The sequence below is a fragment of the Sulfitobacter sp. S190 genome, assembly GCF_025141935.1.
Taxonomy (GTDB): Bacteria; Pseudomonadota; Alphaproteobacteria; order Rhodobacterales; family Rhodobacteraceae; genus Sulfitobacter.
Window position 1 is genome coordinate 667,708 of record NZ_CP081120.1, and the last position, 110,172, is coordinate 777,879.

Below are 110,172 nucleotides of genomic sequence, written 5' to 3' on the forward strand. Positions count from 1 at the left end.
CTGGGCATCAGCGTGGGCGGGCCGATCAGGCGAATGCGGTTTTCCATCTTGCCCAGCAGCATGATGTTTGACCGCGCAACCCGGCTGTGGGCGATGTCACCGCAGATGGCGACGGACAGGCGGTGCAGGCGCCCCTTCGCCCGCCGGATCGTAAGGGCATCCAGCAAGGCCTGAGTGGGATGCTCGTGGCGCCCGTCGCCCGCGTTCAGCACAGCGCAGTTCACTTTTTGCGCCAACAGGTCGACAGCACCGGATTGCGGATGACGCACGACAAGCAGATCGGGGTGCATCGCATTCAATGTCATGGCGGTGTCGATGAGGGTCTCGCCCTTCTTGATCGATGATGCTTGCATTGCCATGTTCATGACGTCGGCACCCAGTCTTTTGCCCGCAATCTCGAAGCTGGCCTGTGTGCGGGTCGAATTCTCGAAGAACATATTGATCTGGGTCAGCCCCGACAGCGCCTCGGCGTGCTTGTTCGGCTGGCGGTTGAGATCGGCATAGCTGTCGGCCAGATCGAGGATCGTCGTGATATCAAGCGGGTTCAGCGGTTCGATGCCCAGCAGGTGACGGTGTGCAAAGCTCATCTGGTATCCCCTTTGTTTGCGCCGTTATAGGCGGGTGGCGCAGGGCTGTCATGGGGCATTTTGCTTGCTGCCGCGGGGCGCTATCATGCAGGCATGGAATCAACCGACTTTCATACGGCCAAGGCGCTTCTGGACTGGCAAATTGAACTGGGCGCCGACGAATGCATGTCGGACGCGCCCATCAATCGTTATGAATTGCCCGACAAACTGGCAAAGCCCAAGAAGGCCGCGGCCGAAAAACCGCATCTGACCCGCGGTCCGGTGGATGAGCAGAAGATTGATCCCGTCGCAGTCGCATCGCAGGCCGCAGCTAGCGCCGCGACACTTGAAGAATTGCGCGCTGCCATGCAGGCCTTTGATTTGTGCAGCCTGAAAAAGGGCGCGCGCAACATGGTGTTTTCCGACGGAATGGCAGGCGCGCCGGTAATGATCATAGGCGAGGCACCCGGCCGCGAAGAGGACAGGATCGGCAAGCCTTTTGTCGGCGCAGCTGGGCAATTGCTGGACAGGATGTTTGCCGCAATCGACATGGGCCGTGAGCACGCGGAGGCCCCCATATATATCACTAACACGCTGCCTTGGCGGCCGCCGCAGAACCGCGATCCCAAACCCGAAGAGATCGCGATGATGAAACCCTTTCTGCTGCGTCACATCGAATTGGCCGACCCGAAGGCCGTCGTGATCATGGGAAATTGGGCGTGTCAGGCGCTGCTGGGCAAGCGCGGTATCACTCGTCTGCGCGGCATCTGGACCACTGCGGTGGACAAACCTGCCCTGCCGATGTGCCACCCGGCTTATCTGTTGCGCAATCCGGCCGCAAAGAAAGAGGCATGGGCCGATCTGCTCAGTCTGCGCGCGGCGATCACGGCATGAGTGACCGGCCGTCGTGCGCGGGGCGTGGCCAGACTGCGGTGCGGTTTCAGACAAGCTGACAATTGGTTGCGTTCAATGCGGGCCAAGGCTTGGTCGCACGGATACGAGACTGTAAACGGATTTGAAAATCCGCATCCTGAGGACGAAGTGACACATGAGCCGCATCGACGAAATCGCCGAATTCATTGCAATCCGCATTGCGGTGATGACCGTTTCCGACACCCGCGACAGCACCGAGGACAAATCCGGCGATGTTCTGGTTGCACGGCTGGAGGCGGCAGGCCACACGCTGGCGGACCGGAAAATTCTGCGGGATGAACGGGGCGACATCTCCGAGCAGCTGCGGGCGTGGTGCGATGACCCGCAGATTGACGTTGTGCTGACAACCGGTGGCACCGGCCTGACGGGACGGGACGTCACCGTAGAGGCCCACCGCGATGTCTATGAGAAGGAAATTGATGCCTTCGGCACCGTGTTCACCATCGTTTCGATGAATAAGATCGGGACAAGCGCCGTGCAATCGCGCGCCACCGGAGGAGTGGCCAATGGCACGTATCTCTTCGCTCTGCCGGGCAGTCCGGGGGCCTGCAAGGACGCCTGGGATGAGATTTTGCAAAAACAGCTCGATTACCGCCACCGGCCCTGCAACTTCGTGGAAATCCTGCCGCGCCTCGATGAGCATCAACGCCGAAAGTAGTCTGGTTCTCCCGACATTGAAAATTTGTCATCTAAATGTGACAGCTTTCGGGGGGCGGTGCGTATAAGGGTTAGTTGGTTTTCGGACGGCATCGCCTATCTTAAGGGTGACGGCGCAATTTGGGATGTTGGATGCGATTTCTTCGGCAAAGCATGATCGGCTTTTTCCTCGCGGCCTGCAGCGTCGGGTTGCTGGTTTGGGCGGGCCAGATGGTCGGCGGCGCCCTGCAGGACCGTCTGTCAAAGGAGTCCAAGGCGCCGCCGGCCCGAGAAAGGGTATTTGCCGTGAATGTTGTCACGGCCACACCGGGCACCCAGACCCCTGTCCTTGAAACCTTCGGAGAAATATCGAGCCGTCGCACATTGGAGCTGAGGGCGGCGAATGGTGGCCGCATTGTCCAACTGGCGCCCGTTTTCGAGGATGGCGCGGAGGTCAAGCGGGGCGATGTGCTGGTACGGATTGATCCGGCAGATGCCGAGGCCACTGTACAGCGTGCCGATAGTGACCTTGCCGATGCCCGCGCCGAGGCCCGGGACGCTGATCGCGGGTTGGCGCTGGCGCGCGATGAGCTCACGGCAGCGCAGGATCAGGCGGAACTGCGTGAGCGCGCCTTTACACGTCAGCAGGATCTGGCCCAGCGCGGTGTCAGCACCGCCGCGGCAACCGAAACGGCAGAGCTGGCTGCGTCCGCGGCACGTCAGGCCGTACTCGCCGGTCGACAGGCGCTCGCACAGGCGGAAGCGCGTGTGGATCAGGCCGCTACAGCGACGCGCCGTGCGGAAATTGCTTTAGCAGAGGCGCAGCGCCGGCTCGACGATACGGTTCTGTCTGCGCCGTTTGACGGGATGCTTAGTGAGACCAGCGTCATCGAGGGCCGTTTGGTCAGCGCCAACGAACGGGTTGCGGAACTGATTGATCCCCATGATCTGGAAGTCGCTTTCCGGGTTTCCACGGCGCAATACGCCCGCCTTCTGGACGCCGAGGGCGACATTATTGCCGCTCCCGTGACTGCCACACTCGAGGTCGCAGGCGTGGATCTCGAAGCGGAAGGCACCATAACCCGTGCCAGCGCCGGAGCCGGTGAAGGTCAGACAGGTCGCAAGGTCTTTGCCTCGCTGGGACGTGCTCCGGGGTTCAAGCCGGGCGATTTTGTCACAGTGCGTGTCCGTGAGCCGGAATTGCAAAACGTCGTACGACTGCCGTCCTCTGCCGTCGATGCCAACCGTACGGTGCTTGTCCTAGCGGATGAAAACCGTCTGCAAAGCGTTCCCGTCAAGCTGCTGCGCCGTCAGGGTGATGATGTACTTGTTCGAGGGCCCATCGACGGGCTCGAAGTTGTGACGGCCCGGTCGCCCCTTTTGGGGGCCGGCATTGCGGTGAACCCGTTGCGCGGGGCGGCGGAGGTTCCGCAAGAGCCGCAGATGCTCGAGCTGAGCGAAGAGCGCCGGGCGCGTCTTGTCGCCTTTGTCGAAGCAAACAACCGTATGCCGGACGAGGCGAAGGCCCGTGTCTTGGCCCGCCTCGCGGAACAGAAGGTTCCTGCCCAAATGGTCGAACGGATCGAAGCGCGGATGGGGGGATAAGGCATGGCCCGGCAGATCGGCAAAGGCGCGCGCGGTATCCTGTCTTACTTTACCCGCCACCGTACGGCGGCAAACCTTTTGCTTGTCCTGCTTCTGGTATCCGGATTTGCAGCGGCGCCGAACATGCGGGCGCAGTTCTTTCCGGATGTCATACTCGACAATGTGACCGTCAGCACCGTGTGGCAGGGGGCCGGGGCCGAAGATATTGACGGAGCCATCAGCCAGGTGCTTGAAACGGCGCTGCTGGGTGTGGAAGGTGTCGAAAGCTCCGAGAGCACGGCACGCGAAGGCAGCAGCATTGTCGTGCTCGAATTCGAGCCCAACTGGGACATGTCGCGCGCCGCCAGTGATGTGCAGACAGCGGTCGATGCAATCACCACCCTTCCGGAAGAGGCGGAAGAGCCCGAAGTGCGTCGCGGCGCGTGGCGTGACCGTGTGACGGACGTCGTTATCACAGGCCCCGTCGAACCTGCGCAGCTTGGCCGGTTTGCCGATGAATTCGTCACGCGCCTGTTTGCACGCGGGGTGACCCGAACCACGGTACAGGGCGTCGCGGCGCCGCAGACAAGGGTCGAGGTGCCAAGCGCAAACCTCATCGCCAATGACATCACGATGGCCGAAATCGCGGCCGCCATCGCCGCAGAGGTGGATGCCGATCCGGCAGGGGACGTGACCGGCGCGAATGCCCGCGTCCGCACAGGTACGGCCAAAAGATCCGCCGAGCAAATCTCGCAGATTGTTCTGCGGTCAAACCCCGATGGATCGAAACTTCTCATTTCCGATGTCGCCCGCGTCACGCAAGAAGGGGTCGACCGGTCGCTTGGTTATTTCGTCGGCGACGACCCCGCGATGAGCGTGCGCGTTGACAGGTCCGACCGGGGCGATGCCATCGGTATTCAGGAACGCGTCGAAGAGGTCGCGGCAGAGCTGCAAGCGAGCCTGCCCGCCAGCGTCACGGTCGAGCTGATCCGCACCAGAGCCGAGGCGATAACCGGACGGCTCGATCTGTTGATCAGCAATGGCCTGATGGGGCTTGGCCTTGTTGTGACGCTTCTGTTTCTCTTTTTGAACGCAAGAACCGCGTTCTGGGTGGCTGCGGGTATTCCGGTCGCCATGGGGGCCGCGATTGCACTGATGTATCTGGGTGGTCTGACGCTCAACATGATTTCGCTTTTTGGCCTGATTATCACGCTCGGTATTGTGGTGGATGACGCGATCGTCGTCGGAGAGCACGCCGACCACCGTTACAGGCGCGGCGGCATGAGCGCGGCCGAAGCCGCCGAAGGCGCGGCTCAGCGTATGGCAATGCCCGTTTTTGCGGCCACGTTGACGACCATCATCGCCTTCTTCGGGCTTGTTGCCGTCGGGGGCCGGTTTGGCGACTTGATCAAGGACATTCCCTTTACGGTCATCGCGGTGCTTGCCGCGTCGCTGGTTGAATGCTTCCTGATCCTGCCACATCACATGAACCACGCATTGGCGGGTGCCGCGAAAAACGCACGCTACAGCGTGCCCAAACTGATCTTGGGGTGCCTTGTGACGGCCATTGTTTTGACGGTTGTTGTGACTGCGGCGCTGTTCGGGATGATCTACCTCTATCTGTCCTATTCAGGGGGCGATGCTGCCACCGCACCGGATGTGCTGGCGCAGCCGAGCACGGCCTTGGCCGGTGTCCTCATGGTTGCGGTTCTGGGGGCTATCGTGCTCAGCCGGACATCACTCAACCGGGTTGTAACACTCATCGGCACCCATGGCATCGACACACCATCGTTCGTGGTCAACTCAGGTTTTGAGTGGATGCGCGAACGGCTTTTCCGCCCGTTTATGGCCGGTGTCATTGCGGCGCGGTATGTTGTGCTCGCCGGGGTCGTTGCCGTGCTGGCCAGCCAGGTTGTGCTTTTCATTCGCGGTGATGTGCAGTGGCGGTTTTTCAACGCGCCCGAGCGCGGGTCGGTCACTGGCAATTTTGCAATGGCCGAGGGTGCGACACGCGCCGACACTCTTGAGATGATGGCCGAAATGCAGCGGGCCACAAACGCGCTGGCCAGCCAGTACGAAGAGGAATACGGAACCAATCCGCTCGACTATGTCATCGCGCAAATCGGCGGCAGCGCCGGACGCGGTTTGGCAGGTGCCGATGACAAGGACGCCGATTTGCTGGGCGGCATTTCCATCGAGCTTATCGACGCCGATTTGCGGCCCTATTCGTCCTTCGCGTTCGTAGCGGCGCTGCAAGACGAGGTCATCAATCATCCGCTGGTGGAGACGGTCAGTTTTCGCGGGTGGCGCTCGGGCCCCGGAGGCGATGCGCTTGATGTCCAGTTTTACGGCGCGGACACCGAGGTTCTGAAAGCGGCCTCCGAAGACTTGCAGGAAGCATTGCGCCAATACCCCGAAGTCAGCGCATTGCAAGACAATCTGGCCTACGACAAGGAAGAGCTGATCCTGAACCTGACGCCACAGGGGCAGGCGCTCGGCTTTACCATCGACGCGCTGGGCCGCGTGTTGCGCAACCGGTTGGGCGGTATCGAAGCCGCGACCTATCCCGATGGCCCGCGATCCGCCGAGATCCGCGTCGAGCTTCCCGAAGGCGAATTGACGGCCGATTTTCTGGACCGCACCCAGATGCGCACCCCGACGGGGAGCTATGTCGCGCTGGGCGATATCGTCAGCGTCGAAAGGCGGACAGGTTTCTCCACGGTACGGCGCGAGAACGGCATTCGGCTCATTTCGGTCAGCGGCGATATCGCGGAAGACGATCCCGCCCGCGCGACGGCCATAAACACGGCGCTGGCCGAAGATATCCTGCCGCGCATCGCATCGGAGCGGCAAGTCGAGTATCGGCTGGCGGGGTTGAGCGAGCAGGAAAACGAGTTTCTGTCGGACGCGTTGACCGGATTGATCCTGTGTCTGACAGGAATTTTTCTGGTGCTCGCATGGGTGTTCAGCAGCTGGACCCGGCCCTTGGTGGTCATGGCCGTGATCCCGTTCGGATTGGTTGGCACGATCTACGGGCATTACGTCTGGGAGGTTCCACTGAGCATGTTCACCGTTGTCGGCTTGTTGGGCATGACCGGTATCATCATCAACGATTCCATCGTTTTGGTGACGACCATCGACGAATATGCAGAACAGCGCGGACTGATCCCGTCCATTATTGAAGGCGCGGCTGACAGGTTGCGGCCCGTCATGCTTACGACGCTTACGACCGTCTTGGGGATGGCACCCCTGTTGTTCGAGAAAAGCCAGCAGGCGCAGTTTCTTTTGCCGACCATCATCACGCTCGTGTACGGCCTGGGGTTCGGTATGTTTCTGGTTTTGCTGGTGGTTCCGGCGTTGGTGGCTGCGCAGCACGATATGGCGCGTCAGATCAAAGCGATGCGCCGTGGTTTGCGTGCGCCGGCCGCGGGCCTGCGGCTCGGGCTGGGCGTCATGTGGCTGCTGATGCTGGCTTGGGGGGGCGTGACATTGGGGTACGCCATCTGGTCAGGCGCGCTTCATCCTGTATTGCTCGGGGCGCTGCCGATGTTGGCTGGCATGTCGCCGGTCGCGGCCGGCTTGGCGCTTTTCATCGTGGGGGCTGCTATTGCTGCGACCGTGGGATATTTGACTGGCGCGATCTTGATGATGCTGCGGCATCGCCGCACGGCCTAGCCCGGCGTACAGCCGCGCATGTCCACAGCGTGCGATGCGCCCAGCACGGTAAACCTGATGGCCGATCGATCCAGTGCGAGGGTCCCGTTTCCGCTCGGCACGATATCGGCCTGCGCGCTCAGGGTGTTGCCAGACCGCTGCGTGGTTGCTTCGGACACCCACAGATCAGGCCGACCCGCCTCGATCACAACGACTTCGGAGCCGCCTGCATAGGGCACCTGCAGATCCGCGGAGATCGACAGCCCGTCCTTGATGGGTTCGATGCGACAGGTCACGGCGCCGGCACCGGCCTCGCTCGCCGTATAGGGGCGCTCGGCCAAAGCTGCGGCGATCGCAGGGACCGGCGTTGTTCCTGCCGCAGATAATGTGCCTTTCAGCTTGATCCGCTCGGGGATGCAGATGTCGTGGCACACTCCGATGTCCATCGTGAGGTCCACATCGATATCCCGCCCGCCGCTGCGGGGCGTCATCGCAATAGGCAGCACGACCTTGCCGTCATAGCCTATCGACCGCATCCCATTCTGATCAAATACCTTCGGCGTGGGCCAGCTGACTGACACGGCATGCAAATTGCGCGAACCTTTCCAGTCGAACTGCGGCGGGATGCCCGCATCGCCGGGCGCACGCCAGTAGGTCTTCCAACCGGGTTCCAGCTCCAATGCGACCGCGGCCATGTAGGTGCCGTCCGACCGCTGCCAGCCGTCAACCAGCGTGGCTGTCACTGGCGATTGTTGCAGCTGCTGCGCGGCAGCGCCGGTCACAAAGGTGGCCAGAAGTACGGGGACAAGAAGCGTTTTCATCATCCACCCTATGTGGCGGCTCAGCGGTGTTTTGCCAAGTCACACTTCGGTCAGAGATGTTTCGCGAAACGCTCGCTTGATCCGGTGCATGGGGGCGGTCATGCTGCACGCGATGAGGATCGGTAGGTCGGTATGGATTTGACAGGACAGCTTTTGGTCGCGATGCCCGCGATGGGTGATCCGCGCTTTGACCGCTCCAGCATTTTTATCTGTGCGCATTCCGACGACGGTGCCATGGGGCTCATTATCAACAAGCGGGCGGATGAACTCACGCTCGAACAGGTGCTCGAGGGCATGGAGATCGGGCCGGGAGACGGGTGCACCGGCATGCCGGTGCATATCGGCGGACCAGTTGAGACGGGGCGGGGATTTGTTCTGCACAGCGACGATCACCGCGGCGCGCTTGATCCGCTGGTGGTGCCAGGCGGTTTCGCACTGACGGCGACACAAGACATACTCGATGACATTGCAGCAGGTGCAGGACCGCGCCGCGCGATCTTTGCCCTTGGCTATGCGGGCTGGGGCGCAGGCCAGCTGGAAAGCGAGATTTCACAGAACGTATGGCTGACGTGTCCGGCAAGTTTCGATTTGGTTTTTTCAAGGCCGGATGACGCGAAATGGGATGCAGCGTTGGACAGCATCGGAATTGATCCGCTGACCCTGTCGGCCCACGCTGGCCGCGCCTAGTCTTGCGCGGGGCGCGGTGCTGCGGCGCGGGTCAGCCTGTCGTTGATGGCGATGCCCAGCCCGTGTTGCGGGATCGGGGCGACGGCGATTGCATGTCCCGACGCGTCAAGCTGGTGCAGAGCGTCAAAGAGCCGCGCGGCTGCTTCGCAAAGGTCTCCGGTGGCTGACAGCGTCATGTCGCCCGCAACGTCGCCAAAGCCGAGCATCACTTCTCCGGGCTCGGGGGCTCTCGCATTGAGGCGCACGCGCCCGCGTGGTGCGTAGTGCGAGGCCAATTGACCGGGCGCAGTGATGCTGCCGCCCCCGTCATTTGCCAGTGGGCGCTGCAATACATCTTCGATCGCTTCGGCTGTGATACCGCCTGCGCGCAGCAGGACGGGTGTTTCGTCATCAAATCCGACAATGGTGCTCTCGACCCCGACAGTGCACGGGCCACCATCAAGTATCGCATCGATCTGCCCATCAAGACCCGCCCGAACGTGTGCTGCCGTTGTGGGGCTGATCCGGCCTGACGGATTGGCCGAAGGTGCGGCAACCGGCCCGCCGAATGCGGTCAGGAGTGCGCGGGCGGCCGGGTTCGCAGGGACGCGCAATCCCACGGTCTGCAATCCTGCGGTCACAAGCGATGACAGCCCGTGGCCTTCGCGCAGCGTAGCAACGAGCGTCAGGGGGCCGGGCCAGAAGGTTTCAGCAAGCTGCTGCGCACTGTCGGGCAGGCGGGCCAGTTCTTGGGCCGCTTCGAGCGAGGCGATGTGCACAATGAGCGGATTGAAGCTCGGGCGCCCTTTGGCTGCATAGATGGCGGCGACTGCATCGCCTTGACGGGCGTCCGCACCCAAACCGTAAACAGTCTCCGTTCCGAACGCGACAAGGCCTCCGCGGCGCAATATATCTGCCGCAACGTCAACTCCGGCGCTGTCAGGCGTCAGTATCTGGGTCGATCTTTGCATGGGAGCCTTTGTTTCGTGACGCCGCGTTCAGGTTGCCATACCGCCGATGGCGTTCCATCTTGGCGGGCATTGGGGGGCGGTTTATCACCCCCGCGCAGGCATTTCCACAGGGCATGGATTGGCCCTCGTCCGGAACGCCACGCACCGCAGTTGGAGAGAACCAGATGACTTATCGCGCGACCGTTGACGACTATAACTTCCTTTTCGACCATGTTGTGGGACTGGAGCAGGTGCGAGCAACCGAGCGGTTCGCGGATGCGACCGACGATGTGACGCGTGCCATTCTGACAGAGGCCGGAAAGATGTGCGAAGAAGTGCTTGCACCGGTCCAGCGTGCGGGTGACCTGCATCCTGCCAAACTCGAAAACGGTGTTGTGCGCACGTCCCCCGGCTACGCCGAGACCTACAAGGCCATCGCCGAAGGTGGCTGGATCGGCATGGCGGCAGATCCGGAAAATGGTGGCATGGGGCTGCCGATGGCCCTGACCTCCGCAGTGAACGAAATGATGAGTGCTGCGTGCCTGTCGCTGCAACTTGCCCCGCTGATGAGCCAGGGCCAGATCGAAGCGCTCGAGCATCATGCCTCCGACGCGATCAAGGAAATCTATTTGCCCAAACTGATTTCGGGCGAGTGGACAGGCACGATGAACCTGACCGAACCGCAGGCCGGATCGGACGTAGGGGCGCTGGCGTCCAAGGCGGACGACAATGGCGATGGTACCTACCGGATTTCCGGCCAGAAAATCTATATCAGCTGGGGTGACCACGATTTCGGCGGAAACGTTTGCCATCTCGTCTTGGCGCGTCTGCCCGGGGCGCCGAACGGGACCAAAGGGATCAGCCTGTTCCTGGTGCCGAAATTCATCCCCGACGAAGATGGCAACCCCGGCAAGCGCAACGGCGTGAATGTCGTCAGCCTCGAGCACAAAATGGGTCTGCACGGATCGCCGACCTGCGTGATGCAATATGACGATGCGGTCGGTTGGCTGGTCGGTCCCGAACAGGGCGGAATGGCTGCGATGTTCACGATGATGAACAACGCGCGGCTGGGTGTTGGCGGGCAGGGCATCGGTGTTGCGGAAGGTGCCTATCAGCACGCGCTGGCCTATGCGCAGGACCGCAAGCAAGGCCGCACCGCGCTGGGTGATGCCGGTACCGGTACGATCCTCGATCACGCCGACGTCCGCCGCATGTTGACGCAGATGAAAGCCGATATCTTTGCCGCCCGCGCCATCGGAATGAGCAATGCGGTGGCCATCGACATGGCCAATGCAACGGGCGATCCTGCCTGGAAGGCCCGCGCGGCCTTGTTGGTGCCAATCACCAAGGCCTTCGGCACCGACGTGGGAATGAACGTGGCCGAGATGGGCCTGCAAATCCACGGCGGAATGGGTTTTGTCGAGGAAACGGGCGCTGCGCAATACAGCCGGGATGTCCGTGTGACAGCGATCTACGAAGGCACGAACGGGATTCAGGCGATGGACCTCGTTGCCCGCAAGATGATGGATGGAGGCGAAGCTGCAATGGCGCTTCTCGACGAGGTCTGCGCTGACGTGGAGGCGGCGAAACCGGTTTTCCCCGATATGGCTGACGCCGTCTGGGAAGCCGTCGAAGGCTTGCGCGAAGCGACGGAATGGTTGGTCGCGCAAGGCGACCTGCAGGACCGCTTCGCCGGTGCGGTGCCGTATCTGCGCGCCTTCGCACGCGTGTTGGGCGGGCATTTGCATCTCAAGGCGGCAATGGCCGATCAGGGCGGCGCCCGCGAAAAGCTGGCGCGATTCTATATCCAGAGGCTCTTGCCCGAACACGCGGGTCTGCTGGTTCACGCACAGGCAGGTGCCGAAGATCTCTATGCGCTGAGCCCAGACGAGCTGGCCGCTTGAGCGGCAAGCTGGTGACCCCGTGGGAGCAGCCTCCCACGGGAAGCGAAGCGATCGAAGTCGCAGAAGGTGTCTTGTGGTTGCGGCTGCCACTTCCGATGAAACTCGACCACGTGAACGTCTATGCGCTTGATGACGGCGACAGCTGGACTGTGATCGATACCGGTTTCGCGTCCAACAAGACGCGCGGGCTATGGGCCGAAATCCTCGCGGGCCCGTTGGCGGGCAAACCGGTGCGCCGCGTGGTCGTCACCCACCACCACCCCGATCATATAGGCCTCGCAGGGTGGTTCCAGACAGAGTATGGCGCAGAGCTGGTCACAACGCGCACCGCATGGCTGATGGCGCGGATGTTGCAACTGGACGTGCAGGATGTGCCCAGCAATGAAAGCCTTGCGTTTTATCGCGGCGCCGGCATGGACCCGTCGATCTATGACAAACGCGCGGCGGACCGCCCGTTCAATTTCGCGGATGTGGTTGCGCCGCTGCCGCTTGGCTATACCCGCATTTCCCAGAACGACACCATTCGCATGGGGGGGCGTACGTGGGATGTGCACATCGGCAATGGTCATGCGCCGGAGCATGCCACTTTCTGGAGCCGTGACGACAATCTGGTCATCGCGGGCGACCAAATCCTGTCGTCCATTAGCCCCAACATCGGTGTTTATGCCACCGAGCCGATGGCAGACCCGATTGGCGAATGGCTTGAGGCCTGCGAACGGCTTGCGGCGATGGCGCGGCCCGAACATTTGGTGCTGGGTGGGCATAAATTGCCGTTTACCGGTCTGCCCACGCGCATGCGGCAATTGATCGACAACCACCATAGCGCGCTGGACCGGTTGCTGGCGCATATCGACAGTCCCGCCACGGCTGGCGACTGCTTTGCGCCGTTGTTCAAAAGATCGATAGGTGAGGGCGAATATGGGCTCGCGCTGGTTGAAGCCTTTGCGCATTTGAGCCACCTTCACCAGACAGGTCAGGCCATCCGAACCCGTCGGGACGATGGCGCCTGGTTGTATCAGCGCAAGGGGTAGGTCATGGGCGAGCAGGTGGAAACGACAGCGGAAGCGGCAGAGGCCGCCGCTATGCCCCGGATGCACGAGGTCCACACCGACCCTGCTGCGCGCACCGCTACGGACCAGGCGTTGCCCAAAGGTGTCACCGCCAAATCCGCCGAGAAGAAGTCTCCGGCGCAATGGGCATACGAACGCGTTGTGCTGTACCTCAAGAAGTTCGAGGAAGGGCTGGACGAAAACCACGAGATCGCGATGGGCTTTGCGGGGGCCGATGCAGGCGTTCTGCGGATCGAGGGCATGGGGTATTTTGACCCCGATATCGTGACCTTCTACGGAACGGACCCCGCAGGGGGGAAAATGCAGCTTGTTCAGCATGTCAGCCAGTTGAACGTCGTGCTGCGCGCTTTGCCCAAAGCGGTGGAGGCCGCCGCCCCGAACCGCATCGGATTCCGGCTTATCGAGGACCTTGAGGGCGACAGCGCGTGACGCCGCTGCCGCGTCAGATCGACCGGCCGGCAATCATGGCGTGACAGTGGCCCGCAAATGGCTTAATCAGCCGCCAAACAGCTATACTTCTTAGGGAAAGAGGACTTTCACATGGCAGAGCATGAACACGGTTCGATGGACGTCACCACACAAGAAAAAACCTTCGATGGTTTCATGAGCTTTGTGACCCGCAGCGTCATCGTCATTCTGGTGGCGCTGGTGCTGATGGCCCTGTTCATCCGCTAAGCCCTGTTCGAATGATCAAAAAGCTTCTGTGCGCGGCGGGGCTGTGCGCCATTCTGGTTGGCTGCGCAGTGCCCACAAATGATTCGCCCGACGCGGTCGTTGCCGGGGCGGCGTACCGTCCACAGGGGCCGACCGCGATCACGGTTTTCACAATGGTGAACAACCGGACGGGTGCTGGCGGGCATACAGCACTGCTCGTGGAGGGGTCGCAGGCCGTCATCTTTGATCCGGCGGGATCGTACATCAACCCGCGCGTGCCCGAAAAAGGCGATGTGCTTTATGGCATGTCACCCGTGTGGGTCCAGAACTATAAATCTGCGCACGCGCGGTCGGACTTCCATGTGGTCAGCCAGAAGTTTCTGGTGAGCCCATCGACCGCCGAGCGTGCATTGCAACTGGTGCAGGCGAACGGACCTGTCCCGTCGGCCTTCTGCGCCAGTGCCACCACACGTCTGTTGCAACAGGTGCCCGGATTTGCCGATGTACGGCAGGGTTTCTATCCGGTGAAGCTGATGGAGCAATTGGCGCAACGCCCCGATGTCATCACGACACGCTATTTCGAAGACGACGATGGCAATGTCGTTGACGGCATACGTGCGCTACCCCAGCAGGTAGAGTAACGCGTAAAGCGTTGTGCCGCCGCTGATGATCGACACGATCACGTTTCTTGTTGCCAGACCCACACAAATCGTGACGAGTGCTGCCACCGCGCGGGGTACATCGAACGTACCGCCCGTGGCCGCGGGCCAGACAACTTGCGGCGCGACCAGCGCAGGCAGGATCGCAACAGCCGTATAGCGCAAATGGCGCAGCAACCAGTCGGGCATCGCACGGCCCCCGACCAACCCCGTGAACATGAACCTCAGGGCGAAGCTGCCGATGCCAAGCAGGATGATGACTGTCCAGAGTGTCGTCTTGTCGATCATCGCGTGCGGTCCCTTCGCTCAAGCCATAATTCGGTTTGTGCGCCCGCCATCATGCCCGCAACCCCCGCCACGATCAGCCCGAGGCTATAAGGCACGGCAACCGCCAGCAGGCTGACAACCACGGCAACAAACGCGGCCGCGACATGTGCCAAACTGCGGAACATCGGTGCGATCATGGCAAGAAAGGTGATCGGGATCGCGAAATCCAGTGCCAGACCGTCGGGCACCTGCGCGCCGATCAATGCCCCGACCAGAGTGAACAAATACCAAAGCGGTACGATCGGCGTCACGGCACCCAAAAAATAGCCGACCCGCTCAGATACGGTCATGTCGGGGTCTTTTTCGAACCGGGATATCCCGACGACATAGGATTGATCGACGGTCAGATAAGCGCAGAGCGCCCTCTGCCACAGGGGCGCCGCGCCGATATATGGCGTGAGGGATGCGGAATACATCGCCATCCGCAAATTCACTGCGAGCGCCGAGATCAGCACAATGACCGTCGGCACATTTTCCTGCATCAGCTGCAGTGCCGTGAACTGCGCCGCGCCGGCAATCACAACAACGGAAAAGGCCAGCGTTTCAAAAACCGATAGTCCGGCCTCTGTGGCGATCACGCCGAACAGAAGCGAAAACGGCACGATTACGAGAACGAAGGGCAATCCGGCAACGACACCCTGCAGGTAAGTTGATTTGCGGCTGGAAGAGGTCATTGGATGCCCTTAGGTTATGGCTGATCGTTATGCCGATGATGAGAGGGTGTAAATGGCCGAAAAACTTGACCTGTCAGAGTATCTGATCGCGCCCGACCCCGAAGCGGCGCGTCTGACCCGCCCTGTGACAGGACATGATCACACCGGTCAGGCCATCGAGATGCGGGTGGTCGAAGAGCGGCCGCTGACCATCTATCTCAACAGCCAGGAAGTGGTGACCGCCATGACCATCGGCGATTATCCCGATTATCTCGCGCTGGGGTTCCTGCGCAATCAAGGCATGTTGCGACCCGATGACGAAATTACAGCGGTCGATTATGACGAAGATCTCGAAGTGGTCGTGGTGCGTACGGCCCGCGAAACCGATTACGAGGACAAGATGCGGCGTAAGACGCGCACAAGTGGTTGCGCAGTCGGGACGGTGTTCGGTGACATGATGGAAGGGCTCGATGGTGTCACGCTGCCGTCCGCAGAGGTGCGCACGTCGTGGCTTTATGCGCTGTCCTCCAAGATCAACCGCACGCCGAGCCTGTATCTCGAAGCCGGTGCGATCCATGGCACGATCCTGTGTCAGCGCGACAGGCCATTGGTGTACATGGAGGATGTGGGTCGTCACAACGCGGTCGACAAGATTGCGGGTTGGATGCTGTCGCAGAACGTCTCACCGGACGATAAAATCCTCTATACAACCGGTCGCCTTACGTCCGAAATGGTGATCAAGACCGCGATGATGGGCATTCCTGTGCTGGCTTCGCGGTCGGGTTTCACGGCATGGGGCGTCGAGATCGCGCAGCAGCTTGGCTTGACGCTAATCGGCCGGATGAAGGGGAAACGGTTTGTCTGTCTGTCGGGTGAAGATCGTCTGACACGCGATGCCGACCCCGACGCGATATCGGAAGAACCGCGCCGCGCCGGGCGGAAGGGGGCCGCGTGAAGCAACCTGTCGGTGTGATCCTTGCCGGTGGGCGCGCCACGCGCATGGGCGGTGGCGACAAGGGGTTGCTGCAGCTGGGAGGCCAGACCTTGTTATCGCGCGTGATTGACCGGATCGATCCGCAGGTGGCCGCTCTCGCTCTGAACGCGAACGGAGATCCCACGCGGTTCCGTGACACTCGGCTCCCCGTCATAGCAGACAGCATAGATGGCTTCGCAGGCCCGCTGGCGGGGGTGCTCGCCGGGCTGGACTGGGCCGCAACCCAAGGTGTGGATACCGTTGTCACCGTGGCAGCCGATACGCCTTTCTATCCGTGCGATCTGGTGCCGCAGTTGTTGCTCGCGTCCGAAGGCATGGCGCATCCGCTAGTATTGGCCGCCACGCCGGACGCAAAGCGGGGTCGCGCACGTCATCCGACGTTCGGGCTGTGGCCGGTGGCATTGCGTGATGATCTGCGCCGTGCACTGCAGGACGGCGTGCGCAAGGTCGTACAGTGGACAGACGCGCACGCCGGACGCGAAGCGCTGTTCGCGGATGAAAGCGCCTTTTTCAACGTAAATACACCCGCCGATCTGGCGCACGCCGAGGCAATGCTATGAATATCTTTGGTGTCGTGGGATGGAAAAACGCCGGGAAGACTGGCCTGATGGAGCGATTGGTCACCGAAATCTGCGCGCGCGGGCACAGCGTGTCCACGGTCAAGCACGCGCATCACAGCTTTGATGTCGATCATCCCGGCAAAGACAGCTTTCGGCACCGCAACGCAGGCGCCCGCGAAGTGCTTCTGGCGTCAGGCAACCGTTTTGCCCTGATGCACGAATTGCGCGACCGCCCGGAGCCGTCGCTCGCCGAATTGCTCGAAAAACTCGCACCTGTCGATCTGGTTCTGATCGAAGGCTACAAACGTGACACCCATCCCAAGGTCGAGGCGCACCGGGCGGTCACGGGCAACCCGCTCATTGCTCCGGATGATCCGACGATCAAGGCCATCGCCAGCGATACATCGCTGCGCACCGACCGCCCGGTCTTTGATCTTGATGACACGCGCGCCATCGCCGACTTCATCCTCGCAGAGGTCGGTTTGTGACGCCATTTGACACTGTTCTTATTGCCGATTGGTCGGCCGGAAAACGTGGCAGTGTCAGGCCCAAGCCAGACGCGATCTGGCTCGGGCTCACCCGCGACGGTGCGCAACAGCCGCCCGAATACTGTCGGTCACGCCAGTTTGCAGAGGCGCGGATCGGCGAAATCATTGCTGCCGAACGCCGCGCGGGGCGGCGGCTGCTGGTGGGGTTCGATTTTCCCTTTGGATATCCCGCGGGCTTTGCCCAAAGAGTGACCGGCTCGAATGATCCTCTGGAGCTGTGGGATTGGTTTGAATGCGAAATCCAAGACACGGAAACGGGAGAGAACAACCGCTACGACGTGGCCGAACGGATTAACGCAGTTTTCGACGGGCCCGGACCATTCTGGGGCAAATCACACCGTGATCGCTGGCCCGGTATTCCGTACCGCAAGGAAGGCGTGCGTTTCGATACGGTTGCAGAAAAACGCCAGTGTGATCTCGTTGCTAAGGCAGCATCGAGCTGTTTTCAGCTTGCATTTCCACCCACGGTCGGGAGCCAGATACTGATGGGCCTGCCGACATTGTCGCGATTGCGCAGATTGTCCGGTGTCCGGGTCTGGCCGTTCGAGGCTTGCGAAGATGCGCCGGTGGTTCTGGCCGAAATTTGGCCCGGCTTGATTGAACCTGCTGTCAAAAAGGCCCTTCAGAGTGGGCCGGATGATGCGATCCGGGACGAAGTGCAGGTGGGACTTTTGGCAAATGCCCTGTCGCGTCTTGATGCAGCGACGCTGGAGCACCTGATGAACGATTTGCCCAGTCACGCCAAAGAAGAAGCATGGATACTGGGCGCGGGGGCCGCTGATACGTTGACGGAACTGGCCGGTCAGGCCACGCCACCGCCGCTGCGCAACGATTGTTTTGCACTGCCTCAGGGGGTTCACTGGACCCCCGTTGACGAGGCACTGGATATGCTTCGGACACGGTTGCATGCACTCACGGGGGCGTCGACAATCGACGTTGACGCGGCACTGGGCCGTATCGCGGCGGGTGATGTGGTTGCCGCGCGGGCCAATCCGCCTTTGCCCAACACCGCGGTGGACGGGTACGGCTTTGCCGGTGGTCGCGGCGCAGGTACGCACAGTTTGCCGCTTGTGGCAGGGCGCGCCGCTGCGGGGGACGCGCCGGGCACTGTTGTGGACGGTCATGCCATTCGCATTTTGACGGGGGCAGCGTTGCCCGCTGGCGTGGACACTGTCATTCTTCAGGAAGATGTCGCGCGGGACGGCGACGCGATTGTTTTTAACGGCCCTCTCAAAACCGGTGCGAACACGCGCAAAGCGGGCGAGGACGTGCAGGCCGGGGATGTCGTCATCAAGAAGGGGCGCCGGATTGGCCCCGCCGATATCGCATTGTTGTCGGCGGTCGGTGTGGCCCGGATCGAGGTGCGCGACCGGCTGCGGGTCGGTGTCCTGTCAACCGGTGATGAACTGGTCGATCCCGATACCGCTGCGGCGGCAGGCCAGATCTATGATGCGAACCGGCCGATGCTTTTGGGGCTGATAAAGCAGCTTGGACATGTCGCCGTGGATCTGGGTCGCGCACCGGATGACCGTATGGAGCTGCGCCGCAGGTTTGATGATGCCGCCGGCAGGGTCGACGCATTGCTGACCTCGGGCGGTGCGTCAGCCGGCGATGAAGATCACGTATCGGCATTGCTTGATGAGGCAGGCGCGATGGCGACCTGGCGCATCGCGATCAAGCCGGGACGCCCGCTTGCGCTTGCACTGTGGAACGGTGTGCCGGTGTTCGGTTTGCCCGGCAATCCGGTTGCCGCGCTGGTCTGTGCGTTGATCTTTGCGCGGCCCGCGCTCGCGCAATTGGCGGGTGCTGAGTGGACCACCCCGCAGGGGTTCAACGTCCCTGCCAACTTCACCAAACGCAAGAAACCGGGACGGACCGAGTTCTTGCGGGCGCGTTTTGGCCCCGACGGGATCGAGGTGTTCCCCTCTGAAGGGTCCGGCAGGATCAGCGGATTGAGCTGGGCGGACGGTCTTGTCGAGCTATGTGAGGGGGAGCGGCAAATCGCACCGGGCGATCTGGTCCGCTATATTCCTTATGCCAGCTTTGGCCTGTGAAAGGCGAAAAGTCGCAATGAAAACAACCATTTTGATTGCCGCAATCATTTGTTCAGCGGGCATAGCGCAGGCATGTACGTCTGTTGCCTTTGTCGAAGGGGCCCCGCGGGACCGATTTGTGCTGAGCGACGCACAGGAGGTTGCTGCGGTAACGGTCGATCTGCGGGGATCTGCCGGCCGTTTGATCTTTGACACCGCCGATGGCGGGACCGGAGTCGAGGTGTTTCAGCCGTTGCGGGACGAGGGTGGGACGACCGCCTCCAGCGTTCTTGATGGAGCAGAGGTCATTCGCGTTGTCCTTGATGGGTCCTCGGCAGATGGTCGCGCGGCATTTTCGATCGATGTGGATGACCGGCTCGAAGCGTCTGACCTAGGCCAGATCAGAGTAACCGGTGGTGAACTAGAGGGGGCCTCCGTGACTTTCGAGACCCGTGATGGGGACGTGGCGACGGCCACTTTTGGCGCAAACAACCGCGCGTCGGCCTGTCTGTCGTGACCGTCAGTCGAAAGTACCCGCAACGCGGCCCAACAGCATAAACGCGCGCGCCGTGCGGGTGTCAGAAAATCGGGCAATCTCCTCGTCACTCGCATCGGCTTCGAAGGTCGAGAAAAGCTGATCAAAGCGGCGCAAGAAATGGTGCGCCGCGTCACGGAAGATCGGGTCCTGCTTCATCCGGCCCGCGGTCAGCGCAAGTGACGATCTGTCCCGTATACCGCCAAGTGGGGCGATCGGACGGCCCCGCGCCCCTTGTCCGAACATGCGCCAGACTTCTGCGCGGGCACGGTCGGGGCGCAGATCATCCATATAAATGCCGTCCTGGCTCAGCAGGGTGAGCACGTCCTGCGCGGCCTGGATAAGCTGTGCGGCTCCGCGATCCTTGAGCGCACGGCGCAGTGCGGCGAATCCCTGTTCGTCCTCTGCGGTTTCCGGAAAGTTCAACGCGCGGATCAAATCATCGTGCGCAAGCGGTGGCTGCATGTCGGCACTGGAAGTTCCCAAAGCCAGCGTTTGCTGGTCCTCGGCGGACGGTGCGGTGACGGCCGCGATGGCGGCCGGTCGCGGTGCCTCTTCACGTCGGCTCTGGAATGTGGCAAGCGCGGTTTCCGTCTTGCGGGTTGCCGCGGCGATTTCGTCCAGTTTGCGGGTCACCGAGGGTTCGGACGCCAGTGTGCCGCCCTGTGCCTGCGCGATATAGGCCTGCCTGATGGCATCGATGGCTGCCTGCAACCGCTGGCTTTCCTCGCGCATTACGCGACTGGCACGCGCTGCCGTCGCCGCGACCCAGATCATCGCGACCGGCAGGAACACCACCAGCATTGTCATCAGGAATCGCAATGCACCTTCGCCTTCGGGCGCGGGATCGCGTGGCGCAAAAATGAAAAACAACGCCGTGCCGAGCAACCAGACCCCTGACATGGCGATTGCGACGAGTTCGATGCCGGTAATCGTATCGGGACGGGCGCGATCGTAGATGCCCAACGGCGTCGGTCGCGCGGAAGCCGCGGTATTGGATTTCAGCGCCGTCGGACGCTTGGCCCTCGGGGTTGGGTTGGATGCTGGTGCATCGGGCATGTGATCCGCTCCGCTCAGGCGTAGACGATCTCGAGAACCTCGTAGGATTTCAACCCACCCGGGGTCTTCACGTCCACGCTGTCACCTTCCTCTTTGCCAATCAGGGCACGCGCAATGGGTGATTTGATGTTCAGCAGTCCGGCTTCGATGTTGGCCTCGTACTCACCCACGATCTGGTAGGTTTTTTCGGCATCCGTGTCTTCATCTACCAAGGTAACCTTGGCCCCGAACTTGATCGCGCCAGACAGTTTGGAAGGATCGATCACATCGGCCAACGAAATGACCCCTTCGAGTTCCTTGATACGGCCTTCGATAAAGGACTGCTTTTCCTTCGCGGAGTGATATTCGGCGTTTTCCGACAGATCGCCATGTTCGCGTGCCTCTGCGATGGCCTTGATGATGGCGGGGCGCTCGATGGTCTTGAGCTCCTTGAGTTCCTTTTCAAGGTCAACAAAACCCGCGCGGGTCATCGGGATCTTTTCCATGGCAAGTCTCGGCAATAAGAAGGCGCGCCCCGAAGGGTTCCGGGGCGCGCGAAATTCAGTTGAGCCATACGATGACCCAAATGCCGCGCGGAATGCAAGGGCTTATGGGGCGGTGGCGGGCGATGTTTCGCCTGAGCCGGGGCCGTGCCCGTTCAATCATATTGCACCACTTCGAATTCGATCCTGTCCGCATCATGGAAGTAGAACCGGCGCCCCGGCTCGTAATCCGCGTGATTGCCTGTCTTGAAGCCGAGCGATTTCACCGCCTCTTCGGTCGCGTCCAAATCGTCAACCACTACGGCAAGGTGGTTCAGCGCCGCCACCTGTGAATAATCGGCCGTTCCCCGCTTCGCCGTGTCACCCGGCGAGTAGAGCGCGATGTACTGCGCATCGGTGCCGACGTGGATGGTATGGCCGCCCATCATGGCGTCCCCTTGCCACCGGACGTCCCAGCCGAATATCTGCTTCATCCAGCCGGCGGTCGCCTGCGGGTCAGATACGGTGATATTTGCATGTTCCAGTCGTGCCGTCATAACGCGTTCCTCTTTCTTGATCATTGACCCCATCCTTCGTAATTCCTAAACCTAACTTTAGGTCAAGATATTTCTGAACAAGGCAGAAGACAGTGAACGAGGGATTGAGCATTGGCGCTCTGGCGCGCCGCACGGGTCTCGCTGTCTCGGCGATCCGGTACTACGAGGCGCAGGGGCTGATCCGCCCGTGGCGCAACCCGGGCGGGCAGCGGCGCTTCGAGCGATCGGACCTGCGCCGCCTGAGCTTTGTCATGATTGCCCAGCAGTTCGGGTTTACCCTGCCGCAGATCAGGGCGCAGCTGGATATGCTGCCGGGGGGGCGCACCCCGACGAAGGCGGATTGGGCCGCGATCAGTGTTACCTTCCGTGCGGAGCTGAACGCGCGCATCGACACACTGACACGTCTGCGCGACAATCTGGATGGCTGCATCGGGTGTGGATGTCTGAGCCTTGAGGCCTGCGCCTTGTACAATGCGCGCGACATCGCGGGCCAGAAAGGGCAGGGGCCGAGGTATTTGATGGGCGACATGCCGCCAACGTCGGAACACTCGGACGGTTGAATGGTTGGGCCTGTGCGCCCAGCCAAGGATAGCCCATGTCACACCAGATTCCGCCCCGCATCGTTCCGTCGTTTCTGCGACTTATGGCCATTCTATCGGTGCTCGGTACCGTGGCGCTGTTGGTGGGGAATGTGTGGGGGTCCATCGCGGTGCCCAATCACGATTGGGTTGCCGATACGGTGAGCGATCTGGCGGCGGGACGCTACGAAATCATTCAGGATGTCGCGCTTTACGGGTTCGGGGGCAGCATGGTCGCGCTGGCGCTTGCGGTTGCCCATCTGCATCCGGGCGGCTGGCAGTGGAGCGTGCTTTCCGTTCTTCTTATCCTGATTGCTCTGTGCATTGTCATCATCGGCGCGCGCAACGAATACGGTGACGGGGACAGCGAAGGAATCGTGATCCATATCTACGTGGTTTACGCGATGGGCGCGCTCTACACCGCGGCCTTTGCACTGGCGTGGGTCGAAGGGGACAAGATCGGCCATGGCATGGGCAAAGCCTCGTTGATCTGCGGTCTGTTGTGGGTCTGTGGCGCGCCCATCTTCTTTGTGATGCCCACCGGGTACGACGGTGCATGGGAGCGCGGGTTGGGCGTGATCTGTGCGGTCTGGACCGTGTTGTTTGCGCGGGCGCTGTGGCGCAGTGCGCAGGTGCAGGCGGAGGGATAACCGGCTCAACTGACCGATAAACAGACATGAGCGCGGCTTGGCTGCAGATTCAGGCAGGCTGCGACGATTTTAACGCCCCGTCGTGATTGCAATGGGCTGCGGGCTTCGCTACCTCAGTTGAAACCAGAACAACACGCGAAGGGAGCGCCTGTTATGGCCGAGATTGAACGCGAAGCGATGGAATACGACGTTGTGATCGTGGGCGCCGGGCCCGCTGGTCTGTCAGCCGCCATCCGGTTGAAACAGCTTGATCCCGATTGCAACGTGGTCGTTCTGGAAAAAGGCTCCGAAGTGGGCGCGCATATCCTTTCGGGTGCCGTGCTTGATCCCTGCGGCCTCGATGCGCTGATCCCCGACTGGAAAGAAAAAGGCGCGCCGCTGAACGTACCGGTGGTCGAAGACAACTTTTATGCGCTGGGCGAGGCGGGCGAGGTCCGTATCCCGAACTGGCCGATGCCGAAGCTGATGAACAACCACGGCAATTACATCGTCTCGATGGGCAATGTGTGCCGCTGGATGGCCGAACAGGCCGAGGGAATGGGGGTCGAAATCTTCCCCGGCATGGCCTGCTCCGAGCTGGTCTATGGCGACAATGGCGAAGTCAAAGGCGTGGTTGCTGGTGTGTTCGGTCTGGAACAGGACGGCAGCTATGGTCCCAACACCGAACCCGGCATGGAACTGCACGGCAAATACGTGTTCCTGTCCGAAGGTGTTCGCGGCAGCCTTTCGAAAGAGGTGATCGCGAAATACGAGCTCGACAAGGGCAAGGAGCCGCAGAAATACGGCATCGGGATGAAAGAAATCTGGGAGATCGACCCGGAGAAGCACCGCGAAGGTTCGGTTACCCACACAATGGGCTGGCCGCTCGAAAAGAAGGCCGGTGGTGGCTCCTTTATCTATCATCTCGAGAACAATCAGGTCTACGTCGGCTTTGTCGTGCACCTGGGCTACAAGAACCCGCACGTGTTCCCCTACATGGAATTCCAGCAGTTCAAGCATCACCCGATGGTGGCAGAACTGCTCGAGGGCGGTAAACGCGTGGCATACGGCGCGCGGGCAATCACCGAAGGCGGCTATCAGTCGATGCCCAAACTGGTGGCACCCGGTGTCGCGCTGTTGGGATGCTCGGCGGGTATGGTCAACGTGCCGCGGATCAAGGGCAACCACAACGCGATGCTGTCTGGCAAAGCTGCGGCCGAAGCCGCCTATGCCGCGATGCAGGAAGGCCGCTCTGGCGACGAGTTGCCGGATTACGAGAGTGACGTACGCGAAGGCGCAATCGGCAAGGACCTGTGGAAGGTGCGCAATGTAAAGCCGCTGTGGTCCAAGTGGGGCTTGTCGGCGTCGCTGGCGATCGGTGGTTTCGACATGTGGTGCAACGAGCTTTTCAATTTCTCGCTGCTGGGCACCATGCACCACGGCAAATCCGACGCCGAAGTCACCGAACCCGCGGCCAAGCACAAGGTGATCGATTATCCCAAACCCGACGGAAAGCTTTCCTTCGACCGCTTGACCAATGTGGCCTTCAGCTTCACCAATCACGAAGAAAGCCAGCCTGCGCACCTGCATCTGAAAGACCCCGATGTGCCGGTTCAGGTCAATCTCGAGAAATACGCAGGTCCGTCGGCGCGCTATTGTCCTGCGGGTGTCTATGAATTTGTGACCGAAGACGGCAAGGATCCGCGCTTTGTCATCAACTTCCAGAACTGCGTGCACTGCAAGACATGCGACATCAAAGACCCCAGCCAGAACATCGTCTGGACAACGCCCCAGGGCGGTGACGGTCCGAACTACCCGAACATGTGATCAATTGTAGCAGTCCTTCGCCGATATCGGCGGGGGGATGCCATTGCGCGCTGGTGTGAAAATGATAGCCTCTTGTTCAAGAAACGAGAGGCTATTTTCATGCGTCATGTCCTGTCTACCGTATTCGCGATCGTATTGTGCGCGACCAGTGTCTGGATGACCCCCGGCACGGCAGATGCCAGTTCGTTGGCCGGATCGTATCTGGCGGGGCGGCACGCGTCGGTCCAAAGCGATTTTCAGGCCGCGTCCGACTATTACGGGCAGGCGATGGCGCGCGACCCGGGCAATGCCGACCTGATGGAGAGCGCCGTTCTGGCCTATCTTGCATTGGGCAACATCAGGCAGGCGATCCCGCTGGCCAAGGCGATTACAGAAACCGGGGTGCGCAGTCAGGCGGCGCGGATGGTCATCACCGCCGGACTTGTTGACGAACAGGATTTCGAAACGCTCGCCGGCCGCGAAGTCGAAGATGACGGTATTGGCCCGTGGGTCGACGGTTTGATCAAGGGATGGGCCTATATCGGGATGGACGATGTCCCCGCGGCCGTGGCCCATTTCGACACTTTGGCACAGCAGCCGGGCATGAACGGATTTGTCAGCTACCACAAAGCGTTGGCGCTGGCGAGCGTGGGCGATTTTGCCGGTGCCGAGGCGCTCTTTGAGGCCGACGCACCCGGTGCTGCGGCGCGGACCCGGCGCGGGATCATGGCGCACGCCGAAATCCTGTCGCAACTGGGCCGCAACGAAGACGCACTGCGCGAAATACGCGCCAATTTCGGCAATTCGACCGACCCCGAGCTCGATATCATGATCGCTGCACTCGAGGCCGGTGAGACGCTCGAATTCACGCATGTGCCCAACGCCCGCGCGGGCATGGCCGAAGTGTTTTTCACCTTCGGCGCGGTGCTGCAGGCGGAACAGGCGGGTGACTACTACACGCTGCTGTACACGCGGGTCGCCCGCTATTTGCGCCCATCTCACATGGATGCCCTGCTTCTTACGGCCGATCTGCTCGAAAATCTGGGTCAGTACAAACTCGCGATCGCCGAATACCGCGCGGTCGCCGCGGATCATCCCGCTTATCACGCTGCCGAACTGGGGCGCGCCGCAGCTTTGCGCCGGATGGAAAAACCCGAACAGGCCATCGAGGTGCTCGAGCAGTTGACGCGCAGCCACGGCGATCTGGCGATTGTCCATTCCACGCTTGGCGATGTGCTGCGTGCCGAAGAGCGTTACGCCGAGGCGATCGAGGCATATGACATTTCGCTTGATCTGACTGCACCGGATGTCAATTCGCGCTGGTTCCTGCACTATGTGCGCGGCATTTCGTTCGAGCGCAGTGGCGACAGCGACGCGGCAGAAACGGACTTCCGCGCGGCACTGGCCATCAATCCCAATCAACCGCAGGTCCTCAATTATCTTGGGTATTCACTGGTCGAACAGCAGCGCAAACTTGACGAAGCGTTGGAAATGATCGAGCGCGCCGTCGCTGCAAGTCCGGACAGCGGCTATATCGTCGACAGTCTGGGGTGGGTCTATTACCGGCTTGGCCGATACGAAGAAGCGGTCGACCAGATGGAGCGCGCGGTGGAACTGGAGGCGGTTGACCCGGTCGTCAACGATCATCTGGGCGATGTGTATTGGGCCGTTGGCCGCTACCGCGAGGCCGAATTCCAGTGGAAACGGGCTCTGTCATTCCTCGAGTTCAACGGCACAGACACCGAAGCGGATCCCGATCGCATCAGGCGCAAGCTCGAAGTCGGGCTGGATGCCGTTCTGGCCGAAGAAGGCGCAGAACCCTTGAAGGTCGCCAATGACGATTGAGGCTTTCGCGCCTGCCAAGATCAATCTGACACTGCATGTCAAAGGCCAACGGGCAGATGGCTATCATCTTCTTGACAGCCTCGTTGTGTTTGCAGATATCGGCGACACGTTGACCCTCACCCCCGCGGAGCGGATGTCTCTGACCGTTGATGGTCCGTTCGCGAAGGGCGTACCTTGCGATGCGCGTAATCTGGTCTGGCAGGCGGCTGTGCAGGCCGGATGGACGGGCCAAATAAAACTGACCAAAAATCTGCCGCACGGCGCGGGGATCGGTGGCGGATCGTCCGATGCGGCCGCCGTCCTGCGCAGCCTCGACCGCGGTGCGCGGGCGCTTGAGCTGGGCGCCGATGTGCCGGTGTGCCTATCGAACGGGCCGCAGCGCATGCAAGGCATCGGGGAAGTTCTGACGCCGATCGAAGGCCTGCCGGATGTGTGGCTTCTGCTGGTCAATCCGGGCGCGCATGTCCCGACGCCAGCGGTGTTCAGGGCGCTGCCGCGGAAGGACAACGCCCCTATGCCTGACACCATCCCGTCGTTTGCCGACGCCTTGTCGTTTGTCGACTGGTTGGCAGATCAGCGCAACGATATGCAGGCGGCTGCGGCCACATTTGTACCTGCCATTTCGGATGTGCTGGATACGTTGAACGACGCCTTGCTGCCCAGGATGTCGGGTTCGGGGGCCACATGCTTTGGTGTCTACGCGACAGCGGCCGGTGCGCAGGCGGCACAGGACCGTATCGCGAAAATGCACCCGGACTGGTGGGTCGCGCGCGGGCGCATGCTCCGGTAATACTCAGGTGATGCGGCTGACCACGTAGTCGGCGATGTCGATCAGCATATGCTTGATCTCGTGATCCGGGAGAGGCGCCAAAGCCGATTTCGCCGTTTCCGCCCACGCACGCGCGTCTTTTTCGGTGGCATTCAGGGTATCGTGCCGCTGCATCAATGCCAGCGCATGGTCGAGATCGCCGTCTTCCTGCTTGCCAAGCTCGATCGTCCGCTTCCAGAACGCGCGCTCTTCGTCATCGGCGCGTGCCACGGCTTTGATCACCGGCAGGGTCAGCTTGCGTTCCCGAAAATCATCTCCGATGTTCTTGCCGGTCGCGTTGGTCTGCCCGCGGTAATCCAGCAAATCGTCAACGATCTGGAAGGAGATACCCAACGCATCCCCGTAGTCGAAAAGGGCGCGCACGTGATCTTCGGGTGCATCGGCAATGACACCGCCCACTTCGGTCGCGGCAGAAAAAAGCGCCGCCGTCTTGCCCCGCACCACCTGCAGATAAACCGCCTCTGTCGTGGCCAGATTTTGTGCCGCAGTCAGCTGCAGAACCTCGCCCTCCGCAATTGTCGCGGCAGCGTTCGACAGGATCCGCATCACCCGCATGGACCCCGGTTCGGTCATCAACTGGAAGCTGCGTGCAAAGAGATAGTCGCCCACCAGAACGGATGACTGATTATCCCACAAAAGATTTGCAGTAGGCCTGCCACGCCGCTGTTGGCTTTCGTCGACCACATCGTCGTGCAGCAAGGTCGCCGTATGGATGAATTCGACCGTGGCGGCCAGATGGACGTGATAGGGGCCGGTGTAGCCCGACAAACGTGCCGCGGCGAGTGTCAGCATGGGGCGCAGACGCTTGCCGCCCGCGTCAACCAGATGCGCTGTCACTTCCGGGATACGTGGGGCATGCTCCGACGCCATGCGCTCGCGGATCAGCGCATTCACCGCCTGCAGGTCATCGTGAAGGGCCTCGGCCAGCCGATCATGAGGTTTTTGGCGTGTGTCCTGGCGCATTGTCTTTATCCCCATGGGCGCTCGACATCTCAAACGCCCGTGCTTACATCACTGATATGAAGGAACTTTTGCGCAGCACTGATCCCACGATCATCGCATTTGCCTCTGCTCTCTTGCAAGGCGAGGATATAGCCTGCTTTCAGATGGACGTAAACATGAGCATACTCGAAGGCGGCATCGGGATATTCCCGCGCCGGTTGATGGTGCGTACCGATGATCTTGATGCGGCGCAGCGCGTGATGCGGGACAATGAAATCCCGCTCGGATTGTGACCCAGAGTGCGCTGACGCATGACGCCTTTCTGGGGGGTAAGCTGCACTTGTGGCAGCGTCGCGATGGATACCGTGCAGGCGTGGATGCGGTGCTGCTTGCGGCGACAGTGACCGCGACTGCCGGTCAGTCGGTTCTGGAACTTGGTTGCGGTGTCGGTGCCGCGTCACTGTGTCTTGGGGCGCGCGTGGCCGGTCTGGACCTAATCGGCGTTGAGCGTGAAGAGACCTATGCCGCACTCGCCCGGCGCAACGGTTTGAACGCTGTTACCTGTGACTTCACGCAGATGCCGCTCGATCTTCGGCAGCGGCAGTTCGATCACGTGCTGGCCAATCCGCCCTACTACCGTCGGGATGCTTCTGTGGCCGCCCGTAACACCGCCCGCGAGGCGGCGCTTGGCGAGGATACGCCTTTGTCCGATTGGGTCACCACGGCCGCGCGCAGGCTTGCGCCGGGAGGGCACGCGCATTTTATCCACCGCGCCGAACGTTTGCCCGAGATACTTGGGGCTTTGCCCCATGATATGGGCACGATCAATGTCTTGCCGATCGCGCCACGCGAAGGGCGCAAGGCCGAACTGGTCATTCTACGGGCGCGCAAGTCCGGTCGGGGAGATTTTACCCTGCATGCGCCACTGGTGATGCATGCGGGTGCTGCGCATCAGGACGGCGATAAGTATACGCCACGTGTCCGTGCAGTGCTGCGCGACGGTGCCCCGCTCACCTTTTAATCCTTGGGTAACCATGGGGTCAGGAAAGCTGCCGATTTGCTGCTGTGCGGCGTGACTTTGGCGGCAGGTCATGCTTGTATGAAAATGCATTTTAACAACTGGAGGAAGTATGTCCCTTAACGCACATCTCGAGACGTTGAAGAAAAAGCACCATGACATGAGCGAAGCAATCGAAGCTGCACAACGCTCTCCGGCGACGGATGGTCTGGAACTGACCGATATGAAGAAACAGAAGATGCGACTTAAGGAAGAAATTACGCGACTATCGGCGTAATCAATGACGTGAAAAGCTGGCGCGCGCTGCAATCAGCGCGCCGCCGGTGACCAGCAGCGTTGCCCACACCAGTGTTGTCGTGGCTGCTGCATATCCTGCCACCACCAATATCAGCGTAGACAGCAACGGCGCCGCATAAGAACTGGTGCCAAGCAGTTGTATGTCGCCGCGTTTGCAGCCGATGTCCCAGACGTAAAACGCAAGCCCGACAGGTCCAAGCCCTAGCCCGGCGATCGACAACCAGCCCCAGGCGCCCTGGGGCCAAACCGTCGTCTCCAGCGCCAAGTGCAATGGCAGGGACAGCGCGGCAGTGCCGAGGCAGAATATCGTGACGCTCGCGGTCGGTGCATTGCCGACAAGACGCGAAAGCACCGAGTAACTGGCCCAGGTAAAGGCGGCTAGCAGCGCCAGCGCATAACCCGGCATGTTCTGCGCGCTCAGGCCTGACCCGCCGCCGGAGATGATCAAAGCGGCACCGGCAAAGCCGAGAACCGCGCCGATAACATGCCCCGCACGCAGCCTTTCTCCCGGCAACAGGCTCGAACCCACAACAATCAGTAGGGGCCAGAGGTACGCGATCAACCCTGCCTCGGCCGCGGGCGCCAGACGTAGTGCAGAGAAATAGAGCAGGTGATAGGCAAATAGTCCGAGTGTGCCAAACAGATAGACCCGTATCGGTACCGCACGCATCTGCGCCCAACTGCCCGTGGCGGTGGCCCAAACCAGACCGACCAATCCACCGATCCCGAAGCAAAGCGTGTTTAGCAACAAGGGCGGTGTCGGGACGGACCCGACGGTGAAGAGCGCCAGCAATGCCCACAGAAGGACGGCGATGAAACCAACGGCTGTGGCGGCGGTGCGGGTCATGTTTCTGTCAACGGTACGATCCTGAGGCTGCGGGTGATATGGGCTGTCTTTTCGATCTCGTGCAACATCCAATCACGGAAGGATTTGATCTGGGGGCGATTTTCCCAGCCTTCGGGGCACAAAAACCTGAATCGGGCCCCCGTGCCAAGCGCAACGTCAAAAGGTGCCGCCAATCTGCCGTCGTCGATATCCTTGACCACCAGTGCCCGTCGCCCCAGCACCACACCGACACCTGCCAGCGCTGCATCCAATGCGTGATCGGCCTGCGAAAACCGTGGGCCGTTTGTTGGCGTGAAATCGATACCCATCTGTGCAAACCAGCGCGTCCAATCGACGGGCGGGTCAAGAAAGCTGATGGAATCGTCAAAGATGATTGGCGCATCCCGCAAGCTCTCTGCCGTTGGATAGCGGGCGGCAAGATCGGGCGTCATCACGGGCATGACCCATTCTTCCGCCAGAGGACAACTGTAAAGCCCCGGGTCGCTCCCCCGTCCAAATCGAATGGCGACATCGACGTTGTCGCGGGCAAAATCCATGCGTTGAAGGCTCGCGGCAAAGCGCAGTTCGATTTCTGGATGGGCTTGCGCAAATTCGAACAAACGGGGGGCCAGCCATTTCGAGGTAAATGCCGGTCCTGCGGTCACCGTGAGGGTCTGTGTATCAGTTGTGCGCTGCGCCGCGCGCCATGCGGCTGCCAGCAGTTGGAACCCTTCGGCTGCGCCTTGCGCCAAGGCCATGCCTGCGTCGGTCAACTCGACCTTGCGGTTGAGGCGGCGAAAGAGAGGCGCGCCCAAATGCTCTTCGAGCGATTTGATTTGAAACGACAGCGCGGCAGGCGTGACAGACAATTCAGCAGCGGCCATCGCAAAAGACATGTGACGGGCGGCGGCATCAAAAGCGCGCAATGCGGTGAGCGGAGGCAGGCGGTTTGACATGGCTCAGTTAAGTACATCTTAAGTGAGCCGTTGGAAAGTCTCGTTTGTCAGAGCGTATGGGGAGGTTCATATTGAGGTCAAGTTAAGCAAATTGATCCGACGCCATTCACACAGGAGACATTTTCAATGTTCGAAGCCACAACAAACCCCGCCGCACGCACCGCCATGCAAGCCGCACACGCCGAACGTGGCCGTGCACTGGCCGCATTTTTCTCGTGGTTGCGTCATCCGCTGACGCACTAACGAAAACGAGTTTCCGCTGAAGGACTGCAGCTTTCTTACGGAATGAAAAAGGGGCCGGTGGTGATCCACCGGCCCCTGATCTGTCCAGGTGTCCGGATCAGACGAAGAATTGCGCACCATTTGCCGAAATGGTCGATCCGTTGATAAAGCCGGCATCGTCAGCGACGAGGAAGGCAACCGCACGTGCGATTTCCTCGGGTTCGCCCAATCGACCGGCGGGGATCTGCGAAATGATGCTCTCGCGCACCTTTTCGGGAACTGCCATCACCATGTCCGTGCCGATATATCCGGGGCAGACTGCATTCGCGGTGATGTTCGCGCGCGCGCCTTCCTGCGCAAGCGATTTCACGATGCCAAGGTCGCCCGCTTTGGTTGCGGCATAGTTGACTTGGGCAAACTGCCCTTTCTGACCATTGATCGAAGAGATCACCACGATACGGCCAAATTTGCGCTCACGCATGCCAGGCCAGACGGGGTGGATCGTGTTGAACACACCCGTCAGGTTTGTGTCGATGACCTGGTGCCACTGCTCGGGCGTCATTTTGTGGAACGGCGCGTCGCGCGTGATCCCGGCGTTGGCGACAACAATATCTATCGGTCCGAGATCGGCTTCGACCTTTTCAATGCCCGCTTTGGATTCGTCATAGTCTGCGACGTTCCATTTGTAGGTTTTGATGCCCGTTTCTTCTGTGAACTTGCCCGCTGCCTCGTCATTGCCGGCATATGTGGCGGCAACGGTGTAGCCTTCGGCCTTCAGTTTTGTGGAAATGGCGGCGCCGATCCCGCGGCTGCCTCCGGTGACAAGTGCTACTCGGGACATATTGTCTCCAATTCTATTGGTATTTTTGTGTCGTGCTGGGCGGTAGCTGCGCAATCTTGTTGCGCAGCTATATTCCTATTAGGGCCGTTCGAGGCACATGGCAACACCCATGCCGCCACCGATACACAACGTCGCGAGGCCTTTTTTCGCGTCACGCCGCTTCATTTCGAACAGCAATGTGTTCAGAATACGCGCGCCGGATGCACCGATAGGGTGACCAATCGCGATGGCGCCGCCATTGACGTTCACAATTGCCGGATCCCACCCCATGTCCTTGTTGACGGCGCAGGCCTGGGCGGCGAATGCCTCGTTTGCTTCGACAAGATCGAGATCTTCGGCCTTCCATCCCGCTTTTTCCAGCGCTTTGCGCGAAGCGTAGATCGGGCCGACACCCATGATCGACGGATCCAGACCGGCGGTCGCGTAAGAAGCAATCCGCGCCAGCGGCTCAATGCCGCGTTTATCAGCTTCATCCGCGCTCATCAGCAGGGCTGCAGCGGCGCCGTCATTCAGGCCGGATGCGTTCGCCGCTGTGACAGACCCGTCCTTGGTGAATGCAGGACGCAGTTTTTGCATCGCGTCCATCGTTGCGCCGTGGCGAATATATTCGTCCTTGTCGACAATGGTGTCGCCCTTGCGGCCCGGCACAGTGTAGGCAAAGATTTCGTCATCGAACTTTCCTGCCTTCTGTGCGGCTTCGGCCTTGTTCTGCGATGCAACGGCGAATTCATCCTGCTGGTCGCGGCTGATCTGCCATTTTTCGGCAACATTCTCGGCGGTCTGGCCCATGTGATAGCCGTTGAACGCGTCCCAAAGGCCGTCTTTAATCATTGTGTCGATCAGCTTCATGTCGCCCATTTTCTGACCGGCGCGCATGGCTTGGGCATGGGGGGACATCGTCATGTTTTCCTGACCGCCCGCCGCTACGATCGACGCATCGCCCAGTTGGATATGCTGTGCACCCAGTGCCACGGCACGCAGGCCGGAGCCGCATACCTGGTTGATGCTCCAAGCAGCCGATTCGATGGGCAAACCTGCATTGATGTGGGCTTGGCGTGCGGGGTTCTGGCCCTGCGCTGCGGTCAGCACCTGACCGAGGATCGTTTCGGACACATCGGCGGCGTCGATGCCCGCGCGTGCGACAACCTCTTTCAAAGCCGCGGCTCCGAGGTCATGCGCGGGGGTGTTGGCGAACGAGCCACCGAAACTGCCAACGGCAGTGCGGGCGGCTGAGGCGATTACGACATTTGTCATTGATTGTGGTCCTCACGGTATAACGGTATAACTGACAGAGGACTAATCAGCCTGACGCAGGTCTCGGGTGTATTGCGTCAGCTCCCCCGCCTTCCAGCCTCACGCTTATCTTATCGAAGGAGCGGCTTCAACCAATCGGGCCGGGGCATCACCGGTTCGGGCCGAACGGCAAACGCGGACATGCGCGTCATGCGCTGGCCTCTCGCGGTGGTGGGGCGGCCCACTCGGGTTGCGTTGTCGGCGCGGCAAAATAGTAGCCTTGCAAGCAATCGACCCCCATGTCGGCCAAAACCAAGGCGTCCTCGTGGCTTTCGACAAACTCCGCAACGGTGAGCATGTCGAAGTGCCGCGCTATTGATAGGAGAGCGCCCACAAGTGCCCGGTTGTCTGCATCATGGGCAATGCCGCGGATGAACTGCCCGTCGATTTTCAGGATATCAAAGTAGAAATCCTTGAAATAGCGGATCGCCGTGTGGCCCGCCCCGAAGTCATCCAGTGCAAAACAAATGCCGTGCGGTTGCAGACGGTCCATGAAGTCGATGACCAACTCGGGCATCACCATCGCACTCGTTTCGGTAATCTCGAGGATGAGGCGCGGACCGATGGTAGGATCGATCGCCAGAGCGCGGTCCAGAGTGCGTTTCCACGGCTCGTACCCGATGGAGCGCGCGGACATATTCAACGCGAGCCGCAGACCCGGCGTTTCGGTCAAGGCCGCCAGCCCGTGTTCGAGCGAGAGCACATCGACCGCACGGCCGGTTTCCGTCTTTTCGATTGCATCGATGAATTGGCCTGCCGGAATGACCCGACCTGTGTCGTCGAGCACGCGGATCAATCCCTCATAGAAAGCAGGTTTGCCCATCGCATCGCTGCGCATGACGGGCTGATAAGCCAGAAGCGTTTGCCCGTGGGCGACGGCATCGTTGACAAGCGTCAGGGCGTTTTTGTCGCGCTGCTGTATGGCAAAGTTCAAGGGGTTCTCGCTGCCTACAGGGATATTGGCAAGCCGACGCTTGCCCATACGGGTCACTCGGTTGGGGGGATTCGGCACGCGGACCTCCTGTGTGGCAGACACGGGCACTTTCGCGGGCGATGCGCTAAAATGGCGTTAATATTCCCATTTTGTTCTAATTTTACGAAAACCTGATATGACAGCGAAAAATGCGAGGAATACAGATGCCGCGATGTGACTGGGCGGGACCCGAAGACATTTATATCGACTATCACGACACCGAATGGGGCATGCCGCAAACCGACAGTCGCGCCCTGTGGGAGGCGCTGATGCTCGAGGCGTTCCAGTCAGGTCTCAGCTGGATCACGATCCTGCGCAAACGTGAGAATTTCCGCCGTGCCTTTGATGGGTTCGACCCGCATAAAATCGCCAATTGGGGTGAAGATGACATCGCCCGCCTGCTCGATGACACGGGCATCATCCGCCACCGCGGAAAAATAAGCGCAACCATAACCAGCGCACAGGCGTATCAGCGGATCGAGGCCCGTATCGGCTTTGCAAAGTTTGCGTGGTCCTACGTCGACAGCGCACCGCTTCAGCCGCAGCGATGCGGGCTGTCGGATGTGCCCGCGAAAACAGCTTTGTCCGAGCAGCTTTCGAAAGACCTCAAGAAGGCAGGGTTCAAGTTTTGCGGCCCCACCGTCGTTTATGCGTGGATGCAGGCAAGCGGTATGGTCAACGACCACGTGACAACCTGCGCACGGCACGCCGAATGCCGTGCTTTGGCACCTGCGGCGACGCGGGCATTAATCCGTTAGTATTTTGTGACAGGGGGCGGTTGACTCCGCCGTACGCGCCCGTATAAGCGCGGCTTCATTGGTGTTGGTGGCCCCCGCAAGGGGATGCCTGTCGGGGGTTCGCCCCAAAGGACAACGCCCTTTATAATCTAAAGGAGAACAGCCGTGACAAAACGCACCGCTGCCAAGTACAAGATCGACCGCCGCATGGGCGAAAACATCTGGGGACGTCCGAAATCCCCGGTTAACCGTCGTGAATATGGCCCCGGCCAGCACGGCCAGCGCCGCAAGGGTAAGATTTCCGATTTCGGTATCCAGCTGCGCGCCAAGCAGAAACTCAAAGGCTACTACGGCGATCTGACCGAAAAGCAGTTCCGCCGGATCTATGCCGAAGCAGAGCGCGTCAAAGGCGATACCGGTGAGAACCTGATCGGCCTGCTGGAGCGTCGTCTGGACGCTGTCGTGTACCGCGCCAAGTTCGTTGCAACCGTTTTTGCGGCCCGTCAGTTCGTCAACCACCGCCACGTGCGCGTGAACGGCAAGCTGGTGAACATTCCTTCTTACCGCGTGAAAGAGGGTGACGTCATCGAAGTGCGTGACCGTTCCAAGCAAATGGTTGCCCTGATCGAAGCGACACAGCTGCCAGAGCGTGACGTGCCCGACTATATCGAGGCTGACCACTCCAAGATGACAGCGACCTTTACACGCACGCCGTCGTTGGGCGATGTGCCGTACCCTGTCATGATGGAGCCCAACCTCGTGGTTGAATTCTACGCGAAGAACTAATCTTCGCCGACAGATTGATTTGCGAAACGCTCCGCTGGTCCGCCAGCGGAGCGTTTTCTTTTTGTCGCCATTGCGACACAAATTCTCCTCACTGGGTAGGTAGTCTTTGTAGCTGGGGGCCAGAATCGTTGGCATGTCGCCAAGCACCGGAAAACCGGGCAGGCGGCGGTGCCGGGAAAGACGTGATATGGCTGATGAGACAGAAACCTACGATATCGCCCGTGAGGTGATGAACGGCACCCGCGATGCACTGATGTGCGATAACTTCGACGCATTCGTGCGGTATTTCCGCCTGCCACAGCATATGGAAACGATCGAGGGCAAGCGTCTGGTCGAGACCAAAGCCGATCTGCGGCAGGTTTTTGACGCGGTGCGCCAGTATTTTGTGCGGACCGGCATTACCGGACTTGATCGCGAGCTGATCCGGGCCGAGCAGAAAGCGCCGCATCTGATCGAATACCTGTATGAAACGCAGATGATTTCGGAAAACACGTTGTTCGCGTTGCCGTATCCGACGTTTTCGATGCTGTGCAAAACGCCCGATGGTTGGCAGATCTATTACACCATGTACGGCATGATGAATGCAGATCAGCACCACGCCGCGCTTATCGACTAAACGCCGCTGCCGGGCGCAGGGCGGCCACATTGGCGCAGGCTGCAATCCGCTACTGGTCGTGCACCGATAAGCCCGTTAGAACAGCGTCAGTGCAATCCAAGAGCTGACGCAATGACCCAACAGATCAAGCCGCAACCCGGCATCATGGATATCGAGCTTTACCAGGGCGGCAAGTCGGCCATCGCGGGTCGCACCGATGTCCTCAAGCTGAGCTCTAACGAGAACCCGCTGGGCCCCGTGCCCGCGGCAATCACTGCAGCCGCCAGCGCAGCTGCCGATATGCACCGCTATCCTTCGACCGATCATGCGGCCCTGCGGACTGCAATCGGCGAAATCTGGAACGTCGATCCCGACCGGATCATTTGTGGTGTGGGGTCGGACGAGGTCTTGCAATTCGTCACACAGGCCTTTGCCGGTCCGGGGGATGAAATCATCCACACCGCGCACGGGTTTTCGCTCTATCCGGTGCTCATTCACATGGCGGGGGCCACGTCAGTTTGCGTGCCCGAGCGCGAGCGCGTCGTCGATGTCGATGCGATACTGGGGGCACTCTCTGACAAAACGCGCATCGTGCTGCTGACCAATCCGGGCAACCCGACAGGCACCCGGTTGTCGGACAGTGAGCTGGCACGTCTGGTCGACGGTATTCCGCCGCATGTCATTCTCGTCATTGATGGTGCCTATACCGAATATGCCGAAAGGTACGACGGGGGACTGTCCTATGCGGCGACCCGTCCCAATGTCCTGATGACGCGGACGTTTTCCAAGATTTATGGTCTGGGCGGATTGCGCATCGGGTGGGGCTATGGCCCGCGCGAAATGATCGACGTGATGACCCGCATTCGCCAGCCCTTCAATCTGTCGGTGATCCAGCTGGCCGCTGCAGAAGCGGCCGTGCGTGACACTGACTGGGTTGCTGACTGCGCCGCGCTCAACGCCGAGCAACGTGCGCGTCTGATCGGGGCGCTGGGGCAACTCGGCATCGCCACCGATCCTTCCGATACCAACTTCGTTCTGGCGCGGTTTGCCGACAAGCAAGAAGCAAGGTCAGCCGAAGATGCTTTGACTGCCGCAGGCATTCTGGTCCGCAGTGTCGCGGGTTACGGTTTTCCCGAAGGACTGCGGATCACGGTCGGGGACACCGACCAGACGGGCCGCGTGATTGACGCCCTGAACCAATGGCGGACCGTGGCATGAGCATCGTTTACGACCGTGTGGCGCTGATCGGGCTCGGGCTCATTGCCTCTTCGATCTTCTGGGCATCGAAGCGTGGAAATCTCGCGGGGGAGGTCGTCGGCTATGCCCGCTCCGCCGATACGCGTGATACGGCGCGCGAAATCGGCCTGTGCGATACCGTCTACGACGATATCCGCGATGCCGTACGCGATGCCGATCTTGTGGTTCTATGCGTTCCTGTCGGTGTGATGGGCGATGTGGTCGCGCAAATTGCAGATGTCCTGAAGCCCGGTGCGACCCTGACGGATGTCGGTTCGGTGAAGCGAGACGTCATCACCAGCGTTACGCCGCATTTACCGCAAGGCGTGCACTTTGTACCGGCCCATCCGCTCGCGGGGACCGAACACTCCGGACCCAGATCCGGTTTTGCCGAACTCTTCGACAATCGCTGGAGCCTGCTGGTGCCGGTGGACGGTACCGCCCCCGCAGCCACCGCAAAATTGCGCCGTTTCTGGGAAGGGTTGGGCGCCAATGTCGAGGAGATGGACGCCGATCACCACGATCTGGTTCTGGCTGTCACCAGTCACGCGCCACACCTGATTGCCTATACGATGGTGGGTGTCGCCGATGATCTACGCCGTGTCACCGACAGCGAAGTGGTGAAATATTCTGCCGCCGGGTTTCGTGATTTCACCCGTATCGCGGCATCGGATCCGACCATGTGGCGGGATGTATTCCTCACGAACAAGGACGCGACGCTCGAAATTCTCGGTCGCTTCACCGAAGAGCTTTTCGCCCTGCAACGCGCCATCCGGCAGGGGGATGGCGACCATCTGTTCGACTATTTCACGCGCACCCGTGCCATTCGGCGGGGCATCATCGAAGCAGGTCAGGACACCGATGCCCCCAACTTCGGCCGGACACCGGGGCAGAAACCTTGAGGCCGCTCGCTTTGATCCTGTGTTGTGTCGCGACGCTGTCGTGTGCGGGGCCGGACAGCTCCGAACGGCCGCAGGCAAGGCCCGGCTCTGACACCGGCGTCGTCATCGACCCAGACGGCACCATCGACCGCTCAGCGCTCGAGCGCGACAGCGGTGGGTTCATGTCATCGCTGCGCCCCATTTTCCGGTCACCCAAAGCTGTCCGCGAAGCCCGCCAGCAACAGCAACTTCTGGCGGCGGGAGCCGTGTGCGGAGACGTGAGCATTCAGGGTGAAGCGATCGGGCGTGTGCCGGGGCGTGTCGCCGGTTGCGGGGTCGATAACGCGGTTCGTATCAGCTCGATTTCCGGCGTATCGCTCAGCACCCGTTCGGTGATGGATTGCAACACGGCGCGTGCGCTGCGCACTTGGGTCGATAAAAGTGCGAAACCTGCGTTGTCCGGCAAAGGCGGTGGGCTGCGCGAAATAAAAGTGGCGGCACACTATGCGTGCCGGCGCCGCAACAATGCCAAAACAGGCAAGATTTCCGAGCATGGCAAAGGGCGGGCGATCGATATTTCTGCATTCCGTCTGGCGGATGGGAGCGACATCACCGTCTTGCGGGGCTGGAACGCGCGCGGCAGCAGCAAGGCATTGCGCCGGATGCACCGCGATGCCTGCGGCCCGTTCGGGACGGTCCTCGGCCCCAAGGCAAACCGCTTTCACCTCGATCATTTCCATTTCGACACAGCCCGCTACCGTTCGGGCAGCTATTGCCGCTAACGGATAATGAAACGCGGTGCGTTGCCCAGCGGGATAAAGCCCATCTGCATGCGCCCGTCTTCCAGTGTGATTTCCAGATCGAGCGTGTCGTCGGACCCGTTCATACGAGAGAGAAGCGATAAAGCCTGCGCGATGCCGCTGCGCACATCTGCCGTAATCGCACCGCCTGCTTCAGCGAGGTCAAGCATCCGCTCCCAGTTCTGTGCCGTGATATTGGCCGTGCCCGTCGGCACTCCCTGTGCATCGACAACCAGATCGGCGGTCAGCGCGATGCGCAATGCGCCCCACTGGGCCTCGGCCTGACGCAGCAAGATCGCACGCGGTTGGGGACGCGGACCCGCCAGCGCCCCACGGTCCCAAGGCTGATCGAACGTCACATCCATATCAACGCGCAGGGTTTCGAATTGCGCGGGCCACGCCTCGGGCAGGCGCAGCGCCTGACGCAACACAGATCCCGGCGCAAGATCGGTCGCATTGGCGCGCAGGGCATAGGTGCGCGCGTCGTCCTGCGCCTGTTGCGCCACAATATCGACTTCGCTGATGTCCAGCAGACGTCCTTCGACAAGATTGAGCGTGATGGGGGCCGCCGTGATCCGGGCGCTCTGCATCTGCAGCCGTGCACCGGGGCGCAGGCGCAGATCGGCGCGGGCGTCCATCGCAGTCAGCGTCGCTTCCGCCCGCGGACCTGACAGGTAAATCGTGTCTTGCGGCAGAGTAACGGTCAGAAATCCGGGCCAATAGATCGGGCTCGACATCCGGAGGTCAGGCACGCGAGCGGTGCTGCCGGTGGCCGGGTCACCGAGTGCGAGATCGGTCAGATCCGCACCGATGCGCAGCGGAAATCCTGCGCGCTCCGTCGTTTCCACATCCGCCGTTAGGCCCATTGTGCGTTGCTGGTTTAACCATGTTTGGACCCCGCCGAGCATCGCCCCTGTTGCAATCCACCACCAAAGGCCCCAAATCGCAAAAACTGCGACAAGAATGCCCAACAATCTTCGCTTCATCGAGGGAACCCTTTTCTCTGCAATCAAGTTGGGTTTTAGCGCCGCTAGGACAGGAGGACCAGTACCATGAGCATGTGGGTTTTCGGATACGGCAGTCTTCTTTGGAACCCCGGTTTCGAAGTGGCTGAAAGTGTGATCGGCAAACTGCCGAGCTACGGGCGAAGCTTCTGCATGCGCTCGATCCACCATCGCGGCACGCAGGACCAACCGGGTCTGGTTCTCGCTCTGGACCGGCAGGAAGGCAAGGCTTGCGAAGGGCTGGCACTGCGGGTCGTCGAAGGGCGCGAGGAATCAACGCTGGCCTATCTGCGGGAACGCGAATTGATTTCGTCGGCCTATGTCGAAAAACTGTTGCCGGTGATGCTGCAGGACGGGCGCAACATAACCGCGCTGGTTTACGTGATCGACGAAGATCACGAGCAATACTGCGGTGACCTGCCACTTGAAGAACAGGCACAGATCATCGCCCGCGCGGTTGGCGGCCGAGGCCCAAACACCGAATATCTGTTCAATACGGCCGACCACCTTGCCGAAGTCGGGCTGAAGGATCCGGCACTTGAATGGCTTGCCGACCGGGTCCGGGCCATCGCTGCATAAATCCTTGGGCTTGACCACAAATCACGCTAGAGTCGCGGGCAGATAACAATAAGGTCAGGAGCAGGGGCGCATGGCGCAGCCAGACCGCGAGGCAAACCCGCAATTTTCGCAGCCCGTTCAGCAGATTACCCTCATGCTTCTGGCATTGGGTCTTTGTGGCTTTGGTGCCTTCGTGGCCCTGCCGCGGGTGCTGCCTGTGTTTCAGGCGAACCCTTATCTGAACGGCTTTATCGCGCTTGTGTTCATCATCGGCGTGGGCGCGTGTTTCTATCAGGTGGTGCAACTGATCGGGTCGGTGCGCTGGATCGAGAATTTCGCCTCTGACGGGGCAAACCCCGAAGATCGTCCGCCACAAATGCTTGCCCCGCTTGCTGCGCTTTTGCGTACGCGTGGGGCGCGGATGCAGGTGAACGCCTCGTCGACGCGCTCTATCCTCGATTCCGTCGCGACCCGCATCGATGAAGCGCGAGAGATCACGCGCTATATTGTCAACATGCTCATCTTTCTGGGGCTGCTGGGCACGTTCTACGGCCTCGCCACGACGGTGCCGGCGATTGTCGATACCATTCGCAGCCTCGCGCCCGCCGAGGGCGAAGGCGGCACAGATGTTTTCAACCGGCTGATGACGGGGTTGGAATCGCAGCTTTCCGGGATGGGTGTGGCCTTTGCGTCGTCGTTGCTTGGGCTTGCCGGATCGCTCATCGTGGGACTGCTGGAGCTGCTCACGGGTCATGGACAAAACCGCTTTTACCAAGAACTCGAAGACTGGCTGAGCTCGATCACCCGTGTGGGGTTCAGTGCGGGTGACGACAGCACGCCTGAGCAGACAGTCATGGCGTCCATGGTCGATCATATGGCGCAGCAGATGGAAAACCTGCAGGAAATGTTCCAGAAATCGGAAACCGAACGGGCCGAGGTGGATCAAAAGCTGGGGGGGGTGGCAACGGCGCTCGAACGGATGGCGGTCCAATTGGGCGATCAACGCTCCGGTTCAGATGCGCTTGACCGGATTGCCGAAGGACAGGAACGGCTGATTGCCGCGGTCGAGGGGCAGCACACCGGTACCGATGGTGGTGCCGATGCCGAAAGCCGGATGCGGCTGCGCTCCATTGATGTCCAGATGCTGCGCATCCTCGAAGAAATCAGCGCCGGTCGGCAGGAAAGCATGGCCGAGCTACGTCAGGAACTTAGCCATCTTGCGACGGCACTGTCAGCTTCCCAGCGTGCTGACCAGACACGGCGGCTGCGGGCAGGTCTCAAACCCGACGGCGGAGGCAGCTGACCATGGCGCTGTCGCGACGGACCGGTGCACGTTTTCAGGCGTCGATCTGGCCCGGTTTTGTGGACGCGATGACCGGTCTTTTGCTGGTGCTGATGTTTGTCCTGACCATCTTCATGGTGGTGCAGTTCGTTCTGACAGAACGGATCTCGGGGCAGGAAAGCGAACTTGATACTTTGGCAGGCGAGGTGGCCGCGCTCGCACAGGCGCTGGGGCTGGAGGAACGCACAACTGCCGATTTGCAGCGGCGTCTGGGGGCGTTGTCGACGTCCCTCAGCGCTGCGGAAACGTTGGCGGAACAACAGGCAAACCTGATCGCTGCGCTTAGCGCGGAACGTGATGCACAGGCGGCAGAACTGGCAGAGGCCCAGACCCGTATCACCAGTTTCGAGGCGCGGGTTGTCGCCCTTCTTGCGGACCGCGATGCGGCACTGTCGCAGGTGTCCGATTTGCAGGATCGTGAAACCGCACTCCTTGATGAGCAGGATGCGCTGAACGCCGCCTTGGCCGCAAGTCGCGACGAGGTGGATGCGCAACAGGAAGCCGCGCGCCTTGCCGCCGCGCGCCGTGAAGCTCTGCAAGCGCTCGTCGCTGATTTGCGGGCACGCAACGCGGATGCGACAGATGCGATTGCCACCTTGGAAGGGCAGGTTGCAGAAAGTGCGGCCGCATTGGACGCAGAAGAGGCGGCACGGCTCGCCGAAGCCGCTGCGGCGGAAGCCCTGCGAGAACGACTGGAAGGCGCAGATACGGAACTGACCGCGATGACACTCGCGTTGGAAGCGCAACGCCGCGAGGCCGAGGAGACGCTGACCCTGCTCGCCGCCGCACGCGCCGCCGAGGAAGATCTGGATGTCCGGTTGGCCGCGGCACTTCTGCGGTCGACCACAGCACAAGCCGCGCTTGAAACCGCGCAGACCGAAAACGCGGCGCAGCGCAGTGCATTGCAGGAAGATCTGGCCGCAGCGCAGAGCCGTGTGCAGCGATTGGAAGAACAACTCGCAGCGGGTGAAACCGGTGCGGATGCGCTACGGCGCGAACTGGCCGCCGCACTTGCGGCGCAACGCGCGGCAGAGACTGCGGCAGATACCGCAGCGCAGACGCAAGAAGACCTGCGCGCCCAGATGCAAGCCGCGCTCGCCGCGCAGCTTGCCGCAGAAGCAGACGCCGCCGAGGACCTGAGCGCCGCGGAACGTCGGGAAGTGTTGTTGGCACAGGCGCGCGATGCGCTTGCAGAGGAGCGCCAGATTTCGAGCCGCGCACAGCGACAAACCGAACTGCTCAACCAGCAAGTCGCAGCGCTCCGCGCCGAACTCGGGCAACTTCAGGGGCTTCTCGACGAAGCCGCAGCTGCCGATGCCGCAAAACAGATTGAATTGCAGTCCCTTGGCTCGCGTCTGAACACAGCACTCGCGCGGGTCGCCGCCGAAGAACGCCGCCGCGCACAGCTGGAAGAGGCCGAGCGCAAGCGCCTCGAAGCCCGCGCCAAGGACCTCGAGCAGTACCGTTCGGAGTTTTTCGGTCAGTTGCGCAATCTGCTGGGCAGTCAGGAAGGCGTGCGCATCGAAGGCGACCGTTTCGTCTTTTCCTCCGAAGTCCTCTTTCCGCCCGGCGGTGCGATCCTGTCGAACGAGGGACGCCGCGAAATTGCCAAGGTGGCCGATATATTGCGCACTGTCGCTGCCGATATCCCGGAAGATATCGATTGGGTGATCCGTGTTGACGGCCATACGGACGATACGCCGCTCTCCGGTCTGGGCGAGTTTATGGACAATTGGGAGCTGAGCCAGGCGCGGGCCCTGTCCGTCGTGCGGTATATGTCAGGCTTTCTGGGCATCCCGCCGGACCGCCTTGCTGCAAACGGCTTTGGTCAATATCAACCGGTTGCTGTCGGAGACAGCGACGAAGCGCGCGCGCGCAACCGTCGGATCGAGCTGAAATTTACCGAGAAATAGAGAGCTCGATCCGTTCCTGATCCAGTGCTTGCCCATCGCGCAACAGCGTCGCCGTGCCTGTATAGGTACCGTCAGGCCACGCATCACCGCGCCGCTTTTTCCCGATGGCACGAAAGGACTGCGCTTGCGTACGTGTGGCCTTGTGGTCCTGCGCGACGATTTCCCCATCAGGTCCGCTCAAGGACAGCCGGATGATATCGCCTTCGCGGGTGCCGAAAAGAAAGCCATAGACGACCATCGCGCCGGATGTGGCATCGGGTTGGGCCACGGCGTCTGCCTTGACGGCATCGTAGTCGGGGACCTCGGCGGCAAGGCGGACATTGATGATACCGCCCGGCTCATATGCGACGGGATCGGACCATAGTGTATTTGCGTCAGGGACGCCGCAGGTGATCGCACCATCGGGATCGAACGGATCGATGACTTCACCGTTGCGCCGCACCGAAAGATGGACATGTGGAAATTCGGCCCGACCCGACATGCCGACCTGACCCAGCACATCGCCTGCCTCGACACGCTGGCCGCGCTCGACCGTGAGCGAGCCGCGCCGCAGGTGACAGTATTGGGTTTCCCATCCGTCGCCGTGTTGCAGCACCAGACCATTCCCGCATTCGCGCCCTTCGATCGATGCTGCGGTTTCGACAGTGTAACCGGTATCGGGCATCCCGTCGCGGGTGCCCCCGACAACACCAGCAGCGGAGGCCAGCACATCGACGCCCTGCGCAATCCTTGCCCGTGAGGGCAGAGCGAAATCGGTGCCCTTGTGACCGTCATAGGACAATGAAGCGCAGGTGAAATCCGACGCACCCGCGCCCGTGTCATGGTCCACGTATTGCTGGATGTAACAGTCGTCGGTCAGGTCACAATCGAGAGGTGCGACCAAAGAAAAATCCCCCGCCGCGACAGGCGCGGCGAGGGACATGAAAACGGCATAGGCAGCGCTGCGCATGCGTTATTCTGCGGTCAGCAGCGGTGGTTTGTCACCTGACAGGCGCGGGCTGTCCGGCCCGTGGATCGTCAGATCCAGCTCGCCTTTCTTGACGCCCACCTTGACGACACCGCCCTTCGCAAGTTTGCCAAACAGCAATTCTTCGGACAACGGCTTCTTGATGTACTCCTGAATGACACGTCCCAGCGGGCGTGCTCCCATCTTGTCGTCGTAGCCTTTGTCGGCCAGCCACTCCGCGGCTTTCTTGCTCAATTCGATGGTGACATTGCGGTCCATCAATTGCGCCTCAAGCTGCAGTACGAACTTCTCGACCACGCGCAGGATCGTTTCCTTGGGCAGGGCACCAAAGCTGATCACCGCGTCCAGACGGTTGCGGAATTCGGGTGTGAACGTCCGCTCGATCGCGGCTGTATCCTCGCCCGTACGACGATCCCGCCCGAAACCGATGGCCTCTTTCGCCTGTTCTGCCGCGCCCGCGTTGGACGTCATGATCAGAACCACATTGCGGAAATCGACCGTACGACCGTTGTGATCGGTCAGCTTGCCGTGATCCATCACTTGCAGCAGGATGTTGTAGACGTCGGGGTGCGCTTTCTCCATCTCGTCGAGCAGGAGTACGCAGTGTGGATCCTGATCGACACCGTCGGTCAGCATGCCACCCTGGTCGAACCCCACGTAACCCGGAGGCGCCCCGATCAGACGACTGACCGCGTGTTTTTCCATATATTCGGACATGTCGAACCGCAGCAGTTTGACGCCCAGCGTGTCGGCAAGCTGTTTGGCGACTTCCGTTTTGCCGACCCCGGTCGGACCCGCAAACAGGTAGTTGCCAATCGGCTTTTCGGGCTCACGCAGACCCGCGCGCGCCAGTTTGATGGCCGACGCCAGCGCTTCGATGGCCGTATCCTGACCGAACACCACCCGTTTGAGAGAGGTCTCCAGATCTTTGAGAACGATCACGTCGTCCTTGCTGACGTTCTTGGGCGGAATGCGCGCGATCTTGGCGACAACCGCTTCGACCTCTTTGGTGCCGATTGTCTTGCGACGCTTGGAGGCCGCAACGAGATGTTGCGCGGCACCCGCTTCGTCGATCACGTCAATGGCACTGTCGGGCAGCTTGCGATCGTTGATATAGCGATGCGCGAGTTCGACACTCGTTTTGATCGCGTCGGCGGTGTATTTGACGCCGTGGTGGTCCTCGAAATAGGGCTTGATCCCCTTGAGGATTTTCTGCGCATCCTCGACCGACGGCTCGCTCACATCGATCTTCTGGAAGCGGCGGCTGAGCGCGCGGTCCTTTTCGAAGTGCTGGCGGAATTCCTTGTATGTGGTGGACCCCATCGTGCGCAACTTGCCACCTGCGAGCGCAGGTTTCAGCAGGTTTGACGCATCCATGGCGCCACCCGATGTGGCTCCGGCCCCGATCACGGTGTGAATTTCGTCGATGAACAGCACGGCGTCGTCATGCTCTTCCAACTCGGTCACGACCGCCTTCAGCCGTTCTTCGAAATCACCGCGATAGCGGGTTCCGGCCAGCAAAGCGCCCATATCCAACGAGAAGATCGTGGTGTTTTCGAGAACCTCGGGCGTTTCGCCCGCAACGATCTTGCGTGCCAGACCTTCGGCGATAGCGGTCTTGCCCACGCCGGGATCGCCCACCAGAAGCGGGTTGTTCTTGCGACGGCGGCACAACACCTGGATGCAGCGCTCTACTTCGCTGTCGCGCCCGATCAGCGGGTCAATGTCGCCTTCGCGGGATTTGGCGTTCAGATCGACGCAGTATTTCGCCAGCGCGGATTCTTTTTTCTCTCCTTCGGTGACGCCCTGCGGCTCGTCCTCGATCTCGGGGCTGCCCGATACCGGACGTTGTTCACCGTATGCAGGGTCCTTTGCCACACCATGCGCGATGAAATTCACGGCGTCATAGCGGGTCATGTCCTGATCCTGCAGGAAATAGGCGGCGTTGCTTTCGCGTTCGGCAAAGATCGCGACCAGCACATTGGCGCCGGTCACCTCTGTCCGGCCCGAAGACTGCACGTGGATCGCTGCCCGCTGGATCACCCGCTGGAATGCAGCAGTCGGCACAGCTTCGGATCCTTCGATGTCGGTCACCAGGTTGCTGAGATCTTCGTCGATGAATTCGACAAGAGTTTCGCGCAATTCATCGACATTGACCGAACAGGCTTTCATGACCTGAAGGGCGTCGGGTTCATCCACCAGGGAAAGCAACAGATGTTCCAGCGTTGCGAATTCGTGACGGCGGGCATTCGCGAGCGCCAGCGCCGCATGTATGGACTGCTCAAGTGTGTTCGAGAATGAAGGCACAAGCGTGCTCCTTTTCGATGGGGGTCGGCGGGTGCGCATGAAAAATGTCAGGCGCCTGCGGTCCGACCATGGCCTGTTAGTATTAGAGTTTGGTTGATAAGCCCCACTCTTCAAGTCTTTTTTGTAATTATCTCGTCACAATCGCCGTGATATATGTGACAGCCGCCGTGATCAGCGGCGCTGCCTGTTTTCCCCGCTTTTGCGATTTGTGCGTAAAAACGCGCCGGATTGGCCTAGAAACTGTCTTTTCGGGACCGTATTTCCGCAAAAACCGCCGTATCGCTCGCATCCGCCATGTCCAGCGTTGCGCGAATTGCCGCATCTTCGGGGCGTAGGAACGGATTTGTGGCGCTTTCGAGCGACAGCAGCGAGGGCACGGTAAAACGGCCTTCCTGCCGCAATCGGGTGATCTCGGTCGCGCGTTTCACCAGTTCCGCGTTATCCGGACACACGCTGAGCGCGAATTTCGCGTTACTCGCGGTATATTCGTGGCCCGAACAGATCCATGTATCCGCAGGCAGGCCGCGCAGCTTTTGCAGGCTCGTCCACATCTGGTCCGGCGTCCCTTCGAAAAGCCGCCCGCATCCCAGCGCCATCAGACTATCTGCGGTAAAGGCGGCTTTGGCGTCGGCGACATAGAACGCGATGTGGCCGATTGTATGGCCCGATACATCCCAGACATCGACGGTGGCACCCGCAAAGTCGAATTGCCCACCGTCGGCGATTTTGTGATCCAGCGGCGGCAGGCGTGCGGCGTCCGCCTCGGCGCCATAGACGGGCGCGGGATAGGCTTCGGCCAGCGTCTCGAGCCCGTCAACATGGTCGAAATGATGGTGCGTCAGCCAAATCTGGTTCAGCGGCCAGTCCCGCTCGCGCAATTCGGCCATGATCGGACCGGCCTCCGGCACATCGACGAGTGCGGTCTCGCCGGATGGTCTGTGATGCAGCAAGAACGCATAGTTGTCCGAAAGACACGGCACCGTAACCAGATCGAAATCTCCGATCGTGATGGTTTCGCTGTGAATAGATTCCGACATGGGCAAGGCCTTTCGACTGGGCTAGGGTGGCTCAGGATGGCGCAACTGGGACAGCTTCGCAATGCATCTTGATGTGCAGGATCTGCGTAATTTCTATTACCGCAGCGCGTTGGGTCGGGCGGCGCAAAAATCGCTGCGGGGCCGGATGTTGGAGCTGTGGCCCGAAGCGCAGGGCCAGACGGTTGTCGGCTTCGGGTTTGCCGCGCCGTTGCTGCGGCCCTACCTCGCCGAGGCCCGCCGGGTCATCACGCTGATGCCTGGGCCCCAGGGCGTGATGCCGTGGCCTGCTGGCATGGACAATACCTCCGTGCTGACCGAAGAAACGCTTTGGCCGCTCGAGACGGGTCATGTCGACAAGCTGGTATTGCTGCACGGGCTCGAGACGTCCGAGCGTGCGTCGGACCTGCTGGAAGAATGCTGGCGGGTGCTCGGTCCGGGGGGCAGGGCGCTGTTCATCGTGCCCAACCGCGGCGGGCTGTGGGCAAGGCGCGACAGGACGCCATTCGGCTACGGGAGGCCCTATTCGCCCGGACAGCTCGAGGCGCAGCTGCGCAAGCACCAGTTCCTGCCCGAACGCCACGTCGGGGCGCTGTACCAGTTCCCCTCCGGGCAGCGGGTCTGGATGAAATCGGCGGGCCTTTTCGAAAAAGTCGGGCGCCATGTGCCGACCATCGCGGCAGGGGGCGCTTTCATGGTGGAGGCGACCAAGCTCGTCTATCCTCCCAAAGGCAAGGTGAAGCGCAGCAAGGCACGCAACCCGATCGCGGTGCCGGTGGGGGCCGCAAAACCGGTTTGAGGCGCGGCCGCGGTTTGAGGGCAAACCGGGATAATCACCACGCAACGAGGGTCTAGAATCGAGCCAACTGCGTCAAATTCGCCCTCCGAACGAAAATTAATAGCACCGGCAAACCGGTGTAAATGGCGCAAGTCCTTGAAACAAAGGGGCATCGGGTCAAATACGCAATCACTATACTGTGTTGCGGCAGTGAGATCGGTCTGCTACATCGCCCCTGATTTAATCGCTTGAGAGTTTTCAAGCCGCGCCAACAGACCGGTGACGCGACTTATTCGTGTATCCGGCATGACGTACGAGAGGATGGACGTGTCCGAACCAGCTTCGATTTCCACCGGCATCGCGGAGCGCTACGCAACTGCCGTTTATGACCTGGCCAAAGAGGCCGATAAGGTCAAAGCCATTGAGACCGATCTGACGGCTCTGAATGACGCGCTGACAACCAGCGATGACTTCCGCGCCCTGATCCATTCGCCGATCTATACGCGCGACCAGCAAGCGTCCGCCATCGCGGCGCTGAGCACCAAGATGAACCTGTCGCCGATGATGGGCAACACGCTGGCGCTGATGGCGCAAAAGCGGCGCCTCTTCGTTGTGCCGCAGCTGGTTCAGACGCTGCGCGACATCATCGCCGAGGACAAGGGCGAGGTTACCGCCGACGTCACATCCGCCAAGGCGCTGACCAAGACGCAAGCCGACAAGCTGGCCAAGTCGCTCAAGGCGAGCACCGGCAAAACCGTAACACTCAATCAGACCGTTGATGAATCCCTCATCGGTGGTCTTGTCGTCAAAGTGGGCTCCAAGATGATCGACACGTCGATCCGCTCGAAGCTCAATTCCCTCCAGAATGCAATGAAAGAGGTCGGATAAATGGGTATCCAAGCTGCAGAGATTTCTGCGATCCTGAAAGACCAGATCAAGAACTTTGGTCAGGAAGCCGAAGTGGCCGAAGTGGGCCGCGTTCTGAGCGTTGGCGATGGTATCGCCCGCGTTTACGGTCTGGACAATGTTCAGGCCGGTGAAATGGTTGAATTCCCCGGCGGTATTCAGGGTATGGCCCTGAACCTCGAAGCCGACAATGTCGGTGTCGTGATCTTCGGGTCCGACCGTGACATCAAGGAAGGCGACGTCGTAAAGCGGACGAACTCCATCGTGGACGTGCCAATCGGTGACGAACTGCTGGGCCGCGTTGTGGACGGTCTGGGTAACCCCATCGACGGCAAAGGCCCCATCGGCGCGTCCAAGCGCGGTCTGGCCGAAGTCAAAGCGCCGGGCATCATCCCGCGCAAATCCGTGCACGAGCCCATGGCGACCGGCCTGAAATCCGTCGACGCGATGATCCCGATCGGCCGTGGCCAGCGTGAGCTGATCATTGGTGACCGCCAGACCGGTAAAACAGCCGTGGCACTTGACGCGATGCTGAACCAGGCGCAGGTCAACGAGCGTGCGGGCGACGACGAGAGCAAGAAGATGTACTGTGTGTACGTTGCGATCGGCCAGAAACGCTCCACCGTGGCGCAGCTTGTGAAAAAGCTCGAAGAAACCGGTGCCATCGAATATTCCATCGTTGTGGCCGCGACCGCGTCCGAGCCTGCCCCCATGCAGTTCCTCGCGCCCTATTCCGCGACCGCGATGGCAGAGCACTTCCGCGACAATGGCCGTCACGCCCTGATCGTGTACGATGATCTGTCCAAACAGGCCGTGTCCTACCGCCAGATGTCCCTGCTGCTGCGTCGTCCGCCCGGGCGTGAAGCCTATCCCGGTGACGTTTTCTATCTCCACTCCCGTCTGCTCGAGCGGTCGGCGAAACTGGGTGATGATGCGGGCAACGGCTCGCTGACGGCCCTGCCGATCATCGAAACCCAAGGTGGCGACGTGTCCGCGTTTATTCCGACAAACGTGATTTCGATCACCGACGGTCAGATCTTCCTGGAAACGGAACTGTTCTACCAGGGTATCCGCCCCGCCGTGAACACCGGTCTGTCGGTTTCGCGCGTTGGCTCCTCGGCTCAAACCAAGGCGATGTCGAGCGTGGCCGGTCCGGTGAAACTGTCGCTGGCCCAGTACCGCGAAATGGCTGCCTTTGCGCAGTTCGGCTCCGACCTTGATGCCGCAACCCAGCAGCTGCTGGCCCGTGGTGCGCGTCTGACCGAGCTGATGAAACAGCCCCAGTACAACCCGCTGACCAACGCCGAAATCGTTTGCGTCATCTATGCCGGTACCAACGGTTACCTCGACAAGATCGACGTGACCGAAGTTGGCCGTTACGAGGCGGGCTTGCTGAGCCACCTGCGCGGCAAACACGCCGACCTGCTCGACGACATCACCCAAAACGACCGCAAGGTGAAAGACGAGCTGGAAGACAAAATCAAGGCGGCTCTCGACGCGTTCGCTGCTGACTTCTCGTAAGGGGAGAGACGCCAATGGCTAATCTCAAAGACCTTAAAAACAGGATCGCGTCGGTCAAATCGACCCGCAAGATCACAAAGGCCATGCAAATGGTTGCCGCGGCGAAACTTCGCCGCGCGCAGGAGGCTGCCGAAGCGTCGCGCCCCTATACCGAACGCTTCAACGCCGTCATGGCGTCGCTGGCCGCTTCGGTTGGCGGGTCCGATTCCGCGCCCAAACTGCTAAGCGGTACGGGCAAGGATGACGTGCATCTGCTGGTCGTCATGACGGCCGAGCGCGGATTGTGCGGTGGCTTCAACGCCAACATCGCGAAAAAGGCCCGTGCCTTCGCGCAGGAACGGCTCGCCGAAGGCAAGACCGTGAAAATCCTGACCGTGGGCAAAAAAGGCCGTGATCAGCTGAAGCGTGATCTGGGCGACCATTTCGTGGGCCACGTCGACCTCACCGAGGTCAAGCGCGTGGGCTACACGGACGCACAGGGCATCGCAAAAGACGTGCTGACGCGCTTCGAAGACGGCGAATTCGATATCGCCACATTGTTCTTCGCCGAGTTCGTCAACGTGGTCAGCCAGATCCCGCAGGCCCAACAGGTCATCCCGGCCAAGTTCGACGCTGACGAAGGGGCGGGCGATAGTGCGGAAACACTGTTCGACTACGAGCCTTCCGAAGAGGCGATCCTGGCGGACCTGCTGCCGCGCGGCGTGGCAACTGCGATCTTCTCGGCCTTGCTGGAAAACGGCGCATCCGAACAGGGTGCACGGATGTCGGCAATGGACAACGCAACCCGCAACGCGGGCGAGATGATCGAAGATCTGACCATCGAATACAACCGTTCGCGTCAGGCCGTCATCACGAACGAGCTGATCGAAATCATTTCCGGCGCGGAAGCGCTGTAAGAAACTGGAGAGACACGACATGGCAAATGCAGTCGGCAAAATCACCCAAGTCATCGGCGCGGTCGTTGACGTGCAGTTCGAAGATCACCTGCCAGAGATCCTCAACTCGCTGAAAACAGAAAACCAGGGCAAGGGCCTGATCCTCGAAGTGGCTCAGCACCTTGGCGAAAACACGGTACGGACCATCGCGATGGACGCCACCGAAGGTCTGGTCCGCGGCCAGTCCGTGACCGACACAGGCGCGCCGATCTCGATCCCGGTTGGGAACGCGACACTGGGCCGGATCATGAACGTTGTTGGCGAACCCATCGACGAAAAAGGCCCCGTTGCGGCGACCGAAACACGGTCCATCCACGCGGACGCGCCCGAATTCGCCGAACAGTCCACCACATCGGAAGTGCTCGAAACCGGCATCAAGGTTATCGACCTGCTGGCCCCCTATGCCAAGGGTGGTAAAATCGGTCTCTTCGGTGGTGCGGGTGTGGGTAAAACCGTTCTCATCATGGAACTGATCAACAACATCGCCAAAGTGCACTCGGGCTACTCCGTGTTCGCGGGCGTGGGTGAGCGGACCCGTGAAGGCAACGACCTTTACCACGAGATGATCGAATCCAACGTCATCAACCCCGAAAACCTCGAAGAGAGCCAGGTTGCTCTGGTTTACGGTCAGATGAACGAACCTCCCGGAGCGCGTATGCGTGTGGCTCTGACCGGTCTGACACTGGCCGAGCAGTTCCGCGACCAATCCGGTACCGACGTTCTGTTCTTCGTGGACAACATTTTCCGCTTCACGCAGGCCGGTTCCGAAGTGTCCGCCCTGCTGGGCCGTATCCCTTCGGCTGTGGGCTATCAGCCGACGCTGGCGACCGATATGGGCGCGATGCAGGAACGCATCACATCGACCAAGTCCGGTTCGATCACATCGGTGCAGGCCGTTTACGTTCCTGCGGATGACTTGACCGACCCCGCGCCCGCGACCTCCTTTGCCCACCTCGACGCGACGACCGTTCTGGACCGTTCGATTTCGGAAAAAGGCATCTACCCGGCTGTGGACCCACTGGGCTCCACGTCGCGTCTGCTTGATCCGCTGGTCATCGGCGAAGAGCACTACAAAGTCGCAACCGACGTTCAGCAGATCCTTCAGCGCTACAAATCGCTGCAAGACATCATCGCGATCCTCGGCATGGACGAGCTGAGCGAGGAAGACAAACTGACCGTGGCCCGTGCCCGTAAGATCGAACGCTTCCTCAGCCAGCCTTTCGACGTTGCGAAAGTCTTTACCGGTGCGGATGGCAAGCAGGTTCCGCTGGCCGACACGATCCAGTCCTTCAAGGAAGTTGTCGCCGGTGAATACGATCACCTGCCCGAAGGCGCGTTCTACATGGTTGGTGGCATCGACGAAGTGAAGGCGAAAGCCGAGAAAATGGCAGCCGACGCCGCCTGATAGGAGCACCTGAACATGGCAGACACGATGCAATTCGATCTGGTGTCGCCTGAGCGGCGCCTCGCCTCCGGCCAGGTGGCTTCGGTGCAGATCCCCGGTGCGGATGGTGACATGACGGCGATGCCCGATCATGCCCCCACCATCACCACGCTGCGCCCCGGTCTGCTGACTGTGGACGGGCCCGATGGCCAGTCCCAGTACGTGGTGACCGGTGGCTTTGCCGAAATCACCGCCACCGGTGTGTCGGTGCTGGCCGAACGTGCGCTGGCACGCGAGGACATGACCCAAGAGGCCATGGACGAGATCATGGAAGAAGCCAAAAACACCTATACCAAGGTGAAAGAGGCCTTTGAAAATGAACCCGGTCCTGTGGACGACGCGGCCAAGCTGCTGTCGGACATGGTTGCCATGGGTGAGGAAATTGGTTTGTCTGCAAAGCAGCCAAGCCTCTGATCTGACGTCCAATGACGATTTTCGGGCCCGGTGCAGCGATGCGCCGGGCCCGACTTCTTTTGCGGCCCTGTCTTTCCCGAAAGGAACGCGCTAGACCTACGCCCAACAAGGGAAAGCCGGGTTCGTCAGATGAAAAAACTACGCAGTAGCGTGCTGGGTATCGCCAACGGGGACGAGGTGTTGTTCGAGGATTTCACCGACGATGGCGAGATGTGGACGGGGCGTGGACAACGCGAACGCCGCCGCCGGATCAAGTTCTCCGAACCCTTCGAGCGCCCCCCTACGGTGCAGCTGAACATCTCGCTTTGGGACATGGACGCATCGAACATCCTGCGCGCCGATCTGGCGGCAGAGGCGGTCACCGAAAGCGGTTTCGACATGGTGTTTCGCACCTGGGGGGACACTCGTGTCGCCCGCATTCGCATTGCCTGGACGGCAATCGGCGAACTGCCCGACCCCGATACATGGGACGTCGGATAACGCGCTGCCAGAGCAGGGGGCTTAGGTGCCGGTGTACATCCCGTCGTAGATCGGGCCGAGTGTATTCTGCTCGAACAGCGATGACACAGAGGTGCCGTTCCAGATATTGAGGATCGCCTGCGCAAAGATCGGGGCGGTCGGTACAATGCGGATGTTTGACGCGGCCTTGATCGCGTCCGTGGGGGCGATACTGTCGGTGATGACCAGCGACTTCATGACCGACTTTGTGACGCGGTCAACCGCGGGGCCGGACATGACACCGTGGCTGATGTAGGCGTGCACCTCGTTGGCCCCGTTTTCGATCAGCACTTCGGCCGCCTTGCACAGCGTGCCGGCGGTGTCGCAGATATCGTCCACGATCAGGCATGTCTTGCCGGTCACGTCACCGATCACGGTCATCTCGGCAATCTCACCGGGTTTTTCACGGCGCTTGTCCACGATGGCCAGCGGCGCGTTTAGACGCTTGGCCAATTCACGGGCACGGGCCACGCCCCCGACATCGGGCGAAACGATCATGAGATCGGACATCTGGTCCTTGAACTGATCCTTGATGTCCAGCGCAAACACCGGAGAGGCGTAGAGGTTGTCGACAGGAATATCGAAGAAGCCCTGGATCTGCGCGGCGTGCAGGTCCATCGTCAGCACCCGTTCGATCCCGGCACCCACCAGCATATTGGCGACCAGCTTGGCGGTGATGGGCGTGCGGGCCTTTGTGCGGCGGTCCTGACGGGCATACCCGAAGTAGGGCAGCACTGCCGTCACCCGCGATGCGGAGGACCGGCGCAGGGCGTCGGCCATGATCATCAACTCCATCAGATTGTCGTTCGCCGGGTTCGACGTCGACTGGATGATGAACATGTCCTCTCCGCGCACGTTCTCGAAAACCTCGACGAAAATCTCGCCGTCGTTAAAGCGTTCGACCCGCGCATCCACCAATCCGACATTCACCCCGCGGTGCAGCGACATGCGCCTTGCGATGGCATTGGCCAGCGGCATGTTGGCGTTGCCGGAAATCAGCTTTGGCTCTGACGAATTGGGCATGGGGGAGAGGCTCCGTAGCAGCGGTATAACAGAATCGTTACGTTGAACCCCGATTAACAGAACCTTAGGGTCGCGCAAAGCACACACACCCAACCGGAGAGCCAAATGACCCAGATCGACTACTATTTCGCGACGCTGTCACCTTACTGCTACCTTGCCGGGACCCGGCTCGAGCAGATGGCAGCGCGCACCGGTGCCACCGTCACCTACAAGCCGTTCGACATCGTCGCGGCGTTTGGCCGGACGGGTGGTACGCCCCCCAAGGACCGCCACATCAGCCGCATCGAATACCGGGCGCAGGAATTGCCGCGCCAGGCCAAAAAGCTCGGCATGCCCTTCAACCTGCAGCCCGCCCATTGGCCCACCAACGGCGCGCCCGCAGCCTATGCCTTTATCGCCGCGCAAAACGCCGGTGGCGGCGATCTGGGTGCCTTGGCCCACGCCATCTGCCGTGCCGTCTGGGCCGAGGAGAAGGACATCGCCGAAGACGCTGTCGTCAAAGCCTGTCTGCAAGAGGCCGGATTTGACCCCGCGCTGGCGGACAGCGGCATGCTGGAAGGTGCCGAAACCTATGCCCGTAATCTCGAAGAAGCGGTGGAGGCTGGCGTCTTTGGTGCGCCATTCTATATCGTGGACGGCGAGCGGTTCTGGGGACAGGACCGGATCGAGGATCTGGAACAACACCTGCAAGGAAAGCTGTGACCTTTCATATACATACCAGACTATTCGAGGGCGCGCCGCGGCGGGCTCTCGCCATCCATTGTACGCTGGGCCATGCCGGGGCGTGGCGCGGGGTGGCCAAGGAATTGCAGGGTGATCTGAGCCTGCTGGCGATGGATTTGCCGTCGCACGGAAAATCGGACGCATGGGACCGTGAGGGCGACCTGCACAGCTTTTGCACCGCACGTGCAAAGGGGGTGATGGACGACGCGCCGATGGACCTGATCGGCCATTCCTTTGGCGCGACGGTGGCGTTGCGCATCGCGGCGGAAAACCCCGGACGGGTGCGCAGCCTGACCCTGATCGAGCCCGTCTTTTTCGCGGTGGCGATGCTGGATGATCCAGCGCTCGGAGATGCCTATACCAGCGCCAACCGGGCCTTTGCAGATGCGTTCGAATCCGGCGACATGCGCGAGGCCGCACGGGTGTTCAACCGCGACTGGGGCGACGGGACGCCGTGGGATGCCTTGCCCGAAAAGATGCGCGATGCAATGGCACGGCTGATCCACTTCGTGCCGGCCAGCGGGCCGATGCTTTACAAGGACAATGCAGGGCTGTTGCAGCCCGGTGTCCTGTCGGGCGTGGACATGCCGACCCTGCTCATCGACGGGGGCGCGTCGCCGGAGATCAGCGGGGCGATCAACATGAGCCTGTGCGCCCGGATGCCCAATACCACCCGCGTCACGGTGCCGGGGGCGGGGCATATGGCGCCGGTCACCCATCCGGCCGACGTGGCGGCGGCGATTGCGGCGCTGCTGGCGCGGACGGCGGTGTCAGACGCAGCCTAGGAACGCGTCGATGCCGGCATCGGTCATGGACCAGTCACAGACCAGCCGACACATCAGCATGGCATCGGGGTCGCCGGTCGCCACATCACCGTCCATGACATAGTACCGCGCCCCGGCAGCCTGTAGCCGCTGGTGCGTGGCACGTGGCATGCGGGCGAAAATCATGTTGGCATCGGTGGGATGCACAAGCTGTGCACCGCGCGTACATAGACCGTATGACAAACGCGCCGCATGGGCGTTGGCCTGACCCGCCATGTCACGCCACAGATCGTCCTGCAGATAGGCCGCCATCTGCGCCGAGAGGTAGCGGTGTTTGGAAAACAGATGCGCCGCGCGTTTGCGCCGCAATTCGAATTCCCACGCCTTGTCGGGGTCGAAAAACACCACCGCTTCGACGCCCATGCAGCCGTTTTTCGTGCCGCCGAAGCTGACCACATCGACACCCGATTTCCACGTCATCTCGGCGGCGCTACAGCCCAGAGCCACGGCCGCATTGGCAAACCGCGCCCCGTCGAGGTGCACGGGCAGATCATGGGCACGGGCCACCGCCGTCAGCGCGCGCAGTTCGTCGAGTGTGTGGACCGACCCGCGTTCGGTGACCTGCGTGATCGATACCGGGCCGGGCTGCGCCGTGTGGACGTTGCCGGGGGTGCGATACGCAATGGCCGACTGTAACGCGTCCGGGGTCATCTTGTCGTCAGTGGGGATCAGCGTGAGCTTGGCCGCGCCGGTGTAGAACTCGGGCGCATTGCACTCGTCTTCCTCGATATGGCTGATGCTGCTGCAAAAGATTGTCTGCCACGGTTGGGTATAGCAGGCCAGCGCCAGCGCATTGGCCGCGGTGCCGGTCGCGACAAGATGGACAGCCGCATCGGGGGCCTCGAACACGCGGCGGATGCCGGCGCGGACTTCTTGCATGATGTCGTCGTTGCCGTAGGGCATGGCATAGCCGTCATTGGCTTCGGTCAGGCGCTGCATGATGCGCGGATGCACGGGGCCGCCGTTGTCGGATGCAAAGAACATTCAGGTCGGCTCCTCGATGATATGGTCTTCCCACTCCTCGAAGGCGGTTTCCCATTCGCTGACGGTGCGGCCCCGCATCGACACGCCCGCGGCATGGACGCTTTCGGCGGTGCCGGTCAGCAGCGGGTGCCAGTCGGGCAGGGATTTGCCCTGCCACAGAAGGCGGTAGGCGCAGGTTTCGGGCATCCAGTAGGCGTGTTCGTCGATGTTGTCGGGCGTCATCACGATGCAGTCGGGCACGAACTGGTGGCGGATGTCGTATTGCGCACAGCGGCAGGTGGAATCGTCGAGCAGGCGGCATGCAACGTTGGTCAGCGCCACGGCACCGGTGTCTTCGTCCTCGAGTTTGTTCAGACAGCATTTGCCGCAGCCGTCGCAGAGCGCCTCCCACTCCTTGGGGTTCAGCTTTTTCAGCGGCTTTTTCTCCCAAAAGCGTGCGGCCAGTCCGGCGCGGTCGATGGGGTCGGTCATAGCGCGGCCAGTATCGCGCGGGCCTGTGCGCTGTCGGCGTCCATCTGGGCGATCAACGCCTCCAGCCCGTCGAATTTTTCCTCGCCGCGCAGATGCTCCACCAGCCCTACCGACAGCGGCGTGCCGTAAAGATCGCCCTTGAAATCGAAGATGAAGGTTTCGAGGTTCGGCTTGTTTTCCCCGAACATCGGGCGCACCCCCATCGAGGCAACCCCGTGGTAGCTGCCTTCATGCGGACCCGACAGCACATCGACAAGCACGGCATAGACCCCGAAAGCGGGTGGATGCAGCCCGTCGATGGACATGTTGGCGGTCGGGTAGCCCAATTCGCGGCCCCGCTGTTCGCCACCGATCACCGGCCCTTCGATCCGGTGCCAGTGGCCCAGCATGGCGGCCGCATCGCGCGGGCGCGCGTCGGTCAGGGCGCGGCGGATCGCGGTGGAGGACACGGTGTTGTCCGATTGCGCCATGAGCGGCGCGATGGTCACGCCAAAGCCCATGTCGTCGCCAAATTGTTGCAGGTCCTGCGCGGTGCCTGCGCGCCCTTTGCCAAAGCAGAAGTCGGCCCCCACAACCACGTGCTGCAGGCCCAGCCCGTCCTTGATCACCCGTTGGGCAAAGGCGCGCGGTGTGAGCGAGGCAAGAGCGGCGTTGAACGGCAGCTCATAGAGCTTTTCGACCCCCAGTTTCGCAAGACGCGAGGCGCGGGCCTCGGGGCTCATCAGGCGGAAAGGGGCGCTCTGCGGGGCGAAATAGGCGCGGGGGTGCGGCTCGAACGTGACGATACCCAGCGGCGCGTCGGGTGCGGCGGCGCGGGCCATGTCGATCACGGACAGGTGGCCCAGATGCACGCCGTCGAAGTTGCCGATGGCCGCGGTGGCGCCGCGGTCGGGATCTTCTACGAGGGTATAGTCACGAAGGATTTGCATGGCCTCGTCACTAGCCCCCGAGGGGCCTGCGTGCAAGAGCGTGGCGGCGTCAGTCGAATTTGCGGGACGGGGCCAGAACGGTGGCTTCGCCCACCAGCACCTTTTTGCCGTCCACTGCGCAATGGCAATCCATTTTGACGATCCTGCGGGAGGCGTCGATATCGGTGACTTTGACCTCGGCATAGACCACATCGCCCGGCCGGACAGGCGCCAGGAATTTCAGCGACTGGCCCAGATAGACGGTGCCGTGGCCCGGCAGCTGTTCCCCGATCACCGCAGAGATAAGCCCCGCCGTCAGCATCCCGTGTGCAATGCGGCCCTGAAAGATCGTGTCGCGCGCGTAGTCGTCATCCAGATGCACCGGGTTACGGTCGGTCGAGATGGTAGCGAACATTTCGATATCCGCATCGGTCACTTCCTTGCGGATATAGCGGAACATGCCGATTTCGATGTCTTCGATGACGATCGTGCCGCGGGGTAGGTTGTCCAACATCTGCGCCTCTTGGTAATAAAGTAACCGACGATAGGGTCCGTCGGTAACTTAATTACTTTGCAGGCGCAGAAAAGCAAGCATTTTCTAGGTCAGCGAAGGTGACCTATTGTGAAGGTTGGTGCGGATTTTTCTGTTTCCAGATAGGCGCTTAGCGCATCGGGGTCTGGCTGCTCCGTGGTTTTTGTCTCTGCCGCGGCCAGCCCGCCCGAAATAAACAGAGAATCGATATCCTCGCCGATGGCGCCGGCAACATCGGTCAGAATGCCGTCACCGATCGCCAGGATACGGTCATCGGCGATGGTGTTGCCGAGCGCGTGCAGCCTGCGGCGGGCCAGATCGTAGATCGGCGGATGCGGCTTGCCGAAATAGAGGCTTTCCCCGCCCATCTCGCTGTACATCTTGGCCACAGCGCCCGCGCACCACTCGCGGACCTCGCCCCGGTCAACCACGATATCGGGGTTCGCGCAAAGCAGCTTGGCCCCGCGCGCCAGTGCGGCCTCCAGATCGGGCCGCCAGCTTTCCGGATCGGCCAGAGAATCGAACGGACCGGTGCAGACGACGCCCTCTGCTTCATCTAGCGGCACGCGGGTAATCTCCACCGGATTTTCCAGCAGGTTCAACGGCTCGAAAAAGCGGCTGTCGGTGTCGGGGCCCAGATGCCAGACCCGCGTGCCCACGACCCCGCGGTACATCGCGGAGCGTGCGGAATCACCCGATGTCGCAATGTCGTCATAGGCGTCCTGTGGCACGCCGAAATGCACCAGCTGCTTGGCCACGCCCTTGCGCGGACGCGGCGAGTTGGTGACCAGAATGACAATGCCGCCCGACTGCCGGTATTGCTGCAACGCGGCCACGGCTGACGGTATCGCGGCCACCCCGTTGTGCACGCAGCCCCACAGATCGACGAAAAGCGCGTCATAGGGGGCGGAAATATCGGACAGGGCGGTGACGATGCGGGACATGAGGCGGCTTTCGACAGGAAGGTAAATGAGCCCTCCCGGTGCGGGAAGGGCCGGCAACGAGGCCTCAGACCTTGAGGTTCGGGATGATCTGCTTTTTGCGGCTCATCACACCGGGCAGCACCACCGTGTCACCGGAGACCGAGACGTCGAAGCTCTTTTCGGCCACGGATTTCGTCAGGTCGTTGGGCACAAGCATCGTCGCCTGCTCGTTGAGGATGTCGACCACGAACAACAGCACCTGATCGGCACCGTCCTGCTGGGCCACCTCGGGCATGGCGGCCATCAGCTTGTCCTTGCGGCCCAGCACCTGTTCGGGTGACGTCGTCTCCAGCACAGAGACGCGGAACTGCTTGCCGTCGACTTCGTATTCCTTGCTGTCCATGCGCAAGAGCTCGGCTTCCGAAAATGCCGACACATCGGATTTTGCGGCGAACATCTCGGCGGCATAGGCGGGCATGTCGACCCCCAGATCCTCTGCCAGCGACCAGGCAATCGCCTTGTCTTCCTGCGTGGTGGTCGGCGAGCGGAATTCCAGCGTGTCCGACAGGATGCAGGTCAGCATCGCGCCTTTGATCTCGGTGGGCATCTGGGCGATGTCGCTGCCGATCATCTTCCACATGATGGTGGCCGTACAGGCCAGCGGCTCGATGCGGATCTCGATCGGCGCCGCCGTCTCGAGGCCCCCGACCAGCTTGTGATGATCGATGATGCCCACAATATTCGCGTCATTGATCATATCGGGCAATTCGGCGGGGTTGTTGGTGTCGACGATGACAACGTCCTGTCCGGCCTGCGGCGCATCGATGATCTGCGGCTTGTCGAGCTTCCAGTGATCGAGCATGAACAGCGCTTCGGTATTGGGCTCTCCCAGCAGGGCAGGCTGCGCATCCACCCCCTTGATCTGGTTGAGATACCACGCCCAGATGATCGGGCTTCCGGTGCTGTCGGTGTCGGGAGATTTGTGGCCGAATACGAGCGTTGTCATGGGACTTCCTTGGCATAGATGCGGGTTTGGGCGCTATATAGCAGGAATAACAGGGGTGTCACGGGGGCACCGCTGCTTCATCTTGCCCTTTAAACTCAAATCCCGCAGTCCACGCCGGCGGGCCCCTGTGCCGCGATGCACCGGCCGCAGGCTACAGCCCCAACTCGGCCCGCTTCTTGCGCGTCAGCCCCGACACCACCAGATCATAGGAGGCACGGATATGCGCGCACAGGCTTTCGTCGGACAGGCCGGGGCGGTCGTAGTGCTGGATCCACTTCAACCCGCGCGACGCCAGATAGGGGGCGGGCCGCAGGCCGGGGCTGTCGGAGAGCACCTCGAAAGCGAGATCGGAGGCCTTGAAGGATACCGTATCGCCCGCATCACCGTGCCCCACGACCGCAAAAACCTTGCCGCCGATCTTGTAGACATCGGCGTTGCCCCACTGGATCACGTGGGTGGCGTGGGGCTGGGCTGCGCAAAATGACGTCAATTCGTCCCGTGTCATGCAGAAAGGTTAATGGGATTCACCCCTCGTGTGAATGGTGCTAGCGTCGGGCCATGGGCAATGCGCGCGAAACCGATCTGTACGGTCCGGTAAAATCCTTTCTGGAGGATCAGGGCTATGTGGTGAAATCCGAAGTCGGCGCGGCGGATGTGGTTGCCGTGCGCGGGGCGGAACCCCCCGTGGTGGTCGAGCTGAAGCTGGGGTTTTCGCTGGCGCTGTTTCACCAATGCATCGACCGGCTCAAGGTCAGCGATGATGTCTATATGGCGGTGGCGCGCCAGCCCGGCAAGCGGTTCCACAAGAGCCTCAAGGCCAATGTTGCGATGGCGCGGCGGCTGGGTCTGGGGGTGATCGCGGTGCGGCTCGAGGATGGTCTGGTCGAGGTGCACGCCGATCCCGGCCCCTATGCCCCGCGCAAGAACGCGCGCAAGCAGCAGCGGCTGTTGCGCGAATTCGCCCGCAGGCAAGGCGACCCGAATGACGGCGGGCAGACACGGGCGGGGCTGGTGACGGCCTACCGGCAGGATGCGCTGAAACTGGCCGTCTACCTGTTCGAGGTGGGCGCGGTCAAAGGCGCCGACGTGGCCCGCGAGACCGGCGTGGCCCGCGCGACCACGATGATGCGCGACAACCACTACGGCTGGTTCGAAAAGGTCGAAAAAGGGGTGTACGGCCTCAGCCCCGCGGGCGCAGAGGCGGTGGCGGTCTCGGGCCGTGTGCTGGGCGCCTAGAAGGGCTGGCGCTGCAAGGTGTAGCCGCGCCGCTCCAGCTGGTTGAGCAGACCGGTTTCGCCCGTCAGGTGCAATGCGCCCACGGCCACCACGATGCGCGACCCCGGTGCCGCCTCGATCGGGGCGATCCACGACAGATTGCGGGTGTCGAGGATATCGGCCATCAGCGCGTCGAACAGACGGTCGAATTCCTCTTGCGGCAGGTCGATCTGCGTGCGCCCGGCGATCCGCGACAGCGCAAGTGCTGCGGCGATGTCCTCTTCGAGATATTGTGCGACCAGCGTGGCGTGGCTGTTGTTGGCCTGTGCCACGCTGGGCGTGCCCAACCGCAGCATGCGCAGCTGTTCGTCCAGCGGATCGGCACCCAGTATCGCAAACACCGTGTCATAGGGTTCGAGCGACAGGACCGGCACGCCGGCGGCATCGGCCACGGCCATCAGCCGCGCATCCAGCCCCGTCTCGCCCGCGGCGACCGATTGCGCCACGCAGGGTGCCATCGACAGGGTGATCGACATGTACCAGGGCTGGAACTTTGCCGCGACGAAGGACGGGATACCGCGCGCCTGCGCGGCGGCGGCGACCCGCGTCCAGTCGTCGGGCGGCAGCAGATCGATCAGGGTCTTGCCCGGCAGGAATGCCAAATCGGGCTGCGTGGCTACCGCTTCTCGCAGTTGCGCGTGCGCGTCTTCGTTGGCTTCGACCAGCAGCGTGTCGGCCGCGCGCACGACCGTTGCCAGCCGCGCCGCGATCGGGTCGAGCCGGTCGTCCGAGATGTGCAGCGTGCCGATCACATGCACCGTGCGGCCGTCGCGCGTTGCGGTCCAGTGGTTGCCGCGCGGGTAGGGAGTTTGCGCCACTTCCGCGGCCAGTTCGCGCTGCTGCGCATCGGTCAGCGTATCGCGCAGGTCCTCTCCGCTGCAGGCGGTCCAGCCCTTGAAAGGCAGCAGCAAAAGTACCATGTAAAACAAGAAGCGCATCGTTTTATCCATCGGGTAAGACAAGTTCGCGCCACCCTAGCGCCGCGCGCCGGTCGTGTCGCGCCCTCGGGCCCAAAATATTTCCCCCATTCGTGTTGACTCGCTGTCGTGGCCTCCTTAGCTAGGCTGCGTTAGCACTCGACCAAGGGGAGTGATAACGACCGGATGCTTAATGAGAAGGTCCGGTGCTGGGAGATAACTTTGAGCGTTAAGGAGCTACAAAGATGGCATTGAAACCGCTTCACGACCGCGTGCTGGTGAAACGCACAGAAAGCGAAGAAAAGACAGCTGGCGGGTTGATCATTCCTGATAGCGCGAAGGAAAAGCCTTCGGAAGGTGAAGTCGTTGCAGTAGGCGAAGGCGCCCGCAAGGACAGCGGTGAGCTGATCGCTCCGGCCGTCAAGGCAGGCGACAAGATCCTGTTCGGCAAATGGTCCGGCACGGAAGTCACCGTCGACGGCACGGAAATGCTGATGATGAAAGAAAGCGACATCATGGGGATCATCGAATAAGCGACCGCGCTTTTCGACCCTGACGATCCGCAAGACATCAACACAAATTAAGGAATACGAAAATGGCAAAAGACGTCAAATTCGCGACCGACGCGCGCAACAAGATGCTCAAGGGTGTGAACATCCTGGCCGACGCCGTCAAAGTCACACTGGGCCCCAAAGGCCGTAATGTCGTGCTCGACAAATCCTTCGGCGCACCGCGCATCACCAAGGACGGTGTATCCGTGGCCAAGGAAATCGAACTGGAAGACAAGTTCGAGAACATGGGCGCGCAGATGGTCAAAGAAGTGGCCAGCCGCACCAACGACGAAGCCGGCGACGGCACGACAACAGCCACCGTTCTGGCCCAGGCCATCGTGCGCGAAGGCATGAAGTCGGTTGCAGCGGGCATGAACCCGATGGACCTCAAGCGTGGCATCGATCTGGCGACAACCAAGGTTGTTGATTCGATCAAATCCGCCGCCCGTCCCGTTTCGGACAGCGACGAAGTTGCGCAGGTCGGCACCATCTCGGCCAACGGCGAAGCCGAAATCGGCCGCCAGATCGCCGACGCGATGCAGAAAGTCGGCAACGAAGGCGTGATCACCGTCGAGGAAAACAAGGGTCTGGAAACAGAAACCGACGTCGTCGAAGGCATGCAGTTCGACCGCGGCTACCTGAGCCCCTACTTCGTCACCAACTCCGACAAGATGACCGTCGAGCTGGAAGATGCGATCGTGCTGCTGCACGAGAAGAAGCTGTCGTCGCTGCAGCCCATGGTGCCGCTGCTGGAGCAAGTCATCCAGTCGCAAAAGCCCCTGCTGATCATTGCCGAGGACGTTGAAGGCGAAGCGCTGGCGACACTGGTTGTCAACAAGCTGCGCGGTGGTCTGAAGATCGCTGCTGTCAAAGCCCCCGGTTTCGGCGATCGCCGCAAAGCGATGCTGCAGGATCTCGCGATCCTCACAGGTGGTCAGGTCATCTCCGAAGATCTGGGCATGAAGCTGGAATCCGTGACCATGGACATGCTGGGTTCGGCCAAGAAGGTGAACATCACCAAGGACGAGACCACCATCGTTGACGGTTCCGGTGACAAGGCCGAGATCGAGGCCCGCGTGTCCCAGATCCGCACGCAGATCGAAGAGACCACATCCGACTACGACCGTGAAAAACTGCAGGAACGTGTTGCCAAGCTGGCAGGCGGTGTTGCCGTGATCCGCGTGGGCGGCATGACCGAAGTCGAAGTCAAAGAGCGCAAAGACCGCGTTGACGATGCCCTGAACGCGACCCGTGCGGCCGTGCAGGAAGGTATCGTTGTGGGCGGCGGTGTTGCCCTGGTGCAGGGTGCCAAGGCGCTCGAAGGTCTTGAAGGCGCCAACAACGACCAGAACGTCGGCATCACGATCGTCCGCAAGGCGCTTGAAGCGCCCCTGCGCCAGATCGCCGAGAACTCCGGTGTCGACGGCTCCGTTGTGGCTGGCAAGATCCGCGAAAGCGACGATCTGACCTTTGGTTTCAACGCGCAGACCGAAGAATATGGTGACATGTTCAAGTTCGGCGTGATCGATCCCGCCAAAGTGTGCCGGACCGCTCTTCAGGACGCGGCCTCCATCGCCGGTCTGCTGATCACGACCGAAGCCATGGTTGCCGATCTGCCCGCCAAAGAGGGTGCAGGCGCCGGTGCAGGCATGCCCGACATGGGCGGCATGGGCGGCATGATGTAATCACGCCCGTCTTGCCACGCTGCCATCCTTTCGGGGGTGGCGGCAGGCCGGATCATGATGTTGTGCAAAGGGTCCCTTTCGGGGCCCTTTGTCATTTTTTGCGCCCGTGACGGATTTGCGCGGCGGTTAACCCCGCATCAACGCACGGCGTGTTAGCAGATGTGCAAACAGCCAAAGGGTTCTTTATGCACGCCTCGCAAAATGCCGTTCCGTCCAAGCCCGTGTCCGGCACACAGGATGTCGATGATTTCATCTATCTGATGAGCCATGATGTGCGCGCGTCGGTGCGCGCGTTGCTGGAATTGCCCCACTGGATCCGGGAAGACCTGAACGATGCGGGCATCAAGGTGTCGGGATCGGTCGAGGAAACGATCGAGATGATGAACCGCCACACCGGCCGGTTGGACCGGATGCTGGTCGATCTGCTTACCTATTCGCGCATCGGACGCATGCAGGAGGTCAAGCCCGTCAATCTTGTGGCCGCCGTGGACGAGGTGCTCGAAGAGCTGCAGCTGCCGCAGGGTTTTACAGTGAGCCGGGCGCTGGAGGCGCAAACCGCAACGCTGGGGGACCGCGATATCCTGACGTTGCTGAGTGCGCTGGTCGGCAATGCGGTGAAACACCACGATACCGGTACGGGCAAGGTGATGATCGTGACCCGTGCCGAGCGCGATATGCTGCGCATCGTGGTATGCGACGATGGCCCCGGCATCGACCCGAAGTTCCACGAGAAGGTGGTGGGCGCGATGACCACGCTGCGCCCGCGTGATGACGTGGAGGGATCGGGCATGGGATTGGCGAATGTCCGCAAGATTGCCGCGCATTACGGCGGTGACCTGCGGTTGGGCGAGGGGCTGGGCGGGCGCGGCCTGCGCGTTGACGTGCGCCTGCCCCTGCATGCCAAGCCGCTTTTGAGTTGATTGCGCACCAAGTTTGCCGCGAATTGTCGGAACTTAGGACGCGTCCCACCGGGGCGCGTTAACTTTTTGGGAGGGCTGTCGCGGGTAATTTGAGGGGGTAGTGAAGTAGGGGAGTAGGCACCGATGTCGGTACCAGCGGAGATTATCGAGCCGAACAAGGCGCATCATGTACAGATCATCAAGGCATTGCTGTTGGATGACAGCACGTTTGACCGCGCCCGCATCCGGCGGCTGAGCAAGCAGACGGAGCTGATGCTGCATATGGATGAGGTCGGCAGCATTGGTGAATTGAAGGACGCGGTGGGACGGCAGGTTTATGACCTGATTCTGATTGACTACCGGCTACCCGAGGGGGACGGACTGGAAGTTCTCGCGCATATCAAGCGCAGCGAGCTGAACAGCGATGCGGCCACGGTGATGATTACCGGTGATGCGCAGCTCGAAACTGCGGTCACGGCGATGCGCAACGGATGCCATGACTTCCTGCGCAAGGATGACATGAATGCCGTCCAGCTGCGTGGCGCGGTGATGAATGCGATGCATGCCGCGCAGGAACAGCTGGCGCTTGCCGCCCGCACACAGCACCAGCGCGAGGTCATCCGCGACGGGTTGAGCGCGGCGTTGCGCGACAAATCCCTGCAAAGCGAAATGGTATCGTTCATCAAGGACAACTTTCCCTTGCAGGATAACCGGTCGGGGATCTGGACAAATGACGATGCCGACGGGTTTGCAGGGGTGCTGATCGGATTGGACGATGACGATGAATTTATCTTCCACTGACGGCTGACCCTTGGCGCTGGCGGCCCGTCACGTTAGGGCTTTGACCCATGCGTCTGATCCTGCTGACCCTTTTGACCATGTTGGCCTTTGCCGCCAATTCGATCCTGACCCGAGCAGCGGTGGATGGGGGGCATATCGACCCGTCGAGTTTCGCCGTGGTGCGGGTTCTGGCAGGGGCGGCGGTATTGCTGGTGATCATGGGTGCGCGCGGTGCGGCCTTTCCGTCGGTCAATCGGGCACGCGGGGTCGGCGCGCTGAGCCTTACGGCCTATATGGTCGGCTTTACGCTGGCCTATCTGACGCTGGATGCCGGTCTGGGCGCGCTGATCCTGTTTGGCGTGGTGCAAATCACGATGTTCCTGCATGCCGCCGCGACCGGTGATCGCCCGGGCCTGCGCCAGATCGGTGGCGCGGTCGTGGCCTTTGGCGGGCTGCTGCTGGTGCTGTGGCCCGGCCAGCAGGGTGGGGCCGATCCGGTGGGGGCGGCCCTGATGGTGATGGCCGGTCTCGGCTGGGCGGTCTATACGATTGCGGGGCGCGGCGCGCGCGATCCGCTTGCGACGACGGGTGCGAATTTCACGTTATGCCTGCCACTTGTCGCCGTGTTGCTGCTGTTCGGGCCGGTTGACATCAGCGCGACGGGCCTGCTGCTGGCGGTGATTTGTGGCGGTGTCACGTCGGGGTTGGGCTATGCGCTGTGGTACCGGGTGCTGACGCGGATGACCGGTCCCACGGCTGCGGTGGTGCAGTTGAGCGTGCCGATCATTGCGATCCTTTCGGGGGCGATGCTCTTGGGTGAACCGCTGGGCGTGACGGTTTTGCTGGCGGCCGGGCTGGTCGTGGGCGGGATCGGCTGGGCGGTGACCGCGCCCCGTCAGACCACCAGCGGCTCCAGCGGATCATAGCCGGGGGCATCCGCATCGCCCCAGGCCACGGCAGCGAGACTGTCGGGTTTGACGCGCAGCCGGGCCATGTCATCGCGGCTGACCCACCGCCTGTCCGTCACGATATCCTCCAGATCGCGCCAGTTGGCGTCGATCTGCGGACCATCGAGCAAGCTGCACCTGAAATACACGTCGACCTGATGGAACCTGCGGTCGGGATCGTGAAATTCGTTCACGAGACAGGGCGCGCCGACCGCGATGCGCAGACCGGTTTCCTCGTGCACCTCGCGGATGAGATTGTCCGGCAGGCTGGCGTTTTTTTCGACCCCGCCACCGGGCGCGCACATCAGATCGCTTTTGCCTTCCGGCCACGCATTTACCAAAAGCAAACGGTTGTCGTGCAGGATCAAGGCGCGCACCGCGAGACGGGGAGAATTTGACGGTGTCATCGGCATACTTTCGTAAGGTCAGATCGCGGGGGGATTTTCTTGGGCCCGCAGACGCACTACATAGCGCAGCATGAGACTGATTTCGATGATTTGCGCGATATGCCTGATGGCGTCGGCCGCGGCGGCCGAACGGCCGCGCTGCGTGGTGCTGTTGCACGGGTTGGCGCGAACGGAGACGTCATTCGCCTTGATGGAGGCGGCGCTGGACGCGGAAGGCTGGCGCGTGGTGCGCCCTGGCTATCCGTCGACCGAAGCGCCGGTGCAGGAACTGGTGGACCGGACCTTGCCCGACGCGGTGGCAGACTGCGGCACGCAGAAGGTCGATTTCGTGACCCATTCGATGGGCGGGATTCTGGTGCGCCAATGGGTGAGCGAAGTCGGGGCCGACCGGATCGGCCGGGTGGTGATGCTGAGCCCGCCGAACCAGGGCTCCGAAATCGTGGACGAATTGAACAATATTCTCGTGTTCGACTGGATCAACGGGCCTGCCGGTTTGCAGATGGGCACGGGGCCGGGATCGCTGCCACGCCGGTTGCCGCCCGCCACGTTCGAAGTGGGGATTATTGCCGGCTCGCAATCGCTCAACCCCTATTTTTCGTCTCTTTTGCCGGGCGAGGATGATGGCAAGGTCGCGGTTTATTCCACCCGGTTGGAGGGCATGAAGGATCATATTGTCCTGCCCGTGACGCATACGTTCATGATGAACAACCCGCGGGTGATCGCCGAAACGGTGGCGTTTTTGCGCGACGGGGAATTCGACCGCTCGATCTCGCTGCTGGGGGCCGTGCTGGATCAGCTGGGCTGTCCGGAGGGCGGGTGCCTGCCCGGTGTGGAGGCAGAGGGTGCTGAACCTTGAACTGGTCGGGGCCGATGTGCTGCGGCCCGAAGGGCTGCGCCGTGACACGCTGGCATTTGCCGACGGGGTGATTCTGGCCGCGGGCGCGGGGCGGCGTGTTGATTTGGGCGGATATATCGTGCTGCCCGGTATCGTCGATGTGCACGGCGACGGGTTCGAGCGTCACGTGGCCCCGCGTCGGGGCGCGATGAAACAGATGACGGAAGGGTTGGTCGCGGTCGAGGCAGAGCTTGCCGCCAACGGCATCACGACCGCGGTTCTTGCGCAATTTGTCAGCTGGGAAGGCGGTCTGCGCTCGCTCGAATTTGCCGAAACCGTGTTTGACGCCTTGCAGCAGGTTGCGCGCGGGGCGGTGACCGATCTGCGCGCACAGCTGCGCTTCGAGACGCATCTGCTGGATCTTTACGACAGTCTGCCGGAGCGGTTGGCGCAATGGGGCGTGTCGTATGTGGTGTTCAACGACCATCTGCCGCATGACCGGCTGGCGGCGGGGCGCACGCCGAAACGGTTGGTGGCGCAGGCGCTCAAGGCGGCGCGGAACCCCGAAATGCACCACGCGATGATGCGCGATCTGCATGCCCGGCGGGACGAGGTGCCTGCCGCGCTGGACGTGCTGTGCGCGCGATTGGCGGAGCGCGGAATCACGATGGGCAGCCACGATGACCGCACGGCAAAGGCGCGTGCCGCATGGGACGCACGCGGCGTGCGGGTTGCCGAATTTCCCGAAACCGCCGAGGCCGCCGAAGCGGCGCGGGGCGCGGTTGTGCTGGGCGCGCCGAATGTGGTGCGCGGCGGATCGCATAATGGGAATGTTTCCGCGCTCGATCTTGTGGCGATGGGTGTGGGTGACGCGCTGGCCTCCGACTATCACTATCCCAGCCCGCGGCGTGCGGCGCTGATGCTGTGGAAGTCCGGTGTGCTGGATCTCGCGGCGGCGTGGCGGCTGGTGTCCGAAGGGCCTGCGCGGGTTTTGGGCTTGCGCGATCGCGGCACGTTCGACCCCGGACAGCGTGCGGATATGGTGATTCTGGACGCGGCGGACCACCGGGTGGCGGCAACAATCGCGGGCGGCCGCGTCAGCCACATGACCGGCGACATCGCGGCGCGCTTCATCGACGCCTAGCCGGTGATCCGGTTCACGTGGCCCATTTTACGGCCCGGTTTCACATCCGCTTTGCCATACAGGTGCAGCGCTGCCTTGGGGTCGCGGGCGAGTTCGGGCACGCGGTCCATGTCGTCGCCGATCAGGTTTTCCATCGTCACATTCGCGTGGCGGGTGCCATCGCCCAAGGGCCAGCCCGCAACGGCGCGGATGTGTTGCTCGAACTGGTCCACGGTGCAGCCGTTCTGTGTCCAGTGCCCCGAATTATGCACACGCGGCGCGATCTCATTCACCACAAGCCCTTGCGGCGTCACGAAAAGTTCGACGCCCATCACGCCGACATACTCCAGCGCGTTGAGGATTTGCGCGGCCAGCAACACCGCGTCGGTGCGTAGTTTCGGCGCAATGGTGGCGGGCACGGTGGTGGTGTCGAGAATACCGTCACGGTGGACGTTTTCGCCCGGATCGTAGCAGCTGATGTCGCCTTGCGGGTTGCGCGCCGCGATGATCGAGATCTCCTTTCCGAAGGTGACAAAGCCTTCGAGGACCGCGGGCGCGCCGGCCATATCGGCAAGCGCGGCATCCGCATCCTGCGGGGTTTTGAGCCGCGCCTGACCTTTGCCATCGTACCCGAAGCGCCGCGTCTTGAGGATGGCGGGGGTGCCGACACTCGCAATCGCGTCCCGCAGGCTGGCGGCATCGCTGACATCGGCAAAGGGTGCGACGGTGAGCCCGAGCCCCTGCAGGAAGGTCTTTTCGGTCAGCCGGTCCTGCGAGGTGGCCAGCGCGCGGCGATTGGGATGGATGGGCGCGATTTCCTCGATGATGTCGAGCGCGGAGGTCGGGATGTTCTCGAACTCGTAGGTGACCACATCGACCGATTGCGCAAAGGCGCGTAGGGCGTCGGTGTTGTCATAGGCGGCGGTGGTGAGCGCATGTGCCACGTCGCCCGCGGGCGGGTTGGCACCGGGTTCGAACACGTGACAGCGCAGCCCCAGACGGGCCGCGGCCACGCAGAGCATGCGGCCCAGTTGTCCCCCGCCGAGGATGCCGATGGTCGCCCCCGTGGGCAGCGGATCAGTCATCGGAAGGCTCCTGCGGTATCGAGGCGGACAGCGCGTCGCGCCAGCCGTCGAGGCGGGCCGCGATGGCGCTGTCGTTGAGTGCGAGGATGCCGGCGGCCATCAGGGCCGCGTTTGCCGCGCCGGGTGCGCCGATGGCCATTGTGGCGACCGGAAACCCCTTGGGCATCTGCAGGATCGAATAGAGGCTGTCGACCCCCGAAAGCGCCCGCGTCTGGACCGGAACGCCGATCACCGGCACCCGCGTTTTCGACGCCATCATGCCCGGCAGATGTGCCGCACCGCCCGCGCCCGCGATGATCACCTGCAGGCCGCGATCGACGGCCGTTTTGCCGTAGTCCCACAGACGGTCGGGGGTGCGGTGGGCCGAGACGATCCGGGCCTCGTAGGGGATGGCAAGTTCGTCCAGCAGCGTGGCCGCTTCGCGCATGGTGGCCCAATCGGATTGCGAACCCATGATGATGCCAACGGGGGGGGTGCTCATGCCGGGGTGCCTTTGCGTGAGAAGATTGAGCGGCGCACTATAGCCGCTGTGCCTGCGCTGGCAATGCGGGCGGATGCCAAAAATCGCAGCGGGGGATCAGGCGATGATATCGGGGGTCAGGCGGTCCTCGATCAGCGCGATCCGGTCCTTGAGCATCAGCTTGCGCTTTTTCAGGCGCCGGATCGTGAGCTGGTCGGAGGTGCCCTTTTCGCTGAGCGCGGCGATGGCATCGTCGAGATCGCGGTGTTCGCGGCGAAACACCTCCAGTTCGACCCGCAGGACATCGTCGGTTTTCATGGACAGATCGGATTGCGCGTTCATGGGCCTGATTCTGCTCTATTATGTAGCGTATTATACTAAGGCTTAACCGCTTTGCCGCATAGCCCTTGCAGTGGGGCCGCGCGGTTCCCATATTCAAGGGACGCGGTTGCCGATACGGGACCGCGTTCAAACAAGACTGTCGCTTGAGAATATGAGGACGTGTCGCATGACGAAATTGACGCTGGCATCCTATCCCCATCTGCTGGGATTTGAACAGCTGGAGCGGGTGCTGGAGCGCAGTGCCAAGACCGGCAACGAGGGGTATCCGCCCTTCAATATCGAACAGACTTCCGAATTCAGCTACCGGATCACGCTGGCCGTGGCGGGGTTTGCCGAACAGGATTTGTCGATCACCGTCGAGGACCGCCAGTTGGTCATCCGGGGTCGGCAGAAGGACGACGGCGAAGGGCGCGTGTTTTTGCACCGCGGCATCGCCGGACGCCAGTTCCAACGCTCTTTCGTGTTGGCAGATGGTGTCGAAGTGGGCGAAGCGATTATGGAGAACGGTCTGCTGCACGTGGACCTGACCCGCGCCGAGCCCGAAAAAGTGGTTCAGACGATTAGCATCCGAAAGGGGTAGAGTATGGAAGAGATGATGATGGACGCAGGGGTGGACCGGACGGTCTATGTCAAGCCGATTGCCGTTACAGATCTGCCCCGCGAAGTGCGCGATCAGGCCGAGGGGCTGGATCTGCTGTACGCGGTGCACGATGCCGAAGGGCAGCAACTGGCGCTTGTCGGCGATCAGAAGCTGGCGTTTGCCTTGGCCCGCGAGCATAACTACGCGCCGGTGATGGTCCACTAGGACCGCACCACCGACCCGAAAGCACAAAGGCCGCGGAGCGATCCGCGGCCTTTGTCGTTTCCGTGTTTAGGGGAGCGGCGGTTTACGCCTTGATCAGCCCCATCGATTCGAGTTTCAGCAGCACCTGGTGCGCGCAGTTGTCGACATCGACGTTTTCGGTTTCGACGCTGAGTTCGGGGTTCTGCGGCACGTCGTAGGGATCGGAAATGCCGGTGAATTCCTTGATCTTGCCCTCACGTGCGAGTTTGTAGAGCCCCTTGCGGTCGCGGCGTTCGCATTCCTCGATCGAGGTTGCAACATGGACTTCGACAAAGGCGCCGAAGCTTTCGACATCTTCGCGCACCGCGCGGCGGGTGGTGGCATAGGGCGCGATGGGCGCACAGATGGCGATGCCGCCGTTCTTGGTGATCTCGGACGCGACATAGCCGATGCGCCGGATGTTCAAATCGCGGTGTTCCTTGGAAAAGCCCAGTTCGGACGACAGGTTCTTGCGCACGATGTCCCCGTCAAGCAGCGTCACGGGGCGGCCGCCCTGTTCCATCAGCTTGACCATCAGCGCGTTGGCAATGGTCGATTTGCCGGAGCCGGAGAAGCCGGTGAAGAACACGGTAAAGCCCTGCTGCGCGCGCGGTGGACGGGTGCGGCGCAATTCGCGCACCACTTCGGGGAAGGAGAACCATTCGGGGATTTCCAGACCTTCCTGCAAACGGCGGCGCAATTCTGTGCCCGAAATGTTGAGGATGGTCACATTGTCCTTGTCGGCGATTTCATCGATGGCTTCGTATTGGGCGCGTTCGTCGACCCAGACCATGTGTTTGAAATCGACCATTTCGATGCCCATTTCTTCCTGATGCTCGCGGAAGAGGTCCTGTGCGTCGTAGGGGCCATAGAAATCTTCGCCGGCGGAGTTCTTGCCGGGGCCCGCGTGGTCGCGGCCCACGATGAAATGCGAGCAGCCGTGGTTCTTGCGGATCAGCCCGTGCCAGACCGCCTCGCGCGGGCCAGCCATGCGCATCGCAAGGTTCAGCAGGGACATCGATGTGGTGGCCTGCGGGTATTTGTCGAGAACCGCCTCGTAGCAGCGCACGCGGGTGAAATGGTCAACGTCACCGGGTTTGGTCAGCCCCACGACAGGGTGGATCAGCAGGTTGGCCTGTGCTTCGCGCGCGGCGCGGAAGGTCAGTTCCTGATGCGCGCGGTGCAGCGGGTTGCGGGTCTGGAAGGCCACGACCTTGCGCCAGCCCATCTTGCGGAAATAGGCGCGCAATTCGTTGGGCGTGTCGCGGCGGGATTTGAAATCATAGTGCACGGGCTGCTGGATGCCGGTGACCGGACCGCCCAGATAGATTTTGCCCGCCTGATTGTGCAGGTAGTTCACCGCGGGATGCGCGGAATCGTCGGCGCCGAATACTTTCTCGGCCTCGTGCGCCTTGTTCGGCTCCCAACGGTCGGTGACGGTCATGGTGGCGAGAATCACGCCTTCCTGATCGCGCAGGGCAATGTCCTGACCCAGTTCAAGGCTGTCGGCAAAGCTGTCGGAGACGTCGAGCGTGATGGGCATGGGCCACAGCGTGCCGTCGGCCAGACGCATGGTGTCGACGACGCTGTTGTAGTCTTCCTCGCCCAAGAAACCCTTGAGAGGGTTGAACCCGCCGTTCATCAGCAGTTCTAGGTCGCAGATCTGGCGCGGGGTCAGATCGTGGCTGACCAGTGCGGCCGCTTCGACCTTCAGCTTTTGCGCCGAATCGTAAGAGACATAGAGTTCGGGGATCGGGGGGAGGAGAGGCGTGTTCATATGCGTACTCATTTGTGGATAGCGTGGCCCGTGTAGCGCCTCCTACCGCTATGGGACGCGACAGATCAAGCGTTGCGGGCCCTTTTGGACGTTTTGCATAGCTGCCATGGCGGTTTTGCAAACCAAACGGCGCAAAACCGCCCCTTTTGCGGGGGCAGCGCCGCGATCAGTCGGTGCCTTCGAGCTGTGGCGTGGCGGAGATTTCATCGCCGTCCTCGCAATGCTCGGCCAGAAAACGCTCCGCTTCGAGCGCGGCCATGCAGCCCATGCCCGCCGATGTCACCGCCTGGCGGTACTTGTGGTCGGTCAGATCACCCGCGGCAAAGACGCCCGGCACGGAGGTTTCGGTGCTGTCGGGTTTGGTCACGACGTAGCCGCCCATGTGGGTTTCCAGCGTGTCCTTGACCAGTTCGTTCGCGGGCGCGTGGCCGATGGCGACAAACACGCCTTTGGCCGGAATATCGGTGATTTCGCCGGTTTTGGTGTGTTTGACCTTGATCCCTTCGACGCCCAGTGGCGCGTCGGTGCCGTAGACTTCGACCATTTCGTGGAACCACAGCGGTTCGATCTTGGGGTTTTTCTGCAGCCGGTCGATCAGGATCTTTTCGGCGCGCAATTCGTCGCGGCGGTGCACCAGCGTCACTTTGGAGGCAAAGTTGGTCAGGAACAGCGCCTCTTCGACGGCCGTGTTGCCCCCGCCGATCACCACAATTTCCTGACCGCGGTAGAAAAAACCGTCACAGGTGGCGCAGGCGGATACGCCGAAGCCCTTGAATTTCTCTTCGCTGTCGAGCCCGAGCCATTTTGCCCGCGCGCCCGTGGCCAGCACGACGGCGTCGGCGACATAGGTCGTGCCGCTGTCGCCTTTGGCGTGGAACGGGCGGCTCGACAGGTCCAGATCGGTGATGATGTCGCCGATGATTTCGGTGCCCATGGCGCGGGCGTGATCCTGCATGCGCACCATCAGGTCGGGGCCCTGCACCTCGGTATCGCCGGGCCAGTTCTCGACTTCGGTGGTGGTGGTGAGCTGCCCGCCCGGTTCGATTCCCTGCACGAGGATCGGGTCAAGCATGGCGCGGCTGGCATAGACGCCGGCGGTATAACCGGCGGGGCCGGAGCCGATGATCAGAAGCTTGGTTTTGCGGGTCTCGGCCATGGGGCACCTTTCACAGGTCTGAAGGGGAAACGTTTGCGCAGATATATACGCGTCGCGCGCGGTCTTAAACCCCGCCTCTGGCCGCGGGTCGATCACATCTGTTGCATGGGCGTGCGGGGCCGGATATGGGCGGGGTCCGGTGCGCGCCGGCAAACCCGACGGGGGCCAAACCCCGCCGATACGGGCGAGACGCGCAAAGAATATTGCGTGTTCATGAAATAATATTGCGCATCGTGCTGCAATGACTATATGAATCGCAAAGCTTTAGGGGGACATATGGCAGGTACACGGCTCGACCCGATTGACCGCAAGATTTTGGCCGAACTTCAGGCAGACGGGCGCATGACCAACGTCGAGTTGGCCAAACGCGTCGGCATTTCGGCACCGCCCTGCCTGCGGCGTGTGCGCACACTCGAGGAGCAGGGCTTCATCAAGGGCTACCACGCCGAAGTGGCCCCGCGCGAGTTGGGATTCGAAGTGCAGGTGTTCGCGATGGTGGGGCTGAGCAGCCAGGCCGAAGCGGATCTGTCGGCTTTCGAGGAACGCTGCCGCGACTGGTCGCTGGTGCGCGAGTGTCACATGCTCAACGGTGAGGTGGACTTCATGCTGAAATGCGTCGCCCCCGACCTGTCGAGCTTCCAGAGCTTCCTGACCGGCCAGCTGCTGACGGCGGAGAACGTCGCCAGCGTGAAGACAAGCCTCGTGATCCGCAACGCGAAGGACGAGCCGGGCGTGCCGTTCGACGTGCTCGAAGAGCGGCTGACGGTCAACGCCTGAGGATCAGTGATCGTCCAGCCGTGGCGCGCGCGGATGCGCTAGCGGTCCGAATTCCGACATATGCCCGATGCGCGGGAACAGCGACAGGAAGCGGTCGCGCACGCTGTGACTGACGTCACGGGTGGCGGTGGTTCCGGGATGGAAGGTTTCCATTTCGATGCCGTTCACGGTGATGGCGGCATGGCGGCTGAGACACAGGTGGAACATGCGTGTGGCCGTGGGCGGCGTGACCTCGATCACGTTGACACCATCCACGAATTTCGACGCGGGCGTCAGAAGCTGGCGTCCGTCCGCGATGCCACGCAGGGCGGGGGGCGTATGCAGGATGCGCGCGCCGGGTCCGACGGTGAGCGAGCGTTCGGGCCGCGAGGGTCCAAGCGCGTCCGGCATGATGCGGACCAGCGGCGTCCGCGCCCCGGCGTCTGCGGGCGAAAATGTCGACGTGCCGACCCAAACCAGCTCGGCCGACTGGCCGGTGGATGTCTGGATCATATCGCCCGGTTGCAGATCCTCGACGGCCACGAGCCCGTAGTCCGTTTGCACCAGACTGCCGTGCGTGAAGGCGGAAAAGGCGCTTTCGAACAGGGGGATCGCGGGGCCGGACATCTGCCCGATATACAGCGATCCGTCCGCCCGCAGTGCCGCAACCTCGAAGTTGCGTTTGGCGGTGACGACCTGAACGGGCGGGCCGTCTTGCATGGTTTGAGCAGTCATTTGTTTATACCCCTTTGCACGCAGCGCGACACGCTGTGCGGCGGGATTGGCAGTTAACGTCATGCGAACACCTTGGCAGTTGGTCACATCCCTCGTCGGCCCCCACCGACAACGACGGAAATAACAGTGGGTCATTTCATGTCTTGGGTCCGCCTAATTCGCCATGGTTCCGCCACATTGTCAAAGAAGAGACGACATTTGGCCGCCCGTTTGCACCAATATCGTAAATTTTAGCGGATTTGTTTCTATCGCTGCGGGCCCGCGCGCCACATTCGGCGTGGTCACGTGACAGGGGCGCATACAAAAACCCCCGCACGATTCGCATGCGGGGGTCTTGTCCAGATCGCGGGGGAAGGCGATCGAGGGGGGGTAGATCAGGCGCTTTTGCGCAGCGTGTGGGTCGTGGCCTTGCGCTTGGCGATGAACGCGGCGCGGCGGGTGCCGCGGGCCCATGGCATGACGGTGTCATTCTCGGCGGCGGCGGCAACAATCGATTTGATGAAGCGTGTGTTGGTTTTCATGGTCTGTCTCCTGGCCCTCGGTTGGTATGGGCATTCGCCCTTGCTTGAGGATCAATATGACGCTGCATTCGGGCCAGTTTTTGGCAGTGCGAAAAATTTTGCGAAAAAATGCGAAGAGTTTTGGCGCAGTTTGAGGCAGGCCCGCCGCAATCGTGCGATGCCCCTGTATTACAGGCGCTTGGCGCGAAATCGGCGACTTTGACGGGCGATTGTTTCGTCAGGGGAACCAATGGAATGGGGCGGCAAGCCGGCAACCTTGGCCGCAATTGCGCCCCATTCGCCGCTTGCTGCGGCTAGAGCGTGATGGCGGCGATCATGCGACCATAGTCCGCTTCCTTGGCGTGGGTCGTGCGCCGGTAGGAATAAAAGCGGTCCGGGTCCGAAAACGAGCAGTGCCGCGTCCATTCGGCGTGTCCCACACCGGCGGCATGCAGCCGGTTGAGCCCGAAGCCCGGCAGATCGAACATCAGCCGGTCGCCGTCCCCGTTTGCGAAGAAGCGGGCAAATTCGGGATCTTCGTTGAGAAAGGTGTCGAGAAATTCGGGCCCGACCTCATAGGCGCGCTGGCTGATCGTGGGGCCGATCACGGCGGTGATGTTCTGCGCGCTGGCGCCCAGATCGACCATCGCCGCGACGGTCGATTGCAATATCCCGTCGAGCGCGCCGCGCCAGCCCGCATGTGCGGCACCGATGACCCCGGCGTGCGGATCGGAGAACAGCACCGGTTGGCAATCGGCGGTCAGCACCGACAGCGCAATGCCGGGAGTGGCGGTCACGATCCCGTCGGCGCGCGGTTTTTCGGTTTGCGGCGCGTCGACCGCGACGGCGGTGGCCGAATGGATCTGGTGGACCCCTATGAGCGCGTCGGGCGCCACCCCCATCGCATCGGCGACGCGGGCGCGGTTGATGGCGACGATTTCCGCCTGATCAGAAGAGCCCTGACCGCAGTTCAGACCGGCAAACACACCCGATGACGCCCCGCCCTTGCGGGTGAAAAAGCCGTGTTTGACCGCGCCAAGCGCATCGGAGGTCAGTATTTCCAGCGTCATGTTTCCAATCCGGGCAGCATCGGGGCGGACCGGGGGACAACCCCCAGAACTTTGAACAGGTTTCCCATTTCTGACGGGTGCGTCAACCGACGATGTGCCGCCACGTGATTGTCGAGCCTGCTTCCGCTGAGGGTTTGGGCAAGCGCCTGGGCCCGCGCGGTGATGCCCAGCCGTTCCAGGAATACGCCTTGGGGGGTGATGCGCCCCGGTTGCGTGGGAGCGCAGGCGGTCAGCAGGGCCTCAAAATCGACATGGGCGGTCAGATCGGCCGCACCGGGGTCCGCCAACGGATCAACGCTGGTGTGGCCCGCGACGGCCTGCAGCGTATCGCCCAGCGAGCGCCAGTCGCCGTAGTCGATGATCAGCGCGGCCCCCCCGTGGGTATCGATCCGCTGCGCGATCACGGAGAGGATGGGGGCGGCGCCGGGACGGTCTTCGACGAGGTCACCGTCGGCGGTATCGTCCAGCCGGTGCGCGAGTGCCGGTTGTGGCTGTGCCGGTCCCAGCCCGAACACGAGCGCCCCGTCGCGCGCGCCCACCTGCCGTTCGCGCCACAATGTGCCGTCGCGCTGGAACTGGCGAATGGGCAGGGCGTCGAAAAATTCGTTCGCCAACAGGAACAGGGGCGCTTGCGGAAGATCCTCGGGGGTGTCGATCCAGCGTGGCGCATGGGCGGCCAGCGTTTCGGCCTGCACGGCGCGCAGGGCGGGGGAGGCATCGTAGAGCACGATATCGGCGGCGGCGTGAAAGCCCGGCACCCCCGCGGTGGCCCGCAGCACGTCTGCCATCAGCGTGCCGCGGCCCGGCCCCAGTTCGGCCAGTGTAAAATGTGCGGGCTGTCCCTGATCCGTCCACGCCTGTGCCAGCGCGAGCCCTAGCATTTCACCGAACATCTGGCTGATCTCGGGTGCGGTGACAAAATCGCCACCCGCGCCAAAGGGGGTTTTGGCCGTGTAATACCCCATCGTGGGGTGCAGCAGGCAGGTGTGCATGAACTCGGCGATGCTGATCGGGCCGGTGTCGCGGATTTGCGCCAGCAAGTGATCGCGCAGGCCGCTCATCCGCGCGCGCGGGCCCGCAGGACCAGCACCATCCCCACCGCGATCATCGGCAGGCACAGGATTTGCCCCATCGTCAGCCCGTAGCCGCCGATCTGCCACGCCAGCCCCAGTGGATTGCCCGCCGTCACAAACTGGGCATCGGGTTGGCGCACGAATTCGACCGCAAAGCGGGCCAGCCCGTAGCCCGCCAGAAACAGGCCGGTGACGAGGCCGGGTTTCTTCAGCCCGTCACGCCGCCATACCAACCAGATGAGCACGCCGCCCAGCACCAGCCCTTCGAGCAGCGCTTCGTAGAGTTGCGAGGGGTGGCGGGCACAGATGCCGACCACATCGGGGCAGTATTGCGCCGCCTGCGTGGGAAAGGCCACGCCCCACGGCAGGTCGGTCGGACGGCCCCAGAGTTCGGCGTTGATGAAATTGGCGATCCGGCCCAGCAACAGCCCCGGCGCGATGCCGAGTGCGACCAGATCGCCCACCCCGAGCCGCGAGAGCCCGTTGCGCAGGCAATAGATATAGGCCGCGATCATAACCCCCAGCGCACCGCCGTGGAACGACATGCCGCCGTTCCAGACCTGCAGGATTTCCGCCGGGTTCGCCAGATATTGGGCCGGGTTGTAGAACAGCACATACCCAAGACGTCCGCCCGCGATCACGCCGATGATGATCCAGGTCAGCAGATCCTCGATCTGGGCCGGGGTCATGACCGGGGTGTCGCCCCGCCACAGGCGCGGCGTGCGCGCGGCGCGCACCACGAGCCGCCACCCCAGAACGATGCCCACGATATACGCCACCGCGTACCAGCGCAGCGCGAATGTCATGCCGAAAAGCGTGACCGAGAATATCTCGGGAGAGATGTCGGGGAAGGGGAGCATAGCGACCATGCGCCGATTGAGCGTGCTGTGGCGGGGAAGTCAACCTTGCGGGATGCGGTTTCGCGCCCCATATAGAAGAGAACCGCAACCGGGAGAGACCCATGCAGACGCGCAACAAGATTTTTGACGACCTGAGCCAGATCATGACCAACGCAATGGGCGTGGCCCAGGGCGCGAAGGAAGAAGCCGAAACCGCCATGAAGGGCATGATGGACCGCTGGCTGGCCGACCGCGATTTTGTCACCCGCGAGGAATTCGACGCGGTGCGGGCGATGGCACAGAAGGCCCGCGAAGAAAACGAGGCGCTCAAGGCGCGGCTGGACGCGATGGACGCCAAATCCTGATCCTGTGATGCCGCCGCGCTCCGGCGTGGCCGATCCGACATACCGCAACGCCCTGTCGCAAGACCGGGCGTTTGCCGTTTTTAGGCAAAGCTTACCTAGCGTCCGGCTGAAGAACGCACGCTAGATATAGATTTATCCACCATTATTTGTGGTTATCCCCAGAAAAAACTTGCCAGACGCTTTTCGCGCCTCCACCATATCTTGTATCAGGGCCGCATAACAATGCGCTCTGTAGCAGAGGCACCCAAGTCGTGGGGGCAAGTTTGGGCCTCCGTCGCTAGGGCGATAATAAAAAGGTGAGCCAAATGGCCTTGTCCGAGCAGTATCTAGAAGACGACATCCACCCCATCGACATTGTCGAGAACCTTGCCGCGCATCACGACTGGGATTTTGACCGCATCTCGGACGAGCAGATCGCCATGGCCGTAGAGGGACAATGGCGGACCTATTCGGTGACGCTGGCGTGGTCGGGGTTTGACGAAACGCTGCGGTTGATCTGTACGTTCGAAATGGAGCCGCCGAAGGACCGGCTGCCCGCGTTGCACGCTATTCTCAACGAAATCAACGACCAGTGTTGGGCAGGCGCCTTCACCTACTGGGAAGAGCAGCAGCTGATGGTGTACCGCTATGGTCTGGTTCTGGCCGGTGGCCATGTCGCCAGCGCCGAGCAGGTCGACACGATGATCGGCGCCGCGGTGATGAGCGCCGAGCGGTATTATCCCGCGTTGCAGCTGGCGGTCTGGGGCGACAAGACCCCGAAAGACGCGCTGCAGGTCGCCATTGCAGAGGCGTACGGCCGCGCTTAAACCTGTCCCCGGAGTATTTGGGGGACAGTTGATGAAAGACACACGTATCGCCCGCGACAGCCTTGTTCTGCTGGGGTGTGGCAAAATGGGATCGGCCATGCTCGAAGGGTGGCTGGAGCGTGGTTTGCCGCCCGCCTCCGTCTGGGTGCAGGACCCCGGACCGTCGGAGTGGTTGCAGCAGCAGGGCGTGCATCTGAACGAACATCTGCCCGAAAACCCCGCGATCGTTTTGGTGGCAGTCAAACCGCAAATGATGGCCGAGGCGCTGCCGACGCTGCGCACGATGGGCAATGGCGAGACCCTTTTCGTGAGTGTCGCCGCCGGCACACCGATCACGTTTTTCGAAGCCACGTTGGGGCAGGACACGCCGGTTGTGCGTGCGATGCCCAACACGCCGGCCGCCATCGGTCAGGGCATCACCGCGATTGTCGCCAATGCTCATGCAGGGCCTGCCGGTCTGGACGAGGCCGAAGCGCTGTTGTCTGCGGTCGGCGCGGTGGTGCGACTGTCCGAAGAGGCGCAGATCGACGCGGTGACAGGGGTGTCGGGGTCGGGTCCGGCCTATGTATTCCACATGATTGAAACGATGGCCGAGGCCGGAGTGGCAGAAGGATTGCCGCCCGCCCTGGCAATGCAACTGGCCAAGGCGACCGTGGCCGGGGCGGGGGCGCTGGCCCTGCAGTCGGGCGAAGATCCGGCACAGTTGCGGATCAACGTGACCAGCCCCAACGGCACCACTCAGGCGGCGCTGGAGGTCCTGATGGATGAGGCGGGCGGTTTTCCGGCGCTTCTGTCGCGCGCCGTGGCGGCCGCCGCTGACCGGTCACGGGAGTTGTCGCGTGGATAACATTTCGTTCGACGATTTCCTGAAGGTCGATGTGCGCACCGGCAAGGTCGTCCGGGCCGAAGTCTTTCCCGAAGCGCGCAAACCGGCGATCAAACTGTGGATCGACTTCGGTGACGACATCGGCGTCAAAAAGACGTCTGCGCAGATCACGGTGCATTACACGCCGGATACGCTCGTCGGGCGGCAGGTGATGGCGGTGGTGAATTTCCCGCCGCGCCAGATCGGACCGTTCATGTCCGAAGTGCTGGTGCTGGGTGTGCCGGATGAAAACGGCGCAATCGTATTGGTGGGACCCGATCAGCCGACCCCTGCGGGGGGGCGGATGCATTGAAACGGGTTCTGGTGACGCGGGCGATGCCCGAGGCGGTGTACGCGGCGTTGGACGGCTTGGATGTGGTCCGGCGCGACCGGACCGATCCGTTGAGCCCGCAGGAGTTGCGTGCGGCGCTGCGCGATTTCGACGGGGTGTTGCCCACGTTGGGTGACCGCTTCGATGGTTCCGTCTTTGCCGATGTGGCGCAGCCGCGCTGCCGGATTTTGGCGAATTTCGGGGTCGGGTATAACCATATCGACGTGGACGCCGCCCGTGCAGCCGGTGTGGCGGTGACGAATACGCCCGGTGCAGTCACCGACGCCACGGCCGATATTGCCCTGACGCTGATGCTGATGAGCGCGCGGCGCGCCGCGGAGGGCGAAAGACTTGTGCGTTCCGGCGCGTGGGAGGGGTGGCACCCGACGCAGCTGTTGGGGATGCACCTGACCGGTAAGCGGCTGGGCGTGGTGGGCATGGGCCGCATCGGGCAGGCCATCGCGCACCGGTGCCATTTCGGGTTCGGCATGCCGGTGTCCTACTTCTCGCGCAGCGCCAAGGATCTGCCCTTCGATGCGGAATTTCACACGGATCTCAATGCGCTGGCCGCGGCGGTTGATGTGCTTGTGGTGGTGGTTCCGGGGGGGCCAGAGACGACCCATCTGATTGACGCCGGTGTTTTGGATGCGATGCAACCGCACGCCCATCTGGTCAATATCGCGCGCGGCGAGGTCGTGTGCCAGGCCGATCTGATCGACGCGCTGCAGGGGCGGCGGATCGGTGGTGCGGGGCTGGATGTGTATGAGTTCGAACCGGAAGTACCGGGCGCGTTGCGTGATCTGGATAACGTGACGCTATTGCCGCATTTAGGTACGTCCACCCTGCAGGTACGTGTGGATATGGGGCTGATGGCGGTTGAGAATCTGCAAGCGGGCGTGGCCGGAAAAGCGTTGCCGAACCCGGTTTAGGCGTCACCGACCGCTTCGCGCCAGTGGCGGCGGCACAGTGAGACGTAGGTTTCATTGCCGCCAATCTGCACTTGCGCCCCATCGCGCAAAACTTTGCCGTTTTCGTCCTGCCGCACGACCATCGTGGCCTTCTTTCCGCAATGGCAAATGGTTCTGATTTCACGCATTTCATCGGCAAGCGCCAGAAGCGCCGCCGAGCCGGGGAACAGCGCGCCGCGAAAATCGACGCGCAGCCCGTAGCACATGATCGGCACGCGCAGATCGTCCACGGCGCGGGCCAGTTGCCAGACCTGATCGTGATCGAGAAATTGCGCTTCGTCGATAAAGACACAGGCACAGGGCCCTTGGGCGATACGATGTTCGATTTTTGCAAACAGGTCTTCACCCGAAGCGAAAGTGTCGGCGGTCTGGCCGATGCCGATGCGCGAGGCAATGCGCCCGTCGCCCGCGCGGTTGTCGAACTGCGCGGTGAGCAGATAGGTCGCCATGCCCCGTTCCATGTAGTTGTGCGCGGCCTGCAAAAGCACGGTCGATTTGCCCGCGTTCATGGTGGAGTAATTGAAATACAGCTTTGCCATCGGGCGGTTTTCGCAGTGTCTCGGGGCAATCTCAAGCGGTTCATCACCATTTTTTCACTGACAATTCAGTTGCAATGCACTAGGTCGTTCGCACGGGCGCGCTATGTTCCCTGGTATCGTTTGAATGAGGAAGCCGCATGAACCCGTCAGGTAGTTATCTCAAGAAACACACCGAGGCATTGGTCAAGGCGGTGGGCATCGAAGCGGCCTGCGAGGTGACGGGCAAGTCGAAGGCGACCCTGGGGCGGTATTACTCCGACAACGACGAGCATCTTGACCGCTTCATGCCGGTTGATGCGGTTGCGGCACTGGAGGCTGCTGCCGGTTTTCCCCATGTCACACAGGCACTTGCGGAATTGACTGGCGCGCAACTGGAATTCGACGAACGGCGCCCGAACGACACGCGCAGCGGCGGTGTGAACGCCGATGTCATCGCGCTGAGCCAGCGGTTTGCGATGTTGATGGCCGAATATCAGCAGTCCATCGCGGACGGCAAGATTACGGTGAACGAGGCCAAGCGTCTGCTCAAGGAAACCTCTGCGTTGCAGCAGGTTCTGGTTGATATGAAGCTGCACCTGGAAGACGAAAGTGTCTGAAGACCTGCCCGCGCTGACCGAAGGCGCGCTGCCGCAGATTGATACGGACATGCTGCGCGCGCCGGGAGATCCGGGGCATAAGCCAAGGATTTTGCTGCTGTACGGATCGCTGCGCGATGTCAGCTATTCGCGCCGTGCGGCGGAAGAGGCAGCCCGTGTGCTGCGCCATCTGGGGTGCGAGACGCGCATATACGATCCGCGCGGTTTGCCGCAGCCCGATGGCGAAGACGACAGCCATCCGAAGGTGGCGGAGCTGCGCGAAATGGCGGTCTGGGCGGAGGGCATGGTGTGGTCCAGCCCCGAACGCCACGGCGCGATGACCGGCATCATGAAAAGCCAGATCGATTGGTTGCCCTTGTCGCTGCAAGGGGGCATCCGCCCCACGCAGGGCAAGACATTGGCAGTCATGCAGGTTTCGGGCGGATCACAATCGTTCAACGCGGTCAACCAGATGCGGATACTGGGGCGTTGGATGCGGATGGTCACGATACCAAATCAATCAAGCATTCCAAAGGCATGGCTTGAGTTTGACGCGGAGGGCCGGTTGCCCGCGGGGCCATTTTATGCGCGGCTGGTCGATGTGATGGAAGAGCTGGTGAAATTCACCTGGCTGGTGCGCGGGCGGGCGGATTACCTTGTGGACCGCTATTCCGAACGGGTCGAAAGCGCGGCCGAGGTGCACAAGCGGGTGTCGCTCAAGAGCCTTTAGCCGTGTTTCTGCACGATGACAGAGCCGACCGAATACCCCGCACCGAACGAGCAGATCAGCCCGGTGTCGCCGTCTTGCAGATCGTCCGAGTATTTCGAGAACGCAATGATCGACCCCGCCGATGACGTATTGGCGTAGTCCTGCAGGATGTTTGGTTGCTCGCCGGGATCGGGGATGCGGCCGAGCACCTTGCGACCGATGAAATCATTCATGGACTTGTTGGCCTGATGCAGCCAAAGCCGTTTGAGATCAGAGGCTTGCAGGCCCTCTTCTTCCATTTGCCCGGCGATGTGCTGGCTGACCAGCGGCAGCACTTCCTTGAACACCTTGCGCCCGTTTTGCATGAACTGCATGTCGCGCCTGTCTTTCAGGCCATCGGGGCGCGAACGGCGCAGGTAGCCGTTGTTGTTGCGGATGTTGTTAGAAAAGACGGTGCCGCAGCGGGTCGATTTGATTTCGAAATGCGGGCCTTTGGCGTCCTCCTGCCGCTCGATCAGGGTGGCGGTTGCCACGTCGCCGAAGATGAAGTGGCAATCGCGGTCGCGCCATTCTAGATGCGCCGAACATATTTCAGGGTTAACGACAAGTGCGCTGCGGATGGAGCCTGCGCGGATCATGTCGGCGGCGGCCTGAATTCCGAAGGTGGCGGAGGAGCAGGCGACGTTCATGTCGAATGCGAAGCCATTGATTCCCAACAGTTCCTGAATTTCGATGGCCACAGCAGGGTAGGCGCGTTCGAGGTTGGAACACGCGCAGATGACCGCATCGACATCCTGCGCGGTCTTACCCGCTGCCGCGAGCGCTTTGTGGGCGGCATCAAGCGCCATTTCGGCCGTCAGGGAGGGTTCGTCATCGCTGCGTTGGCGCAGCAGGGGGTGCATCACGCGCGGGTCGAGAATGCCCGTTTTATCAATCACATAGCGCTGTTCAATGCCGGATGCCTTGACGATGAACTCCTCGGAGGAATACTCCTTGGCCGCGACTGTTCCGGCGGCGATTTCATCCGCATGCTCGGCGTTATAAAGATCGACGTAGGCATTGAACGCCTCGACCAGTTCGGCGTTGGTGATGACCTGATCGGGGGTGAAAACGCCGGTGCCTGTGATCGCTGGAACGTGCATGGACTAGACCTTTATTCTGCGGACGTGGAGGGTGTCACACGATGTGCACCGGGCGTACACAGCGCGTGCATACGGTGGGGTTACGCCGTTTTAATCAAGTTTGCGCAGGCTTTCCATCGGTTTTGACAACAAGGAACATCCGATGCCCGTTCGCAGCCCCGTCAAGGAAACGCACCGCAATTATTTCAACAACCTGATGTTTCAGGTGGAGTGGGATTTGCACCAGACGGTGCTGGATGAAAAGCGTATTCCCGACGAATGGCACCGCATCGCCCGCGACAGGATGCCCCAGCGAAAGACCCGCATCACACTGCGGGTGGAAGAAGATGTGGTGAAATTTTTCCGCAAGATGGGACCGGGCTACCAGCAGCGGATGAATGATGTGCTGGCCACGTGGTTGCACGGGCGGTTGGCGGCGCTGATCGAGGGGCCGGATGCCCGCGACGTGGCAGCCGAAGCCTTTGCCGACATGTCGCGCCCGCGTCTGGGCGATGTCGAACTGCTGGAGCGTGGTTTGACGCGGGATGCGGACGGGGTGCTGCGGGATGTGGAGACGGGCGCGCCGGTCTGAGGGCGGCGGATAGGGCGGTGGCGTCAGCGGCGCGTCCAGTATGGCCTGATACCGCGGGCGGTATCGGTCGCGCGCCGGTTGTTGCCTAGCGTCTTTCCATTCTGAACCAGAGAGGGAGGACGTGCTTTGGCACATCAGATCATCACACGGCGCGCGGCGCTCAAGGGGCTTCTGGCGACATCGGCCACGTCTGTCGCGCTGCCCGCCTATGCGCGCAACAAGCCGATCAAGCTGGGGTTCGTGACGCCCCAGACGGGCCCGCTTGCCATATTTGCGGAACCCGATGCCTTTGTGCTGGAGCAGGTGCGGCGCAAGGTTGCGGACGGGATCATGATACAGGGGGCCCGCCATGCGGTGGAGATCATCGTCAAGGACAGCCAGTCCAGTTCCAACCGCGCGGCGAGCGTCGCGCAGGAGCTTATTTTTGACGATGAGGTCGATATCCTGATGGCAACTTCGACGCCCGATACCACCAATCCGGTGGCGGATCAGGCGGAGTTGAACGAGGTGCCCTGCATCACCAACGACACCCCGTGGCAGCCGCATTTCTTTGGTCGGCAGGGTGATCCGCAGGTGGGTTTCGAGTGGACCTACCATTTCTTCTGGGGACTGGAGGACATCATTTCGACGTTCACCGGTATGTGGAGCCAGCTTGAAACGGACAAGGTCGTGGGGGCGCTGTGGCCGAATGATCCCGATGGCAATGCCTGGGGTGATCCGGCGCAGGGGTTCCCGCCGGTGCTGGCGCAGCGGGGGTTCGAATTGGTCGATACCGGCCGTTTCCAGAGCATGACGGACGATTTTTCGTCGCAGATTTCCGCCTTCAAGAAGGCCGGGGTCGACATTGTGACGGGGGTCGTCATCCCGCCCGACTTCACGACATTCTGGACCCAAGCCGCCCAGCAGGGATTTGCGCCCAAGGTTGCGACGGTGGCCAAGGCGTCGGAGTTTCCGCAGGCCGTCGGTACGCTGGGTGCGCGGGCGCACGGGCTGTCGGTCGAGGTGTGGTGGTCGCCGGATCATCCGTTTGCCTCTGGCATGACGGGGCAGAGTTCGGCCGAGCTTGCCGCTGCGTACGAGGCGGCGACGGGCAATCCGTGGACCATGCCGCTGGGCTTCAAACATGCGCTGTTCGAGGTCGCGCTGGACGCGCTTGGCCGCGCCCGGAGCACCGCGCCCGCAGACATCCGCGATGCGATTGCGGCCACGCAATACCGCTCGATCGTGGGGCTCGTCGATTTTGCCGCGGGGCCGGTGCCCAATGTCGCCAAGACGCCGCTTGTCGGGGGCCAGTGGCAGATGCAGAGCGGAAAACCCGTGCTGAAGATCGTCGAGGCGAACGGCACGGGCATCGCCACGCAAGCCGAGATGTTTGCCATCTGAGCAGGCGTCAGGCGCGCTTTGCCCCGCGGCGAAGCGCGCTTTTCTTGCTGTTCTTGCGCACCAGATCGAAGAAATTCATCACCTGTGGCGCGCGGTTGTCGATGCGGGCGTGGACGGACAGGGCCGTGCCGGGGTTCGGCCCGTCGTAGCGGCGGAAGAAAACGCCCGGGCGCGTGGCCTCCGACACGGATGCGGGCACTAGGGCGACCCCGACGCCCACCGACACGAGGCTGATCGCGGTCTGGTAGTCCTGCGCCTCGATCAGATCGGCGGGGGTGAAGCCCGCGGTGCGGCAGACGTCGAGGATGTGATCGGCAAAGCTGGGCCGCGGGCGGCGGGGGTAGATGATGAAGGTCTGATCGCGCAGCGCGTCGAAGGGTACGATTTCGCTTTGGGCAAGCGGGCTGTTGTCGGGCAGCGCGAGGATCAGGGGTTCGGCGTGGAAGGTCGCGGTGCGGAAATCATCGTCATCGAGAGACGGGCGCGCCACGGCGATGTCGATTTCGCGTTGGATCAGGGCGGTCCTGAGCTCGGCGTTGTTCATGGAGGACAGCGCCAGTTCGACATCGGGGTAGTGGGTGCGGAAGGATTTGACCAGCGCGGGAAAGGGGCCATGCGTGGCAGACCCGACAAAGGCGATGCGCAGCCGTCCCGCGCCGCCCGCGCCGATGAGCTTGGTGTCGCGGTAGGCGCTGTCGAGCCGCGTCAGGATATCGCGCACGTGGCCCAGCAGGACCTCGCCCGCCTGCGTCAGACGGATCTGGCTGCGGCTGCGGTCGAAGAGTTGCACCTGCAGGTCGGATTCCAGCTGTGCGATCTGCCGCGAAAGGGGCGGTTGGGCCATTTCCAGACGCGCCGCGGCCCGGCCAAAGTGCAGCTCTTCCGCGACCGCGACGAAATATTTCAGACGTTTGAGTTCCATCGCTCCCTCAGACCGGCATCTTGTCCAAGGCTTCCATGAAATAGGGTTTGAACGCAACGGGATGCTCGGACATCGGAAAATGGCCGAGGTTTTTCATGATGGCGAGCGTGGCACCGGGGATCGCGGCGGCCGTGCGGGTGGCGTCCTGCGGGGTGCAGGTCAGGTCGTATTCACCGCACATGATATGCACCGGCGTTCGGGCGGTATCGATATGCCCGAGGCGCGAGACGAGACTGTCGTCGCGTGTGTAGAAGCTCAGGTCGCCGCGAAACACGCCCGGGCCCGATTGCATGAACATCCATTGCGTGTTCCAGCGTTGCGCGGCGGGCGCCTGTGGCGCGATGTTGGCCGACACCAACGCGGCCCCCATTTCGCCGCCGTGGGCATCGGGGCGGTGGAACCAGTCGATATCGTACCACGCGGGCTGAAAATCGCTCGCCTCGATGGCGATGAAACCGGCAAAGTCCTGCGGGTGCAGGGCGGCGAGTTGCAGCGCGATCCGCCCCCCCATGGAGCATCCCGCGAGGATCGGGCGCGTCAGCCCCAGCGCCTGCAGGACAGCGCGCACGGTTGCGATGTAGCTGTCGGTGGTCAGCAGGTATTCCTGCGTCTCGAACCCTTCGGGGGGCAGCGATTTGCCGTGCCACGGCATGTCGAAGGCGATCACGCGGTGGCGCGCCGTGATTTCGGGGTCGTTCAACAAAAAGCGCCACTGGCGGGTGTCGGCGCCCGCGGTATGCAGACACAGCAGGGCGGGGCCTGTTCCGGCCTCTTCGAAGTAGATCCGCTGGGGCGTGCCGGCACAATCGACCGAAACATAGCGACCGGTGATGGGCTCTAGCATGTGGGCGCCTCGGGTGCGGGGCGGGGCAGCGCCATGACTTCCTTGAAGAACCGCAGATTGCGCACCAGACACAGGATGTCGCCGCCGATGCGGGCGCGCCCGATCTTGGCCAGACCGAAGAGATCGTGAAATCCCGGTGCGGGAAGCGGTTGCCAGAAGGCGGCAAGGGCCTGCGCGTCGACAAAAAAGGCAAAGCGCCACGGTGTCTTGCGGCTCGGCCCCTCGCTGACGCGCAGCAGATGGCCCTTTTCGAAGTGCAGATAGAATTCCATGTCGTCCACGTCGATCAGGACGGTATGCGAAAACAGCGCCCCGAGCCGGTGCAGGTGCGGGTGGGCATCGACCTGACGGGGCAGGGAGGCGAAGATACGGCGCAGCGTGTCGGGGGTCATGGTGTTGTCTTTCTCGCGTAGGCTTGCAGGGCGTCGGGGTCGGGCGTGATGCCAAGGCCGGGGCCACGGGGCAGGTGAACGTGGAAGTCCTTGTAAACGAGCCCGGATTTGGCCAGATCGCGTTCAAGGATAAGGGGGCCAAAATGCTCTGTGCCCCAGTCGAGCGCGGGCAGGGTTGCGAAGGTCGCCAGATGCGCGGCGGCACCGATCGAGCTTTCCAGCAGGCAACCGCCATAGAGCTGCATCCCGTGGGCCGATGCGGTCGCGGCGATGCGTTTGAGTGCGAATGCGCCGCCGGATTTCACCAGTTTCAGCGACAGGACGTGCCCCGCCTCCAGAGCACCGGCAAGCGCGACGTCTTCGGGGGTAAATACGCCTTCGTCGAGCATGATCGGCAGGTCGAAGCGCCGCGCGAGATCTGCCATGCCGCGCATGTGGTGGCCCGCCAGTGGCTGTTCGACCAGTGCGATGTCCAGTTCTTGCAGTGCGGGCATCCAGCGCAGGGCGTCGGCCTGTGTCCACCCCTGGTTGACGTCAACGATCAGCGTTGTGTCGGGGCCCAGCCCGTCGCGCAGGGTGCGCAGGCGCGCGAGGTCGTCGCGGGGGGCGGAAAAGCCCAGTTTGATCTTGAACCGGTTGAAGCGGCGCGCGTCGAGATGGGCGCGCGCCTCTTCGAGTTCTTGCGCGGCATTGCCGGAGGCAAGCGCCCAGATGGCCGCAAAGCTGCTGCGGACCTCGCCGCCGAGCAAGGCGGTCGCGGGCAAATCCAGCGTGTGCCCGACGGCGTCGAGCGCCGCCGTTTCCAACGCTGCCTTGGCCGCGAAATTGCGCGTGGCGGCGGCGGTCATGCGCAGGTGGTTCGCCTCGAAACGGCTCGCATCCTGTCCGATCAGCGCGGGGGCGAGATAGCGGTCGATGGCCGATTTGATCGATTCCACGCTTTCCTCGGCCCAGCGCGGACCGCCCAGCGTGGCCGCTTCGCCATAGCCGGTGGCCCCGCTTTCCAGCGTCAGCGCCACGATCACGACATTCTGCGCCCCGACGGATGTGTTGGACAGCTTGTGCTGCCGCCGTGTCGGGATATCGATGATCTGTGCCGAAATCTCGCGGATGCGCAGGGTGCGTTGCGCCGCGGTTCGCGTGGCCGGGATGCCGCCGGGATGGTTCATCGTGTGCTACTCCGCGGCCTGCGCCATCTGCTTGAGAACAAAGTCGAATTCCATTTCCAGATCGACGCCGTCGCGCCCGGACGGCTGCATCTGGCCGATGAGGCTTTCCTTGACCGCGAACACGCTGTCGCTGTCGAGGTATTTGGTGTCGGCGTCGTAGATCTGCGTGATCAGGGGCTGGTAGCCTGGAACCGAAATCAGGAAGTGGATATGGCCCGGGCGCCACGGATGATGGCCCATGTAGGTCAGCAATTCGCCCGCTGCCCCGTCGTAGGGGATGGGGTAGGGTTCGGGGCGCAGACACACGAAGGCGAACCTGCCGTCGGTGGTGGTTTCGAACCGGCCGCGCAGGTTGTAGTCGGGTTGCTCGGGGTCCTGTTGTTCGTAAAGCCCGTTTGGCGCGTCTTCCCAGACATCGATTGTCACATGCGGCAGCGGATCACCCCGGGTATCGCGCACCTGACCGTGGACATAGACCTTTTCGTGGCCGGGAAAGTCCTTTTGGATGATCGAGGCGCCGTTCGGCAGCACCGGCGCGTTTTCACGGTAGAACGGCCCCAGAACGGTGCTTTCGCTTTCGCCGTCGGTGACTTTGTGGTCCAGCATGTCGACCAGCACCTCGACGCCGAGGATGTCGGCGATCAGGATGAATTCATTGCGTTTTTCGTCCGATATGTCCCCGGCGCGGCGCAGGAATTCGCAGGCATTCAGCCATTCGGCGTGGGTCAGGTTCACGTCTTTGCAAAACCCGTGAAGATGGCGCAGCAGCGCGGTCATGATCTGGGTGTTGCGGTCGGGGATGTCGGTGGACATCGCGCCGGTGACGGCGTCCGTGAGTGTATCGATTGTGATGTTGCGCATCAAAGCCTCCCTCAGCATTCGCGGCCAAAGTTAGGGGAGGGGGCGGCGTCGTTCCAATGCCGCGGCCCGTATTGCGCATTACCTCAAAGGTATCGGGCGGGCCTGTCTGTTGCCGCAGGGGTATGGCGCGACACTTTTCGCGGCATTGCGCGGGACGCCGGTTTTTCCGCTTGGTGAGGGCGGGAGGATCGCAAGATGGCATTGTTGAAGGTTCAGGAGTTGGACAAATCATTCGGCGCGTTGATCGTGACGGACAGCGTGTCGCTGGAGGTCGCCGCGGGGGAAGCGGTGGGCATACTGGGGCCGAACGGGGCGGGGAAAAGCACGCTTTTTGCGTTGATCGCAGGAACGCTGCGCCCTTCGGGTGGCACGGTATGCTGGCGCGGGCGGGATGTTTCGGCGCTGCCCGCGTCGCGGCGCTGCCGGTTGGGCATGGGGCGGTCGTTCCAGATCCCGCATCCGTTTGTCGGGATGAGCGTGTACGAAAATCTGCTGGTTGCGGCATCGTTCGGGGATCGCCGCGGGGCGTCCGTGCAGGGGCGTTGCCGCGATATTCTCGCGCAGACGGGGCTGGCCGCAAAAGCGGATATGCCTGCGGGGGCGCTGGGGTTGCTGGAGCGCAAGCGGCTGGAGCTGGCCCGCGCGATGGCGACCAATCCCGCGTTGCTGCTGCTTGACGAGATCGCGGGCGGGCTGACTCGTGCGGAGTGTGATGCGCTGGTGGCGCTGATCCGAGACCTCAAGGCGCAGGGCATCGCGATCTTGTGGATCGAGCATGTGCTGCATGCGCTGACACAGGTGGTCGACCGGGTGCTGGTGCTCGACCGGGGGCGTCTGATTGCCGATGGTCCGCCGGATGCGGTGCTGGCGCGGGCCGATGTGCGCGAGATTTACCTGGGAGGATCGACCGATGCCGCAGCCGCTGCTTGAGCTGGAAAATGTGAGTGCGCGCTACGGGCCGCTGCGTGCGTTGTTTGACGTCAGCCTGCGGGTCGACGCGGGCGAGGTGCTGGCAATTGTGGGGGCGAATGGCGCGGGGAAATCGACGCTGCTCAAGGCGGTTACCGGTCTGGTGCCCAACAAGGGGCAGATGATCCGCTTTGCCGGACGTGACCTTGGCGGGATGCGCCCCGAAGCGATCCACAGGCTGGGCATTGCGCTGGTGCCCGAGGGGCGGCGTCTGTTTGCATCGCTGACTGTCGAGGAAAACCTGTTGATCGGGGCGCTGGGCAAACGTGCGGGGCCGTGGACGCTGGAGCGTGTTTATGCGCTGTTTCCCGATCTGGAGGCGCGCAAGAGCAGCCCCGGCACGGCCCTGTCGGGCGGCCAGCAGCAGATGGTTGCGGTGGGCCGTGCGTTGATGTCGAACCCCGATCTGTTGCTGTGCGACGAGCTGAGCCTTGGTCTGTCGCCCAAGGTCGTGGGCGATATCTATGCACGGTTGCCGGAAATCCGCGGCACAGGCACCGCGTTGATGATTGTCGAGCAGGACGCGCACCGCGCAAAGGCGGCGGCGGACCGGTTGCTGTGTCTGCAGGACGGGCGTGTCACGTTGGAGGGGGCGGCCGATGCGCTGGACCTGCAGCAGATTGCCGACGCCTATTTCGGCACGCAGGAGGCCGCGTGATGGATATCATCAACGCGGTTGTGCAGGGTGTCCTGCTGGGCGGGCTTTACGCGCTTTTCGCGGCGGGGCTGTCGCTGATGTTCGGGGTGATGCGGTTTGTGAACATCGCGCACGGGGATTTCATCGTCGTCGCGGCCTATCTGGGGTTTACCGCGATTCTGATGCTGGGTCTGCACCCTGCGGCGGGGATCGGGCTGGTGGTTCTGGTGATGGGCGCTGCGGGGTACGGCGGGCAGCGCGTGTTGCTCAACCGTGTGCTAGGCAAGGACATCCTGCCGCCGATCCTCGTGACGTTCGGCATCTCGATCATCTTGCAAAACGGGCTGCTGGAGCTTTACAGCGCCGACAGTCGCCGTGTGTCGTCAGGCGCGCTGGAGACGGCGTCATTCGCGCTGGGCGAGGGGCTGAGCGTGGGGCTGTTGCCGGTGCTGATGTTCGGGGTGGCCGTGGCCGTGATCGGCGGTTTGCATCTGGTATTTTTCAAAACAGCGCTGGGCCGGTTGCTGCGCGCGACGTCCGATGACCCCGAAATCGTGCCCTTGATGGGGGGATCGAATGCGCATGCCTTCGGGCTGGCCACGATGCTGGCGAGTGCGGTGGTGGGGATTGCCGGCATCCTGCTGGCGATGAAAACGAACTTTGATCCCACGATGGGGCCGTCGCGGCTTTTGTTTGCCTTCGAGGCCGTGATTATCGGCGGATTGGGCAGCATCTGGGGCACGTTGGTCGGCGGTATCCTTTTGGGGGTGGCGCAGACGGTTAGTGGATACATCGATCCGGGATTGCAGGTGTTGGCGGGGCATCTGGTGTTCCTGCTTGTCCTCGTGCTGCGCCCGCAGGGATTGATGCCGAAGGGGGGCGCGTGATGACACAGGCGGATTTTTCTGAGCGGATGCCGGTACGGGCGGGCGCGTGGATCGCGGTTGCCGTGGCGGGACTGGGGATGCTGGTGGCCGCGCCGCTTTGGGCGTGGCGGGCGGATCTGCGCCTGATGATGGAGGTGTTCAGTTTTCTCGCGCTGGCGCAGATGTGGAACCTGCTTGCGGGGTATACCGGTCTGATTTCCGTAGGGCAGCAGGCCTTTGTCGGGTTGGGCGGGTATCTGTTTTTCGCCCTCGCGATGTATCTGGACCTGCACCCGCTGGTGGCGATGCCGCTTGCCGCAGTGACGACCCTGTTGATCGCGGTACCGACGGGGTGGATCGCGTTCCGGCTGCAGGGGGCCTACTTTGCCATTGGAACATGGGTCATCGCGGAGGTGTTCCGGTTGGGCTTTGCCCAGATACCGGCGCTGGGCGGTGGATCGGGCATTTCGCTGCCCACGGCCATCGCACGGTCGCTCGCGCAGGGGCGGATGATGCGCGAGTATGTCATGTACTGGATCGCGCTGGGCCTTGCGGTGACGGCGGTGCTGGGGGTGTGGCTCTTGCTGCGCTCGCAGTGGGGGCTGGCGCTGACGGCCATTCGCGACAGCACCGAGGCGGCAGAAAGTCTGGGCGTGCCGACGCGGCGGGTCAGGTTTCTGGTTTATGTGGGGACGGCGGGTTTCACGGCGCTGGTGGGTGCGTTCATCTTTCTGCAAAAGCTGCGGATTTCGCCCGAGGCGGCCTTTAGCGTCAATGACTGGACCGCTTTCGTGATCTTTATCGTCGTGATTGGCGGGATCGGCACGTTGGAAGGGCCGATCATCGGGGTCATCGTTTTCTTTGCCTTGCGCGAGACATTTGCCGATCTGGGGACATGGTACCTGATCGGGCTGGGTCTTACGGCGATTGGCGTGATGATGGTGGACCGGAGGGGAATTTGGGGGGCATTGCGCGCCAGGGGCATGCCGCAGGTTTTCCGGACGCAGCGTAGGTGCCCCGACTGACTGACGGAGGGGCGCGAGACCCATACCGGCAGGGTATCGCACCACAGCATGACCGCGATGCCGCGCTGCGCTAGGCAGGCCCAAAGGAGACCCGTCATGGACAAGAAACCCGCCATCATATGTGTGGCGATCACCGGATCGCTGCCCCGGAAGTCGGACAATCCGGCCGTGCCCCTGTCGATCGCGGAGCAGGTCGAGAGCACGCATGAAGCCTTTGAAGCGGGCGCGTCCATCGTGCACTGCCACGTGCGCGATGATGCGGGGCAACCGACGTCCGATCCGGCGCGGTTTGGCCGCCTGATGGAGGGCATCCGCGCGCATTGTCCGGGGATGATCGTGCAGTTTTCAACCGGTGGCCGGTCCGGTGCGGGCCAAGCGCGTGGCGCGATGTTGCCGTTGCGGCCCGATATGGCGTCACTGTCTGTCGGGTCGGTGAATTTTCCCAGCCGCACCTATGACAATCCGCCCGATCTGGTCGCGTGGCTGGCACAGGGCATGCAGCGGCACCGGATTACCCCCGAGATCGAGGCGTTTGACGTCAGCCACGTTCTGAATGCGATCGCGATGCACGAGGCGGGGCAACTGCCCGGCACGCTGTATATCCAGATCGTGATGGGGGTCGCGAATGCGATGCCCGCGGACCGTGAGGTTTTCGATTTCATGGTCGATCTGATCGAGAGCCGCGCGCCGGATGCGCAATGGTGCGCTGCGGGGATCGGTGCGCAGCAGTTGCGTCTGAATACATGGGCTGCCGAGCGGGGCGGCCATTTGCGCACCGGTCTGGAGGATAATGTCCGGCTCGACCGTCACACGCTTGCGCCGTCGAATGCAGCACTGGTGCTCCGTGCGGTCGAAGCGGTCGAGCGCTGTGGCCGGCGGGTGGCGACACCGCATGAGGCGCGCGCGTTGCTGGGCCTGTCCGCGGCACCCGTGAGCTGACCCATAGCGCCGCCCATCGGGGTATCGCGGGCCGCCCGCGAGACACGCGCGGGGGGGCTGACCGCAAACCGCGTGTAGTCCCGCCCGCCCTGCCGCCGTTTGCGGGCCGCGTCAGCCTTGCAGGCTTTTCACCCCGATCTCGTCCTCGGCCTGTGCCTTGATCGCGAGGGCCGCGGCGTAGGCACCGGCGGCGGTGGTGTAGTAGGGGATCTTGTCATAGAGCGCGATGGAGCGGATGGATTTGCTGTCCTCGACCGCCTGCGCGCCTTCGGTGGTGTTCATTACCAAATGGATGGCCCCGTCCTTCATCATGTCGGTGATGTCGGGGCGGCCTTCGTAGACCTTGTTCACGGTATCGCAGTCGATGTCGTGCGACGCGAGCCAAGCGGCGGTGCCGCGGGTGGCGACGATGCCGAACCCCTGACTGCGCAGGATGCGGGCAGCCGCGACCACGTCACCGGTTTTATCCGCGTCCTTGATCGACAGGAAGGCGCAGCCGCTGCGTGGCAGGATCGTGCCCGCGCCCATTTGTGCCTTGAGGAAGGCGCGGGGGAAGTCGCGGTCCCAGCCCATGACTTCGCCGGTGGAGCGCATTTCGGGCCCGAGGATCGTGTCGACACCGGGGAAGCGGGCGAAGGGCAGCACCGCTTCCTTGACCGAGAACCACGGCATGTCTGGATTGGCCAGCGTCATCGGATCGCCGAGCGGCAGCGTGTCGGAATAGGACGATTGTTCGGGGTAGGGTGCGCGCTGCGGGAAGGTGCTCAGCGGCTCTCCGGCCATGACGCGGGCGGCGATGGAGGCGATGGCACTGTCGGTCGCCTTGGCCACGAAGGGCACGGTGCGCGAGGCGCGGGGGTTGACCTCGATCAGGAAAATCTCGCCGTCCTTGACCGCGAACTGGATGTTCATCAGCCCCACCACGTTGAGCGCCGCGGCCAGCGCGCGTGTCTGGCGTTCGACCTCGGCGATGGTGTCGCGGTCGAGCGAGTAGGGCGGCAGGGAACAGGCGCTGTCGCCCGAGTGCACGCCCGCCTCTTCGATATGCTGCATGATGCCGGCCACATGCACGTCGGTGCCGTCGCTGATGGCGTCGACGTCCAGTTCGACCGCGCCCGCCAGATAGCTGTCGAGCAGCACGGGGCTGTCGCCGGACACGACCACCGCGTCGGAGATGTAGCGTTCAAGCTGGGCCTGATCGCGCACGATTTCCATCGCCCGGCCCCCCAACACGTAGGAGGGGCGGATCACCAGCGGGAACCCGATGTCGGCGGCGATCTCAAGCGCTTCGGCGTCGGAATGGGCGATGCCGTTGTGCGGCTGTTTCAGCCCCAGCGACTGCACCAGATCGGCAAAGCGTTCGCGGTCTTCGGCCAGATCGATGGCGTCGGGCGTGGTGCCGAGGATCGGGATGCCCGCCGCGTGCAGCGCGCCCGCGATTTTCAGGGGCGTCTGGCCGCCGAATTGCACGATCACGCCGTGCAGCGTGCCGTTGTCCTGCTCCACCCGCAGGATTTCCATCACGTGTTCGAACGTCAGCGGCTCAAAATACAACCGGTCGGAGGTGTCGTAGTCGGTGGACACGGTTTCGGGGTTGCAGTTGACCATGATCGTCTCGAAACCCGCGTCGGTCAGCGCGTAGCAGGCGTGACAGCAGCAGTAGTCGAATTCGATGCCCTGCCCGATCCGGTTGGGCCCCCCGCCGAGGATCACGACCTTCTTGCGGTCGGAGGGGCGGGCCTCGCATTCGACCTCGCCCATCAGGGGCGTTTCGTAGGTGGAATACATGTAGGGCGTTTGCGCTTCGAACTCGGCGGCGCAGGTGTCGATGCGTTTGAACACCGCCACGACGCCCAGATCGGTCCGTGCGCGGCGGACGTCGGTTTCTGTCTGGCCCGTCAGGATGGCCAGCCGCGCGTCGGTAAAGCCCATCATCTTGAGATGGCGCATGCCAGTCTCGTCACCGGGCAGCCCGTCTTCGATGATCCGGGCCTCCGCGTCGATGATTTCGCGGATGCGGTCCAGAAACCACGGGTCGAACATGGTTGTGGCGTGGATGTCTTCGTTGCTCATCCCGTGGCGCATGGCCTGCGCGATGGTGCGCATGCGGTCGGGCGTTGTCTTGGAAATGGCCGCCGTGAGCGCCGCGGCATCGGGCGCGCCGGGGATGTCGATGTCGTCAAAGCCGGTCAGCCCGCTTTCCATCGAAGCCAGCGCCTTTTGCAGCGATTCGTGGATGGTGCGCCCGATGGCCATGGCTTCGCCCACCGATTTCATCGCGGTGGTCAGGTAGGGCTCGGAGCCGGGGAATTTCTCGAAGGCAAACTTCGGGATCTTGGTGACGACATAGTCGATCGTCGGCTCGAAGCTGGCGGGGGTGACGCCGGTGATGTCATTGTCGAGCTCATCGAGGGTGAAGCCCACGGCGAGCTTGGCGGCGATCTTGGCGATCGGGAAACCGGTGGCCTTGGACGCCAGCGCCGAGGAGCGGCTGACGCGCGGGTTCATTTCGATCACGACCATGCGCCCGTCGGCGGGGTTCACGGCCCACTGCACGTTGGAGCCGCCGGTTTCCACGCCGATTTCGCGCAGCACCGCGATCGAGTGGTTGCGCATGATCTGGTATTCCTTGTCCGTCAGCGTCAGCGCGGGGGCCACGGTGATCGAATCGCCCGTGTGCACGCCCATCGGATCGACGTTTTCGATGGAGCAGACGATGATGGCGTTGTCGGCGGTGTCGCGCACCACCTCCATTTCGAATTCCTTCCAACCCAGCAGGCTTTCGTCGATCAGGATCTGGCCCATCGGCGAGGCATCCATGCCCGAGCGGCAGTAGAATTCGTAGTCTTCGCGGTTGTAGGCCACGCCGCCGCCGGTGCCGCCCATGGTAAAGGCGGGGCGGATGATCGCGGGCAGGCCGATTTCCTCGAGGTCCTTGAGCGCCAGCGCCACACCGGCGGCGAGGTCTTTCTTGCCGTTGGCGTCCAGCGGCGCGGTGCAGATCGTCGCCTTGGGGTTTTCGATGCCCAGCCGGTCCATCGCTTCGCGGAAGAGTTTACGATCTTCGGCCATTTCAATGGCTTCGCGTTTCGCACCAATCATTTCGACGCCGAATTTGTCCAGCACGCCCATTTCCTCGAGCGCCAGCGAGGTGTTCAGCCCCGTCTGCCCGCCCATCGTCGGCAAGAGCGCGTCGGGGCGTTCCTTTTCGATGATCTTGGCCACGATGTCGGGGGTGATGGGTTCGATATAGGTCGCATCGGCGAGACCGGGGTCGGTCATGATGGTGGCGGGGTTGGAGTTGACCAGAATGACCCGGTAGCCTTCCTCTTTCAGCGCCTTGCACGCCTGCGCGCCGGAGTAGTCGAATTCGCAGGCCTGCCCGATGACAATAGGCCCCGCACCAATGATCATGATCGACTGGATGTCGGTTCTCTTTGGCATGGCGGCAGCCCCTCCGGTGATATGCAAATTGTCGTGGGTTATAGGGATTGGCGGGCGCGGTGCAAGGACGAAAAGGGCCGTGGATGCACGCGTGTGCGTCGTGCAAACCGGGCTGCGCGGAATTTGGTCGGTTCTGGCGGGGTTTGCGGGGCGCGACCGCGCTCAGGCGGTGAGAAACACCCGCAGTGCCGCTTCGAATTCGCGGGGTTTGTCGGCGTGCAGCCAGTGGCCCGCGCCGGGCAGTTTGGCAAAGCGTGCCTGCGGAAAGAGCGATTTGATCTGCGGGCGGTCGTCGGGGCTGACGTAGTCGCTGTCGCCGCCGGTCAGGAACAGCGTGGGGCCATCGAAGCGGCCCTGCACATCGGGCCAGCCGATGATCTTGTCCATCTCGGCCTCGAGCGTGTCGAGGTTGAGCCGCCAGCGTTTGCCCGCCACATCCAGCGACTGGGTGAAAAAGCTCTGCAAGGCGGGCTCCACGCCCGCGGCGGCAAGTTGCGCGTTCGCATCCGAGCGGCGGCTGACGGTGGCAAGGTCGACCTGCCGCATGGCGTCGATCTGGTGGGTTTGCGTGTGGGAGTAGGCCACGGGCGCGATGTCGGCCACCACCAGACGGCGCAGCAGGTCGGGCCGTTGCAACGCCAGCACCATCGCCGCCTTGCCGCCCATCGAGTGGCCGCAGATGTCCACCGGGCCGCCGATATGATCGATCAGCGTGGCCAGATCGCCCGACATGTCGGGATAGCTGTGGCTGTCGGTGTGGTCGCTCTGGCCGTGGTTGCGCATGTCCATCGTGATCACGCGCCGGTCATCCGCGAGCCGTTTGGCGATGACGCCCCAGTTGCGCCCCGAGCCGTAAAGCCCGTGCACGATCAGCAGGGCGGGGCGGTCGGCGGTGGGCGTGTGATCGCCAAATTCGGAAAAAGCCAGCATGCCCCTTGCTAGCGCCATTGCGGCGGGGATGCCAGTGGCGCTAGGAAGAGGCATGATGTCGGATCGGGATATGGCCGCGAAGGTGGCGCAGGTGCAGGCATTGCTGCACGAGAAGTTCGGTGTAAAGGCCTGTACGCTGGCCAAGGCCGTGCGCCGGACGGGCCGCCGGGTGCCGCGAGGCATGCGGGCGCGGATGCGCCGGTTGGTGGCGGCCGATACGCTGGCGCGCAATCCCAAGCTGGCGCGCCAGATCGATCCGGCCGAAGTGGCACGTGATTTCGAAGCGGTCACCGCCCATTTGCGGGCGATTGACGTGGCCGACCGGCGTCGGGGGTGGTGGTTGTCGCTGGCCGGATCGCTGGCGGGCAATCTGCTGATCGTGGCGGCGCTGTTCATCGGCTATCTGTGGTGGCGCGGCCACGTATGAGCGCGCGCACCGACGCCCGCCACGCCGATCTGCGTGCCCGTCTGGCCGAGGCCGCGGAGCGCCGCATTGCGCAGGCGGGTCTGGGCGCCATGAAGGCGCGGGCGCTGGCGGCGGAGGTCGGCTGTGCGCTGGGGGCGATTTACACGGTATACGATGATCTGGACGCGCTGGTGCTGGCGGTCAATGCCCGCACCTTCCGGCGATTGGGCGCACATGTGACGCAGGCGCTGGACACGGGCGCGCCGCGCTGCGCGACAGAGCAGATGGTGACGCTGGCGCGGGGATACTACAGTTTTGCACGGGACAATCCGCGGCTGTGGCAGGCGCTGTTTGATGTGGCGCTGACCGACGAGAGCGCCGTGCCGCAGTGGTATCTGGCCGAACTGGGCGCGCTATTCGCGTTGATTGATGCGCCGCTGGCCCGCGCGCGGCCCGAGTTGCCCGCGCAGGATCGCGCGCTGTTGACGCGCGCGCTTTATGCCTCGGTGCACGGGATCGTGTTGCTGGGGGTGCAGCGCCGGATTTCGGCGGTGCCGGAGCCGCAAATCGACCGGATGCTGGAAATGGTGGTGCGCGGCGTGGCGGCGGGCTGAGCGCCCTGCGCGGGGCGCAATACGCCGCCCGCGCGGGGCGGCGCGGGCGGCGTGACGGCCTCGGCAGAGGGGCTGTATCAGAGGTTGGGGTAGATCGGGAAGCGGGCGCACATCGCTTCGACTTCGCCCTTCACCTTGGCTTCGACGGCGGCGTTGCCCTCTTCGCCATTGGCGGCCAGACCATCGACCACTTCGATGATCCAATCGGCGATCTGGCGGAATTCGTCCGTTCCGAACCCGCGGGTGGTGCCGGCGGGCGATCCCAGACGGATGCCGGAGGTGACCATCGGCTTTTCGGGGTCAAACGGCACGCCGTTCTTGTTGCAGGTGATATGCGCGCGGCCCAGTGCCTTTTCTGTGGCGTTGCCCTTTACGCCCTTGGGGCGCAGATCGACCAGCAGCACGTGGGTATCGGTGCCGTGTGTGACCGTGTCGAGCCCGCCCTTGATCAGCTGGTCCGACAGGGCCTGCGCATTGGCGATGACCTGCTGGATGTAGCTTTTGAATTCGGGCTGGAGCGCTTCGCCGAAGGCCACGGCCTTGGCCGCGATCACGTGCATCAGCGGGCCGCCCTGAATGCCGGGGAAGATGGCGGAGTTGAACTTTTTCGCCAGCGCTTCGTCATTGGTCAGGATCATGCCGCCGCGCGGGCCGCGCAGGGTTTTATGCGTCGTCGTGGTGGCGACATGCACGTGGGGGAAGGGATTGGGGTATTCGCCCGCCGCAATGAGGCCCGCGAAATGCGCCACGTCCGCCAGCAGGTAGGCGCCCACGCTGTCGGCGATTTCGCGCATCTTGGCAAAATCGATGGTGCGCGGGATGGCCGAGCCGCCCGCGATGATCATCTTGGGCTGGTGTTCGGTGGCGAGGCGCTGCACTTCGTCGTAGTCTAGCAGGTTGTCCTGACGGCGCACGCCGTACTGGATGGCGTTGAACCATTTGCCCGACTGGTTCGGCTTGGCGCCGTGGGTCAGGTGGCCGCCCGCGTCGAGGCTCATGCCCAGAATGGTGTCGCCGGGTTGCAAGAGCGCCTGCATCACGCCCTGGTTGGCCTGGCTGCCGGAGTTGGGCTGTACGTTGGCAAAGCCGCAGTCAAAGAGCTTGCATGCCCGTTCGATTGCCAGTTCCTCGGCGATGTCGACGTATTGGCAGCCGCCGTAGTAGCGCCGTCCGGGATAGCCTTCGGCGTATTTGTTGGTCATCACGCCGCCTTGGGCTTCCATCACCGCGGCAGAGACGATGTTTTCGGACGCGATCAGTTCGATCTCGGTGCGTTGGCGTTGCAGTTCCTTGTCGGTGGCGTCTGCGATCGCGGGATCGGTTTCCGCGAGGGTGCGGGTGAAAAAGTCGGATGTCTTGTTGTCCAGCATGGGGCGGGCTCCTTGGATCTGCGTCGGGTGCATTTGACGGTTTCCTATCGGAAACCTGCCCCGGAATGAAGGGCGTAAAGCGACAGTGCGACGAATAGATGCGCCACCGGTGCAGTGCATCCCCAAATTTGGCCGTCTTGCCGATTTGGGGGGCGATGCTGGTGCCGCACGGAATAATGTGTTTGTTTCAGTGGAAGACTTGCGCGCATCGGAAACATCATGCCCCAGAAGATTGCCTTTATGGCCAGCGATACCCCCGTGGCCCAGACCGCACGGGCGGCCCTGATCGGGCGCTACGGCGATGCCGATCCGCAGGAGGCGGACGTGATCGTGGCGCTGGGCGGGGACGGGTTCATGTTGCAGGTGCTTCACGACACGCAGGATTTGCCCGCGCCGGTATACGGGATGAACCGCGGCACCATCGGATTTTTGATGAACACCTATTCGGACGGCGATTTGCCCGACCGTCTGGCCGCCGCAGAGGAGGCCGTGATCAACCCGCTGTCGATGACGGCCACCCATGTGGACGGGCGGATTTCCAATGCGCTGGCGCTGAACGAAGTGGCGCTTTTGCGCGCGGGGCCGCAGGCGGCCAAGTTGCAGATCACCGTGGACGGCCGGTTGCGGATGCAGGAGCTGGTCTGCGACGGCGCGCTGGTGGCGACCCCGGCGGGGTCGACCGCCTATAACTATTCGGCGCATGGTCCGATCCTGCCGATCGGGGCGGATGTGCTGGCCTTGACGGCGATGGCCGCGTTTCGCCCGCGCCGGTGGCGGGGGGCGTTGCTGCCCAAGACGGCGGTGGTGCGCTTTGACGTGCTGGAGGCCGAAAAGCGCCCGGTGATGGCCGATGCCGACGGCACCAGCTACCGCGATGTGGCGCGGGTGGAGATACGCTCGGAGCCGAGCGTGTCGCACAAGATCCTGTTCGATCCCGGCCACGGGCTGGAAGAGCGGCTGATTTCGGAGCAGTTCAATTAGGCCGCGGCGCACCCCGACCGGCAGCCGTCAGCCCCGCGGTGCGAGGTATTTCCACGCGATGTCGGTGGCGCGTTGCGCGTCAAGGATCGGCGGCAGCACGGTCAGCACGTCGCCCGCCCCGTCCATCAGGTAGATCAGCGATCCGTGGCTGTAGATGGGCCCGTATTCGGGATCGTCATAGACCATTTCGTGATCGACGTTGAACGCTTCGTAGGAGGCGGCCAGCGCGGCGGGATCACCGGTAAGTCCGACAAAATCGGGATGCAGATGCGCCAGTGGTGCGCCCATGTTGTCGACCGTGTCACGGGCGGGATCGACGGTGATCATCACCGGGCTGACCGGCACGCCCTTGGCCGCAAGCGCATCCGTCACATCGGCCATCAGCGGCATGGCGGCGGTGCAGATGCCCGGACAGTTCGCGTAGCCGAAAAACACCAGCTGCGCGTGGCCGTCGGGGTCGGCGTGGGTGCGGGTCTGGCCGTGCTGGTCGGTCAGCGCATAGGCCCCGCCCACGTCAAAGGGCAGGGGGCTGTCGGCCAGTGCGGGCCCCGCCAGCGCAAGCGCCAGAAGCGCGGCCCTGCGCATCAGAACCAGTCCGCGATGAATTCGGCGTCGGTTTCCAGCCCAAGCCCGAGATAGCCGTCTTTGGCGATCATTTCGAGGATGCGCGGATCACGGCGGAACCATGGGCCCTTGCCTTCGGCGTCGGGATGATTGGCGGCCCAGTTCTTGGTCCATTGGTTGGCGCGGACCCAGTCGGCATCGCCCGATTTGATCCGTTGCACCAGATAGACGTTGGTGGCGCCCAGATCGGGGTCTTCGATCATTAACCCGTCCACTTCGACGGTCTGCGTGCAATAGGGCAGCAGATCGACCGCCGCGCCCGAAAACGCGGGCTGGCCGTTTTTCAGCGGCAGGATCAGCGTGTCGTCGGCGCTGCGCAGCAGGCCCAGTTGCCTCAGACCGCCGCCGCAATCCTCGGGGCAGTCGTCTGCCAGATGGCACAAAAGATCGACCACCTGCGCCTCGAAGCGGGCGGGCACTTCGGCGTAGAGGTTCCATGTCTTGGCTTCGGAGTTTTCGGAGAAATCTTGTGCCAGCACGGGCGCGCAGGACAGGGCGAGGGCGGCCAGACCGCCAAGCAGTTTTTGCAATCCCATCATTTCGGCTCCGGTATGGCGAAGCCGGGGATGACCCCGTAATCTTCGTGGGTCTGGTTGATGATCTCGTCGGAGGCCTCGACACGGCCGACCACGATATATTTGATCCCGTCGCGCTCGTAGAGCATGCCGTCGGCGGTCACGTTGTAGCTGGCCAGTGACAAGAGCGTGTCGCCGCCCGCGGCCTGATCGTCCTCGTCGACCTTGAGCACGGTATAGACGTCACCGTCCTCGCCCAGAATGCCGACTGGAATGCCGCCCGCGCTGCACCACAGCGCACAGGTATGGTGGGCGGTGCCCACGACCGCGTCGGGGCCGCCCATGACGCCGGAATAGTAGCACCATGTGTCGATGATTTCGCCGGTGACCTGCACCCGCGTGCCTTCGGCGGCATGGCTGGCAAGAGGCGCTGCAATAAGCGCTGCGGCCAGCAAGAGAGGATGGCGTGACATGTATGACCTCTTGTTATGTGTAAATGCGGACAGGTTAGTGTCTAGTTTACCTTACACACAAGAAATGATTTTGCAAAAGCGGGAACTGGCCGCTCACAAGTGCGTTAATCCACCAGAGAGGCGCAGGAATGCTGCGCGTGATGATTGAAACGCAAGGAAAAAGGAGACCCGACATGAATTGGGACCAAATCCAAGGCAACTGGAAGCAGTTTAAAGGCAACGTCCAACAGCAGTGGGGCGAATTGACCGACGATGATCTGGACAAGGCCGAAGGCAACCGCGAGGAGCTGGAAGGCCGCATTCAGGAGCGTTACGGCAAGACCAAGGAAGAGGCCAAAGAAGAGGTCGACGAATTCCTGGCCAAGCACTGAGCTTTGCCAACCCTAGCGAAAAGCCCCGCCAATCGGCGGGGCTTTTTGCGTTTCAGCCTTTGGCGTAGCCGATGGTCTGCAGCGCCGTGCGGATTTCGTCGAGTATCGCCGGATCGTCGATGGTGGCGGGCAGTTTGAAGTCCTGATTGTCGGCGATTTTCACCATCGTGGCGCGCAGGATCTTGCCCGAGCGTGTCTTGGGCAGGCGGTCCACCACGAGCGCCAGTTTGAAGGCCGCGACCGGCCCGATCTGGTCACGCACGCGCTTGACGCATTCGGCGGTGATCTCGGCGTGCGGGCGGTTCACACCCTTGGTCAGGCAGACAAACCCCATCGGCGCCTGACCCTTGAGCGCGTCGCTGACCCCGATCACCGCACATTCGGCCACGTCGGGGTGGCCTGCGAGCACTTCTTCCATAGCACCCGTAGACAGCCGGTGGCCCGCCACGTTGATCACGTCATCGGTGCGCGCCATGATGTAGAGATAGCCGTCTTCGTCCATCATGCCCGCATCGCCCGTCTCATAATAGCCGGGGAAGGTGGTCAGGTAGCTTTTGCGGAAGCGGTCTTCGGCGTTCCACAGGTTGGGCAGGGTGCCCGGT

The 110,172-nt window shown here is 62.2% G+C and carries 122 protein-coding genes (2 of these 122 cut by a window edge); 70 read left to right on the top strand and 52 right to left on the bottom strand.

The window, feature by feature from the left end:
• Positions 1–587, bottom strand: partial view of an aspartate carbamoyltransferase catalytic subunit gene (locus K3756_RS03515; protein WP_259990960.1) — the 5' portion only. It extends 361 nt beyond the left edge of the window; 587 of the gene's 948 nt are visible here — the first part of the coding sequence; its start codon is at positions 585–587; its stop codon lies beyond the left edge, outside the window.
• Between the two features lie 93 nt (positions 588–680).
• Here K3756_RS03515 and K3756_RS03520 point away from each other — a divergent pair, with 93 nt between their 5' ends.
• From K3756_RS03520 to K3756_RS03535, 4 genes are all read left to right on the top strand, one after another.
• Positions 681–1,460, top strand: coding sequence for a uracil-DNA glycosylase family protein (locus K3756_RS03520; protein WP_259990961.1), 780 nt, complete (start codon positions 681–683; stop codon positions 1,458–1,460).
• Positions 1,461–1,614: 154 nt separating this feature from the next.
• Complete coding sequence (moaB, locus tag K3756_RS03525) at positions 1,615–2,157, top strand: molybdenum cofactor biosynthesis protein B (RefSeq protein WP_259990963.1); 543 nt, start codon at positions 1,615–1,617, stop codon at positions 2,155–2,157.
• A 131-nt stretch (positions 2,158–2,288) separates the two neighbouring features.
• Positions 2,289–3,740 carry an efflux RND transporter periplasmic adaptor subunit gene (locus K3756_RS03530; protein ID WP_259990965.1) on the top strand — a complete coding sequence of 484 codons (1,452 nt, stop codon included), beginning with the start codon at positions 2,289–2,291 and terminating at the stop codon, positions 3,738–3,740.
• 3 nt (positions 3,741–3,743) lie between these two features.
• The gene (locus K3756_RS03535) at positions 3,744–7,394 is read left to right on the top strand and encodes an efflux RND transporter permease subunit (RefSeq protein ID WP_259990967.1); all 3,651 of its coding nucleotides are present in this window, start codon (positions 3,744–3,746) and stop codon (positions 7,392–7,394) included.
• On the opposite strand, the gene K3756_RS03540 is transcribed toward K3756_RS03535, so the two are convergent.
• A complete protein-coding gene (locus tag K3756_RS03540) occupies positions 7,391–8,194 on the bottom strand; it encodes a protein-disulfide reductase DsbD domain-containing protein (protein WP_259990969.1) in 804 nt (267 codons plus the stop codon). The two genes, K3756_RS03535 and K3756_RS03540, sit on opposite strands and share 4 nt — an antisense overlap.
• Positions 8,195–8,326: 132 nt before the next feature.
• Between K3756_RS03540 and K3756_RS03545 the strand changes: the two genes are divergently transcribed.
• Positions 8,327–8,881, top strand: coding sequence for a YqgE/AlgH family protein (locus tag K3756_RS03545; RefSeq protein ID WP_259990971.1), 555 nt, complete (start codon positions 8,327–8,329; stop codon positions 8,879–8,881).
• Here K3756_RS03545 and K3756_RS03550 read toward each other — a convergent pair.
• The gene (locus K3756_RS03550) at positions 8,878–9,831 is read right to left on the bottom strand and encodes an L-threonylcarbamoyladenylate synthase (RefSeq protein WP_259990973.1); all 954 of its coding nucleotides are present in this window, start codon (positions 9,829–9,831) and stop codon (positions 8,878–8,880) included. The two genes, K3756_RS03545 and K3756_RS03550, sit on opposite strands and share 4 nt — an antisense overlap.
• A gap of 164 nt (positions 9,832–9,995) precedes the next feature.
• Between K3756_RS03550 and K3756_RS03555 the strand changes: the two genes are divergently transcribed.
• The 5 genes from K3756_RS03555 (at position 9,996) to K3756_RS03575 (ending at position 14,079) form a co-directional block, all read left to right on the top strand.
• Positions 9,996–11,714: an acyl-CoA dehydrogenase gene (locus tag K3756_RS03555; RefSeq protein WP_259990975.1), complete on the top strand. Its 1,719-nt coding sequence runs from the start codon at positions 9,996–9,998 to the stop codon at positions 11,712–11,714.
• Positions 11,711–12,745: an MBL fold metallo-hydrolase gene (locus tag K3756_RS03560; protein WP_259990978.1), complete on the top strand. Its 1,035-nt coding sequence runs from the start codon at positions 11,711–11,713 to the stop codon at positions 12,743–12,745. The genes K3756_RS03555 and K3756_RS03560 overlap by 4 nt, the downstream gene beginning before the upstream one ends.
• Positions 12,746–12,748: 3 nt before the next feature.
• On the top strand, positions 12,749–13,213 hold the full coding sequence (locus K3756_RS03565) for a hypothetical protein (RefSeq protein ID WP_259990980.1): 465 nt from the start codon (positions 12,749–12,751) through the stop codon (positions 13,211–13,213).
• 111 nt (positions 13,214–13,324) lie between these two features.
• Positions 13,325–13,459 (top strand): aa3-type cytochrome c oxidase subunit IV, encoded by a 135-nt coding sequence (locus tag K3756_RS03570; protein ID WP_259990982.1) that lies wholly within the window; start codon positions 13,325–13,327, stop codon positions 13,457–13,459.
• 11 nt (positions 13,460–13,470) lie between these two features.
• Positions 13,471–14,079 (top strand): hypothetical protein, encoded by a 609-nt coding sequence (locus K3756_RS03575; protein ID WP_259990983.1) that lies wholly within the window; start codon positions 13,471–13,473, stop codon positions 14,077–14,079.
• On the opposite strand, the gene K3756_RS03580 is transcribed toward K3756_RS03575, so the two are convergent.
• Together K3756_RS03580 and K3756_RS03585 are read right to left on the bottom strand one after the other, a co-directional pair.
• Entirely contained in the window at positions 14,059–14,385 is a 327-nt protein-coding gene (locus K3756_RS03580; protein ID WP_259990985.1) for an AzlD domain-containing protein, read from the bottom strand. The genes K3756_RS03575 and K3756_RS03580 overlap by 21 nt on opposite strands.
• On the bottom strand, positions 14,382–15,098 hold the full coding sequence (locus tag K3756_RS03585; protein ID WP_259990987.1) for an AzlC family ABC transporter permease: 717 nt from the start codon (positions 15,096–15,098) through the stop codon (positions 14,382–14,384). The genes K3756_RS03580 and K3756_RS03585 overlap by 4 nt, the downstream gene beginning before the upstream one ends.
• A 52-nt stretch (positions 15,099–15,150) precedes the next feature.
• Between K3756_RS03585 and K3756_RS03590 the strand changes: the two genes are divergently transcribed.
• The 5 genes from K3756_RS03590 to K3756_RS03610 are packed head-to-tail and all read left to right on the top strand — an operon-like array spanning position 15,151 to position 19,729.
• The gene (locus K3756_RS03590) at positions 15,151–16,032 is read left to right on the top strand and encodes a formate dehydrogenase accessory sulfurtransferase FdhD (RefSeq protein WP_259990988.1); all 882 of its coding nucleotides are present in this window, start codon (positions 15,151–15,153) and stop codon (positions 16,030–16,032) included.
• Positions 16,029–16,631, top strand: coding sequence for a molybdenum cofactor guanylyltransferase MobA (gene mobA, locus K3756_RS03595; protein ID WP_259990990.1), 603 nt, complete (start codon positions 16,029–16,031; stop codon positions 16,629–16,631). The genes K3756_RS03590 and mobA overlap by 4 nt, the downstream gene beginning before the upstream one ends.
• A complete protein-coding gene (mobB, locus tag K3756_RS03600) occupies positions 16,628–17,119 on the top strand; it encodes a molybdopterin-guanine dinucleotide biosynthesis protein B (protein WP_259990991.1) in 492 nt (163 codons plus the stop codon). The genes mobA and mobB overlap by 4 nt, the downstream gene beginning before the upstream one ends.
• Entirely contained in the window at positions 17,116–19,233 is a 2,118-nt protein-coding gene (gene glp, locus K3756_RS03605; RefSeq protein WP_259990992.1) for a gephyrin-like molybdotransferase Glp, read from the top strand. The genes mobB and glp overlap by 4 nt, the downstream gene beginning before the upstream one ends.
• Before the next feature lie 16 nt (positions 19,234–19,249).
• A complete protein-coding gene (locus K3756_RS03610) occupies positions 19,250–19,729 on the top strand; it encodes a hypothetical protein (protein WP_259990993.1) in 480 nt (159 codons plus the stop codon).
• 3 nt (positions 19,730–19,732) lie between these two features.
• On the opposite strand, the gene K3756_RS03615 is transcribed toward K3756_RS03610, so the two are convergent.
• The 3 genes from K3756_RS03615 to K3756_RS03625 form a co-directional block, all read right to left on the bottom strand.
• Positions 19,733–20,806 carry a hypothetical protein gene (locus K3756_RS03615; RefSeq protein ID WP_259990995.1) on the bottom strand — a complete coding sequence of 358 codons (1,074 nt, stop codon included), beginning with the start codon at positions 20,804–20,806 and terminating at the stop codon, positions 19,733–19,735.
• A 14-nt stretch (positions 20,807–20,820) separates the two neighbouring features.
• Entirely contained in the window at positions 20,821–21,291 is a 471-nt protein-coding gene (gene greA / locus K3756_RS03620) for a transcription elongation factor GreA (RefSeq protein WP_259990997.1), read from the bottom strand.
• A gap of 152 nt (positions 21,292–21,443) precedes the next feature.
• A complete protein-coding gene (locus K3756_RS03625; RefSeq protein WP_259993474.1) occupies positions 21,444–21,824 on the bottom strand; it encodes a VOC family protein in 381 nt (126 codons plus the stop codon).
• A gap of 92 nt (positions 21,825–21,916) precedes the next feature.
• Here K3756_RS03625 and soxR point away from each other — a divergent pair, with 92 nt between their 5' ends.
• From soxR to K3756_RS03650, 5 genes are all read left to right on the top strand, one after another.
• Positions 21,917–22,384, top strand: coding sequence for a redox-sensitive transcriptional activator SoxR (soxR, locus tag K3756_RS03630; RefSeq protein ID WP_259990999.1), 468 nt, complete (start codon positions 21,917–21,919; stop codon positions 22,382–22,384).
• A gap of 35 nt (positions 22,385–22,419) precedes the next feature.
• A complete protein-coding gene (locus K3756_RS03635) occupies positions 22,420–23,052 on the top strand; it encodes a DUF998 domain-containing protein (RefSeq protein WP_259991001.1) in 633 nt (210 codons plus the stop codon).
• A gap of 153 nt (positions 23,053–23,205) precedes the next feature.
• Entirely contained in the window at positions 23,206–24,858 is a 1,653-nt protein-coding gene (locus K3756_RS03640; RefSeq protein ID WP_259991003.1) for an electron transfer flavoprotein-ubiquinone oxidoreductase, read from the top strand.
• A 99-nt stretch (positions 24,859–24,957) separates the two neighbouring features.
• A complete protein-coding gene (locus tag K3756_RS03645) occupies positions 24,958–26,682 on the top strand; it encodes a tetratricopeptide repeat protein (RefSeq protein ID WP_259991005.1) in 1,725 nt (574 codons plus the stop codon).
• On the top strand, positions 26,672–27,472 hold the full coding sequence (locus tag K3756_RS03650) for a 4-(cytidine 5'-diphospho)-2-C-methyl-D-erythritol kinase (protein WP_259991007.1): 801 nt from the start codon (positions 26,672–26,674) through the stop codon (positions 27,470–27,472). The genes K3756_RS03645 and K3756_RS03650 overlap by 11 nt, the downstream gene beginning before the upstream one ends.
• A 3-nt stretch (positions 27,473–27,475) precedes the next feature.
• On the opposite strand, the gene K3756_RS03655 is transcribed toward K3756_RS03650, so the two are convergent.
• Positions 27,476–28,474 carry a polyprenyl synthetase family protein gene (locus K3756_RS03655; protein ID WP_259991008.1) on the bottom strand — a complete coding sequence of 333 codons (999 nt, stop codon included), beginning with the start codon at positions 28,472–28,474 and terminating at the stop codon, positions 27,476–27,478.
• Positions 28,475–28,530: 56 nt separating this feature from the next.
• Here K3756_RS03655 and K3756_RS03660 point away from each other — a divergent pair, with 56 nt between their 5' ends.
• The 3 genes from K3756_RS03660 (at position 28,531) to K3756_RS03670 (ending at position 29,748) form a co-directional block, all read left to right on the top strand.
• On the top strand, positions 28,531–28,746 hold the full coding sequence (locus K3756_RS03660; RefSeq protein ID WP_259991009.1) for a DUF2007 domain-containing protein: 216 nt from the start codon (positions 28,531–28,533) through the stop codon (positions 28,744–28,746).
• Complete coding sequence (locus tag K3756_RS03665; RefSeq protein ID WP_259991011.1) at positions 28,743–29,474, top strand: tRNA1(Val) (adenine(37)-N6)-methyltransferase; 732 nt, start codon at positions 28,743–28,745, stop codon at positions 29,472–29,474. Before K3756_RS03660 ends, K3756_RS03665 begins: the two co-directional genes overlap by 4 nt.
• A gap of 109 nt (positions 29,475–29,583) precedes the next feature.
• A complete protein-coding gene (locus tag K3756_RS03670; protein WP_259991013.1) occupies positions 29,584–29,748 on the top strand; it encodes a YdcH family protein in 165 nt (54 codons plus the stop codon).
• Here K3756_RS03670 and K3756_RS03675 read toward each other — a convergent pair whose 3' ends face one another.
• The 5 genes from K3756_RS03675 to K3756_RS03695 form a co-directional block, all read right to left on the bottom strand.
• Complete coding sequence (locus K3756_RS03675) at positions 29,749–30,615, bottom strand: DMT family transporter (protein WP_259991015.1); 867 nt, start codon at positions 30,613–30,615, stop codon at positions 29,749–29,751.
• Positions 30,612–31,550 (bottom strand): transcriptional regulator GcvA, encoded by a 939-nt coding sequence (gene gcvA, locus K3756_RS03680; RefSeq protein WP_259991017.1) that lies wholly within the window; start codon positions 31,548–31,550, stop codon positions 30,612–30,614. Before gcvA ends, K3756_RS03675 begins: the two co-directional genes overlap by 4 nt.
• Positions 31,551–31,890: 340 nt before the next feature.
• Positions 31,891–32,613, bottom strand: coding sequence for an acetoacetyl-CoA reductase (gene phbB, locus K3756_RS03685; RefSeq protein ID WP_259991019.1), 723 nt, complete (start codon positions 32,611–32,613; stop codon positions 31,891–31,893).
• Between the two features lie 78 nt (positions 32,614–32,691).
• The gene (locus tag K3756_RS03690; protein WP_259991021.1) at positions 32,692–33,867 is read right to left on the bottom strand and encodes an acetyl-CoA C-acetyltransferase; all 1,176 of its coding nucleotides are present in this window, start codon (positions 33,865–33,867) and stop codon (positions 32,692–32,694) included.
• Between the two features lie 187 nt (positions 33,868–34,054).
• On the bottom strand, positions 34,055–34,888 hold the full coding sequence (locus K3756_RS03695) for an EAL domain-containing protein (protein WP_259993476.1): 834 nt from the start codon (positions 34,886–34,888) through the stop codon (positions 34,055–34,057).
• Positions 34,889–35,043: 155 nt separating this feature from the next.
• On the opposite strand from K3756_RS03695, the gene K3756_RS03700 reads away from it, so the two are divergent.
• From K3756_RS03700 to K3756_RS03725, 6 genes are all read left to right on the top strand, one after another.
• The gene (locus K3756_RS03700; RefSeq protein ID WP_259991023.1) at positions 35,044–35,637 is read left to right on the top strand and encodes a DNA-3-methyladenine glycosylase I; all 594 of its coding nucleotides are present in this window, start codon (positions 35,044–35,046) and stop codon (positions 35,635–35,637) included.
• 144 nt (positions 35,638–35,781) lie between these two features.
• Complete coding sequence (gene rpsD / locus K3756_RS03705) at positions 35,782–36,402, top strand: 30S ribosomal protein S4 (RefSeq protein ID WP_259991025.1); 621 nt, start codon at positions 35,782–35,784, stop codon at positions 36,400–36,402.
• Between the two features lie 187 nt (positions 36,403–36,589).
• Entirely contained in the window at positions 36,590–37,018 is a 429-nt protein-coding gene (locus K3756_RS03710; RefSeq protein ID WP_259991027.1) for a hypothetical protein, read from the top strand.
• Positions 37,019–37,129: 111 nt separating this feature from the next.
• Positions 37,130–38,215, top strand: coding sequence for a histidinol-phosphate transaminase (gene hisC / locus K3756_RS03715; protein ID WP_259991029.1), 1,086 nt, complete (start codon positions 37,130–37,132; stop codon positions 38,213–38,215).
• Positions 38,212–39,135 carry a prephenate/arogenate dehydrogenase family protein gene (locus tag K3756_RS03720; protein ID WP_259991031.1) on the top strand — a complete coding sequence of 308 codons (924 nt, stop codon included), beginning with the start codon at positions 38,212–38,214 and terminating at the stop codon, positions 39,133–39,135. The genes hisC and K3756_RS03720 overlap by 4 nt, the downstream gene beginning before the upstream one ends.
• On the top strand, positions 39,132–39,896 hold the full coding sequence (locus K3756_RS03725) for an extensin family protein (protein ID WP_259991033.1): 765 nt from the start codon (positions 39,132–39,134) through the stop codon (positions 39,894–39,896). The genes K3756_RS03720 and K3756_RS03725 overlap by 4 nt, the downstream gene beginning before the upstream one ends.
• Here the strand turns inward: K3756_RS03725 and K3756_RS03730 are convergent.
• Positions 39,893–40,900 (bottom strand): DUF2125 domain-containing protein, encoded by a 1,008-nt coding sequence (locus K3756_RS03730; protein ID WP_259991035.1) that lies wholly within the window; start codon positions 40,898–40,900, stop codon positions 39,893–39,895. The two genes, K3756_RS03725 and K3756_RS03730, sit on opposite strands and share 4 nt — an antisense overlap.
• A gap of 66 nt (positions 40,901–40,966) precedes the next feature.
• Between K3756_RS03730 and K3756_RS03735 the strand changes: the two genes are divergently transcribed.
• The 3 genes from K3756_RS03735 to K3756_RS03745 all read left to right on the top strand — a co-directional run bounded on the left by K3756_RS03735 (position 40,967) and on the right by K3756_RS03745 (position 44,731).
• Entirely contained in the window at positions 40,967–41,497 is a 531-nt protein-coding gene (locus tag K3756_RS03735) for a gamma-glutamylcyclotransferase (RefSeq protein WP_259991037.1), read from the top strand.
• Between the two features lie 70 nt (positions 41,498–41,567).
• The gene (locus K3756_RS03740; protein WP_259991039.1) at positions 41,568–42,779 is read left to right on the top strand and encodes a biopolymer transporter ExbB; all 1,212 of its coding nucleotides are present in this window, start codon (positions 41,568–41,570) and stop codon (positions 42,777–42,779) included.
• A 2-nt stretch (positions 42,780–42,781) separates the two neighbouring features.
• Positions 42,782–44,731: a peptidoglycan -binding protein gene (locus tag K3756_RS03745; RefSeq protein WP_259991040.1), complete on the top strand. Its 1,950-nt coding sequence runs from the start codon at positions 42,782–42,784 to the stop codon at positions 44,729–44,731.
• Here the strand turns inward: K3756_RS03745 and K3756_RS03750 are convergent.
• From K3756_RS03750 to gloB, 3 genes are all read right to left on the bottom strand, one after another.
• A complete protein-coding gene (locus K3756_RS03750; protein ID WP_259991042.1) occupies positions 44,718–45,680 on the bottom strand; it encodes a M23 family metallopeptidase in 963 nt (320 codons plus the stop codon). The two genes, K3756_RS03745 and K3756_RS03750, sit on opposite strands and share 14 nt — an antisense overlap.
• 3 nt (positions 45,681–45,683) lie before the next feature.
• Positions 45,684–48,005: an ATP-dependent Clp protease ATP-binding subunit ClpA gene (gene clpA / locus K3756_RS03755; protein WP_259991044.1), complete on the bottom strand. Its 2,322-nt coding sequence runs from the start codon at positions 48,003–48,005 to the stop codon at positions 45,684–45,686.
• A 233-nt stretch (positions 48,006–48,238) separates the two neighbouring features.
• A complete protein-coding gene (gloB, locus tag K3756_RS03760) occupies positions 48,239–49,042 on the bottom strand; it encodes a hydroxyacylglutathione hydrolase (RefSeq protein WP_259991046.1) in 804 nt (267 codons plus the stop codon).
• A gap of 61 nt (positions 49,043–49,103) precedes the next feature.
• Between gloB and K3756_RS03765 the strand changes: the two genes are divergently transcribed.
• The 7 genes from K3756_RS03765 (at position 49,104) to K3756_RS03795 (ending at position 55,517) form a co-directional block, all read left to right on the top strand.
• The gene (locus K3756_RS03765) at positions 49,104–49,838 is read left to right on the top strand and encodes a class I SAM-dependent methyltransferase (protein WP_259991048.1); all 735 of its coding nucleotides are present in this window, start codon (positions 49,104–49,106) and stop codon (positions 49,836–49,838) included.
• 306 nt (positions 49,839–50,144) lie between these two features.
• Positions 50,145–50,705 (top strand): F0F1 ATP synthase subunit delta, encoded by a 561-nt coding sequence (locus K3756_RS03770; protein ID WP_259991050.1) that lies wholly within the window; start codon positions 50,145–50,147, stop codon positions 50,703–50,705.
• Positions 50,706–52,244 (top strand): F0F1 ATP synthase subunit alpha, encoded by a 1,539-nt coding sequence (gene atpA / locus K3756_RS03775; protein WP_259991052.1) that lies wholly within the window; start codon positions 50,706–50,708, stop codon positions 52,242–52,244.
• A gap of 14 nt (positions 52,245–52,258) precedes the next feature.
• Positions 52,259–53,140 carry a F0F1 ATP synthase subunit gamma gene (locus tag K3756_RS03780; protein ID WP_259991054.1) on the top strand — a complete coding sequence of 294 codons (882 nt, stop codon included), beginning with the start codon at positions 52,259–52,261 and terminating at the stop codon, positions 53,138–53,140.
• Positions 53,141–53,159: 19 nt separating this feature from the next.
• Positions 53,160–54,584 carry a F0F1 ATP synthase subunit beta gene (gene atpD / locus K3756_RS03785; RefSeq protein WP_259991057.1) on the top strand — a complete coding sequence of 475 codons (1,425 nt, stop codon included), beginning with the start codon at positions 53,160–53,162 and terminating at the stop codon, positions 54,582–54,584.
• Between the two features lie 15 nt (positions 54,585–54,599).
• Positions 54,600–55,037, top strand: a complete 438-nt coding sequence (locus K3756_RS03790; RefSeq protein ID WP_259991059.1) for a F0F1 ATP synthase subunit epsilon — start codon at positions 54,600–54,602, stop codon at positions 55,035–55,037.
• A 129-nt stretch (positions 55,038–55,166) separates the two neighbouring features.
• Positions 55,167–55,517 (top strand): H-type lectin domain-containing protein, encoded by a 351-nt coding sequence (locus tag K3756_RS03795; RefSeq protein ID WP_259991060.1) that lies wholly within the window; start codon positions 55,167–55,169, stop codon positions 55,515–55,517.
• Between the two features lie 21 nt (positions 55,518–55,538).
• Here the strand turns inward: K3756_RS03795 and K3756_RS03800 are convergent, their stop codons facing one another.
• Positions 55,539–56,558 (bottom strand): ribose-phosphate pyrophosphokinase, encoded by a 1,020-nt coding sequence (locus K3756_RS03800; protein WP_259991062.1) that lies wholly within the window; start codon positions 56,556–56,558, stop codon positions 55,539–55,541.
• Between the two features lie 105 nt (positions 56,559–56,663).
• On the opposite strand from K3756_RS03800, the gene K3756_RS03805 reads away from it, so the two are divergent.
• Both K3756_RS03805 and K3756_RS03810 read left to right on the top strand, forming a co-directional pair.
• Positions 56,664–57,260, top strand: coding sequence for a 2-hydroxychromene-2-carboxylate isomerase (locus K3756_RS03805; protein WP_259991064.1), 597 nt, complete (start codon positions 56,664–56,666; stop codon positions 57,258–57,260).
• Positions 57,257–58,066 carry an alpha/beta fold hydrolase gene (locus K3756_RS03810; protein WP_259991066.1) on the top strand — a complete coding sequence of 270 codons (810 nt, stop codon included), beginning with the start codon at positions 57,257–57,259 and terminating at the stop codon, positions 58,064–58,066. The genes K3756_RS03805 and K3756_RS03810 overlap by 4 nt, the downstream gene beginning before the upstream one ends.
• Here K3756_RS03810 and K3756_RS03815 read toward each other — a convergent pair.
• From K3756_RS03815 to K3756_RS03845, 7 genes are all read right to left on the bottom strand, one after another.
• Positions 58,052–59,089, bottom strand: coding sequence for a low specificity L-threonine aldolase (locus K3756_RS03815; RefSeq protein WP_259991068.1), 1,038 nt, complete (start codon positions 59,087–59,089; stop codon positions 58,052–58,054). The genes K3756_RS03810 and K3756_RS03815 overlap by 15 nt on opposite strands.
• Positions 59,090–59,560: a YcgN family cysteine cluster protein gene (locus K3756_RS03820; RefSeq protein ID WP_259991070.1), complete on the bottom strand. Its 471-nt coding sequence runs from the start codon at positions 59,558–59,560 to the stop codon at positions 59,090–59,092.
• Positions 59,557–60,489 carry a bifunctional riboflavin kinase/FAD synthetase gene (locus tag K3756_RS03825; protein ID WP_259991072.1) on the bottom strand — a complete coding sequence of 311 codons (933 nt, stop codon included), beginning with the start codon at positions 60,487–60,489 and terminating at the stop codon, positions 59,557–59,559. The genes K3756_RS03820 and K3756_RS03825 overlap by 4 nt, the downstream gene beginning before the upstream one ends.
• Before the next feature lie 49 nt (positions 60,490–60,538).
• Positions 60,539–60,982: a MaoC family dehydratase gene (locus K3756_RS03830; RefSeq protein ID WP_259991074.1), complete on the bottom strand. Its 444-nt coding sequence runs from the start codon at positions 60,980–60,982 to the stop codon at positions 60,539–60,541.
• 89 nt (positions 60,983–61,071) lie between these two features.
• Positions 61,072–61,944: a TIGR01459 family HAD-type hydrolase gene (locus K3756_RS03835; protein WP_259991076.1), complete on the bottom strand. Its 873-nt coding sequence runs from the start codon at positions 61,942–61,944 to the stop codon at positions 61,072–61,074.
• A 64-nt stretch (positions 61,945–62,008) separates the two neighbouring features.
• Positions 62,009–62,929, bottom strand: coding sequence for a manganese-dependent inorganic pyrophosphatase (locus K3756_RS03840; protein ID WP_259991079.1), 921 nt, complete (start codon positions 62,927–62,929; stop codon positions 62,009–62,011).
• A gap of 151 nt (positions 62,930–63,080) precedes the next feature.
• The gene (locus K3756_RS03845; RefSeq protein WP_259991080.1) at positions 63,081–63,434 is read right to left on the bottom strand and encodes an MmcQ/YjbR family DNA-binding protein; all 354 of its coding nucleotides are present in this window, start codon (positions 63,432–63,434) and stop codon (positions 63,081–63,083) included.
• A 53-nt stretch (positions 63,435–63,487) separates the two neighbouring features.
• Here K3756_RS03845 and K3756_RS03850 point away from each other — a divergent pair, with 53 nt between their 5' ends.
• Positions 63,488–64,165: a DUF2161 domain-containing phosphodiesterase gene (locus tag K3756_RS03850; RefSeq protein WP_259991082.1), complete on the top strand. Its 678-nt coding sequence runs from the start codon at positions 63,488–63,490 to the stop codon at positions 64,163–64,165.
• Here the strand turns inward: K3756_RS03850 and K3756_RS03855 are convergent.
• Positions 64,162–65,142 carry a TraB/GumN family protein gene (locus K3756_RS03855; protein ID WP_259991084.1) on the bottom strand — a complete coding sequence of 327 codons (981 nt, stop codon included), beginning with the start codon at positions 65,140–65,142 and terminating at the stop codon, positions 64,162–64,164. The genes K3756_RS03850 and K3756_RS03855 overlap by 4 nt on opposite strands.
• Positions 65,143–65,366: 224 nt before the next feature.
• On the opposite strand from K3756_RS03855, the gene groES reads away from it, so the two are divergent.
• The 5 genes from groES (at position 65,367) to K3756_RS03880 (ending at position 69,962) form a co-directional block, all read left to right on the top strand.
• Positions 65,367–65,654: a co-chaperone GroES gene (groES, locus tag K3756_RS03860; protein ID WP_259991086.1), complete on the top strand. Its 288-nt coding sequence runs from the start codon at positions 65,367–65,369 to the stop codon at positions 65,652–65,654.
• Positions 65,655–65,716: 62 nt separating this feature from the next.
• On the top strand, positions 65,717–67,357 hold the full coding sequence (groL, locus tag K3756_RS03865; protein WP_259991088.1) for a chaperonin GroEL: 1,641 nt from the start codon (positions 65,717–65,719) through the stop codon (positions 67,355–67,357).
• A gap of 185 nt (positions 67,358–67,542) precedes the next feature.
• Positions 67,543–68,277: an ATP-binding protein gene (locus tag K3756_RS03870; protein ID WP_259991090.1), complete on the top strand. Its 735-nt coding sequence runs from the start codon at positions 67,543–67,545 to the stop codon at positions 68,275–68,277.
• Positions 68,278–68,400: 123 nt separating this feature from the next.
• On the top strand, positions 68,401–69,057 hold the full coding sequence (locus tag K3756_RS03875) for a response regulator (RefSeq protein ID WP_259991092.1): 657 nt from the start codon (positions 68,401–68,403) through the stop codon (positions 69,055–69,057).
• A gap of 47 nt (positions 69,058–69,104) precedes the next feature.
• Positions 69,105–69,962 carry a DMT family transporter gene (locus K3756_RS03880; protein WP_259991094.1) on the top strand — a complete coding sequence of 286 codons (858 nt, stop codon included), beginning with the start codon at positions 69,105–69,107 and terminating at the stop codon, positions 69,960–69,962.
• On the opposite strand, the gene K3756_RS03885 is transcribed toward K3756_RS03880, so the two are convergent.
• Positions 69,932–70,390, bottom strand: a complete 459-nt coding sequence (locus K3756_RS03885) for an NUDIX hydrolase (RefSeq protein WP_259991096.1) — start codon at positions 70,388–70,390, stop codon at positions 69,932–69,934. The genes K3756_RS03880 and K3756_RS03885 overlap by 31 nt on opposite strands.
• A 70-nt stretch (positions 70,391–70,460) precedes the next feature.
• On the opposite strand from K3756_RS03885, the gene K3756_RS03890 reads away from it, so the two are divergent.
• Positions 70,461–71,246, top strand: a complete 786-nt coding sequence (locus K3756_RS03890) for an esterase/lipase family protein (RefSeq protein ID WP_409202419.1) — start codon at positions 70,461–70,463, stop codon at positions 71,244–71,246.
• The gene (locus K3756_RS03895) at positions 71,233–72,369 is read left to right on the top strand and encodes an alpha-D-ribose 1-methylphosphonate 5-triphosphate diphosphatase (protein ID WP_259991098.1); all 1,137 of its coding nucleotides are present in this window, start codon (positions 71,233–71,235) and stop codon (positions 72,367–72,369) included. The genes K3756_RS03890 and K3756_RS03895 overlap by 14 nt, the downstream gene beginning before the upstream one ends.
• Here the strand turns inward: K3756_RS03895 and K3756_RS03900 are convergent.
• The 3 genes from K3756_RS03900 to K3756_RS03910 all read right to left on the bottom strand — a co-directional run bounded on the left by K3756_RS03900 (position 72,366) and on the right by K3756_RS03910 (position 74,235).
• A complete protein-coding gene (locus K3756_RS03900; RefSeq protein ID WP_259991099.1) occupies positions 72,366–73,433 on the bottom strand; it encodes a 5-(carboxyamino)imidazole ribonucleotide synthase in 1,068 nt (355 codons plus the stop codon). The two genes, K3756_RS03895 and K3756_RS03900, sit on opposite strands and share 4 nt — an antisense overlap.
• The gene (purE, locus tag K3756_RS03905; protein ID WP_259991100.1) at positions 73,426–73,914 is read right to left on the bottom strand and encodes a 5-(carboxyamino)imidazole ribonucleotide mutase; all 489 of its coding nucleotides are present in this window, start codon (positions 73,912–73,914) and stop codon (positions 73,426–73,428) included. Before purE ends, K3756_RS03900 begins: the two co-directional genes overlap by 8 nt.
• Positions 73,915–74,010: 96 nt before the next feature.
• The gene (locus tag K3756_RS03910; RefSeq protein ID WP_259991101.1) at positions 74,011–74,235 is read right to left on the bottom strand and encodes a YdcH family protein; all 225 of its coding nucleotides are present in this window, start codon (positions 74,233–74,235) and stop codon (positions 74,011–74,013) included.
• A gap of 166 nt (positions 74,236–74,401) precedes the next feature.
• Here K3756_RS03910 and K3756_RS03915 point away from each other — a divergent pair, with 166 nt between their 5' ends.
• Positions 74,402–74,815, top strand: coding sequence for an Hsp20 family protein (locus K3756_RS03915; protein WP_259991103.1), 414 nt, complete (start codon positions 74,402–74,404; stop codon positions 74,813–74,815).
• Between the two features lie 3 nt (positions 74,816–74,818).
• Positions 74,819–75,040 (top strand): DUF1150 domain-containing protein, encoded by a 222-nt coding sequence (locus K3756_RS03920; protein ID WP_259991105.1) that lies wholly within the window; start codon positions 74,819–74,821, stop codon positions 75,038–75,040.
• 82 nt (positions 75,041–75,122) lie between these two features.
• Here K3756_RS03920 and K3756_RS03925 read toward each other — a convergent pair whose 3' ends face one another.
• Positions 75,123–76,835: a bifunctional sulfate adenylyltransferase/adenylylsulfate kinase gene (locus tag K3756_RS03925; protein WP_259991107.1), complete on the bottom strand. Its 1,713-nt coding sequence runs from the start codon at positions 76,833–76,835 to the stop codon at positions 75,123–75,125.
• A 166-nt stretch (positions 76,836–77,001) separates the two neighbouring features.
• The gene (gene trxB / locus K3756_RS03930; RefSeq protein ID WP_259991109.1) at positions 77,002–77,991 is read right to left on the bottom strand and encodes a thioredoxin-disulfide reductase; all 990 of its coding nucleotides are present in this window, start codon (positions 77,989–77,991) and stop codon (positions 77,002–77,004) included.
• 276 nt (positions 77,992–78,267) lie between these two features.
• Between trxB and K3756_RS03935 the strand changes: the two genes are divergently transcribed.
• Entirely contained in the window at positions 78,268–78,768 is a 501-nt protein-coding gene (locus tag K3756_RS03935; RefSeq protein WP_259991111.1) for an Lrp/AsnC family transcriptional regulator, read from the top strand.
• Between the two features lie 3 nt (positions 78,769–78,771).
• Here the strand turns inward: K3756_RS03935 and K3756_RS03940 are convergent, their stop codons facing one another.
• From K3756_RS03940 to lgt, 5 genes are all read right to left on the bottom strand, one after another.
• On the bottom strand, positions 78,772–79,482 hold the full coding sequence (locus K3756_RS03940) for a Hint domain-containing protein (RefSeq protein ID WP_259991113.1): 711 nt from the start codon (positions 79,480–79,482) through the stop codon (positions 78,772–78,774).
• 374 nt (positions 79,483–79,856) lie between these two features.
• Positions 79,857–80,003 (bottom strand): hypothetical protein, encoded by a 147-nt coding sequence (locus K3756_RS03945; protein ID WP_259991115.1) that lies wholly within the window; start codon positions 80,001–80,003, stop codon positions 79,857–79,859.
• A 293-nt stretch (positions 80,004–80,296) separates the two neighbouring features.
• Entirely contained in the window at positions 80,297–81,052 is a 756-nt protein-coding gene (gene pgeF, locus K3756_RS03950) for a peptidoglycan editing factor PgeF (protein ID WP_259991117.1), read from the bottom strand.
• Positions 81,049–82,113, bottom strand: coding sequence for a class I SAM-dependent methyltransferase (locus K3756_RS03955; protein ID WP_259993479.1), 1,065 nt, complete (start codon positions 82,111–82,113; stop codon positions 81,049–81,051). Before K3756_RS03955 ends, pgeF begins: the two co-directional genes overlap by 4 nt.
• A complete protein-coding gene (gene lgt / locus K3756_RS03960) occupies positions 82,110–82,994 on the bottom strand; it encodes a prolipoprotein diacylglyceryl transferase (protein WP_259991120.1) in 885 nt (294 codons plus the stop codon). Before lgt ends, K3756_RS03955 begins: the two co-directional genes overlap by 4 nt.
• A gap of 92 nt (positions 82,995–83,086) precedes the next feature.
• Here lgt and K3756_RS03965 point away from each other — a divergent pair, with 92 nt between their 5' ends.
• The 5 genes from K3756_RS03965 to K3756_RS03985 all read left to right on the top strand — a co-directional run bounded on the left by K3756_RS03965 (position 83,087) and on the right by K3756_RS03985 (position 86,260).
• Complete coding sequence (locus K3756_RS03965) at positions 83,087–83,329, top strand: accessory factor UbiK family protein (RefSeq protein ID WP_259991122.1); 243 nt, start codon at positions 83,087–83,089, stop codon at positions 83,327–83,329.
• Positions 83,330–83,634: 305 nt separating this feature from the next.
• Entirely contained in the window at positions 83,635–84,135 is a 501-nt protein-coding gene (locus tag K3756_RS03970) for a YbjN domain-containing protein (protein ID WP_259991123.1), read from the top strand.
• A 31-nt stretch (positions 84,136–84,166) separates the two neighbouring features.
• The gene (proC, locus tag K3756_RS03975) at positions 84,167–84,982 is read left to right on the top strand and encodes a pyrroline-5-carboxylate reductase (RefSeq protein ID WP_259991126.1); all 816 of its coding nucleotides are present in this window, start codon (positions 84,167–84,169) and stop codon (positions 84,980–84,982) included.
• A complete protein-coding gene (locus K3756_RS03980; protein WP_259991128.1) occupies positions 84,975–85,313 on the top strand; it encodes a tRNA-binding protein in 339 nt (112 codons plus the stop codon). Before proC ends, K3756_RS03980 begins: the two co-directional genes overlap by 8 nt.
• Complete coding sequence (locus K3756_RS03985; protein WP_259991130.1) at positions 85,310–86,260, top strand: D-glycerate dehydrogenase; 951 nt, start codon at positions 85,310–85,312, stop codon at positions 86,258–86,260. Before K3756_RS03980 ends, K3756_RS03985 begins: the two co-directional genes overlap by 4 nt.
• Here K3756_RS03985 and K3756_RS03990 read toward each other — a convergent pair.
• The gene (locus K3756_RS03990) at positions 86,257–86,838 is read right to left on the bottom strand and encodes a thymidine kinase (RefSeq protein ID WP_259991133.1); all 582 of its coding nucleotides are present in this window, start codon (positions 86,836–86,838) and stop codon (positions 86,257–86,259) included. The two genes, K3756_RS03985 and K3756_RS03990, sit on opposite strands and share 4 nt — an antisense overlap.
• A 137-nt stretch (positions 86,839–86,975) precedes the next feature.
• On the opposite strand from K3756_RS03990, the gene K3756_RS03995 reads away from it, so the two are divergent.
• Complete coding sequence (locus K3756_RS03995) at positions 86,976–87,434, top strand: hypothetical protein (RefSeq protein ID WP_259991135.1); 459 nt, start codon at positions 86,976–86,978, stop codon at positions 87,432–87,434.
• Positions 87,427–88,143, top strand: coding sequence for an arsenical resistance protein ArsH (gene arsH / locus K3756_RS04000; RefSeq protein ID WP_259991137.1), 717 nt, complete (start codon positions 87,427–87,429; stop codon positions 88,141–88,143). The genes K3756_RS03995 and arsH overlap by 8 nt, the downstream gene beginning before the upstream one ends.
• Here the strand turns inward: arsH and K3756_RS04005 are convergent.
• Positions 88,140–89,264 (bottom strand): beta-ketoacyl-ACP synthase III, encoded by a 1,125-nt coding sequence (locus K3756_RS04005; RefSeq protein ID WP_259991139.1) that lies wholly within the window; start codon positions 89,262–89,264, stop codon positions 88,140–88,142. The two genes, arsH and K3756_RS04005, sit on opposite strands and share 4 nt — an antisense overlap.
• A gap of 142 nt (positions 89,265–89,406) precedes the next feature.
• Between K3756_RS04005 and K3756_RS04010 the strand changes: the two genes are divergently transcribed.
• Both K3756_RS04010 and K3756_RS04015 read left to right on the top strand, forming a co-directional pair.
• Positions 89,407–89,835, top strand: coding sequence for a BrnA antitoxin family protein (locus K3756_RS04010; protein ID WP_259991141.1), 429 nt, complete (start codon positions 89,407–89,409; stop codon positions 89,833–89,835).
• Positions 89,836–89,961: 126 nt separating this feature from the next.
• Positions 89,962–91,218, top strand: a complete 1,257-nt coding sequence (locus K3756_RS04015) for an ABC transporter substrate-binding protein (protein WP_259991143.1) — start codon at positions 89,962–89,964, stop codon at positions 91,216–91,218.
• A gap of 7 nt (positions 91,219–91,225) precedes the next feature.
• Here the strand turns inward: K3756_RS04015 and K3756_RS04020 are convergent, their stop codons facing one another.
• The 5 genes from K3756_RS04020 to K3756_RS04040 are packed head-to-tail and all read right to left on the bottom strand — an operon-like array spanning position 91,226 to position 95,406.
• Positions 91,226–92,140 (bottom strand): LysR substrate-binding domain-containing protein, encoded by a 915-nt coding sequence (locus K3756_RS04020; RefSeq protein ID WP_259991145.1) that lies wholly within the window; start codon positions 92,138–92,140, stop codon positions 91,226–91,228.
• Positions 92,141–92,147: 7 nt separating this feature from the next.
• Entirely contained in the window at positions 92,148–92,984 is an 837-nt protein-coding gene (locus tag K3756_RS04025) for an alpha/beta fold hydrolase (protein ID WP_259991147.1), read from the bottom strand.
• Positions 92,978–93,376 (bottom strand): hypothetical protein, encoded by a 399-nt coding sequence (locus tag K3756_RS04030; protein ID WP_259991149.1) that lies wholly within the window; start codon positions 93,374–93,376, stop codon positions 92,978–92,980. The genes K3756_RS04025 and K3756_RS04030 overlap by 7 nt, the downstream gene beginning before the upstream one ends.
• Positions 93,373–94,545 carry a muconate/chloromuconate family cycloisomerase gene (locus K3756_RS04035; RefSeq protein ID WP_259991151.1) on the bottom strand — a complete coding sequence of 391 codons (1,173 nt, stop codon included), beginning with the start codon at positions 94,543–94,545 and terminating at the stop codon, positions 93,373–93,375. Before K3756_RS04035 ends, K3756_RS04030 begins: the two co-directional genes overlap by 4 nt.
• Before the next feature lie 6 nt (positions 94,546–94,551).
• Complete coding sequence (locus K3756_RS04040) at positions 94,552–95,406, bottom strand: dioxygenase (protein ID WP_259991153.1); 855 nt, start codon at positions 95,404–95,406, stop codon at positions 94,552–94,554.
• A gap of 195 nt (positions 95,407–95,601) precedes the next feature.
• Between K3756_RS04040 and K3756_RS04045 the strand changes: the two genes are divergently transcribed.
• From K3756_RS04045 to K3756_RS04065, 5 genes are all read left to right on the top strand, one after another.
• Positions 95,602–96,336 carry an ABC transporter ATP-binding protein gene (locus K3756_RS04045; protein ID WP_259991155.1) on the top strand — a complete coding sequence of 245 codons (735 nt, stop codon included), beginning with the start codon at positions 95,602–95,604 and terminating at the stop codon, positions 96,334–96,336.
• Positions 96,317–97,033 carry an ABC transporter ATP-binding protein gene (locus tag K3756_RS04050; RefSeq protein ID WP_259991157.1) on the top strand — a complete coding sequence of 239 codons (717 nt, stop codon included), beginning with the start codon at positions 96,317–96,319 and terminating at the stop codon, positions 97,031–97,033. Before K3756_RS04045 ends, K3756_RS04050 begins: the two co-directional genes overlap by 20 nt.
• Positions 97,033–97,899, top strand: coding sequence for a branched-chain amino acid ABC transporter permease (locus K3756_RS04055; RefSeq protein ID WP_259991159.1), 867 nt, complete (start codon positions 97,033–97,035; stop codon positions 97,897–97,899). Before K3756_RS04050 ends, K3756_RS04055 begins: the two co-directional genes overlap by 1 nt.
• Complete coding sequence (locus K3756_RS04060) at positions 97,899–98,903, top strand: branched-chain amino acid ABC transporter permease (RefSeq protein ID WP_259991161.1); 1,005 nt, start codon at positions 97,899–97,901, stop codon at positions 98,901–98,903. The genes K3756_RS04055 and K3756_RS04060 overlap by 1 nt, the downstream gene beginning before the upstream one ends.
• Before the next feature lie 96 nt (positions 98,904–98,999).
• Positions 99,000–99,842: a 3-keto-5-aminohexanoate cleavage protein gene (locus K3756_RS04065; RefSeq protein WP_259991163.1), complete on the top strand. Its 843-nt coding sequence runs from the start codon at positions 99,000–99,002 to the stop codon at positions 99,840–99,842.
• Between the two features lie 111 nt (positions 99,843–99,953).
• On the opposite strand, the gene carB is transcribed toward K3756_RS04065, so the two are convergent.
• Together carB and K3756_RS04075 are read right to left on the bottom strand one after the other, a co-directional pair.
• Positions 99,954–103,286: a carbamoyl-phosphate synthase large subunit gene (gene carB, locus K3756_RS04070; RefSeq protein ID WP_259991165.1), complete on the bottom strand. Its 3,333-nt coding sequence runs from the start codon at positions 103,284–103,286 to the stop codon at positions 99,954–99,956.
• Between the two features lie 162 nt (positions 103,287–103,448).
• On the bottom strand, positions 103,449–104,216 hold the full coding sequence (locus K3756_RS04075; RefSeq protein ID WP_259991167.1) for an alpha/beta fold hydrolase: 768 nt from the start codon (positions 104,214–104,216) through the stop codon (positions 103,449–103,451).
• Between the two features lie 52 nt (positions 104,217–104,268).
• Between K3756_RS04075 and K3756_RS04080 the strand changes: the two genes are divergently transcribed.
• Together K3756_RS04080 and K3756_RS04085 are read left to right on the top strand one after the other, a co-directional pair.
• Positions 104,269–104,643, top strand: coding sequence for a hypothetical protein (locus K3756_RS04080; RefSeq protein WP_259991169.1), 375 nt, complete (start codon positions 104,269–104,271; stop codon positions 104,641–104,643).
• The gene (locus K3756_RS04085; protein WP_259991171.1) at positions 104,640–105,236 is read left to right on the top strand and encodes a TetR/AcrR family transcriptional regulator; all 597 of its coding nucleotides are present in this window, start codon (positions 104,640–104,642) and stop codon (positions 105,234–105,236) included. The genes K3756_RS04080 and K3756_RS04085 overlap by 4 nt, the downstream gene beginning before the upstream one ends.
• A 77-nt stretch (positions 105,237–105,313) precedes the next feature.
• Here the strand turns inward: K3756_RS04085 and glyA are convergent, their stop codons facing one another.
• Positions 105,314–106,606 carry a serine hydroxymethyltransferase gene (gene glyA, locus K3756_RS04090; RefSeq protein WP_259991174.1) on the bottom strand — a complete coding sequence of 431 codons (1,293 nt, stop codon included), beginning with the start codon at positions 106,604–106,606 and terminating at the stop codon, positions 105,314–105,316.
• A gap of 219 nt (positions 106,607–106,825) precedes the next feature.
• Between glyA and K3756_RS04095 the strand changes: the two genes are divergently transcribed.
• A complete protein-coding gene (locus K3756_RS04095) occupies positions 106,826–107,587 on the top strand; it encodes an NAD kinase (RefSeq protein WP_259991176.1) in 762 nt (253 codons plus the stop codon).
• A gap of 27 nt (positions 107,588–107,614) precedes the next feature.
• Here the strand turns inward: K3756_RS04095 and K3756_RS04100 are convergent, their stop codons facing one another.
• From K3756_RS04100 to K3756_RS04110, 3 genes are read right to left on the bottom strand one after another with little or no spacing between them, the layout of a single operon-like run.
• Positions 107,615–108,172, bottom strand: coding sequence for an SCO family protein (locus tag K3756_RS04100; protein ID WP_259991178.1), 558 nt, complete (start codon positions 108,170–108,172; stop codon positions 107,615–107,617).
• Complete coding sequence (locus tag K3756_RS04105; RefSeq protein WP_259991179.1) at positions 108,172–108,750, bottom strand: hypothetical protein; 579 nt, start codon at positions 108,748–108,750, stop codon at positions 108,172–108,174. The genes K3756_RS04100 and K3756_RS04105 overlap by 1 nt, the downstream gene beginning before the upstream one ends.
• Positions 108,747–109,199 (bottom strand): hypothetical protein, encoded by a 453-nt coding sequence (locus tag K3756_RS04110; protein ID WP_259991180.1) that lies wholly within the window; start codon positions 109,197–109,199, stop codon positions 108,747–108,749. The genes K3756_RS04105 and K3756_RS04110 overlap by 4 nt, the downstream gene beginning before the upstream one ends.
• A 173-nt stretch (positions 109,200–109,372) precedes the next feature.
• Between K3756_RS04110 and K3756_RS04115 the strand changes: the two genes are divergently transcribed.
• Complete coding sequence (locus K3756_RS04115) at positions 109,373–109,570, top strand: CsbD family protein (RefSeq protein ID WP_259991182.1); 198 nt, start codon at positions 109,373–109,375, stop codon at positions 109,568–109,570.
• A 52-nt stretch (positions 109,571–109,622) separates the two neighbouring features.
• Here the strand turns inward: K3756_RS04115 and K3756_RS04120 are convergent, their stop codons facing one another.
• Positions 109,623–110,172, bottom strand: partial view of a propionyl-CoA synthetase gene (locus K3756_RS04120; RefSeq protein ID WP_259991184.1) — the end only. Its footprint extends 1,343 nt past the window's final position; the window shows 550 of its 1,893 coding nt (coding positions 1,344–1,893); the start codon falls outside the window, past its right edge; its stop codon occupies positions 109,623–109,625.

Bases quoted from the DNA above. Each gene is read 5' to 3' on its own strand.
- moaB (WP_259990963.1), top strand. From the start codon at position 1,615: ATGAGCCGCATCGACGAAATCGCCGAATTCATTGCAATCCGCATTGCG.
- K3756_RS04035 (WP_259991151.1), bottom strand. From the start codon at position 94,545: ATGAACCATCCCGGCGGCATCCCGGCCACGCGAACCGCGGCGCAACGC.
- K3756_RS03570 (WP_259990982.1), top strand. From the start codon at position 13,325: ATGGCAGAGCATGAACACGGTTCGATGGACGTCACCACACAAGAAAAA.
- K3756_RS03545 (WP_259990971.1), top strand. From the start codon at position 8,327: ATGGATTTGACAGGACAGCTTTTGGTCGCGATGCCCGCGATGGGTGAT.
- K3756_RS03670 (WP_259991013.1), top strand. From the start codon at position 29,584: ATGTCCCTTAACGCACATCTCGAGACGTTGAAGAAAAAGCACCATGAC.
- K3756_RS03740 (WP_259991039.1), top strand. From the start codon at position 41,568: ATGGCGCAGCCAGACCGCGAGGCAAACCCGCAATTTTCGCAGCCCGTT.
- pgeF (WP_259991117.1), bottom strand. From the start codon at position 81,052: ATGACGCTGGAAATACTGACCTCCGATGCGCTTGGCGCGGTCAAACAC.
- K3756_RS03900 (WP_259991099.1), bottom strand. From the start codon at position 73,433: ATGACTGATCCGCTGCCCACGGGGGCGACCATCGGCATCCTCGGCGGG.
- atpA (WP_259991052.1), top strand. From the start codon at position 50,706: ATGGGTATCCAAGCTGCAGAGATTTCTGCGATCCTGAAAGACCAGATC.
- K3756_RS03745 (WP_259991040.1), top strand. From the start codon at position 42,782: ATGGCGCTGTCGCGACGGACCGGTGCACGTTTTCAGGCGTCGATCTGG.
- K3756_RS03850 (WP_259991082.1), top strand. From the start codon at position 63,488: ATGGGCAATGCGCGCGAAACCGATCTGTACGGTCCGGTAAAATCCTTT.
- K3756_RS03640 (WP_259991003.1), top strand. From the start codon at position 23,206: ATGGCCGAGATTGAACGCGAAGCGATGGAATACGACGTTGTGATCGTG.
- K3756_RS03695 (WP_259993476.1), bottom strand. From the start codon at position 34,888: ATGGGCAAGCGTCGGCTTGCCAATATCCCTGTAGGCAGCGAGAACCCC.
- K3756_RS04050 (WP_259991157.1), top strand. From the start codon at position 96,317: ATGCCGCAGCCGCTGCTTGAGCTGGAAAATGTGAGTGCGCGCTACGGG.
- K3756_RS03945 (WP_259991115.1), bottom strand. From the start codon at position 80,003: ATGAAAACCAACACACGCTTCATCAAATCGATTGTTGCCGCCGCCGCC.
- K3756_RS03610 (WP_259990993.1), top strand. From the start codon at position 19,250: ATGAAAACAACCATTTTGATTGCCGCAATCATTTGTTCAGCGGGCATA.
- lgt (WP_259991120.1), bottom strand. From the start codon at position 82,994: ATGGTCGCTATGCTCCCCTTCCCCGACATCTCTCCCGAGATATTCTCG.
- K3756_RS03730 (WP_259991035.1), bottom strand. From the start codon at position 40,900: ATGAAGCGAAGATTGTTGGGCATTCTTGTCGCAGTTTTTGCGATTTGG.
- K3756_RS03690 (WP_259991021.1), bottom strand. From the start codon at position 33,867: ATGACAAATGTCGTAATCGCCTCAGCCGCCCGCACTGCCGTTGGCAGT.
- K3756_RS03535 (WP_259990967.1), top strand. From the start codon at position 3,744: ATGGCCCGGCAGATCGGCAAAGGCGCGCGCGGTATCCTGTCTTACTTT.
- carB (WP_259991165.1), bottom strand. From the start codon at position 103,286: ATGCCAAAGAGAACCGACATCCAGTCGATCATGATCATTGGTGCGGGG.
- K3756_RS04025 (WP_259991147.1), bottom strand. From the start codon at position 92,984: ATGCTAGAGCCCATCACCGGTCGCTATGTTTCGGTCGATTGTGCCGGC.
- K3756_RS03790 (WP_259991059.1), top strand. From the start codon at position 54,600: ATGGCAGACACGATGCAATTCGATCTGGTGTCGCCTGAGCGGCGCCTC.
- K3756_RS03965 (WP_259991122.1), top strand. From the start codon at position 83,087: ATGCAGACGCGCAACAAGATTTTTGACGACCTGAGCCAGATCATGACC.
- greA (WP_259990997.1), bottom strand. From the start codon at position 21,291: ATGGAAAAGATCCCGATGACCCGCGCGGGTTTTGTTGACCTTGAAAAG.
- K3756_RS03935 (WP_259991111.1), top strand. From the start codon at position 78,268: ATGGCAGGTACACGGCTCGACCCGATTGACCGCAAGATTTTGGCCGAA.
- K3756_RS03970 (WP_259991123.1), top strand. From the start codon at position 83,635: ATGGCCTTGTCCGAGCAGTATCTAGAAGACGACATCCACCCCATCGAC.
- K3756_RS03750 (WP_259991042.1), bottom strand. From the start codon at position 45,680: ATGCGCAGCGCTGCCTATGCCGTTTTCATGTCCCTCGCCGCGCCTGTC.
- K3756_RS04030 (WP_259991149.1), bottom strand. From the start codon at position 93,376: ATGACCCCCGACACGCTGCGCCGTATCTTCGCCTCCCTGCCCCGTCAG.
- K3756_RS03550 (WP_259990973.1), bottom strand. From the start codon at position 9,831: ATGCAAAGATCGACCCAGATACTGACGCCTGACAGCGCCGGAGTTGAC.
- K3756_RS03820 (WP_259991070.1), bottom strand. From the start codon at position 59,560: ATGACCGACCCCATCGACCGCGCCGGACTGGCCGCACGCTTTTGGGAG.
- K3756_RS03955 (WP_259993479.1), bottom strand. From the start codon at position 82,113: ATGAGCGGCCTGCGCGATCACTTGCTGGCGCAAATCCGCGACACCGGC.
- K3756_RS03590 (WP_259990988.1), top strand. From the start codon at position 15,151: ATGGCCGAAAAACTTGACCTGTCAGAGTATCTGATCGCGCCCGACCCC.
- K3756_RS04040 (WP_259991153.1), bottom strand. From the start codon at position 95,406: ATGCGCAACATCACAATCGATACACTCACGGACGCCGTCACCGGCGCG.
- K3756_RS04100 (WP_259991178.1), bottom strand. From the start codon at position 108,172: ATGCGCAGGGCCGCGCTTCTGGCGCTTGCGCTGGCGGGGCCCGCACTG.
- K3756_RS03995 (WP_259991135.1), top strand. From the start codon at position 86,976: ATGAACCCGTCAGGTAGTTATCTCAAGAAACACACCGAGGCATTGGTC.
- K3756_RS03530 (WP_259990965.1), top strand. From the start codon at position 2,289: ATGCGATTTCTTCGGCAAAGCATGATCGGCTTTTTCCTCGCGGCCTGC.
- proC (WP_259991126.1), top strand. From the start codon at position 84,167: ATGAAAGACACACGTATCGCCCGCGACAGCCTTGTTCTGCTGGGGTGT.
- K3756_RS03735 (WP_259991037.1), top strand. From the start codon at position 40,967: ATGAGCATGTGGGTTTTCGGATACGGCAGTCTTCTTTGGAACCCCGGT.
- K3756_RS03780 (WP_259991054.1), top strand. From the start codon at position 52,259: ATGGCTAATCTCAAAGACCTTAAAAACAGGATCGCGTCGGTCAAATCG.
- gcvA (WP_259991017.1), bottom strand. From the start codon at position 31,550: ATGTCAAACCGCCTGCCTCCGCTCACCGCATTGCGCGCTTTTGATGCC.
- K3756_RS03800 (WP_259991062.1), bottom strand. From the start codon at position 56,558: ATGCCCAATTCGTCAGAGCCAAAGCTGATTTCCGGCAACGCCAACATG.
- groES (WP_259991086.1), top strand. From the start codon at position 65,367: ATGGCATTGAAACCGCTTCACGACCGCGTGCTGGTGAAACGCACAGAA.
- K3756_RS04085 (WP_259991171.1), top strand. From the start codon at position 104,640: ATGAGCGCGCGCACCGACGCCCGCCACGCCGATCTGCGTGCCCGTCTG.
- K3756_RS03890 (WP_409202419.1), top strand. From the start codon at position 70,461: ATGAGACTGATTTCGATGATTTGCGCGATATGCCTGATGGCGTCGGCC.
- K3756_RS03870 (WP_259991090.1), top strand. From the start codon at position 67,543: ATGCACGCCTCGCAAAATGCCGTTCCGTCCAAGCCCGTGTCCGGCACA.
- K3756_RS03575 (WP_259990983.1), top strand. From the start codon at position 13,471: ATGATCAAAAAGCTTCTGTGCGCGGCGGGGCTGTGCGCCATTCTGGTT.
- K3756_RS03710 (WP_259991027.1), top strand. From the start codon at position 36,590: ATGGCTGATGAGACAGAAACCTACGATATCGCCCGTGAGGTGATGAAC.
- K3756_RS04095 (WP_259991176.1), top strand. From the start codon at position 106,826: ATGCCCCAGAAGATTGCCTTTATGGCCAGCGATACCCCCGTGGCCCAG.
- K3756_RS03845 (WP_259991080.1), bottom strand. From the start codon at position 63,434: ATGACACGGGACGAATTGACGTCATTTTGCGCAGCCCAGCCCCACGCC.
- K3756_RS04105 (WP_259991179.1), bottom strand. From the start codon at position 108,750: ATGATGGGATTGCAAAAACTGCTTGGCGGTCTGGCCGCCCTCGCCCTG.
- K3756_RS03805 (WP_259991064.1), top strand. From the start codon at position 56,664: ATGACCCAGATCGACTACTATTTCGCGACGCTGTCACCTTACTGCTAC.
- K3756_RS03875 (WP_259991092.1), top strand. From the start codon at position 68,401: ATGTCGGTACCAGCGGAGATTATCGAGCCGAACAAGGCGCATCATGTA.
- K3756_RS04045 (WP_259991155.1), top strand. From the start codon at position 95,602: ATGGCATTGTTGAAGGTTCAGGAGTTGGACAAATCATTCGGCGCGTTG.
- K3756_RS03645 (WP_259991005.1), top strand. From the start codon at position 24,958: ATGCGTCATGTCCTGTCTACCGTATTCGCGATCGTATTGTGCGCGACC.
- K3756_RS04060 (WP_259991161.1), top strand. From the start codon at position 97,899: ATGACACAGGCGGATTTTTCTGAGCGGATGCCGGTACGGGCGGGCGCG.
- K3756_RS03555 (WP_259990975.1), top strand. From the start codon at position 9,996: ATGACTTATCGCGCGACCGTTGACGACTATAACTTCCTTTTCGACCAT.
- K3756_RS03655 (WP_259991008.1), bottom strand. From the start codon at position 28,474: ATGCGCCAGGACACACGCCAAAAACCTCATGATCGGCTGGCCGAGGCC.
- groL (WP_259991088.1), top strand. From the start codon at position 65,717: ATGGCAAAAGACGTCAAATTCGCGACCGACGCGCGCAACAAGATGCTC.
- K3756_RS03765 (WP_259991048.1), top strand. From the start codon at position 49,104: ATGCATCTTGATGTGCAGGATCTGCGTAATTTCTATTACCGCAGCGCG.
- K3756_RS04065 (WP_259991163.1), top strand. From the start codon at position 99,000: ATGGACAAGAAACCCGCCATCATATGTGTGGCGATCACCGGATCGCTG.
- K3756_RS04075 (WP_259991167.1), bottom strand. From the start codon at position 104,216: ATGCTGGCTTTTTCCGAATTTGGCGATCACACGCCCACCGCCGACCGC.
- K3756_RS03990 (WP_259991133.1), bottom strand. From the start codon at position 86,838: ATGGCAAAGCTGTATTTCAATTACTCCACCATGAACGCGGGCAAATCG.
- gloB (WP_259991046.1), bottom strand. From the start codon at position 49,042: ATGTCGGAATCTATTCACAGCGAAACCATCACGATCGGAGATTTCGAT.
- K3756_RS03925 (WP_259991107.1), bottom strand. From the start codon at position 76,835: ATGAACACGCCTCTCCTCCCCCCGATCCCCGAACTCTATGTCTCTTAC.
- hisC (WP_259991029.1), top strand. From the start codon at position 37,130: ATGACCCAACAGATCAAGCCGCAACCCGGCATCATGGATATCGAGCTT.
- K3756_RS03840 (WP_259991079.1), bottom strand. From the start codon at position 62,929: ATGACAACGCTCGTATTCGGCCACAAATCTCCCGACACCGACAGCACC.
- K3756_RS03585 (WP_259990987.1), bottom strand. From the start codon at position 15,098: ATGACCTCTTCCAGCCGCAAATCAACTTACCTGCAGGGTGTCGTTGCC.
- K3756_RS03815 (WP_259991068.1), bottom strand. From the start codon at position 59,089: ATGTTCTTTGCATCCGACAACGGCGGCCCCGTGCATCCGCGCATCATG.
- K3756_RS03835 (WP_259991076.1), bottom strand. From the start codon at position 61,944: ATGTCCCGCATCGTCACCGCCCTGTCCGATATTTCCGCCCCCTATGAC.
- K3756_RS04110 (WP_259991180.1), bottom strand. From the start codon at position 109,199: ATGTCACGCCATCCTCTCTTGCTGGCCGCAGCGCTTATTGCAGCGCCT.
- K3756_RS03940 (WP_259991113.1), bottom strand. From the start codon at position 79,482: ATGACTGCTCAAACCATGCAAGACGGCCCGCCCGTTCAGGTCGTCACC.
- K3756_RS03650 (WP_259991007.1), top strand. From the start codon at position 26,672: ATGACGATTGAGGCTTTCGCGCCTGCCAAGATCAATCTGACACTGCAT.
- K3756_RS04020 (WP_259991145.1), bottom strand. From the start codon at position 92,140: ATGGAACTCAAACGTCTGAAATATTTCGTCGCGGTCGCGGAAGAGCTG.
- K3756_RS03830 (WP_259991074.1), bottom strand. From the start codon at position 60,982: ATGTTGGACAACCTACCCCGCGGCACGATCGTCATCGAAGACATCGAA.
- K3756_RS03720 (WP_259991031.1), top strand. From the start codon at position 38,212: ATGAGCATCGTTTACGACCGTGTGGCGCTGATCGGGCTCGGGCTCATT.
- trxB (WP_259991109.1), bottom strand. From the start codon at position 77,991: ATGGCCGAGACCCGCAAAACCAAGCTTCTGATCATCGGCTCCGGCCCC.
- K3756_RS03520 (WP_259990961.1), top strand. From the start codon at position 681: ATGGAATCAACCGACTTTCATACGGCCAAGGCGCTTCTGGACTGGCAA.
- K3756_RS03825 (WP_259991072.1), bottom strand. From the start codon at position 60,489: ATGCAAATCCTTCGTGACTATACCCTCGTAGAAGATCCCGACCGCGGC.
- glyA (WP_259991174.1), bottom strand. From the start codon at position 106,606: ATGCTGGACAACAAGACATCCGACTTTTTCACCCGCACCCTCGCGGAA.
- K3756_RS03635 (WP_259991001.1), top strand. From the start codon at position 22,420: ATGTCACACCAGATTCCGCCCCGCATCGTTCCGTCGTTTCTGCGACTT.
- K3756_RS04010 (WP_259991141.1), top strand. From the start codon at position 89,407: ATGCCCGTTCGCAGCCCCGTCAAGGAAACGCACCGCAATTATTTCAAC.
- K3756_RS03855 (WP_259991084.1), bottom strand. From the start codon at position 65,142: ATGCGCTTCTTGTTTTACATGGTACTTTTGCTGCTGCCTTTCAAGGGC.
- phbB (WP_259991019.1), bottom strand. From the start codon at position 32,613: ATGTCCCGAGTAGCACTTGTCACCGGAGGCAGCCGCGGGATCGGCGCC.
- K3756_RS03700 (WP_259991023.1), top strand. From the start codon at position 35,044: ATGCCGCGATGTGACTGGGCGGGACCCGAAGACATTTATATCGACTAT.
- purE (WP_259991100.1), bottom strand. From the start codon at position 73,914: ATGAGCACCCCCCCCGTTGGCATCATCATGGGTTCGCAATCCGATTGG.
- K3756_RS04115 (WP_259991182.1), top strand. From the start codon at position 109,373: ATGAATTGGGACCAAATCCAAGGCAACTGGAAGCAGTTTAAAGGCAAC.
- K3756_RS03915 (WP_259991103.1), top strand. From the start codon at position 74,402: ATGACGAAATTGACGCTGGCATCCTATCCCCATCTGCTGGGATTTGAA.
- K3756_RS03920 (WP_259991105.1), top strand. From the start codon at position 74,819: ATGGAAGAGATGATGATGGACGCAGGGGTGGACCGGACGGTCTATGTC.
- mobB (WP_259990991.1), top strand. From the start codon at position 16,628: ATGAATATCTTTGGTGTCGTGGGATGGAAAAACGCCGGGAAGACTGGC.
- K3756_RS04080 (WP_259991169.1), top strand. From the start codon at position 104,269: ATGATGTCGGATCGGGATATGGCCGCGAAGGTGGCGCAGGTGCAGGCA.
- K3756_RS03910 (WP_259991101.1), bottom strand. From the start codon at position 74,235: ATGAACGCGCAATCCGATCTGTCCATGAAAACCGACGATGTCCTGCGG.
- K3756_RS04055 (WP_259991159.1), top strand. From the start codon at position 97,033: ATGGATATCATCAACGCGGTTGTGCAGGGTGTCCTGCTGGGCGGGCTT.
- K3756_RS03625 (WP_259993474.1), bottom strand. From the start codon at position 21,824: ATGACGGCACGACTGGAACATGCAAATATCACCGTATCTGACCCGCAG.
- K3756_RS03675 (WP_259991015.1), bottom strand. From the start codon at position 30,615: ATGACCCGCACCGCCGCCACAGCCGTTGGTTTCATCGCCGTCCTTCTG.
- K3756_RS03880 (WP_259991094.1), top strand. From the start codon at position 69,105: ATGCGTCTGATCCTGCTGACCCTTTTGACCATGTTGGCCTTTGCCGCC.
- K3756_RS03580 (WP_259990985.1), bottom strand. From the start codon at position 14,385: ATGATCGACAAGACGACACTCTGGACAGTCATCATCCTGCTTGGCATC.
- K3756_RS04005 (WP_259991139.1), bottom strand. From the start codon at position 89,264: ATGCACGTTCCAGCGATCACAGGCACCGGCGTTTTCACCCCCGATCAG.
- K3756_RS03565 (WP_259990980.1), top strand. From the start codon at position 12,749: ATGGGCGAGCAGGTGGAAACGACAGCGGAAGCGGCAGAGGCCGCCGCT.
- K3756_RS03795 (WP_259991060.1), top strand. From the start codon at position 55,167: ATGAAAAAACTACGCAGTAGCGTGCTGGGTATCGCCAACGGGGACGAG.
- K3756_RS03660 (WP_259991009.1), top strand. From the start codon at position 28,531: ATGAAGGAACTTTTGCGCAGCACTGATCCCACGATCATCGCATTTGCC.
- atpD (WP_259991057.1), top strand. From the start codon at position 53,160: ATGGCAAATGCAGTCGGCAAAATCACCCAAGTCATCGGCGCGGTCGTT.
- K3756_RS03615 (WP_259990995.1), bottom strand. From the start codon at position 20,806: ATGCCCGATGCACCAGCATCCAACCCAACCCCGAGGGCCAAGCGTCCG.
- K3756_RS03885 (WP_259991096.1), bottom strand. From the start codon at position 70,390: ATGACACCGTCAAATTCTCCCCGTCTCGCGGTGCGCGCCTTGATCCTG.
- K3756_RS03540 (WP_259990969.1), bottom strand. From the start codon at position 8,194: ATGAAAACGCTTCTTGTCCCCGTACTTCTGGCCACCTTTGTGACCGGC.